Annotated in this window: 95 protein-coding genes, 2 rRNA genes and 1 pseudogene; 72 read left to right on the top strand and 26 right to left on the bottom strand. The window is 72.2% G+C overall.

Annotated elements, in window-relative coordinates; genetic code table 11:
- The 4 genes from AADR41_RS06825 to AADR41_RS06810 form a co-directional block, all read left to right on the top strand.
- Positions 1-105: ribosomal RNA gene (locus AADR41_RS06825) — 23S ribosomal RNA — on the top strand; the annotation flags it as partial.
- Positions 106-216: 111 nt separating this feature from the next.
- Positions 217-333: ribosomal RNA gene (gene rrf, locus AADR41_RS06820) — 5S ribosomal RNA — on the top strand.
- A 186-nt stretch (positions 334-519) separates the two neighbouring features.
- Positions 520-1,821, top strand: coding sequence for a hypothetical protein (locus tag AADR41_RS06815; RefSeq protein WP_342280456.1), 1,302 nt, complete (start codon positions 520-522; stop codon positions 1,819-1,821).
- Positions 1,821-2,555 carry a tetratricopeptide repeat protein gene (locus AADR41_RS06810; RefSeq protein ID WP_342280455.1) on the top strand — a complete coding sequence of 245 codons (735 nt, stop codon included), beginning with the start codon at positions 1,821-1,823 and terminating at the stop codon, positions 2,553-2,555. The genes AADR41_RS06815 and AADR41_RS06810 overlap by 1 nt, the downstream gene beginning before the upstream one ends.
- A 56-nt stretch (positions 2,556-2,611) precedes the next feature.
- On the opposite strand, the gene AADR41_RS06805 is transcribed toward AADR41_RS06810, so the two are convergent.
- A complete protein-coding gene (locus tag AADR41_RS06805; protein ID WP_342280454.1) occupies positions 2,612-3,889 on the bottom strand; it encodes a DUF1015 domain-containing protein in 1,278 nt (425 codons plus the stop codon).
- Positions 3,890-3,961: 72 nt separating this feature from the next.
- Between AADR41_RS06805 and AADR41_RS06800 the strand changes: the two genes are divergently transcribed.
- Positions 3,962-4,990 (top strand): HAD hydrolase-like protein, encoded by a 1,029-nt coding sequence (locus AADR41_RS06800; protein ID WP_342280453.1) that lies wholly within the window; start codon positions 3,962-3,964, stop codon positions 4,988-4,990.
- A gap of 187 nt (positions 4,991-5,177) precedes the next feature.
- On the top strand, positions 5,178-6,008 hold the full coding sequence (locus AADR41_RS06795) for an ABC transporter ATP-binding protein (RefSeq protein ID WP_342280452.1): 831 nt from the start codon (positions 5,178-5,180) through the stop codon (positions 6,006-6,008).
- 3 nt (positions 6,009-6,011) lie between these two features.
- Here the strand turns inward: AADR41_RS06795 and AADR41_RS06790 are convergent, their stop codons facing one another.
- The gene (locus tag AADR41_RS06790) at positions 6,012-6,359 is read right to left on the bottom strand and encodes an SCP2 sterol-binding domain-containing protein (RefSeq protein WP_342280451.1); all 348 of its coding nucleotides are present in this window, start codon (positions 6,357-6,359) and stop codon (positions 6,012-6,014) included.
- Positions 6,360-6,402: 43 nt separating this feature from the next.
- Between AADR41_RS06790 and AADR41_RS06785 the strand changes: the two genes are divergently transcribed.
- The 6 genes from AADR41_RS06785 (at position 6,403) to AADR41_RS06760 (ending at position 12,396) form a co-directional block, all read left to right on the top strand.
- On the top strand, positions 6,403-6,720 hold the full coding sequence (locus AADR41_RS06785; RefSeq protein WP_342280450.1) for a hypothetical protein: 318 nt from the start codon (positions 6,403-6,405) through the stop codon (positions 6,718-6,720).
- Positions 6,721-6,727: 7 nt separating this feature from the next.
- Positions 6,728-7,543: a TlyA family RNA methyltransferase gene (locus tag AADR41_RS06780; protein WP_342280449.1), complete on the top strand. Its 816-nt coding sequence runs from the start codon at positions 6,728-6,730 to the stop codon at positions 7,541-7,543.
- Positions 7,540-8,445 (top strand): NAD kinase, encoded by a 906-nt coding sequence (locus AADR41_RS06775; RefSeq protein WP_342280448.1) that lies wholly within the window; start codon positions 7,540-7,542, stop codon positions 8,443-8,445. Before AADR41_RS06780 ends, AADR41_RS06775 begins: the two co-directional genes overlap by 4 nt.
- Before the next feature lie 108 nt (positions 8,446-8,553).
- Complete coding sequence (gene recN / locus AADR41_RS06770; RefSeq protein WP_342280447.1) at positions 8,554-10,299, top strand: DNA repair protein RecN; 1,746 nt, start codon at positions 8,554-8,556, stop codon at positions 10,297-10,299.
- A 51-nt stretch (positions 10,300-10,350) separates the two neighbouring features.
- On the top strand, positions 10,351-11,115 hold the full coding sequence (locus tag AADR41_RS06765) for a hypothetical protein (protein WP_342280446.1): 765 nt from the start codon (positions 10,351-10,353) through the stop codon (positions 11,113-11,115).
- A 186-nt stretch (positions 11,116-11,301) separates the two neighbouring features.
- Entirely contained in the window at positions 11,302-12,396 is a 1,095-nt protein-coding gene (locus AADR41_RS06760) for a glycosyltransferase family 4 protein (protein ID WP_342280445.1), read from the top strand.
- A 12-nt stretch (positions 12,397-12,408) separates the two neighbouring features.
- Here AADR41_RS06760 and AADR41_RS06755 read toward each other — a convergent pair whose 3' ends face one another.
- A complete protein-coding gene (locus AADR41_RS06755) occupies positions 12,409-14,034 on the bottom strand; it encodes a PucR family transcriptional regulator (RefSeq protein ID WP_342280444.1) in 1,626 nt (541 codons plus the stop codon).
- Between the two features lie 214 nt (positions 14,035-14,248).
- Here AADR41_RS06755 and AADR41_RS06750 point away from each other — a divergent pair, with 214 nt between their 5' ends.
- On the top strand, positions 14,249-15,130 hold the full coding sequence (locus AADR41_RS06750) for a sulfurtransferase (RefSeq protein WP_342280443.1): 882 nt from the start codon (positions 14,249-14,251) through the stop codon (positions 15,128-15,130).
- Between the two features lie 7 nt (positions 15,131-15,137).
- Here the strand turns inward: AADR41_RS06750 and AADR41_RS06745 are convergent, their stop codons facing one another.
- A complete protein-coding gene (locus tag AADR41_RS06745; RefSeq protein ID WP_342280442.1) occupies positions 15,138-16,940 on the bottom strand; it encodes a glycoside hydrolase family 15 protein in 1,803 nt (600 codons plus the stop codon).
- Positions 16,941-17,345: 405 nt separating this feature from the next.
- Here AADR41_RS06745 and AADR41_RS06740 point away from each other — a divergent pair, with 405 nt between their 5' ends.
- From AADR41_RS06740 to AADR41_RS06675, 14 genes are all read left to right on the top strand, one after another.
- Positions 17,346-19,031, top strand: coding sequence for a CTP synthase (locus tag AADR41_RS06740; protein ID WP_342280441.1), 1,686 nt, complete (start codon positions 17,346-17,348; stop codon positions 19,029-19,031).
- Positions 19,032-19,121: 90 nt separating this feature from the next.
- Positions 19,122-19,748 carry an NUDIX hydrolase gene (locus AADR41_RS06735; RefSeq protein WP_342280440.1) on the top strand — a complete coding sequence of 209 codons (627 nt, stop codon included), beginning with the start codon at positions 19,122-19,124 and terminating at the stop codon, positions 19,746-19,748.
- A gap of 189 nt (positions 19,749-19,937) precedes the next feature.
- Positions 19,938-22,001, top strand: a complete 2,064-nt coding sequence (locus AADR41_RS06730) for a tetratricopeptide repeat protein (protein WP_342280439.1) — start codon at positions 19,938-19,940, stop codon at positions 21,999-22,001.
- Positions 22,002-22,145: 144 nt separating this feature from the next.
- A complete protein-coding gene (ald, locus tag AADR41_RS06725; protein ID WP_342280464.1) occupies positions 22,146-23,261 on the top strand; it encodes an alanine dehydrogenase in 1,116 nt (371 codons plus the stop codon).
- A gap of 369 nt (positions 23,262-23,630) precedes the next feature.
- On the top strand, positions 23,631-24,749 hold the full coding sequence (locus AADR41_RS06720; protein ID WP_124718559.1) for a ParA family protein: 1,119 nt from the start codon (positions 23,631-23,633) through the stop codon (positions 24,747-24,749).
- Entirely contained in the window at positions 24,746-25,375 is a 630-nt protein-coding gene (locus AADR41_RS06715; RefSeq protein ID WP_342280463.1) for a hypothetical protein, read from the top strand. The genes AADR41_RS06720 and AADR41_RS06715 overlap by 4 nt, the downstream gene beginning before the upstream one ends.
- 111 nt (positions 25,376-25,486) lie before the next feature.
- Positions 25,487-26,545, top strand: coding sequence for a segregation and condensation protein A (locus AADR41_RS06710; protein ID WP_342280438.1), 1,059 nt, complete (start codon positions 25,487-25,489; stop codon positions 26,543-26,545).
- A complete protein-coding gene (scpB, locus tag AADR41_RS06705) occupies positions 26,542-27,183 on the top strand; it encodes an SMC-Scp complex subunit ScpB (protein WP_124718561.1) in 642 nt (213 codons plus the stop codon). Before AADR41_RS06710 ends, scpB begins: the two co-directional genes overlap by 4 nt.
- Positions 27,183-28,349, top strand: a complete 1,167-nt coding sequence (locus AADR41_RS06700; protein ID WP_342280437.1) for a pseudouridine synthase — start codon at positions 27,183-27,185, stop codon at positions 28,347-28,349. Before scpB ends, AADR41_RS06700 begins: the two co-directional genes overlap by 1 nt.
- Positions 28,350-28,482: 133 nt before the next feature.
- Positions 28,483-29,136, top strand: coding sequence for a nicotinamide riboside transporter PnuC (gene pnuC / locus AADR41_RS06695; protein WP_342280436.1), 654 nt, complete (start codon positions 28,483-28,485; stop codon positions 29,134-29,136).
- A complete protein-coding gene (locus tag AADR41_RS06690) occupies positions 29,133-30,212 on the top strand; it encodes an AAA family ATPase (RefSeq protein WP_342280435.1) in 1,080 nt (359 codons plus the stop codon). The genes pnuC and AADR41_RS06690 overlap by 4 nt, the downstream gene beginning before the upstream one ends.
- On the top strand, positions 30,209-30,943 hold the full coding sequence (locus tag AADR41_RS06685) for an NUDIX hydrolase (RefSeq protein ID WP_342280434.1): 735 nt from the start codon (positions 30,209-30,211) through the stop codon (positions 30,941-30,943). Before AADR41_RS06690 ends, AADR41_RS06685 begins: the two co-directional genes overlap by 4 nt.
- Positions 30,940-31,962, top strand: coding sequence for an ADP-ribosylglycohydrolase family protein (locus AADR41_RS06680; RefSeq protein WP_342280433.1), 1,023 nt, complete (start codon positions 30,940-30,942; stop codon positions 31,960-31,962). Before AADR41_RS06685 ends, AADR41_RS06680 begins: the two co-directional genes overlap by 4 nt.
- A gap of 3 nt (positions 31,963-31,965) precedes the next feature.
- The gene (locus AADR41_RS06675) at positions 31,966-32,760 is read left to right on the top strand and encodes a nucleotidyltransferase domain-containing protein (RefSeq protein WP_342280432.1); all 795 of its coding nucleotides are present in this window, start codon (positions 31,966-31,968) and stop codon (positions 32,758-32,760) included.
- A 9-nt stretch (positions 32,761-32,769) separates the two neighbouring features.
- Here AADR41_RS06675 and AADR41_RS06670 read toward each other — a convergent pair whose 3' ends face one another.
- Positions 32,770-33,465, bottom strand: a complete 696-nt coding sequence (locus AADR41_RS06670) for a nucleotidyltransferase domain-containing protein (RefSeq protein WP_342280431.1) — start codon at positions 33,463-33,465, stop codon at positions 32,770-32,772.
- Between the two features lie 144 nt (positions 33,466-33,609).
- Here AADR41_RS06670 and AADR41_RS06665 point away from each other — a divergent pair, with 144 nt between their 5' ends.
- The 6 genes from AADR41_RS06665 (at position 33,610) to der (ending at position 38,709) form a co-directional block, all read left to right on the top strand.
- Positions 33,610-34,059, top strand: a complete 450-nt coding sequence (locus AADR41_RS06665; protein ID WP_342280430.1) for a YidB family protein — start codon at positions 33,610-33,612, stop codon at positions 34,057-34,059.
- A gap of 187 nt (positions 34,060-34,246) precedes the next feature.
- Positions 34,247-34,609 (top strand): chorismate mutase, encoded by a 363-nt coding sequence (gene aroH / locus AADR41_RS06660; protein ID WP_342280429.1) that lies wholly within the window; start codon positions 34,247-34,249, stop codon positions 34,607-34,609.
- Positions 34,606-35,691 carry a prephenate dehydrogenase gene (locus tag AADR41_RS06655; RefSeq protein WP_342280428.1) on the top strand — a complete coding sequence of 362 codons (1,086 nt, stop codon included), beginning with the start codon at positions 34,606-34,608 and terminating at the stop codon, positions 35,689-35,691. Before aroH ends, AADR41_RS06655 begins: the two co-directional genes overlap by 4 nt.
- Before the next feature lie 121 nt (positions 35,692-35,812).
- Complete coding sequence (gene cmk / locus AADR41_RS06650; RefSeq protein WP_124718572.1) at positions 35,813-36,514, top strand: (d)CMP kinase; 702 nt, start codon at positions 35,813-35,815, stop codon at positions 36,512-36,514.
- Positions 36,472-37,176, top strand: a complete 705-nt coding sequence (locus tag AADR41_RS06645; protein ID WP_446750990.1) for a lysophospholipid acyltransferase family protein — start codon at positions 36,472-36,474, stop codon at positions 37,174-37,176. Before cmk ends, AADR41_RS06645 begins: the two co-directional genes overlap by 43 nt.
- 63 nt (positions 37,177-37,239) lie before the next feature.
- The gene (der, locus tag AADR41_RS06640; protein ID WP_342280426.1) at positions 37,240-38,709 is read left to right on the top strand and encodes a ribosome biogenesis GTPase Der; all 1,470 of its coding nucleotides are present in this window, start codon (positions 37,240-37,242) and stop codon (positions 38,707-38,709) included.
- Between the two features lie 91 nt (positions 38,710-38,800).
- On the opposite strand, the gene AADR41_RS06635 is transcribed toward der, so the two are convergent.
- Together AADR41_RS06635 and AADR41_RS06630 are read right to left on the bottom strand one after the other, a co-directional pair.
- Positions 38,801-39,145: a hypothetical protein gene (locus tag AADR41_RS06635; protein WP_266691679.1), complete on the bottom strand. Its 345-nt coding sequence runs from the start codon at positions 39,143-39,145 to the stop codon at positions 38,801-38,803.
- A 137-nt stretch (positions 39,146-39,282) separates the two neighbouring features.
- Entirely contained in the window at positions 39,283-40,089 is an 807-nt protein-coding gene (locus AADR41_RS06630) for a hypothetical protein (RefSeq protein ID WP_342280425.1), read from the bottom strand.
- Between the two features lie 366 nt (positions 40,090-40,455).
- On the opposite strand from AADR41_RS06630, the gene AADR41_RS06625 reads away from it, so the two are divergent.
- The 4 genes from AADR41_RS06625 to AADR41_RS06610 all read left to right on the top strand — a co-directional run bounded on the left by AADR41_RS06625 (position 40,456) and on the right by AADR41_RS06610 (position 44,227).
- Entirely contained in the window at positions 40,456-41,739 is a 1,284-nt protein-coding gene (locus tag AADR41_RS06625; RefSeq protein WP_342280424.1) for a glycosyltransferase family 4 protein, read from the top strand.
- Positions 41,736-42,581 (top strand): transferase, encoded by an 846-nt coding sequence (locus AADR41_RS06620; protein ID WP_342280423.1) that lies wholly within the window; start codon positions 41,736-41,738, stop codon positions 42,579-42,581. Before AADR41_RS06625 ends, AADR41_RS06620 begins: the two co-directional genes overlap by 4 nt.
- A 58-nt stretch (positions 42,582-42,639) precedes the next feature.
- Positions 42,640-43,599, top strand: a complete 960-nt coding sequence (locus AADR41_RS06615; protein WP_342280422.1) for a helix-turn-helix transcriptional regulator — start codon at positions 42,640-42,642, stop codon at positions 43,597-43,599.
- A 412-nt stretch (positions 43,600-44,011) separates the two neighbouring features.
- Positions 44,012-44,227 (top strand): I78 family peptidase inhibitor, encoded by a 216-nt coding sequence (locus AADR41_RS06610; RefSeq protein ID WP_342280421.1) that lies wholly within the window; start codon positions 44,012-44,014, stop codon positions 44,225-44,227.
- A 113-nt stretch (positions 44,228-44,340) separates the two neighbouring features.
- Here AADR41_RS06610 and AADR41_RS06605 read toward each other — a convergent pair whose 3' ends face one another.
- On the bottom strand, positions 44,341-45,348 hold the full coding sequence (locus tag AADR41_RS06605; protein WP_342280420.1) for a phosphatase PAP2 family protein: 1,008 nt from the start codon (positions 45,346-45,348) through the stop codon (positions 44,341-44,343).
- Between the two features lie 533 nt (positions 45,349-45,881).
- Between AADR41_RS06605 and AADR41_RS06600 the strand changes: the two genes are divergently transcribed.
- Together AADR41_RS06600 and AADR41_RS06595 are read left to right on the top strand one after the other, a co-directional pair.
- Positions 45,882-47,588 carry an MFS transporter gene (locus tag AADR41_RS06600; protein ID WP_342280419.1) on the top strand — a complete coding sequence of 569 codons (1,707 nt, stop codon included), beginning with the start codon at positions 45,882-45,884 and terminating at the stop codon, positions 47,586-47,588.
- Positions 47,589-47,661: 73 nt separating this feature from the next.
- Positions 47,662-48,858: an acyl-CoA dehydrogenase family protein gene (locus AADR41_RS06595; RefSeq protein WP_342280418.1), complete on the top strand. Its 1,197-nt coding sequence runs from the start codon at positions 47,662-47,664 to the stop codon at positions 48,856-48,858.
- Between the two features lie 21 nt (positions 48,859-48,879).
- Here AADR41_RS06595 and AADR41_RS06590 read toward each other — a convergent pair whose 3' ends face one another.
- Positions 48,880-49,320, bottom strand: coding sequence for a cell division protein SepF (locus tag AADR41_RS06590; RefSeq protein WP_342280417.1), 441 nt, complete (start codon positions 49,318-49,320; stop codon positions 48,880-48,882).
- Between the two features lie 308 nt (positions 49,321-49,628).
- On the opposite strand from AADR41_RS06590, the gene AADR41_RS06585 reads away from it, so the two are divergent.
- Complete coding sequence (locus tag AADR41_RS06585; RefSeq protein WP_342280416.1) at positions 49,629-50,858, top strand: DUF5685 family protein; 1,230 nt, start codon at positions 49,629-49,631, stop codon at positions 50,856-50,858.
- Between the two features lie 69 nt (positions 50,859-50,927).
- Here the strand turns inward: AADR41_RS06585 and AADR41_RS06580 are convergent, their stop codons facing one another.
- Positions 50,928-51,863, bottom strand: coding sequence for an ABC transporter substrate-binding protein (locus tag AADR41_RS06580; RefSeq protein WP_342280415.1), 936 nt, complete (start codon positions 51,861-51,863; stop codon positions 50,928-50,930).
- Between the two features lie 469 nt (positions 51,864-52,332).
- Here AADR41_RS06580 and AADR41_RS06575 point away from each other — a divergent pair, with 469 nt between their 5' ends.
- The 9 genes from AADR41_RS06575 to AADR41_RS06535 all read left to right on the top strand — a co-directional run bounded on the left by AADR41_RS06575 (position 52,333) and on the right by AADR41_RS06535 (position 61,244).
- Entirely contained in the window at positions 52,333-53,199 is an 867-nt protein-coding gene (locus AADR41_RS06575; protein WP_342280414.1) for an amino acid ABC transporter permease, read from the top strand.
- Positions 53,196-55,049: an FAD/NAD(P)-binding protein gene (locus tag AADR41_RS06570; protein WP_342280413.1), complete on the top strand. Its 1,854-nt coding sequence runs from the start codon at positions 53,196-53,198 to the stop codon at positions 55,047-55,049. The genes AADR41_RS06575 and AADR41_RS06570 overlap by 4 nt, the downstream gene beginning before the upstream one ends.
- 58 nt (positions 55,050-55,107) lie before the next feature.
- Entirely contained in the window at positions 55,108-55,335 is a 228-nt protein-coding gene (locus AADR41_RS06565; protein ID WP_342280412.1) for a hypothetical protein, read from the top strand.
- A 26-nt stretch (positions 55,336-55,361) separates the two neighbouring features.
- Entirely contained in the window at positions 55,362-56,114 is a 753-nt protein-coding gene (locus tag AADR41_RS06560) for an amino acid ABC transporter ATP-binding protein (protein WP_342280462.1), read from the top strand.
- Positions 56,115-56,213: 99 nt separating this feature from the next.
- A complete protein-coding gene (locus AADR41_RS06555; protein WP_342280411.1) occupies positions 56,214-57,281 on the top strand; it encodes an LLM class flavin-dependent oxidoreductase in 1,068 nt (355 codons plus the stop codon).
- 17 nt (positions 57,282-57,298) lie between these two features.
- A complete protein-coding gene (locus AADR41_RS06550) occupies positions 57,299-58,579 on the top strand; it encodes an NtaA/DmoA family FMN-dependent monooxygenase (protein ID WP_342280461.1) in 1,281 nt (426 codons plus the stop codon).
- A gap of 4 nt (positions 58,580-58,583) precedes the next feature.
- Complete coding sequence (locus AADR41_RS06545; protein WP_342280410.1) at positions 58,584-59,399, top strand: DUF1684 domain-containing protein; 816 nt, start codon at positions 58,584-58,586, stop codon at positions 59,397-59,399.
- Between the two features lie 254 nt (positions 59,400-59,653).
- Positions 59,654-60,553: a S1 family peptidase gene (locus AADR41_RS06540; protein ID WP_342280409.1), complete on the top strand. Its 900-nt coding sequence runs from the start codon at positions 59,654-59,656 to the stop codon at positions 60,551-60,553.
- A gap of 211 nt (positions 60,554-60,764) precedes the next feature.
- Positions 60,765-61,244: a hypothetical protein gene (locus AADR41_RS06535; RefSeq protein ID WP_342280408.1), complete on the top strand. Its 480-nt coding sequence runs from the start codon at positions 60,765-60,767 to the stop codon at positions 61,242-61,244.
- Positions 61,245-61,900: 656 nt separating this feature from the next.
- On the opposite strand, the gene AADR41_RS06530 is transcribed toward AADR41_RS06535, so the two are convergent.
- Entirely contained in the window at positions 61,901-62,827 is a 927-nt protein-coding gene (locus AADR41_RS06530; protein ID WP_342280407.1) for a DUF4231 domain-containing protein, read from the bottom strand.
- 226 nt (positions 62,828-63,053) lie between these two features.
- On the opposite strand from AADR41_RS06530, the gene fxsA reads away from it, so the two are divergent.
- The 4 genes from fxsA (at position 63,054) to fxsT (ending at position 71,009) form a co-directional block, all read left to right on the top strand.
- Complete coding sequence (gene fxsA, locus AADR41_RS06525) at positions 63,054-63,221, top strand: FxSxx-COOH cyclophane-containing RiPP peptide (RefSeq protein ID WP_342280406.1); 168 nt, start codon at positions 63,054-63,056, stop codon at positions 63,219-63,221.
- Positions 63,222-63,289: 68 nt separating this feature from the next.
- A complete protein-coding gene (fxsBH, locus tag AADR41_RS06520) occupies positions 63,290-65,530 on the top strand; it encodes a radical SAM/SPASM protein FxsBH, inactivated beta-hydroxylase extension form (RefSeq protein WP_342280405.1) in 2,241 nt (746 codons plus the stop codon).
- A gap of 204 nt (positions 65,531-65,734) precedes the next feature.
- Positions 65,735-67,096, top strand: coding sequence for an FxsC protein (gene fsxC, locus AADR41_RS06515; RefSeq protein WP_266916895.1), 1,362 nt, complete (start codon positions 65,735-65,737; stop codon positions 67,094-67,096).
- Positions 67,080-71,009 (top strand): FxSxx-COOH system tetratricopeptide repeat protein, encoded by a 3,930-nt coding sequence (fxsT, locus tag AADR41_RS06510; protein ID WP_342280404.1) that lies wholly within the window; start codon positions 67,080-67,082, stop codon positions 71,007-71,009. The genes fsxC and fxsT overlap by 17 nt, the downstream gene beginning before the upstream one ends.
- A 54-nt stretch (positions 71,010-71,063) precedes the next feature.
- Here fxsT and AADR41_RS06505 read toward each other — a convergent pair whose 3' ends face one another.
- The 5 genes and pseudogenes from AADR41_RS06505 to AADR41_RS06485 all read right to left on the bottom strand — a co-directional run bounded on the left by AADR41_RS06505 (position 71,064) and on the right by AADR41_RS06485 (position 76,790).
- Positions 71,064-71,939, bottom strand: a complete 876-nt coding sequence (locus AADR41_RS06505; RefSeq protein WP_342280403.1) for an alpha/beta fold hydrolase — start codon at positions 71,937-71,939, stop codon at positions 71,064-71,066.
- A 179-nt stretch (positions 71,940-72,118) separates the two neighbouring features.
- A complete protein-coding gene (locus AADR41_RS06500) occupies positions 72,119-72,616 on the bottom strand; it encodes a phospholipase (protein WP_342280402.1) in 498 nt (165 codons plus the stop codon).
- A 186-nt stretch (positions 72,617-72,802) separates the two neighbouring features.
- Positions 72,803-74,047 (bottom strand): vWA domain-containing protein, encoded by a 1,245-nt coding sequence (locus tag AADR41_RS06495; protein ID WP_342280401.1) that lies wholly within the window; start codon positions 74,045-74,047, stop codon positions 72,803-72,805.
- Positions 74,044-75,317, bottom strand: a pseudogene (locus tag AADR41_RS06490) (AAA family ATPase). Before AADR41_RS06490 ends, AADR41_RS06495 begins: the two are co-directional and overlap by 4 nt.
- Before the next feature lie 63 nt (positions 75,318-75,380).
- Positions 75,381-76,790, bottom strand: a complete 1,410-nt coding sequence (locus AADR41_RS06485) for a hypothetical protein (protein ID WP_342280400.1) — start codon at positions 76,788-76,790, stop codon at positions 75,381-75,383.
- A gap of 204 nt (positions 76,791-76,994) precedes the next feature.
- On the opposite strand from AADR41_RS06485, the gene AADR41_RS06480 reads away from it, so the two are divergent.
- Entirely contained in the window at positions 76,995-78,032 is a 1,038-nt protein-coding gene (locus AADR41_RS06480; protein WP_342280399.1) for a hypothetical protein, read from the top strand.
- Between the two features lie 81 nt (positions 78,033-78,113).
- Here AADR41_RS06480 and AADR41_RS06475 read toward each other — a convergent pair whose 3' ends face one another.
- The gene (locus AADR41_RS06475; protein WP_342280398.1) at positions 78,114-79,154 is read right to left on the bottom strand and encodes a DUF3533 domain-containing protein; all 1,041 of its coding nucleotides are present in this window, start codon (positions 79,152-79,154) and stop codon (positions 78,114-78,116) included.
- A gap of 189 nt (positions 79,155-79,343) precedes the next feature.
- Here AADR41_RS06475 and AADR41_RS06470 point away from each other — a divergent pair, with 189 nt between their 5' ends.
- The 4 genes from AADR41_RS06470 to AADR41_RS06455 all read left to right on the top strand — a co-directional run bounded on the left by AADR41_RS06470 (position 79,344) and on the right by AADR41_RS06455 (position 86,594).
- Complete coding sequence (locus tag AADR41_RS06470) at positions 79,344-82,871, top strand: DNA polymerase III subunit alpha (protein ID WP_342280397.1); 3,528 nt, start codon at positions 79,344-79,346, stop codon at positions 82,869-82,871.
- Positions 82,868-83,875, top strand: a complete 1,008-nt coding sequence (locus AADR41_RS06465) for a DNA polymerase Y family protein (protein WP_342280396.1) — start codon at positions 82,868-82,870, stop codon at positions 83,873-83,875. Before AADR41_RS06470 ends, AADR41_RS06465 begins: the two co-directional genes overlap by 4 nt.
- 182 nt (positions 83,876-84,057) lie before the next feature.
- Entirely contained in the window at positions 84,058-84,951 is an 894-nt protein-coding gene (locus AADR41_RS06460) for an esterase/lipase family protein (RefSeq protein WP_342280395.1), read from the top strand.
- A 95-nt stretch (positions 84,952-85,046) separates the two neighbouring features.
- Positions 85,047-86,594: a trifunctional class I SAM-dependent methyltransferase/NUDIX hydrolase/VOC family protein gene (locus AADR41_RS06455; RefSeq protein ID WP_342280394.1), complete on the top strand. Its 1,548-nt coding sequence runs from the start codon at positions 85,047-85,049 to the stop codon at positions 86,592-86,594.
- An 8-nt stretch (positions 86,595-86,602) separates the two neighbouring features.
- On the opposite strand, the gene AADR41_RS06450 is transcribed toward AADR41_RS06455, so the two are convergent.
- On the bottom strand, positions 86,603-87,427 hold the full coding sequence (locus tag AADR41_RS06450) for a GntR family transcriptional regulator (protein WP_342280393.1): 825 nt from the start codon (positions 87,425-87,427) through the stop codon (positions 86,603-86,605).
- 229 nt (positions 87,428-87,656) lie between these two features.
- On the opposite strand from AADR41_RS06450, the gene AADR41_RS06445 reads away from it, so the two are divergent.
- From AADR41_RS06445 to AADR41_RS06435, 3 genes are read left to right on the top strand one after another with little or no spacing between them, the layout of a single operon-like run.
- On the top strand, positions 87,657-88,454 hold the full coding sequence (locus tag AADR41_RS06445; protein WP_342280392.1) for a tyrosine-protein phosphatase: 798 nt from the start codon (positions 87,657-87,659) through the stop codon (positions 88,452-88,454).
- A 39-nt stretch (positions 88,455-88,493) separates the two neighbouring features.
- A complete protein-coding gene (locus tag AADR41_RS06440) occupies positions 88,494-89,825 on the top strand; it encodes an MFS transporter (protein ID WP_342280391.1) in 1,332 nt (443 codons plus the stop codon).
- 28 nt (positions 89,826-89,853) lie between these two features.
- Complete coding sequence (locus tag AADR41_RS06435; protein WP_342280390.1) at positions 89,854-91,638, top strand: glycoside hydrolase family 3 protein; 1,785 nt, start codon at positions 89,854-89,856, stop codon at positions 91,636-91,638.
- Positions 91,639-91,714: 76 nt separating this feature from the next.
- Here the strand turns inward: AADR41_RS06435 and AADR41_RS06430 are convergent, their stop codons facing one another.
- The gene (locus AADR41_RS06430; protein ID WP_342280389.1) at positions 91,715-92,209 is read right to left on the bottom strand and encodes a DUF402 domain-containing protein; all 495 of its coding nucleotides are present in this window, start codon (positions 92,207-92,209) and stop codon (positions 91,715-91,717) included.
- Positions 92,190-93,110, bottom strand: coding sequence for a GNAT family N-acetyltransferase (locus AADR41_RS06425; RefSeq protein ID WP_342280388.1), 921 nt, complete (start codon positions 93,108-93,110; stop codon positions 92,190-92,192). Before AADR41_RS06425 ends, AADR41_RS06430 begins: the two co-directional genes overlap by 20 nt.
- 80 nt (positions 93,111-93,190) lie before the next feature.
- Between AADR41_RS06425 and AADR41_RS06420 the strand changes: the two genes are divergently transcribed.
- Positions 93,191-93,568 (top strand): GntR family transcriptional regulator, encoded by a 378-nt coding sequence (locus AADR41_RS06420; RefSeq protein WP_342280387.1) that lies wholly within the window; start codon positions 93,191-93,193, stop codon positions 93,566-93,568.
- A gap of 33 nt (positions 93,569-93,601) precedes the next feature.
- Here the strand turns inward: AADR41_RS06420 and AADR41_RS06415 are convergent, their stop codons facing one another.
- A complete protein-coding gene (locus tag AADR41_RS06415) occupies positions 93,602-94,696 on the bottom strand; it encodes a DUF5925 domain-containing protein (protein ID WP_446750989.1) in 1,095 nt (364 codons plus the stop codon).
- 225 nt (positions 94,697-94,921) lie between these two features.
- Here AADR41_RS06415 and AADR41_RS06410 point away from each other — a divergent pair, with 225 nt between their 5' ends.
- From AADR41_RS06410 to AADR41_RS06400, 3 genes are all read left to right on the top strand, one after another.
- Positions 94,922-95,731: an SGNH/GDSL hydrolase family protein gene (locus tag AADR41_RS06410; protein ID WP_342280386.1), complete on the top strand. Its 810-nt coding sequence runs from the start codon at positions 94,922-94,924 to the stop codon at positions 95,729-95,731.
- Between the two features lie 301 nt (positions 95,732-96,032).
- Entirely contained in the window at positions 96,033-96,296 is a 264-nt protein-coding gene (locus tag AADR41_RS06405; RefSeq protein ID WP_342280385.1) for a hypothetical protein, read from the top strand.
- Between the two features lie 240 nt (positions 96,297-96,536).
- Positions 96,537-97,145 (top strand): TetR/AcrR family transcriptional regulator, encoded by a 609-nt coding sequence (locus AADR41_RS06400; protein WP_342280384.1) that lies wholly within the window; start codon positions 96,537-96,539, stop codon positions 97,143-97,145.
- Positions 97,146-97,160: 15 nt separating this feature from the next.
- Here the strand turns inward: AADR41_RS06400 and AADR41_RS06395 are convergent, their stop codons facing one another.
- Positions 97,161-97,913: an ABC transporter permease gene (locus tag AADR41_RS06395; RefSeq protein ID WP_342280459.1), complete on the bottom strand. Its 753-nt coding sequence runs from the start codon at positions 97,911-97,913 to the stop codon at positions 97,161-97,163.
- A 71-nt stretch (positions 97,914-97,984) separates the two neighbouring features.
- Positions 97,985-98,962 carry an ATP-binding cassette domain-containing protein gene (locus AADR41_RS06390; RefSeq protein ID WP_342280383.1) on the bottom strand — a complete coding sequence of 326 codons (978 nt, stop codon included), beginning with the start codon at positions 98,960-98,962 and terminating at the stop codon, positions 97,985-97,987.
- Positions 98,963-99,026: 64 nt separating this feature from the next.
- Between AADR41_RS06390 and AADR41_RS06385 the strand changes: the two genes are divergently transcribed.
- Positions 99,027-99,734: a TetR/AcrR family transcriptional regulator gene (locus AADR41_RS06385; protein WP_342280382.1), complete on the top strand. Its 708-nt coding sequence runs from the start codon at positions 99,027-99,029 to the stop codon at positions 99,732-99,734.
- A gap of 17 nt (positions 99,735-99,751) precedes the next feature.
- On the opposite strand, the gene AADR41_RS06380 is transcribed toward AADR41_RS06385, so the two are convergent.
- From AADR41_RS06380 to hmgA, 3 genes are read right to left on the bottom strand one after another with little or no spacing between them, the layout of a single operon-like run.
- Complete coding sequence (locus tag AADR41_RS06380) at positions 99,752-101,026, bottom strand: type ISP restriction/modification enzyme (protein WP_342280381.1); 1,275 nt, start codon at positions 101,024-101,026, stop codon at positions 99,752-99,754.
- 33 nt (positions 101,027-101,059) lie between these two features.
- The gene (locus tag AADR41_RS06375) at positions 101,060-101,836 is read right to left on the bottom strand and encodes a GntR family transcriptional regulator (protein WP_342280380.1); all 777 of its coding nucleotides are present in this window, start codon (positions 101,834-101,836) and stop codon (positions 101,060-101,062) included.
- A 51-nt stretch (positions 101,837-101,887) separates the two neighbouring features.
- Positions 101,888-103,216 carry a homogentisate 1,2-dioxygenase gene (gene hmgA / locus AADR41_RS06370; RefSeq protein WP_342280379.1) on the bottom strand — a complete coding sequence of 443 codons (1,329 nt, stop codon included), beginning with the start codon at positions 103,214-103,216 and terminating at the stop codon, positions 101,888-101,890.
- A gap of 155 nt (positions 103,217-103,371) precedes the next feature.
- Between hmgA and AADR41_RS06365 the strand changes: the two genes are divergently transcribed.
- The 6 genes from AADR41_RS06365 to AADR41_RS06340 all read left to right on the top strand — a co-directional run bounded on the left by AADR41_RS06365 (position 103,372) and on the right by AADR41_RS06340 (position 111,208).
- Positions 103,372-105,453 carry a right-handed parallel beta-helix repeat-containing protein gene (locus tag AADR41_RS06365; RefSeq protein ID WP_342280378.1) on the top strand — a complete coding sequence of 694 codons (2,082 nt, stop codon included), beginning with the start codon at positions 103,372-103,374 and terminating at the stop codon, positions 105,451-105,453.
- A 17-nt stretch (positions 105,454-105,470) separates the two neighbouring features.
- Positions 105,471-106,313, top strand: a complete 843-nt coding sequence (locus AADR41_RS06360) for a hypothetical protein (protein ID WP_446750991.1) — start codon at positions 105,471-105,473, stop codon at positions 106,311-106,313.
- Complete coding sequence (locus tag AADR41_RS06355) at positions 106,310-107,593, top strand: hypothetical protein (protein ID WP_342280377.1); 1,284 nt, start codon at positions 106,310-106,312, stop codon at positions 107,591-107,593. Before AADR41_RS06360 ends, AADR41_RS06355 begins: the two co-directional genes overlap by 4 nt.
- A 118-nt stretch (positions 107,594-107,711) precedes the next feature.
- Positions 107,712-108,332 carry a TetR/AcrR family transcriptional regulator gene (locus AADR41_RS06350; protein WP_342280376.1) on the top strand — a complete coding sequence of 207 codons (621 nt, stop codon included), beginning with the start codon at positions 107,712-107,714 and terminating at the stop codon, positions 108,330-108,332.
- Positions 108,333-108,503: 171 nt separating this feature from the next.
- Complete coding sequence (locus AADR41_RS06345; RefSeq protein WP_342280375.1) at positions 108,504-109,943, top strand: CitMHS family transporter; 1,440 nt, start codon at positions 108,504-108,506, stop codon at positions 109,941-109,943.
- Complete coding sequence (locus AADR41_RS06340; RefSeq protein WP_342280457.1) at positions 109,940-111,208, top strand: MFS transporter; 1,269 nt, start codon at positions 109,940-109,942, stop codon at positions 111,206-111,208. The genes AADR41_RS06345 and AADR41_RS06340 overlap by 4 nt, the downstream gene beginning before the upstream one ends.
- The last annotated feature ends 226 nt before the right edge of the window (positions 111,209-111,434 follow it).

Here is a 111,434-nt window from a genome sequence, read left to right as displayed (position 1 = left end):
TTGATTGGTTAAGGCTCCCAGTAGACGACTGGGTTGATAGGCCAGATGTGGAAGCCCGGTAACGGGTGGAGCTGACTGGTACTAATAGGCCGAGGGCTTGTCCTCAGTTGCTCGCGTCCACTGTGTTGTTCCCGGGTTGCGAACAGTTATCGCACCGGTTGAACAGCTTCACTACTTAATTGAAAAGTGTGCTTGTTCGCTAGAACCCGATAGGGTTTCGGTGGTCATTGCGTTAGGGAAACGCCCGGTTACATTCCGAACCCGGAAGCTAAGCCTTTCAGCGCCGATGGTACTGCAGGGGGGACCCTGTGGGAGAGTAGGACGCCGCCGAACAATCTTTCAAGGACCCTTGGTCCCAGCGTTCACGCTGGGACCAAGGGTCCTTTTGTTTTTGCCGAAGCGCGTCGGATGTCCGGCTGCGCCAGAATGTCTTGTAGTACCTGATGACAGGAGTCACGCCGATGTCCACCAACTCTCCCGACGATCGTTCGGAGCGCGAGCCGCGTCGCCGGGACGGTGGTGACCGAGGCGGCTTCAGCGGCCGTCGGGACGACCGCGACCGGGATCGTGGACCGCGTCGTGACAACGACCGCGGTGGCTACCGGCGTGACGACAGCCGGCCCACCGGCGGAAGCGGTGGCGGTGGCTTCCGCCGCGACGACCGTGACCGTGATCGGGGACCTCGCCGCGACGACAATCGCGGTGGTGGTTCCGGTGGTGGGTTCCGTCGCGATGACAGCCGTGGTGGTGGGTCTGGCGGTGGGTTCCGTCGGGACGACAGCCGCGGTGGTGGTTCCGGTGGTGGGTTCCGTCGCGATGACCGTGATCGGGATCGTGGGCCGCGTCGGGACGATGACCGTGGTGGGTTCCGTGGGCCGCGTCGTGATGACGACCGTGGTGGGCGTCCTTCGGGTGGTTTCGAGCGTCGGGACGACCGGCCGCGTGGTCCCCGTCGGGATGACGACAGCCGTGGCGGCGGCTACCGCCGCGACGACAACCGTGGTGGCGGCTCCGGTGGTGGGTTCCGTCGCGACGACAGCCGCGGTGGTGGGTCTGGCGGTGGGTTCCGTCGCGATGACCGTGATCGGGATCGTGGGCCGCGTCGGGACGATGACCGTGGTGGGTTCCGTGGGCCGCGTCGTGATGATGACCGTGGTGGGCGTCCTTCGGGTGGTTTCGAGCGTCGGGACGACCGGCCGCGTGGTCCCCGTCGGGATGACGACAGCCGTGGCGGCGGCTACCGCCGCGACGACAACCGTGGTGGCGGCTCCGGTGGTGGGTTCCGTCGCGACGACAGCCGCGGTGGTGGTTCCGGTGGTGGGTTCCGTCGGGATGACAGCCGTGGTGGTGGGTCTGGCGGTGGGTTCCGTCGGGATGACGGCCGTGGTGGTGGTTCCGGTGGTGGGTTCCGTCGCGATGACCGTGATCGGGATCGTGGGCCGCGTCGGGATGACGAGCGTGGTGGGTTCCGTGGGCCGCGTCGTGATGATGACCGTGGTGGGCGTCCTTCGGGTGGTTTCGAGCGTCGGGACGACCGGCCGCGTGGTCCCCGTCGGGATGACGACAGCCGTGGCGGCGGCTACCGCCGCGACGACAACCGCGGTGGTGGTTCCGGTGGTGGGTTCCGTCGCGACGACAGCCGCGGTGGGGGATATCGCGGGCAGCGGGACGATCGTGGGGGCCGGGGTGGTTACCGCGGGCGCGACGACCGTGGTGGGTACGAGCGTCGGGACGACCGGGACCGTGAGCCGATCAAGCGACTTCCGATTCCCGAGGACGTCACCGGTGACGAGATCGACAAGGACGTGCGGCAGGAGCTGATGAGCCTGCCGAAGACCCTGGCCGAGGACGTCTCGCGCAACCTCGTCATGGTGGCCCGGCTGATCGACGAGGACCCGGAGCAGGCGTACGCGTATTCGCGGATCGCTCTCCGGCTGGCCTCGCGGGTGGCCGCGGTGCGTGAGGCGGCCGGGTTCGCCGCGTACGCCACGCAGAAGTACTCGGAGGCGCTGGCGGAGTTCCGGGCCGCCAAGCGGATGACTGGGTCCGTGGAGCTGTGGCCCGTCATGGCCGACTGCGAGCGCGGACTCGGACGGCCCGAGCGGGCGATGGCCATGGCCGGCGAGCCCGAGGTGCAGAAGCTCGACAAGGCCGGACAGGTCGAGATGCGGCTGGTGGCTGCCGGGGCCCGCAGGGACATGGGACAGCTCGACGCGGCCATCGTCACGCTGCAGAGCTCCGAGCTCGCCTCGAACGCCGTGCACCCGTGGACGGCCCGGCTGCGCTACGCGTACGCCGACGCGCTGCTGGCGGCCGGGCGCGAGGACGAGGCGCGTGAGTGGTTCGGGAAGGCCCTGGAGGCGGACAAGGACGGCTCCACCGACGCGTCCGACCGGCTCGCCGAGATGGACGGCGTCGAGTTCGTCGATGCCCTCGACGAGGATGAGGACGAGGACCCGGCCGCGATCGGCACCGACGCGGCTTCCGGGTCCGCTGCCACCGCGAAGGACGACGACAGCGACGACAGTGACGAGAACCGTCCGTCGGAGGCGTAAGGCATGAGAAAGGGCGGCACCCCGGGAGGGGTGCCGCCCTTTTCTGTTGCTGCGGGTCAGTCGAGGTCGAGGCTCCGCAGGACCAGACCGGTGGCCGGCTTGGGGCCGAAGGAGGTCGACTTGCGGGGCATGGTGACTCCCTGCCGGGCGAGGTCCCGGACGACCTCCTCGCGTACCGGATGCATCAGGACCGCCGTCGCGCCGTGACGTTCGGCCTGTTCCACGGCGGCTGCGGTGTCGTGGATGTACGCGATGTGCTCCGGGGCGTCGGGAATCCGCCAGATGTGGTCGAGCAGGGCCGAGTGCAGAACCGTCGCGTCGAGGCTCCGCCAGGCGGCCGGACGGTCGGCGCGAATCGTGCGGGACAGCAGACCGGGGTCGGGACGGTCGACGAGATGGAACCCGCCGTCGCCCGCGAGCAGGAACGCGTTGCCTTCGGCGGCCGCCTCGGCGAGCGCGTCCAGGGCCCGGGGGAGCGGCACGTCCAGGTCGCGGACGCGGAACCGGCCGTCCAGGGCCGCGAGGGCGTCGGCGACCGGGAGGCGGTGCAGCAGCCGGTGTATTGCCCGGACCCGGAGCGGGTAGCGGGCCGTGTCGACGAGGAGGACCAGGCCGAAGTCCCAGGGGCCGGGGGCGGTGTGCTCCTGCTGGAGGCGCAGATAGGTGGCCCAGCGGTGGTGGCCGTCGGCGATCAGAGCCTGGTGGCGGGCGAGATCGGTCTCGATCTCGGCCCGGTCGGCCGGGTCGGTGACCGCCCAGAGCCGGTGGTGGTAGCCGTCCTCGGTCGTGGTGGCGAGCAGCGGCGGGCGGTCCGTGGTCCGCTCGATGACGGCGGTCGCTCCCGGACCGTCCTCGTCGCTGCGGTAGGTGAGCAGCAGTGGTTCGAGGTGGGCGGCGGTGGTGCGCATCAGATCGGCCCGGTCCTCGACGACATGGGCCATCACGTCCTCGTGCGGCAGCACGATGCCGTCGGCGGGCGCGGACAGCGCCAGCGCCCCGACCACGCCGCGTTGCAGTATCTCGGCGTTGCGCTGCTCGTAGACGTACAGCGCGGGCTCGCTGTCCGGTGCGAGGACGCCCTCGGCCAGCCAGTGCTTCAGGGTCTGTGCCGCCTGCTGGTGGCGGGCCGCGGCCGTGTCCGCCTGCGGCAGGATCAGCCGGACGATGTTGTACGGGTCCGCCGACTCCAGGTGGTGCAGACCATCGGGGCGCACGACGACGTCGTACGGCGGTGAGGTCACCGCGGCGAGACTGCCGACCCGCTCGGGAACGTACCGCAGCCCTCGGAACGGAATCAGACGCAGTCCCTGGCCGGCCGGACCTGATGTGTTCATTTCTGCATCGTATGTGTGCGGACGGGATGAGCGATGATCGGAACGAAAAGCATGGGACGAGGAGCGCAAAGAATGAGTCAGGCGAGCAGGACCAGGCCCAGCGGCAGCAGCACCGCTTTGAACGAGGCGTACGACACGGCGCTGCTCGATCTCGACGGCGTGGTGTACGCGGGCGGTCACGCGATCGTGCACGCCGTCGACTCGCTGCGGGTGGCGCGGGACGGCGGGATGCACCTGGCGTACGTGACCAACAACGCCCTGCGGACGCCGGCCGCGGTGGCCGCCCACCTGACCGAACTCGGCGTACCCGCGGAGCCCGCCGATGTGATCACCTCGGCGCAGGCGGTGGCCCGGTTGATGGCCGATCAGCTGCCCGCCGGGTCGCGGGTGCTGGTGGTGGGCGGTGAGGGGCTGCGGGTCGCGCTGCGGGAGCGCGGCCTGGTGCCGGTGGAGTCGGCGGACGACGAGCCGGTCGCGGTGGCGCAGGGGTACGGCGGGCCCGACATGGCCTGGGGGCGGTTCGCCGAGGCCGCGTACGCGATCGCGCGCGGGGTGCCGTGGTTCGCTTCCAACACGGACCTGACGATCCCGAGCGCCCGGGGTATCGCACCGGGCAACGGCGCGGCGGTGGAGGTCGTACGGATCGCCACCGGGGCCGAGCCGCAGGTGGCCGGAAAGCCGCTGCCGCCGATGCACCGGGAGACGGTGCTGCGGACCGGGGCCGAGCGCCCGCTGGTGGTCGGTGACCGGCTGGACACGGACATCGAGGGCGCGTTCAACGGCGGGGTGGACTCGCTGCTGGTGCTGACCGGGGTGACGGACGCGGCGCGACTGGTCGCCGCCCCGCCGGAGCACCGGCCGACGTACGTCGACGCGGATCTGCGGGGGCTGCTGACCGGGCAGCCCGAGGTGGCGGAGAGCGGCGAGGGCTTCGGGTGCGGTGGCTGGACGGCATCGGTGCGCGGGGAGGAACTGGTGCTGGCGGGGGACGGCGACGTACTCGACGGGCTGCGGGCGCTCTGCGGGGCGGCCTGGTCGTACGCGGGGGACGGTTCGTGCGGGCTGGACTCGGGCAAGGCGGTCGCCAGGCTGGGGCTGTGACGCGGCGCTCCCGGCGGGATCGGGGGCTCGCGGCGAAAACAGGGGCTCCCGGCGAGATCGGGGGCTCCCGATGAGGGCGGGGGCTCCCGGCAACACCGACATATAGGAGGGTAGGCTTACCTAACTTGTCCTTGTTCGGTGTGTCGTCGTCCCGCACCCGATCACCTCCGGCTCCGGGAGTACGACCATGCAGCGCCTCACCGCGGACTCGGTGACCCTCGGCTACGACCGGCGGGTCATCGCGGAGAATCTCTCGGTCGAGATTCCCGACAACTCGTTCACGGTGATCGTCGGCCCCAACGCCTGTGGAAAGTCGACCCTGTTGCGCGCGCTCTCGCGGATGCTGAAACCGGACAGCGGGCGGGTGCTCCTGGACGGGCAGGCGATCCACGCGATGCCCGCGAAGAAGGTCGCCAGGACGCTGGGGCTGCTGCCGCAGTCCTCCATCGCGCCGGACGGGATCACCGTCGCCGACCTCGTCGGGCGCGGCCGGTACCCGCACCAGGGGCTGCTGCGCCAGTGGTCGCCGGACGACGAACGCATTGTCGAGGAATCGATGGCGGCGACCGGGGTCGGTGAACTCGCCGATCGCTATGTCGATGAATTGTCCGGCGGCCAGCGGCAACGTGTCTGGATCGCCATGGCGCTCGCGCAGCAGACGCCGCTGCTGCTGCTCGACGAGCCGACGACGTACCTCGACATCCAGCACCAGATAGATGTCCTCGACCTCTGTGCGGAGCTGCACGAGACGCAGGGGCGCACCCTGGTGGCCGTATTGCACGATCTGAACCACGCCGCGCGGTACGCCACCCACCTCGTCGCGATGCGGGAGGGCGAGGTGATCGCGGAAGGGGCGCCGGGCGAGGTGGTCACCGCGGAACTGGTGGAGCGGGTCTTCGGGCTGCGCTGCCGGGTCATCGACGACCCGGAGACCGGAACCCCGCTGGTGGTGCCCGCCGCACGCGGGCCGCGCCCGGCCGGCAGCGGCGGCCGCCCGGTCCCCGCCGCGGCGAGCTGATCCCTACAGCAGCGACCTGAGCCTCAGCAGGTCACGGAAGCCGGCCTCCAGCCGGACCCGGCCCGAACCCCACGCCTTGGCGAAGTTCAGCTCGCCGTCCACCATGGCCACCAGGTCGTCGCCGGTCATCGCGAGCCGGATCTCGGCCTTCTCGCGGGGCGGGCCGTCGACCGTGTCCAGGACCTGGATCCGGCCATCGGCCAGCCGCCCGGTGAAGGTGATGCCGAGGTCCTTGATGTGGCAGCTCAGCGAGCGGTCGAGCGCAGCCGCGCCGCGTACGTCGCCGTCGGCCCCCGCGAGGTTGTCGGAAAGTCTGTCGAGTGCGCTGCGGCACTCCGCCATGGTCGCCATTGTGATCGACGGTACCGCAGCCCTTCGCGGTAGCGTTTCCCGCATGAGCGACTCGATGCCGCAACCGGGGACGGCAGCCGGAACAGTGCCCGGGAGCGGGGCGGAGGACCCGGCCGCCGGGGCCCCGCCCGACCCCGCCGGGCCCGCGCCCCTCGGCGTCGTACGCACGCCCACGGGCAACGCCGGGGTGGACGCCGGGCTGGAGCGTCTCGCCGATGCGGACCACCTCCCGGCGGACGGACACATCGAGGTGTACGAGGATGTACACCGTGGGCTGCGCGAAACGCTGACCTCGCTGGACGCCGGGCCCGCACCCGCACCGGTACCCGCACCGATGCCCTCGTACGACAACAGGAGCTGAACCGAACGTGGCAAGAGTGGCCCGTCGCCGCCTCGACGCCGAGCTGGTACACCGCAAGCTCGCACGCTCGCGCGAGCACGCGAGCCAGCTGATCGCCGCAGGGCGGGTGACCGTCGGGGGGAACACCGCGACCAAACCCGCCACCCAGGTCGAGACCAGCGCCGCCGTCGTCGTGATCGAGGACGACAGCGACCCCGGGTACGTCTCGCGCGGCGGGCACAAGCTCGCGGGCGCCCTCGCCGCCTTCGTCCCCCTCGGGCTGGAGATCGAGGGCCGGCGGGCGCTGGACGCCGGGGCGTCGACCGGTGGTTTCACCGATGTGCTGCTGCGGGCCGGCGCCGGCCATGTCGTCGCCGTCGACGTCGGCTACGGGCAGCTCGCCTGGTCGCTCCGGTCCGACGAGCGCGTCACCGTCAAGGACCGCACCAACGTGCGGGAACTGACGCCGGAGGCGATCGATGGGCAGCCGGTGGACCTGGTGGTCGGCGACCTCTCGTTCATCCCGCTGGGACTCGTCCTGCCCGCCCTGGCCCGCTGCACCGCCCCCGACGCGGACCTGGTCCTCATGGTCAAGCCGCAGTTCGAGGTGGGCAAGGAACGGCTCGGCAGCGGCGGCGTGGTGCGCAGTCCCGAGCTGCGGGCCGAAGCGGTACGGGAAGTGGCGCGCCGGGCCTGGGCGCTGGGGCTCGGAGTGCGGGGGGTGACGGCGAGCCCGCTGCCCGGCCCCGCCGGTAACGTCGAGTACTTTCTCTGGCTGCGGGCAGGAGCACCTGAGCTGGATCCCGCAGATGTCGACCGTGCAGTGGCGGAGGGGCCTCGTTGACGACGAATGCGGCACGAACTGTCTTTCTTCTGGCACACACCGGCCGTCCGGCCGCGATCCGCAGTGCCGAACTGGTCGTACAGGGGCTGCTGCGCAGCGGCCTGGGCGTGCGGGTGCTGGCCACCGAGGCGGCCGATCTGCCGCTGCCGCCGTCCGTCGAGACGGTCACGGACACCACGCCCAGGGCCGTGGACGGCTGCGAACTGCTGATCGTGCTGGGCGGGGACGGCACGCTGCTGCGCGGCGCGGAGTTCTCCCGCGCGTCCGGGGTGCCGATGCTCGGCGTCAACCTCGGCCGGGTCGGCTTCCTCGCCGAGGCCGAACGGGACGACCTGGACAAGGTCGTCGACCGGGTCGTCACCCGGGCCTACCAGGTCGAGGAGCGCATGACCCTCGACGTACTGGTGCACAGCAACGGCGACATCGTGCACACCGACTGGGCGCTCAACGAAGCGGCCGTGCAGAAGGTGTCGCCCGAGCGGATGCTGGAGGTCGTGCTGGAGATCGACGGCCGCCCCGTGACCGGGTTCGGCTGCGACGGGATCGTCTGCGCGACCCCGACCGGATCGACCGCCTACGCCTTCTCGGCGGGCGGTCCCGTCGTCTGGCCCGAGGTCGAGGCGCTGCTGATGGTGCCGATCAGCGCCCACGCGCTGTTCGCCAAGCCGCTGGTGACCTCCCCGACGTCGGTGCTCGCCGTCGAGGTCCAGCAGCACACCCCGCACGGGGTGCTGTGGTGCGACGGCCGCAGGACCGTGGAACTTCCCGCCGGCGCCCGGGTCGAGGTGCGGCGCGGCGCGGTGCCGGTACGGCTGGCGCGGCTGCACCACGCCTCGTTCACCGACCGGCTGGTCGCCAAATTCGCCCTGCCGGTCTCGGGGTGGCGGGGCGCACCGCACTGACCGTCGGACATTCCCCCGGAGGTGTTGCGAATGGGATCGCGATACACGGGAGAGTGACCCCCGGGAGGCGGGGTCCGTCGCACATCGGCGTCCGGACCTCGTAAGGTCGTGTCCGTGTTGGAGGAGATGCGGATACGGTCGCTCGGAGTCATCGACGACGCGGTGGTGGAGCTGTCACCCGGTTTCACCGCTGTGACGGGTGAGACCGGCGCGGGCAAGACCATGGTCGTCACCAGCCTCGGGCTGCTGCTCGGCGGGCGTGCCGACCCCGCCCTGGTACGGATCGGGGCCAAGGCCGCCGTCGTCGAGGGGCGGATCACGGTGTCCGGCGGCGACACCGTCGCCCTGCGGGCCGAGGAGGCCGGGGCCGAGATCGAGGACGGTGCGCTGCTGATCAGCCGTACCGTCTCCGCCGAGGGGCGCTCCCGGGCGCATCTGGGCGGCCGGTCGGTGCCGGTGGGGGTGCTCGCCGAACTCGCCGACGAACTCGTCGCCGTGCACGGCCAGACCGATCAGCAGGGGCTGCTCAAGCCGGCCCGGCAGCGGCAGGCGCTCGACCGCTACGCGGGCGACGGCGTCGCCGGGCCGCACGCGAAGTACGCCGCGGCCTACCGGCGGCTGCGGTCCGTCGTCACGGAGCTCGACGAGCTGACCACGCGGGCCCGGGAACGCGCCCAGGAAGCCGATCTGCTGCGTTTCGGGCTGGGCGAGATCGCCGCCGTCGAACCGCTGGCCGGCGAGGACACCGACCTCGCCGCCGAGGCCGAACGGCTCGGCCACGCCGAGGCGCTCTCCTCCGCCGCGGCTCTCGCGCACACCGCGCTCGCGGGCAATCCGGAAGACCCGGAGGGCATCGACGCCACGACCGTGGTCGCCGCCGCCGGACGCTCCCTGGACGCCGTGCGCGCCCACGACCCGGCACTGGCGGCGCTCGCCGACCGGATCGGCGAGATCTCGATCCTGCTCTCCGACGTGGCCGGCGAACTGGCCGGATACGCCGACCAGTTGGACGCCGATCCGCTGCGGCTCGCCGCGGTGGAGGAGCGCCGCGCCGCGCTCACCGCGCTCACCCGGAAGTACGGCGAGGACATCGGTGCCGTGCTCGCCTGGTCCCAGCAGGGCGCCGCCCGGCTCACCGAGCTGGAGGGCGACGACGACCGGATCGGCGAGCTGACCGCCGAACGCGACGCACTGCGGGACGAACTCTCCGCCCTCGGACAGGCGTTGACCGACGCGCGAAACCGGGCGGCGGCGCTCTTCGCCGAGGCGGTGACCGCGGAGCTGGCCTCGCTGGCCATGCCGCACGCCCGGGTCTCCTTCGACATCCGGCAGACCGAGGCGGCCGACGAGGCGTCCGGCATCGAGATCGACGGGCGCAGCGTGCTCTACGGGCCGTCCGGCGCCGACGAGGTCGAGCTGCTGCTGGCCCCGCACCCCGGCGCCCAGCCCCGGCCGATCGCCAAGGGGGCGTCGGGCGGTGAGCTGTCCCGGGTGATGCTCGCCGTCGAGGTGGTCTTCGCGGGCGCCGACCCCGTACCCACGTACCTCTTCGACGAGGTCGACGCGGGCGTCGGCGGCAAGGCCGCGGTCGAGGTGGGACGGCGGCTCGCCAAGCTCGCCAGGTCCGCCCAGGTCGTCGTCGTCACGCACCTGCCGCAGGTGGCGGCCTTCGCGGACCGGCAGTTGCTGGTCGAGAAGACCGTCGATGGATCGGTGACCAGCAGCGGGGTCACGGTCCTGGAGGGCGAGGACCGGGTGCGGGAGCTCTCCCGGATGCTCGCCGGCCAGGAGGACTCCCAGACGGCACGGGCCCACGCGGAGGAGCTGCTGGCCGCGGCCCGGGCCGACGGGTAGCGGCCCCGCCCGCCGGGAGGCCCCGGAGGGCCGCTGCGTAGGGTGGCGCGCATGGGAGCAGCGTTGAGCAGGGCCGTGAAGTCCGGTGCCGTCGCCGCCGCCGTCGCGGGGGGTGTGTACCGGGCGCTGCGGGCCCGGCCGCGCCCGCACTTGCAGCGCACCAACCACGTGGGCCGGACCGTCGACCTGTACGCGGGCCCGGCCGCCGTCCTCGGCACCGCGGCCGGAGCGGCCGTTCTCCCGCTGCCGGCCCGCACCCGGTGCGCCGCCGTGCTCGCCGTGCTGGCGGCCGGCGGCTGCGGTGCGTACGACGATCTCGCCGGGGCGGACGATCCGCGCCGCGGGTTCCGCGCCCACCTCGGGGCGCTGCGGGACGGCGAGGTGACCTCCGGGACGGTGAAGCTCCTGGGGATCGGGGCCGCCGGGGTCGCGGCCGGTGCGCTGCTCAAGGATCGGCCCGCCGACCGGGTGCTCGCCGCGGTCGTGATCGCCGGGACCGCCCATCTCGTCAACCTGACCGACGTGCGGCCCGCGGCGGCCGCCGCCACCGTACTCGCCCTCGGGGCACCCGGCCTGCCGGGCGGGCTCGCCGCCGCACCGGTGGGTGCCGTGGCCGCGCTCGCCGCCGACGACCTGGGGGAGCGGACCATGCTCGGGGACGCCGGGGCCCATGCCCTGGGGGCCGGTCTCGGGGTCGCGATCGTCGCGGGCCGCGGCCGGGCCGGACTCGCCGCGCATGCCGCGGGGCTGGTCGCCGCGGCGGTGTACGGGGACCGGATCGGCAGCCGGATCGCCCGGACGACGGCGGACCGCTGACGGAGGGGCCGCGGCGGCGGGCGCGGCAACGACAGGCCGGTTTCTCACCCGGGCGAGTGACAGGCCGGGGCCGGTTGTTGCGGTGCGGGCCGCAACGGCGGCTCGATTGTGCCGGAACGCGCGTACGGACTGGCATCCTTGACGGTGCCAAAACCGCCGACTGGGGAACCCCGGGAGCCAATCAACGTGTCACAGCTGCGTACGGTCCAAGTCCTGGGCGGCGGCAGCGCGGGCAGCAGTGCCCACGTCAGCTCGCTCGCCGCGGGACTCGTGGCGAGGGGCGTGCACGTCACCGTCTGCGCCCCGGCCGAACTGGACCGCGCCTACGACTACTCCGGCACGGGCGCCGATTTCGCGCCGGTTCCCCGGCGCAGTGATCCCGCCGCCGTCGCCGCCCTGCGCGCCGCCTGCCTGACAGCGGACGTCGTCCACGCGCACGGACCGCACGCCGCCGTGCGCGCGGCCCTCGCGCTCGGCGGCAGACGCGTCCCGCTGGTCGTCACCTGGCACGCCCGCGCGCACGCCGAAGGGGCCCGCAGCCGGCTGATCGGGCTGATGGAGCGAAGGGCCGCCCGAGCGGCGGCAGTTGTGCTCGGCACGACTTCCGACCTGGTCGACCGGGCCCGGCGCCGGGGCGCGCGCGACGCACGGCTCGCACCGGTCTCCGCCCCCGTCCCCCGACTCCCCGCCACCGCCCACGCGGGCAAGGCACGGGCCGAACTCGGCTCGGTGGAACGGCCGTTGATCATCGCCCGCGGAAGTCTCGTACCGCATCACGGGTACGGGGCACTGCTGGACGCCGCACGGCTGTGGCGCGAGCTGGACCCCGCGCCCCTCCTGGTGATCGTGGGCGAAGGACGTGAACGGGCTGCCCTCCAGCGCCGGATCAGGAACGAGGAGCTGCCCGTACGGCTCATCGGCAGCCGCGACGACCACGCCGAACTGCTCGCCGCGGCGGATCTGGCCGTGCTGTGCAGCAGCTGGGAGGCGCGTTCGGTGTCGGCCCAGGAAGCGCTGCGGCTCGGTGTCCCGCTGGTCGCCACCGCGGTCGGCGGAGTGCCCGAACTCGTGGGTGACGCGGCGGAACTCGTGCCGTACGGCAACGCGGAGGCGCTCGCGCGGGCGGTGGCCAGGCTGCTCGGGGATCCCGGGCGGCGTGCCGAGATGGCGGCAGCCGGGCTCGCGCAGGCCGCGAGCTGGCCGACCGAGGACGACACGATCGCCCAGGTGCTCAGTGTGTACGACGAGTTGACCCAGCCGCTGGTGGCACGGACGCGGTGAGCCGCCGTCCGGCTACGAGGTGTGGCGGCGGGCCCGGAGAGCCAGGCTCAGCGCCAGTACCGCCTGCGGGTCGTCCAGGTCGGTGCCGAGCAGCTCGCCGATGCGGGCCAGCCGGTTGTACAGCGTCTGACGGTTCAGATGGAGCTCGCGCGCCGTCTCCGCCTTGCGCCCCGCATGGGCCAGATACGTCTCCAGCGTCGGCAGCAGCGCCGGGCGCGAGGTGCGGTCGTGATCGCGCAGCGGGCCGATCGCCCGGTCCACGAACGCCGCCAGGTCCGGGTGGTCCCGCAGCCGCCACAGCAGCAGATCGATGTCGAGGCGCCGGGCGTCGTACCAGGGCCGGTCGCTGAGACCGTGCGCGGCCGTCGCCGTCTCGGCGGCGTGCCGCAGCCCCGCGCCGGCCGCCGCCCAGCCACCCGCCACCCCCACCACCACGACCGGCGGATGAGACCCGGCGCGCTCCAGTCCGGCGCGCTCCACACCGGCCCGCAGCGCCGCCGCGACCCGGTCCGCGACCGCCGTGCGCTCCGTCTCGGACCGCAGCCCCAGCAGCACCGGCACCCTGCCCTCCACGGGCCGCACGCCCAGCAGCACCGGCACCCCCACCGACGAGAGTTCCTCCAGAACCGCCCGCGCCAGCAATGCCCAGTTCCCGGACACCGAAAGCTCGGGGGCCAGCCGCATCACCACCGGCAGCAGCGGCATCTCGGCCGGCTTGAAGCCCAGTACGCGGGCTTGCGCGGGCGCGTCCTCCGGCGTGATCCGGCCCTCTGCGAGATCGGTCAGGAAGTCGCCCCGGCCGCGGGCCGCGAGCTCCTCCTCCTGGCGGGCCTGCATCAGCACCACGGCGAGAATGCCCGCGGCCCGTTCCGCCGCCATCCGGTGCACCGTCACCAGCGGCCCGGCCACGGCCAGCAGCACCAGCCTGGCCCGTACCGAACCGGAGCCGGGGCCGCCGCCCGGCACATCCACCAGCACCGAACCGGTGGGCGGGGTCTCGCGCGCCGCCCGCCCGCCGCGCATCCCTTCCCACACCTGGAGCGGATCGGCGCAGACCGGGCCGGAGCCGGGGCCCGCCGCGTACAGCAGCTGGCCGTCCGCCGTCTCCAGGAAGACCGGATTGGCCGCGAAGTCCGCCAGGATGCCGAGCACCTGGGGCACCCCGCCGCCGCCCAGGAGGGCCTCCGTACACCTGCGGTGCACGTCCTCGGCCTGCCGCAGCAGCGCGTAGTGACCGTTGACGATCTCGGTGTGGATCTCCTCGGTCACCGTCACGAACGGCACCTCGCGGTGCAGCTGCACCAGCGGCAGCCCCGCGGCGCGGGCGGCGTCCACTATCGACGCGGGCAGTCTGCTGAAGCGCGGCCCGAGCTCCACCACCAGGGCGGCGATGCCCCGGTCGGCGAGCCTGCGGACGAAGGCACGCTGCTCGGCGGGACGGGTGCCGAGCCCGAGGCCGGTGGTGAGCAGCAGTTCACCGCCCTTGAGCAGCGAGGCGATGTTCGGGACCTCGCCCGCGTGCACCCAGCGCACCGTACGGCTCAGCCGGTCCGCACCGGCCACCACCTCCGGGAGCCCGCCGCGCAGCCCCGGCAGTTCGAGGGCTCGCTGCACGGTGATTCCGCCTTGCGTCTCCACTGGCACTGGCCTCGCGTCTCCACTCGGATCGGACGGCGGTCGCCCTGATCAGGAAGGTACCGGCCCGCAGCGCCCGAGGCGTCGTCGGGGGAGCCACCGGGGCAGCCGTTGACACCGGACGATCGCCGCTGCGATCTTGTGGACGCCGCGCGGTCCGGGCCGACCGGGCCCGGCGTACCGGGCGGCCCCGCATCCGACCGGACCTGGAGCAGACATGGGCGACGACGAAGCGGCACACCGGGACGGTCCGGAGCTTCCCGGCCCGCTGGTGGGGGCCGACTGGCTGGCGCGGCGGCTCGGCCGGCCGGGACTGGTGGTCCTCGACGCCTCGGTCGGCGCGCACCGGGGCGGTGAGCGGCGGCTCCCGGGAGCGCGGGTCTTCGACATCGACGGCGCGCTGTCCGACCACTCCGGCCCGCTGCCCCACACGATGCCCGGGGCCGACCGGTTCACCGAGGAGCTGCGCGCCCTCGGCGTGAACGGCACCGACACCGTCGTCGTGTACGACGGCGCGGGAATCTACTCCGGCGCGCGGGCCTGGTGGATGCTGCGGGCGATGGGCTTCGACCGGGCCGCGGTGCTCGACGGCGGCCTGCCCGCCTGGGCCGCCGCCGGACTGCCGCTGGAGGACACCCGGCCCGGGCCCGCCGCCGCGCCCGGCGACTTCACCGCGCGGCCGCGCCCGGGAATGTTCGTCGGGGCCGAGGAGGTGGCGGCGGCGCTGGCCGACCCCGCGGCGGTGGTCCTCGACGCCCGGGCCCGGGAACGGTTCACCGGTACCGTCGCCGAACCCCGGCCCGGACTGCGCGCCGGGCACATGCCGGGGGCGGTCAGCCTGCCCTTCGGAGAGCTCCAGCACGCCGGGCGGATGCGCCCGGCGCACGAGCTGCGCGCCGTGTTCGCCGCCCTCGCCGGACAGCGCGAGCGGCTGGTCGTCAGCTGCGGCTCGGGCGTCACCGCGTGCGTCCTGGCCCTGGGGGCCGAACTGGCGGGGTACCGCGGACAGGCCGTGTACGACGGGTCCTGGAGCGAATGGGGGCTGCCGTCGGGGCGGCCCGTGGTGACCGGGGCGGACGGGTCTCCGCCCGCCCCGTGAGCCGGGCTCAGCCGACGTACGCCCCGCTCGCCGTCAGCCGCAGCGCCGTGTCGATCAGCGGCACATGGCTGAAGGCCTGCGGGAAGTTGCCCACCTGGCGCTGGAGCCGGGAGTCCCACTCCTCCGCGAGCAGGCCCAGGTCGTTGCGCAGGGACAGCAGCCGCTCGAAGAGCTGGCGGGCCTCGTCGACCCGCCCGATCATCGCCAGGTCGTCCGCCAGCCAGAACGAGCAGGCCAGGAACGCGCCCTCGTCGCCCTCCAGGCCGTCGACGCCCGCGTCCTCGCCCGAGGTGGGGTAGCGCAGCACGAAGCCGTCCTCGGTGGACAGCTCGCGCTGGATCGCCTCGATCGTGCCGATCACGCGCTTGTCGTCCGGGGGCAGGAAGCCCATCTGCGGGATCAGCAGCAGCGAGGCGTCCAGTTCCTTCGAGCCGTAGGACTGGGTGAAGGTGTTGCGCTCCGGGTCGTAGCCCCGCTCGCAGACGTCGCGGTGGATGTCGTCGCGCAGCTCGTGCAGGCGCTCCAGCGGCCCTTCCGCGTCCCCGGACTCGATCAGCTTGATGGTGCGGTCGACGGCGACCCAGGCCATCACCTTCGAGTGCACGAAGTGACGGCGCGGCCCGCGCACCTCCCAGATGCCCTCGTCCGGCTCGTCCCAGTGCTTCTCCAGGTACTCGATCAGCTTGAGCTGGAGGCCGGTCGCGTAGTCGTTGCGGGTCAGGCCGGTCATGTGGGCGAGGTGCAGTGCCTCGGTGACCTCGCCGTACACGTCCAGCTGGAGCTGGCCCGCCGCGCCGTTGCCGACCCGGACCGGGGCCGAGTTCTCGTAGCCGGGCAGCCAGTCCAGCTCGGCCTCGCCCAGCTCGCGCTCGCCCGCGATGCCGTACATGATCTGGAGGTTCTCCGGGTCGCCGGCGACCGCCCGCAGCAGCCACTCGCGCCAGGCGCGGGCCTCCTCGCGGTAGCCGGTGCGCAGCAGCGAGGAGAGGGTGATCGCGGCGTCGCGCAGCCAGGTGTAGCGGTAGTCCCAGTTCCGGGAGCCGCCGATGTCCTCCGGCAGGGAGGTGGTCGGCGCGGCGACGATGCCGCCGGTCGGCGCGTACGTCAGGGCCTTGAGGGTGATCAGCGAGCGGACCACGGCCTCGCGGTAGGGCCCGTGGTACGTGCACTGCTCGACCCATTCGCGCCAGAAGTCCGCCGTCGCGTCCAGCGAACCGTCCGGGTCCGGCAGTCCGGGCGGCTCGTGGTGCGAGGGCTGCCAGCTGATCGTGAACGCGATCCGGTCACCCGGTGCGACCGTGAAGTCGGAGTACGTCGTGAGGTTCTCGCCGTAGGTCTCGGCGGGGGTGTCCAGCCAGACGGAGTCGGGGCCGGCGACGGCGACCGTGCGGCCGTCGACCTTGTGCACCCATGGGGTGACCCGTCCGTAGCTGAACCGCATGCGCAGCTCGGAGCGCATGGGCACCCGGCCGCTGATCCCTTCCACGATCCGGATCACCTGCGGCGCACCGTCACGCGGCGGCATGAAATCGGTCACTCTGACCGTTCCGCGCGGTGTGTCCCACTCCGATTCCAGGATGAGGGAGTCCCCGCGGTAGCGGCGGCGGTCCGCGGCCGGCGGCTGCGTCCCGTCCGCCCGTGCCGGACCCAGGCGCCAGAAGCCGTGCTCCTCGGTACCCAGCAGTCCCGCGAAGACGGCGTGCGAATCGAAGCGGGGAAGGCACAGCCAGTCCACTGTGCCGTCCCGGCAGACCAGGGCGGCGGTCTGCATGTCTCCGATGAGTGCGTAATCCTCGATGCGCCCGGCCACGTGCATCTCCAGTCGAACGGCCTTGTCGCCCCGTAGGGCATTACTGCGGGTCAAGAGGTCGTCGCAAGGGGTTTTGGTGGGGGATCCTGCGAACAAGTCACCTCGCCCGGGGCAAGTGTCCGAGCAGGATACGACGCACCTGGATGATCTGCGCGACGGTCTCAGCAACAGGTCTTACCCGAACGGGTGTGTGTACGAGCACTCGTGGTGATCATGCGAGGTGAGTGCCCGGATGCTGCCGGAAGCGGGCTCCCGTCGGCGCTGATACCCTGGTAGCCCGTGGACCGGTGGTCGTCCGCAACCGCAGACGAGGCCCCCGAACCGCAGCGACGGCGCCTCCGGAGTCTCCGGACGAAAACGCCGGTACGCACCTCACGATCGCGACCACGGGAGCCCCCTTTGGCTATGCAGCCCACATCCACGACGACCAAGCACATCTTCGTCACCGGGGGTGTCGCCTCATCCCTCGGCAAGGGTCTGACTGCCTCCAGCCTCGGTGCCCTGCTCAAGGCGCGCGGCCTTCGGGTCACCATGCAGAAGCTCGACCCCTACCTCAACGTCGACCCGGGCACGATGAACCCGTTCCAGCACGGTGAGGTGTTCGTCACCAACGACGGCGCCGAGACCGACCTGGACATCGGCCACTACGAGCGGTTCCTCGACGTCGACCTCGACGGCTCCGCCAACGTCACCACCGGCCAGGTCTACTCGCAGGTGATCGCCAAGGAGCGGCGCGGCGAGTACCTGGGCGACACCGTGCAGGTCATCCCGCACATCACCAACGAGATCAAGCACCGCATCCGCCGCATGGCCACCGACGACGTCGACGTCGTCATCACCGAGGTCGGCGGCACGGTCGGCGACATCGAGTCGCTGCCCTTCCTGGAGACCGTCCGCCAGGTCCGCCACGAGGTCGGCCGGGACAACGTCTTCGTCGTGCACATCTCGCTGCTGCCCTACATCGGCCCGTCCGGCGAGCTCAAGACCAAGCCCACCCAGCACTCGGTGGCCGCGCTGCGCAACATCGGTATCCAGCCGGACGCCATCGTGCTGCGCGCCGACCGTGACGTACCGACCGCCATCAAGCGCAAGATCTCGCTGATGTGCGACGTCGACGAGGCCGCCGTGGTGGCCTGCGTGGACGCCAAGTCGATCTACGACATCCCGAAGGTGCTGCACACCGAGGGTCTGGACGCCTACGTCGTGCGCAAGCTCGACCTGCCGTTCCGCGACGTCGACTGGAGGACGTGGGACGACCTGCTGGACCGCGTCCACAACCCCGACCACGAGATCACCGTCGCGCTCGTCGGCAAGTACATCGACCTGCCCGACGCCTACCTCTCGGTGACCGAGGCCATCCGGGCCGGCGGCTTCGCCAACAAGGCGCGGGTCAAGGTCAAGTGGGTCGCCTCGGACGACTGCAAGACCCCGGCGGGTGCCGCGAAGCAGCTCGGTGACGTCGACGCGATCTGCGTCCCCGGCGGCTTCGGCGACCGCGGTGTCAACGGCAAGATCGGCGCCATCCAGTACGCCCGCGAGAACAAGGTGCCGCTGCTCGGCCTCTGCCTCGGCCTCCAGTGCATCGTCATCGAGGCCGCGCGCAACCTCGCCGAGATCCCCGACGCCAACTCCACCGAGTTCGACGCCGCCACCTCGCACCCCGTCATCTCGACGATGGAGGAGCAGCTGGCGTACGTCGAGGGCGCGGGCGACCTGGGCGGCACCATGCGGCTCGGCCTGTACCCGGCGAAGCTCGCCGAGGGCTCGCTGGTCCGTGAGGCGTACGAGGGCGAGCCGTACGTGGAGGAGCGTCACCGCCACCGCTACGAGGTCAACAACGCCTACCGGGCGGAGCTGGAGAAGAAGGCCGGGCTGGTCTTCTCCGGCACCTCCCCGGACAACAAGCTCGTCGAGTACGTCGAGTACCCGCGCGAGATCCACCCCTACCTGGTCGCCACCCAGGCGCACCCGGAGCTCCGGTCCCGGCCGACCCGCCCGCACCCCCTCTTCGCCGGCCTGGTGAAGGCGGCCGTCGCGCGCAAGACGGGCGCCGCGGCCGGTGACGGCAAGGGCAAGCAGTCGGGCAAGTAGTCCGGCGCCGCACAGGCGTTAACGTTGACCGGGGTACGCGTCCTTCGAAGGACGCGTACCCCGGTTTCTGTTTTTCGTGGGAGGACGTAGATGGGTTTCCAGGACACGCCCGAGGAGTGGCAGGTCACCTCGACCGAGACACCCTTCGCCGGCAACAAGACCAGCGTCCGCACCGACGAAGTGGTGATGCCGGACGGCACGGTCGTACGCCGCGACTACCAGGTCCACCCGGGCTCGGTCGCCGTGCTCGCGCTCGACGAGGACAACCGGGTCGTGGTGCTGCGGCAGTACCGCCACCCGGTGCGCCACAAGCTCTGGGAGATCCCGGCCGGACTGCTCGACGTCCCCGGGGAGAACCCGCTGCACGCGGCGCAGCGGGAGCTCTACGAGGAGGTGTACGTCAAGGCCGAGGACTGGCGGGTGCTGACCGACGTCTACACCACACCGGGCGGCTGCGACGAGGCCGTACGGATCTTCCTGGCCCGTGGTCTCTCCGAGGCCGACGGGGAGCGCTTCGAGGTCTCGGAGGAGGAGGCCGACATGGAGCTGGCCCGGGTGCCGCTCCAGGAGCTGGTGCGGGGCGTGCTCGCGGGGGAGCTGCACAACAACTGCCTCGTGGTGGGCGTGCTCTCGCTCGCGGCGGTGCTCGCCGGTGACGGGATCGATTCGCTGCGCCCGGCCGACGCGCCGTGGCCGGCCCGTCCGTTCGAGGCCTGACGGGCCTCGGAACCACCGGACGGCGCACCCCGAGGCCCTTTGATCGGACAAGATGCTGATCCGATCGGGGGACCTCGGTGCCGTGCTCGGTCGTGCTCCAGGGAAATCGCCCGCACGCCTGAACTACGCTCACAATGCCCTGACCGGAGTCCCGGCGGGCGACGCGTGCAGCGAAGTGGAGCGTGGCCCGTGACGGATCAGGCGGTGGACACCAGCGGCCCGGCCGAGGCAGCGGGAACCAAGGAGCCGTCCGGTACCGCCCCACCCCGATTCTTCGGCCGCGCCCACGAGTTGAAGGCGCTGCGGGCCGACATCGAACGGGCCGGCCTGGACACCCTGGCCGGCCGCAAGGCCGCCCGCGCCCGCGTCCTGCTGATCGCCGGACGCCCCGGCTCCGGACGCACCGCGCTCGCCGGTGAGCTCACCCGGAGACTGCTCGCCGAGGGCGACCACCCCGACGGACTGTTCCGGGTCAGGCTCACCGACCCCGGCGGCGCCCCGGTGCCCACCGAACGCACCGCCCGCGAGCTGCTCGACCGGATGGGGGTGACCGGGCCGCCCGGCGCGGACGGGGACGAGCTCTCCGGGATGGTCCGCGACGAGCTCGCCGGACGCCGCGCCCTGCTGCTCCTGGACGACGCGGTGGACGCGGAACAGGTCGACCCGCTGCTCCCCGACAACCCGGACTGCCTGGTCGTCGCCACCTCCGAGGGCCCGCTGACCGGCATCCCGGACGTCCGCCCCTGCACCATCGGCGGCCTGGACGCGGGCTCCGCCGTGCGGCTGCTCGCCCGCACCATCGGCGAGGTCAGGATCACCGTCGATCCTCGGACCGCCGAGACCCTCGCCGAGGAGTGCGGCGGACTGCCGGCCGCCCTGGTGATGGTCGCCGGCTGGCTCGCCGCCCGGCCCATGGCGTCGGTCGCCGATGTCACCAAGCAGCTGCGCGAACTGCCGGACGACACCGAGCAGTCCACCAACTCCCGGCCGCTGGCCCGCGCCTTCCGGCTGGTCCACGAATCGCTGCCGCCGACCGCCGCCCGGATACTGCGGCTGCTCGCCCTCGCCCCCGCCGGACTCGCCGACGCCCACACCGCGTCCGCGCTGGCCGGCTGCTCCGTCTCGGCCGCCCAGACGACCCTCGACGACTTCGTGGCCCTGGGGCTGCTGCACACCAACGGGGCGGACCAGCCGCAGTACGAGGTGCCCGGCTGTCTCGCACCGCTGCTGCGGGCGCTGCTGGAGGCCATGGACCGGCCGGCGGAGGTCCAGCTGGCCAGGGCCCGGATGCTGGAGCGCACCGTACGGCTGCTCCAGTCCTGCCGGGCGGTCACCGAACCCGAGGGCTCACCGGCCCGCCGCAAGCTCGCCGGGCTTCCCCGCTCGCTGCGCTTCCCCAACCCCGAGGCGGCCGCCGAATGGCTGCGGATCCGTCGGCCGGCCCTGCTGGCCTCGGCCCGGATCGCCGTGGAGGACGGTGAACTCGACACCCTGGCAAGGCGGTTGGTGTCCGCGCTGGTGCGGTCGCTGGCCGTGCACCAAGGCACCGAGGCCGCCGCCCCCGAGCTGTACGGGCTGCACGGCCTGGTGCTGGCCGTCGCGGAGCGGCGCGAGCTGCCGCGCGAGCGGGCCGCCGCGCTGCTCAACCTCGCCGACCTCGACGCCAGGACCGGCCGCACCCGGGAGGCGCTGGCCCGCTACCGGGCCGCGCTGGACGCCGGACGGGCCGCGAAGGACCCGTACGCCACCGGCCGCGCGATGGAATCCGTAGGCGGCGCCTATGCCGAGCTGGGGGACTTCCAGCGGGCCTCCGACTGGTACGGCCGCGCGCTGGCGCAGCGGCTCACCCAGGGGGAGCGGGCCGACGAGGCGCGGCTGTACGGGCGGCTCGGCGCCGTCCACACCTATGCCGGGCGGTACGGCGAGGCGCTGCGGAACTGGCGCGCCGCGGCGGCCGGGTACCGCAGGCTCGGCGACGTGCCGGCCCAGGCGCGGGCGCTCAGCGAGGCGGCGCGGGTGCAGGAGTACGCGGGCCGGCCGCACGAGTCCCTGCACACCTGCCAGGAGGCCGTCGAGTGGGCCAGGCGGGCCGGTGACGTACGGCTCCAGGCGGCGCTGGAGCTCCGGCTGGCGGACACGCTCGAAAGGCTCGGCGACCCGGCCGCGGCCGGGCTGCACCGGGGTCTGGCCGACAGATTGCTGGGTCAGGAGGGTATGACCTGCGAAATCCGTAGTGCGGCGACTGAAAATTAATGCTTTGTAAGGCTAGACAGCACGAAACCCTTCATTAGACTGGCTCTGCCGCGTGTGTTCGCGGTGTCTCCATTTACGTAGTGTCTATCCGGGTATGTATGGCTATGTCCGGATAACCCCTCTGAGTCAAGGACCGTGATCGACGTGAAGGTCGGCATCCCCCGCGAAGTCAAGAACAACGAGTTCCGCGTGGCGATCACGCCTGCCGGTGTGCACGAGCTCGTCCGCCACGGCCACCAGGTCGTCGTCGAGGAGAACGCCGGGGCCGGCTCCTCCATCACGGACGAGGAGTACGTCGCCGCCGGGGCGCAGATCCTCCCCACCGCCGACGAGGTCTGGGCCACCGCCGACCTGCTGCTCAAGGTCAAGGAGCCGGTGGCCGAGGAGTACCACCGCCTCCGCAAGGACCAGACGCTCTTCACCTACCTGCACCTCGCCGCCTCCCGCGAGTGCACCGACGCGCTGGTCGAGTCGGGCACCACGGCCATCGCCTACGAGACGGTCGAGACCGCCAGTCGCGCGCTCCCGCTGCTCGCCCCGATGTCCGAGGTCGCGGGCCGGCTGGCCCCGCAGGTCGGCGCCTACCACCTGATGCGCTCGGTCGGTGGCCGCGGCGTGCTGCCGGGCGGCGTCCCGGGCACGGCGCCCGCCGAAGCCGTTGTCATCGGCGGCGGTGTCTCCGGCTGGAACGCCACGCAGATCGCCGTCGGTCTCGGCTTCCACGTCACGCTGCTCGACAAGGACATCAACAAGCTCCGCGAGGCCGACAAGGTCTTCGGTACCAGGGTGAAGACCGTTGTCTCCAACGCCTTCGAGCTGGAGAAGGCCGTCATCGAGGCCGACCTCGTCGTGGGCGCCGTGCTGATCCCCGGCGCGAAGGCGCCGAAGCTGGTCACCAACGAGCTCGTCGCCAAGATGAAGCCCGGAAGTGTACTTGTCGACATTGCAATCGATCAGGGCGGTTGCTTCGAGGACTCGCACCCGACGACGCACGCCGAGCCGACCTTCATGGTCCACAACTCGGTGTTCTACTGCGTCGCGAACATGCCGGGCGCGGTCCCGAACACTTCGACGTACGCCCTCACCAACGCCACGCTCCCGTACATCGTGGAACTGGCCAACCGCGGCTGGGCCGAGGCGCTGCGCCGCGACGCCGCGCTGGCCAAGGGCCTCAACACCCATGACGGGCAGGTCGTTTACCGCGAGGTGGCCGAGGCGCACGGCCTGGAGCACGTCGAGCTGAGCTCGCTCCTCGGCTGACGGGTCAACCCCTTTCGTCAACCTCGTGCGTACGGCCGGACCTTGCCGAGCAAGGTCCGGCCGTACGCATGTCGGGCCCCCTCGGCGGCCCCGTTCAACTCGTCTCGAACGTAACCCTTTAACCGATTCGTACACCCGTTAAATCTGCGCCCCGGTGGCCGCACGCCCTTGACAGGGGCGTGTTCGATTGCCGACACATCGGGCCGGGTCCGGCGGATTGTGTTGCTGCGGAGCGGTGACACGCCATAGAGTCGCCAATCGTCGGCATGGTGCCACGCTGACCTATCGATAAGTTTCCTGGTCACGTCCAAGGAGGTAAGACGACTTGTGAATGAGTCGACATTTACTCCCGGGGGTGTTCATCCAGGGATGCCTGCACGGGGCCAGAGCCCGAACGGGCTGGAGGCTGTCGGCTCCGTCGCTGTCCGCACCTTCGCCACCCAACAGCACATGACGACAGCCCCCCAGATGATGGACGGCCTACACGTGAACGCCATGGCCGGCAACGAGAGTGGCCGGGACACCGCCCACTTCGCCGACTTCGACGAGGTGCCCCAGGGGCACTTCTACGACCCCGATGCCGAGTACGAGCCCGATCCGGAGTACGCGGCCACCCTCGCGCCCGACGCCGCCCGTCAGCGCCGCGAGCGGATCGGCCCGACCGGCCGGCCCCTGCCCTACTTCCCGATCCCGGGCCCGCTGACCGATCACGGCCCCGCGAAGATCATCGCGATGTGCAACCAGAAGGGCGGCGTCGGCAAGACCACGTCGACCATCAACCTGGGTGCGGCGCTCGCGGAGTACGGACGACGCGTCCTGCTCGTCGACTTCGACCCGCAGGGTGCCCTGTCGGTCGGGCTCGGCGTCAACCCGATGGAGCTCGACCTCACGGTCTACAACCTGCTCATGGAGCGGGGCATGTCGGCCGACGAGGTGCTGCTGAAGACCGCGGTCCCGAACATGGACCTGCTGCCCAGCAACATCGACCTGTCGGCCGCCGAGGTGCAGCTGGTGAGCGAGGTGGCCCGGGAGTCCACGCTGCAGCGTGCCCTGAAGCCGCTGATGGCCGACTACGACTACATCGTGATCGACTGCCAGCCGTCGCTCGGCCTGCTCACCGTGAACGCCCTGACCGCCGCCCACAAGGTCATAGTGCCGCTCGAGTGCGAATTCTTCGCGCTCCGTGGTGTGGCGTTGCTCACCGAGACCATCGAGAAGGTCCAGGAGCGCCTGAACCCCGATCTGGAGCTCGACGGCATCCTCGCCACCATGTACGACTCCCGTACGGTGCACAGCCGTGAGGTCCTCGCGCGCGTCGTCGAGGCATTCGACGACCACGTCTACCACACGGTCATCGGGCGCACCGTGCGCTTCCCGGAGACCACGGTCGCCGGTGAGCCCATCACCACCTACGCCTCCAACTCGGTCGGTGCCGCCGCCTATCGCCAGCTCGCCAGGGAGGTGCTCGCCCGGTGTCACGCCGAGTGAGTCTGCCCGGGGCCGACGAACTGTTCCGTACCACCGGAGGAATGGGGCTCCAGGCCTCGTCCCCCGCGGACCGGCGACGCAAGGCGAACGGTGAGGCCCGGGTGCCCGGCCCTTCCGGGGAGAGCGATTCCGGGACGGACGGATCCGGGACGGAAGCGGCGCAGGCCGCCGACGGCTCCTCGCGCGAGGAGCACTCCGCGGCGGACGCCGACGCGGGGGATTCGCGCAGCCGCGACGCCGACCGGGTCGCGGTGGCCGCTCAGGCGGGCCGCAGGCCCCAGCAGTCCGCACCGACGGCCGCGCCCCCGGCAGGGGCGCCCGCCGCGTCCCCGGCCGCGCAGGAGGCGGTTCCCGCCCCTGCCGTCCAGCAGCAGCGCAGGCGCGGCGGCGGGCGCGGGGCCAACCGGCGGCCCAGCGGCCGCGAGCGCCACGACGAGAAGATCACCGTCTATGTCTCGGCCGAGGAACTGATGGACCTGGAGCACGCCCGCCTGGTGCTGCGCGGGGAGCACGGGCTCGCCGTGGACCGCGGGCGGATCGTCCGCGAGGCGGTCGCGGTGGTGCTCGCGGATCTGGAGTCGCGGGGCGACGCGAGCATCCTCGTACGGCGGTTGCGCGGCCGCTGACGGGCGAGGCGCCGGTAGCCTGCCCGGTGGGGGCGGCCGCCGGACGAGTGGTGCGGCCCCTTCCGTACGGGCCACGGCCCGCCGCCCGTATCCCGCTGCCCCTGGACCTTCATGCCGACGACCGACGAGCCCGCCCGCACCCCACGCCGCCCCCTGGGGCGCGGCCCGGGCGGCGGGACCGCGCCGGAAGCGGCGGACGGCACAAGCGCCGGGCCCGGGTCGGCGGCGCCGGAGGTGCCGAAGAAGCCCGAGGTGCCCGAGGTGCCCGAGGCTCCCGAAGCGCCGGAGGTGCCGGAGGCTCCCGAAGCGCCGGAGATGCCCGAGGCGCCGGTCGAGGCCGCCGGGTCTTCCGGGCCCGCCGACGACGGGCGGTTCACCGTCCGGCTGGCGAACTTCGAGGGGCCGTTCGACCTGCTGCTCCAGCTCATCGCCAAGCACAAGCTGGATGTGACCGAGGTCGCCCTGTCGAAGGTCACCGACGAGTTCATGGCGCACATCCGCGCCATGGGGCCGGACTGGGACCTGGACCAGACCACCGAGTTCCTCGTCGTCGCAGCGACCCTGCTCGATCTGAAGGCGGCCCGGCTGCTGCCCACCGCCGAGGTGGAGGACGAGGCGGACCTGGCGCTGCTCGAAGCGCGGGACCTGCTCTTCGCCCGGTTGCTCCAGTACCGCGCGTACAAGCGCATCGCGGAGATCCTCAGCGAGCGGCTGGCGTCCGAGGGGCGGCAGTTCCCCCGGACCGTGGGACTGGAGCCGCACCACGCCGAGCTGCTGCCCGAGGTCGTGATCAGCATCGGGGCGGAGGGCTTCGCCGCGCTGGCCGTGAAGGCGATGCAGCCGAAGCCCGAGCCGCAGGTGTACGTCGACCACATCCACGCACCACTGGTCAGCGTGCGGGAACAGGCCGAGATCGTGGTGGCGCGGCTGCGGGAGGCGGGCGGGATCAGCTTCCGTACGCTCACCGAGGACGCCCCGGACACCCTGACCGTCGTCGCCCGGTTCCTCGCGCTGCTGGAGCTGTACCGGGAGAAGGCCGTCGCGCTCGACCAGGACGAGGCGCTCGGGGAGCTGCTGGTGCGCTGGGCCGGGGGCGATGGGGCCGGGCCCGTCGTCACGGACGAGTTCGACCCCGAGACGCAGGACGTCCAGAAGGATGTGAAGGCATGAGCCAGCAGGAGAACACCGGCGTCGCGGATCTCGATCTCAGGCCCGCGCTGGAGGCCGTCCTCATGGTCGTGGACGAGCCCGCCACCGAGGAACACCTCGCCAAGGTGCTGGAGCGGCCCCGCAGGGCCGTCGCCGACGCGCTGCGGGAGCTGGCCGACGAGTACACCGTGCAGCGGCGCGGTTTCGAGCTGCGGCTGGTGGCGGGCGGCTGGCGCTTCTACACCCGTCCCGAGTACGCGGCGGCCGTGGAGGGCTTCGTCCTGGACGGCCAGCAGGCCCGGCTGACCCAGGCGGCGCTGGAGACCCTCGCGGTGGTCGCGTACCGCCAGCCGGTCAGCCGTTCCAGGGTCTCCGCGGTCCGCGGCGTGAACTGTGACGGGGTCATGCGGACCCTGTTGCAGCGGGGGCTGGTGGGGGAAGCGGGCGCGGAACCCGAAACAGGTGCGATCCTGTACAGGACGACGAACTACTTTCTGGAGCGGATGGGCCTGCGCGGCCTGGATGAGCTCCCGGAGCTCGCGCCCTTCCTCCCCGAGGCGGACGCGATCGAGGCTGAGACGCTAGAGGGTGTGCCGTCGTTCGATCCGGACGCACCGGACACCCCGGATACTCACGCAGACGACAAGACGGATTTTTGATGCGAAGCAGTGGCAGGAACAGCGGAAGCGGCGGCGGAGCCAGGAGCGGCGGCGGCAGGAGCGGCGGCAGCGGCAGCGGCAGGAACAACACCGGCAGCGGCAGGAACAGCAACCCGAACCCCCGGGTTTCCGGCTCCGAGCGCGACGACAAGAAGGAGCAGCGCCCCCGCCGGCCCCGCCCCGAGGAGCGCCGCTACGACGTGGGCAACGACAAGCCCGGCGGCGACGGCGGCACCCGCAAGGGCCGCGGCGCGGCCGCCCGCGGCGGTGCCAAGGGCGGCCCGAAGGCGGCGACCGGCGGCTCCAGGAGCAGCGGCCGCCGTGCCCCGTACGGCGCCCCGTCCCGTCCGCGCGAGCTCGACGCCAAGATCGAACAGCGCAACCGGGACCGGTACGCGGGCAAGGCGGACATCAGGACGCCCAAGACCCACCCGGGTGCCGAGCAGGAGGGTGAGCGGCTGCAGAAGGTCCTCGCCCGGGCCGGCATGGGCTCGCGCCGGGCGTGCGAGGAGCTGATCGAGCAGGCCCGCGTCGAGGTCAACGGCGAGATCGTCGTCGAGCAGGGCATGCGCGTCGACGTGAACAGGGACGAGATCAAGGTCGACGGTCTGACCGTGGCGGCCCAGTCCTACCTCTTCTTCGCGCTCAACAAGCCCGCCGGTGTCGTCTCCTCGATGGAGGACCCGGACGGCCGCCAGTGCCTCGGCGACTACGTCACCAACCGTGAGACGCGGCTCTTCCACGTCGGCCGGCTGGACACCGAGACCGAGGGCATCATCATGCTCACCAACCACGGTGAGCTGGCCCACCGTCTGACCCACCCCAAGTACGGGGTGAAGAAGACCTACCTGGCCGCCATCCAGGGACCGCTCCCGCGCGACCTGGGCAAGCGGCTCAAGGACGGCATCCAGCTGGAGGACGGGTACGCCCGCGCCGACCACTTCCGGGTCGTCGAGAACACCGGCAAGAACTACCTGGTCGAGGTGACCCTCCACGAGGGCCGCAAGCACATCGTCCGCCGGATGCTGGCCGAGGCCGGCTTCCCGGTCGAGCGTCTCGTGAGGACGTCCTTCGGGCCGATCCCGCTGGGCGACCAGAAGTCCGGCTGGCTGCGCCGCCTCACCAACACCGAGGTGGGCATGCTGATGCGCGAGGTCGGTCTGTAGGGAGCGCCCTTCACCGTCCGTTCCGAGGCCCGCGGCCGGTTCCTGTCTTCGATTTTCGAACAGGAACCGGCCGCGGGCCTTTCCCTGCGCCTCTTCCGCATTTATAGTCAGAGTGACTATTAAGGAGGCGGGCGTGAGTCTCGCGGATTTCCTCGATCCACTGCAGCAACCCCTGGTGACGGTGCTCGACACCCCGGTCAGCTGGACCGAGGTGCTGGGCTTCGGAAGCGGGGCGCTGTGCGTCTGGCTCGTGGCCCGCCAGCACCTCGCCAACTGGCCGATCGGCATCGCCAACAACCTCTTCTTCATCCTGCTGTTCACCCAGTCCGGTCTGTACGCAGACGCCGGACTCCAGATCGTCTTCATCGCCCTTGCCGCGTACGGCTGGTGGACCTGGACCCACGGGGGTGGACCGGGCTCACCGGACCTGCCGGTGCGGCACACCACGCGCACCGAATGGACCTGGCTGCTCGCGGCGGGGGCGGTGGGGACCGTCGCGCTCACCGTCCTGCTCGACCACGCGACCGACTCGACCGTGCCCTTCTGGGACGCCCTGACGACCGCGCTGTCCCTGACGGCGACGTACGGACAGTGCCGGAAGCTCGTCGAGTCCTGGTGGCTCTGGATCGCCGCCGACGTGGTGTACATCCCGCTGTACGCGTACAAGGAGCTCTATCTGACCTCGCTGCTGTACGTCGGCTTCCTGACGCTCTGCCTGATCGGCCTGCGCAACTGGAAGCGCGATCTCGCGGGGCAGTGGCCCCGGCCGGTGGGGGTGGCGGCATGAAGCGCCACGGCCACGGGCTGGTCCTCGGCAAGTTCTATCCGCCGCACGCCGGCCACCACCACCTCGTCCGCACCGCCCAGGACCGCTGCGAGCGGCTGACCGTCCTGGTCTGCGCCGCCTCCGTGGAGTCCGTCCCGCTCGCCGACCGGGTGGCCTGGATGCGGGAGGTGCACCCGGACGTACGGGTCGTCGGCGCCGTCGACGACATCCGCATGGACCTCCACGACCCGGTGATCTGGGACGCGCACATGGCCGTCTTCACCGGGGCCGTGCCCGAGCCGGTCGACGCCGTCTTCACCTCGGAGTCGTACGGGGACGAACTCGCCCGCCGGTTCGGCGCCGAATCCGTCTGCGTCGACCCCGACCGCACGGTCTTCCCGGTCTCCGGCACCGCCGTCCGCAAGGACCCGGTCGGCTGCTGGGACTTCCTGGAACCGCCGGTACGGGCCGCCCTCGCCCGCCGGGTCGTCGTCCTCGGCGCGGAATCCACCGGCACCACGACCCTGGCCCGCGCCCTCACCGACCACTACCGCGCACGCGGCGGCGTCTGGGCGCGGACCCGGTACGTCGCCGAGTACGGACGGGAGTTCAGCGAACGGAAACTGGCCGGGCTGCGCGAGCGGTGGCCCGGTGCCCAGTGGGAGGACGTCAGCTTCACCACCGGCGACTTCCCGCTGATCGCCGAGGCCCAGAACGCGAAGGAGGAGGCCGCCGCGCGCACCGGGTCGCCGGTGCTCATCTGCGACACCGACTCCTTCGCCACCACCGTCTGGCACGAGCGGTACATCGGCGGACGCAACCCGCTCGTCGAGGAGACCGCCGACCGGGTCGCCCACCACCTGTGGCTGCTCACCGACCACGAGGGCGTCGCCTTCGAGGACGACGGACTGCGCGACGGCGAAGAACTGCGGCCCTGGATGACCGACCGGTTCCGCGCCGAACTCACCCGCACGGGAAGGGAGTTCATCGAAATCACCGGCACCCGTCAGGAACGCCTGGCCGCCGCGGTCGCCGCCGTCGACGCACTGCTGGCCGACGGCTGGAACTTCGCCGCGCCCCTGCCGGAGCACCGATGAGCACCGGGGTGCCCGAAGGGTACGACCCGTACGCCTTCGAACCCTTCGCGGTCACCGTCGACCTCGCCGTCTTCACGGTCCGCGACGGCCGGCTGCACGTCCTGCTCGTCGAACGGGGCGCCGATCCGTACAAGGGCCACTGGGCGCTGCCCGGCGGTTTCGTACTGCCCCGCGAGTCCGCCGAGACCGCCGCCCGCCGGGAACTGGCCGAGGAGACCGGGCTGACCGGGGGCACCGCCGGCGCCCTCCACCTGGAACAGCTGCGCACCTACACCGACCCGGACCGCGACCCCAGGATGCGGGTCGTCTCGGTCGCCTACGCCGCGCTCGTACCGGACCTTCCGGAACCGCGCGGCGGCGGCGACGCGGCCGGCGCCCGGTGGTGGGACGCCGGAGGGACCGGCCCGCTCGCCTTCGACCACGACCGGATCCTCGCCGACGCGCACGACCGGATCGGCGCCAAGCTCGAATACAGCTGTCTGGCCACCGCCTTCTGCCCGCCCGAATTCACCCTGGGGGAACTCCAGCAGGTGTACGAGACGGTCTGGGGCGTCGAGCTGGACCGGCCCAATTTCCGGCGCAAGGTCCTCACCACGCCCGGCTTCGTCCAGGCCGTGGAGGGATCGCCGCGCCGCACCGGCGGACGGGGAAAACCGGCCGCGCTCTACCGGGCGGGTGCCGCTACCGCCCTGCACCCACCACTGCTGAGACCGGAAGGAAGAAGAACGTGATCGTGACCAGGACCATCACCAAACAGGCCGCCACCGGCGCGCTGACCGGGCTCGCGCTCGGCGACGCACTGGGCTTCCCGACCGAGTTCAACAACGTTCCGTCGATCCTCGCCAAGTGCGGACCGTGGCGCACGATGCGGCTGCCGAAGCCGGCGATCGTCACCGACGACACCCAGATGACGCTGGCCCTGGGGCGGGGCATCCGCACCGCCATGGACTGCGGACTGCTCACCCCGCTGCGGCTGGCCCGCCCGGTGCGCGAGGAGTTCGTCGACTGGTACCACTCGCCCGACAACAACCGCGCGCCCGGCCGCACCTGCATGACCGCCTGCCGGCTGCTCGACAGCGACCGGCTCTGGCAGGAGGCCAGCCAGACCGGCTCCAAGGGCTGCGGCGCCAACATGCGGGTCGCCCCGATCGGACTCGTCCCCGGACTCAGCGACGAACAGCGCTCCGGCGCCGCCCAGTTGCAGGCCGCCCTCACCCACGGGCACCCGACCGCGCTCGCCGCGTCCGACCTCACGGCCCGCGCCGTGTATCTGCTGGCGCAGGGGGCGGAACCCATGGGCCTGGTCGGCCAGTTGCGCAGTTACGCGTACGAGAACAGCGGCCGGTACCTCACGCGCTGGCTCGGCGACCTCTGGCGGTACGCGGGCGACGCCTCGCCCGAGCTGTACATCCAGCGCGGCTGGGAGGAATGCCTCACCGCCCTGGCCCGCGTCCAGGACGCGCTGCGCGACCCGTCCCCGGAGACCGACCCCTGCGAGGCGACCGGCGACGGCTGGATCGCCGAGGACGCCCTGGCCACCGCCCTGCACTGCTTCCTGCTCTTCCCCGAGGACCCCGTCACCGCACTCCGCCGCGCCGCCTGCACCCGGGGCGACTCGGACTCCCTCGGCTGCCTGACCGGCGCGTTCGCCGGGGCGCACCTGGGGGCGGCGGCCTGGCCCAAGGAGTGGGCGGAGCGGATCGAGTACCGGAGCGATCTGCTGTCGCTGGGGGCGCTCTGGGATTCTTGATCCATGCGTATGGACACCAAGCAGCTCAGGGAGGCCGGTCTGCCGGTCACCGACCTCGGCCCGGTCCTCGCCGGGGAGCGCCACCCGCTGCTCTTCGCCACGGTCTCCGGGGCGCATCTGTACGGGTTCCCCTCCAAGGACTCGGATGTGGACCTTCGGGGGGTCCATCTCCTGCCCGCGGCCGACCTCGTGGGACTGCGCGAGGCCGAGGAGACCCGCTCGCGGATGTGGGACCGGGACGGGACCGAGATGGATCTCGTCACGCACGACCTGCGGAAGTTCGTCCGGCTGATGCTGAAGCCCAACGGCTACGTGCTGGAACAGCTGCTCTCGCCACTGGTCGTGCACACCGGCGAGGCGCACGCGGAACTGGTGGAGCTGGCACCGGGCGTGGTCACCCGCAACCACGCCCACCACTACCGGGGGTTCGCGGGCACCCAGTGGCGGCTCTTCGGGAGGACCGGTGAGCTGAAGCCGCTGCTGTACACGTTCCGGGCACTGCTCACCGGGATCCACCTGATGCGCAGCGGTGAGGTGCGGGCGCATCTGCCGACCCTCCTCGGGGAGGTGGCGGCGCCCGCGTACCTGCCCGAACTGATCGAGGCGAAGGCCGAGGCCGAGCACGGGGGAGCGCAGGGCCTGAACGGGGAGGCGGTGTCGCGGGACGTCGAGGCGCTGCACGGGGTGCTGGACGAGGCCCGGGCGGAGTCGGCGCTGCCGGCCACGGCCGGCGGGTTCGAGGCGCTGCACGACCTCGTGGTGCGTACGCGGTTGACGGGCGGTCTCCCGGCCTCCTGAGCCGGAGGACTAGGGCCGGTCCACGGACGCCCGGCGGGTGCGGATCAGGAAGTCCTCGATCCGCGCCCGGTCCGGCTCCTGGGGGAGCGGGGAGTTCCGCGCCGTCTCCTCGCTCTCCTCCATGAGGCGGTTCATGCGGCGTTCGACCTCCTCCCACGGGACCTCGCCCCGCTTCACCGCCAGCAGTTCGTCGCGGGCCGCACCCACCCCGATCGTGAGCTCACCGGTGCGCAGCAGGTCCCGGCCGGAGCCCAGGAGCCGCAGCAGATGCATGGCGTGCTTCCAGCGCGGCGCCCCGTACTGCCGTACGTCCGCCTCCAGCTTCCTGCGCTGGCCCCAGGCGTAACGGGTGAACGTCCGGTGGGCCAGCCGGGACAGGAACGCGCCGCGCAGGGAGAGGAGTTCCCGGCCCACGTCGTCGATGTGCTCCACCAGCGGGGAGTGCAGGCACTCCAGCACATTGGGGTTGGCGCGCAGCGCCAGCTCGCAGAAGCGTTCCAGCTCCCAGGAGAACTGCTCCGGTGCCGGGCCGTCGACATGCGTCGGCGGCTTCTCGAACCGCCAGAACAGCGGGGTCGGCGCGAGGAACACGCCGCGCCGGTCGGTGTCGCTCCCCTCCGTGGCGAGCCCGAAGGCGCGCGAGCCCATCACACAGGAGTAGACCGTGTGGTCGCGTACGAGAGCCTCGGGATCAGGGGTGGTCATGCCGGCGAGGCTACGTGAGCGGCAGCGGTCCGCACCGGGGCACCCCGGGCCGTAGTTCCGGCACGGGGTGCCCCGCTCAAGTGGCAGAAGCCCGGGTTCTGATCGACATTGTCGATAAATCATCCCCTCAGGAGAGGCAGAACCATGGCAGGAAACGATCTCGGCAGCCTGCTCGGCGGCTTGCTGGGCGGCGGTGGCCAGGGCGGCGGCCAGAGCGGCGGCCAGGGCGGCGCGGGGAACATCCTCGGCGCCCTGCTGGGTGCGCTCGGCGGCGGTCAGGGCGGCCAGGGCGGTACGGGCGGCGGCAACGCGCTCGAAGGGCTGATCGGGATGCTCACCAGATCCGGCCTCGTCGACCAGGCGCACTCCTGGGTCGGCACCGGGGAGAACCAGGCGGTCAGCGGCGCCCAGATCGCCGAGGCACTGCCGGACGAGACGCTCCGGAAGGTCGCCCGGGAGACAGGGGTGAGCACGGAGCAGGCGGCCGACCAGATCGCCCGCTCGCTGCCGACCGCGGTCGACAGGCTGACCCCGTCCGGGGAGGTGCCGGAGGGCCGCTCGATCGAGGAACTGGTCCGCGAGCAGCAGCTCTGACGGCGGAAGCGGCCCGAGGTCTGTCCGGCGGATCGCAGCCGGGCGGCCCTCGGGCCGCGATCGTGTGCCCGCCCCGTCCCGCCGTGTGCCCGCCCCGTCTCACGGACAGAGCACCCGGACCGCGCGACCCGCCACCCATCTAGGCTGATCGGGCAGGGATCGAGCACGAAGAACCGAGGAGCACGACGTGGCGGTACGAGCGGTCCGCGGAGCCGTCCAGCTGGAGCGGGACGAGGCCGGACACATGGGTGAGCAGGTCGGTGCCCTGCTCACCGCCGTCCTCGAACGCAACAGCCTCGTCGCGGACGACCTGATCAGCATCTGGTTCACGGCCACCCCGGACCTGCACAGCGATTTCCCGGCCGCCGCCGCGCGCGGGCTCGGTATTGTCGACGTACCGCTGATCTGCGCCCAGGAGCTGGACATCGCGGGCGCCATGCCCCGCGTGGTGCGCATCCTCGCGCATGTCGAGACCTACCTTCCCAAGTCCGAGATCGCCCACGTGTACCTCGGTGCCACCGCCGCACTCCGCAAGGACATCGCCCAGTGAGAACCGCCGTCGTCATCGGAACGGGCCTCGTCGGCACGTCCGCAGCCCTCGCCCTCGCCGGGCGCGGCATCCGGGTCCACCTCGTCGACCACGACCCCGGGTCGGCCCGTACCGCAGCCGCGCTGGGCGCCGGTACGGACGAGGCGCCCGAGGAGCGGGTGGACCTGGCGATCATCGCCGTACCGCCCGCCCATGTGGCCACCGTGCTGGCCACCGCCATACGGGACGGCATCGCCCGCGGCTACCTGGACGTCGCCAGCGTGAAGGGCGGACCGCGCCGCGAGCTGGAGGCCCTCGGCCTCGACCTCACGCCCTACATCGGTACGCACCCCATGGCCGGCAAGGAGCGGTCGGGCCCTCTCGCCGCCACCGCGGACCTGTTCGAGGGGCGGCCCTGGGTCCTCACCCCGACCCGGGACACCGACACCGAGGTGCTCAACCTCGCCCTGGAACTGGTCGCGCTCTGCCGTGCCGTCCCGGTCGTCATGGACGCCGACGCGCACGACCGGGCCGTCGCCCTGGTCTCCCACACCCCGCAGCTGATCTCGTCGATGGTCGCCGCCCGCCTGGAGGAGGCCGACGAGACCGCCGTACGCCTCTGCGGCCAGGGCATCAGGGACGTCACCCGGATCGCCGCCTCCGACCCCCGGATGTGGGTGGAGATCCTCTCCGCCAACCCCGGCCCGGTCGCCGACGTGCTGGCCGGGGTGGCCGCCGACCTGGACGAGACGGTACGGGCGCTGCGCGGCCTGGAGTCCGGCGACGACGACAAGCGCCGCGAGGGCACCGAGGGCATCGAGGACGTCCTGCGCCGCGGCAACGCGGGCCGGGTCAGGGTGCCCGGCAAGCACGGGACCGCCCCCACCGCGTACGAGATGGTGTCGGTGCTGATCAGCGACCGGCCGGGCGAGCTGGCCGGGATCTTCGCCGACGCCGAACGGGCCGGGGTCAACGTCGAGGACGTGCGCATCGAGCACGCCACCGGGCAGCAGGCCGGCCTGGTCCAGCTGATGGTCGAGCCGAGCGCGGTCCCCGCACTGAGCGCGGCACTGCGCGAGCGCGGCTGGTCGATACGGCAGTAGGCGGGCCGGGACCGGGAGGCCGTTGTCCACAGGGGTGCGGAGGCCCGCTCCGACACTCGGTAACCTTGTGCGGGGCGGGTTCGCACACGTCCCCGTCCCGCCCACCCCGTGTACCAGGAAGGTGTCCACCACCGTGGAAACCCGTACGGCCCCGGCCGCAGTGATCGTCGCCATCGACGGGCCCTCCGGCACCGGCAAGTCGAGCACGTCCAAGGCCGTCGCCGCGCAGCTCGGCCTCAGCTACCTGGACACCGGCGCTCAGTACCGGGCGATCACCTGGTGGATGCTGAACAACGGCATCGACGTCCAGGACGCGGTGGAGGTGGCGACCGCGGCCGCCAAGCCGGTCATCGTCTCCGGTACGGACCCGGCCGCCCCGACGATCACCGTCGACGGCGAGGACGCCTCGGGCCCGATCCGCACCCAGGAGGTCACCTCCAGGGTCAGCGCCGTCAGCGCCGTCCCCGAGGTGCGCTCCCGGATCACCGAGCTGCAGCGCACCATCGCCGCCGCGGCCGAGCGGGGCATAGTGGTCGAGGGCCGTGACATCGGTACCACGGTCCTGCCCGACGCCGACCTGAAGATCTTCCTCACCGCCTCCCCGGAGGCACGCGCCGCCCGGCGCAGCGGAGAGGTCAAGGGCTCCGACCTCGCCGCCACCAGGGAAGCGCTGATCAAGCGGGACGCGGCCGACTCCGGCCGCAAGACCTCTCCGCTGGCCAAGGCGGACGACGCCGTCGAGGTGGACACCACCGAGCTGACCCTTCAGCAGGTCATCGAGTGTGTCGTCACCCTCGTCGAGGAGAAGCGGGCCACGAAGTGACCCAGGTCACGGACCGCCCCTCACCGCGCGGAGCGGCGGTGGGGCGCGGGATCGGTATCGGGCTGATGTACGGGCTGTGGAAGCCCCGGGTCCTGGGCGCGTGGCGGGTTCCCGCCTCCGGACCCGTCATACTCGCGGTGAACCACTCGCACAACATCGACGGTCCGATGCTGATGGGCACCGCGCCCCGGCCCGTCCACTTCCTGATCAAGAAGGAGGCGTTCGTCGGCCCGCTCGACCCGTTCCTGCGCGGAATCGGTCAGCTGAAGGTGGACCGCACGACCGTCGACCGCACCGCCATCACCCACGCCCTCGGCGTGCTGGAGGAGGGCGGGGCCCTCGGGATCTTTCCCGAGGGCACCAGGGGCGAGGGCGACTTCGCCTCCCTGCGTGCCGGGCTCGCGTACTTCGCGGTACGCAGCGGAGCGCCGATCGTGCCCGTGGCCGTCCTGGGAAGCACCGAGCGCCGCGGACGGTTGATATCGGCACTGCCGCCGCTGCGCAGCCGGGTCGATGTCGTCTTCGGCGACGCCTTCGAGGCGGGCGACGGCAGCGGGCGGCGTACGCGCAAGGCGCTGGACGAGGCGACGGTACGGATCCAGGCGCGGCTGACCGCCCACCTGGACGAGGCCAGGCGCTTCACCGGGCGGCCGGGTAAGTAAGACTTGAGTAGTGGGCCGCGCAGTAGTGGTCCATCGATGATGATGCAAAGAGGAACGGACTTCATGAACGACCAGATTCACTCCGACGGCTCGGACCACGAGCACGGAGCGCTTGGCGACGCCGAGTACGCGGAGTTCATGGAGCTCGCCGCGGAGGAGGGCTTCGACCTCGAAGAGGTCGAGGGCGCCATCGACGAGGCCGGTCACGGGCCGCTGCCCGTGCTCGCCGTCGTCGGCCGGCCCAATGTCGGCAAGTCGACCCTGGTGAACCGGATCATCGGCCGCCGCGAGGCCGTCGTCGAGGACAAGCCCGGCGTCACCCGTGACCGCGTCACCTACGAGGCGGAGTGGGCCGGCCGCCGCTTCAAGGTCGTCGACACCGGCGGCTGGGAGCAGGACGTGCTGGGCATCGACGCCTCCGTCGCCGCCCAGGCCGAGTACGCCATCGAGGCGTCCGACGCGGTCGTCTTCGTGGTCGACTCGACCGTCGGCGCGACCGACACCGACGAGGCCGTCGTCAAGCTGCTGCGCCGGGCCGGCAAGCCGGTGGTGCTCTGCGCCAACAAGGTCGACGGACAGAGCGGCGAGGCGGACGCCACCGCCCTGTGGTCGCTGGGCCTCGGCGAGCCGCACCCGGTCTCCTCGCTGCACGGCCGCGGCACCGGCGATCTGCTCGACGCCGTGCTCGAAGCGCTGCCCGAGGCCCCGGCGCAGCGCTTCGGCACCGCGGTCGGCGGCCCGCGCCGGATCGCGCTCATCGGCCGTCCCAACGTCGGCAAGTCCTCGCTGCTGAACAAGGTCGCCAACGAGGACCGCGTCGTCGTCAACGAGCTCGCGGGCACCACCCGCGACCCGGTCGACGAGCTGATCGAGCTCGGCGGCATCACCTGGAAGTTCATCGACACGGCCGGCATCCGCCGCCGCGTCCACCTCCAGGAGGGCGCGGACTACTACGCCTCGCTGCGTACCGCCGCCGCCGTGGAGAAGGCCGAGGTCGCCGTCGTACTGATCGACGCGGGCGAGTCCATCAGCGTCCAGGACCAGCGCATTATCACCATGGCCGTGGAGGCCGGCCGGGCCATGGTGATCGCGTTCAACAAGTGGGACACCCTCGACGAGGAGCGCCGCTACTACCTGGAGCGCGAGATCGAGACGGAGCTCGCGCAGATCGCGTGGGCGCCGCGGGTCAATGTCTCGGCCGTCACCGGCCGGCACATGGAGAAGCTCGTCCCGGCGATCCAGACCGCCCTCGCCAGCTGGGAGACCCGTGTCCCCACCGGCCGGCTGAACGCCTTCCTCGGCGAGATCGTCGCCTCCCACCCGCACCCCGTCCGCGGCGGCAAGCAGCCCCGGATCCTCTTCGGCACCCAGGCCGGTACCAAGCCGCCGCGCTTCGTACTGTTCGCCTCGGGCTTCCTGGAGCACGGCTACCGGCGGTTCGTCGAGCGCCGGCTGCGTGAGGAGTTCGGCTTCGAGGGCACCCCGATCCACATCTCGGTGCGGGTCCGCGAGAAGCGCGGCCGCAACAAGTAGCACCCACGGGCGCACGACTGAGCCCCGGACCGTCTCGGACGAGAGACGGTCCGGGGCTCAGTCACGGACCGGGTGCCCCGCGGACGTGCGGTCAGGCGCCCCGCGAGCCCGGCGGCAGGGCCGCCGGCTGGGTGCGCCCGGAGTGCCGGCCCATCCGCTGCCAGGAACCGAGGCCTCCGGTGCCGGTCCCGGTGCTGTGTCCGGTGGCGCCTCCCGTCACGGCGAGGCCGGTGGAGAAACCGGCGGAGTGGCCCGAGTGGCCGCTCAGCGGGAGGCGGCTGCCGAAGAGCCCGGAGCCGAAGGCCAGGAAGCCGAGATTCTCCTCGCCGCTCCGATCACCCGGCAGCGCCCGGAACGAGCGGCGGTACTCGGAGTACAGCGCGTCGTAGATCGGGGTGTGGGACTGACCGCCCGATGGCTCCTGCGAGGGCCGCATGGCAGGGATCGGGCTCGGGCGCTGGTGGGAGGAGTCGTATGAGTGCACGTATGTGCCAACGACACCGGTGTCGGTCGGATGCGGGCGCGGCGGAGAATTAGCTGTTCGCCGCTGGTGCGAGGGGCCGGCGGCCACGATCAGGTACCGGCCAGCGGCATCGCTGCGGCGACCAGGAGCCCCTTGGCCGCGGCCCTGTCCAGGGCGTCGCGCAGCAGGTCCTCGCGGGGCTGCTGGCCGATCGACCCGGCCGGGGCGGCGAAGACGAGGACGGTCTGCGACTTGTTGGCCGCGGTCCGCCAGCCCTCGGTGACCTGGAGCGGCGCGTGCGCCTGCCACCAGGCGACCGGCGCGCCGCCGCCGGTGCCCGGCTGGAGCACGGCGTGCAGCTGGCCCATGGCGAGCAGGATCGACCAGCCGTGCAGTACGGCGGGCACCTGGTCCGTCCGGTGGACCGGGTGGAAGCCCTGCTCCAGCAGCAGCTGGAGGAATTCGTCGCCCCGGCTGCCGTCCGTGCCCGGCCGGGCGATCGCGCCGGTCGGCTCCACGACGAGGGCCGGGTGCAGCTCGTCGTCGATCAGGACGAGGCCGCTGGTGATGCCGAGGACGGCCTGTTCGGTGGGGGCGTCCTGCGGCCGGCCGGCGCCGGCACCGTCGACGTGCGGGCCCTCGCCGCCGGTGATGCTGCGTACGGCGCCCTGGAGCTGCTCCTCGGCGACCTGGACGACCTGCGAGGGGATGCACGTCGCGTGGGCGAAGGCGAGGACGGCGGTCTCGTCGCCGACGAAGAGCACCGTGCTGGTGCGTTCCTGCTCGGAGTCTCCGGGGGTGCGGCAGGAAGTGCAGTCGTAACTGCCCGGGGCGTTGTCGCCGACGAGCAGCCGGTCGGCTTCGGCATCGCCGATCTCGGCGCGTACGTCCTCGCTGACGTCGAGCATGCGCGGCACGGGTGGCTCCTCGAACTCGGTACGTGCGCCGGGCGGTTCCCGGCTCATGGAAATGACAACGGGCGAGCCGCGGCCGGGGTCACGCGAGAAAGGGAACGTAATCGAACCAACCGGCCCAGAGGGTGAATCCCGGGGCCCGGGAGTGCACTTGGGGACCGTTCGGGCCGGTCCGGGGGCCCGCGATGTGGTCGACTCGACGATGCGGCGGCGCACCGAATACGGCAGCAAAGCGACAAAGTGGGGAAGCGGGCGAGTTTACCGCTGGCCGAAATTCGCCCCTACATGGAGTGAACCGCGGACCGGCCTTTGCCGTCATGGCAAGTGCAGCCTGCCGCTGATCAGCCGAACCGGGAGACATGGCGTTTCATGCACATTTCTTTCCTGCTCCACAACGCCTACGGAGTCGGGGGCACGATCCGCACGACGTTCAATCTCGCCGGGGCGCTGGCCGGTCACCACGACATCGAGATCGTGTCGGTCTTCCGGCACCGTGACGTCCCCGCGCTGGGCGCCCCCGAGGGGGTGCGCATGAGCCACCTCGTCGACCTGCGGAAGAAGAGCCCGACGTACGACGGCGACGCCGCCGAGTACGCCCGCCCGGCGACGGTGTTCCCCCGCGGCGACAGCAGGTACCGGCAGTACAGCAGGCTGTCCGACGCACGGGTGGCGGACCATCTGCGGTCGCTGGAGGCGGACGTCGTGGTCGGCACCCGGCCGGGTCTCAACGTGCACATCAGCAGGCAGGCACGCCGCGGCCCGGTCCGGATCGGACAGGAGCACCTCACCCTCGACAGCCACAGCTACCGGCTCCGCCGCGAGATCGCGCACCGCTACCCCCTGCTCGACGCGATCACCACCGTCACCGAGGCCGACGCCCGGGCCTACCGGACCGGGTTCAAACTCCCCGGCGTACGGATCGAGGCCATCGCCAACAGCGTGCCCGAACCGGCCGTCCCGCCCGCCGACGGCGACAGCAAGTGGGTGATCGCCGCGGGCCGGCTGCACAAGGTCAAGCGGTACGACCTGCTCGTCCGGGCGTTCGCCGACGTGGTCGCGGTCCGCCCGGACTGGCGGCTGCGCATCTACGGCGGCGGTGACGCGACCGGGAACGAACGGGCGGTGCTGCTCGCGCTCATCGAGGAACTCGGGCTGCACAACCACGTGTTCCTGATGGGGCCGGTCAATCCGCTGGAGGCCGAGTGGCCCAAGGGGTCGATCGCCGCGGTCACTTCGGACCGCGAGTCCTTCGGCATGACCATCGTCGAGGCGATGCGCTGCGGCCTGCCGGTCGTCGCCACCGACTGCCCGCACGGCCCCCGCGAGATCATCGACGACGGCACCGACGGACGGCTGGTGCCCGTCGGCGACACGGCGGCCGTGTCCGAGGCCCTGCTCGGCCTGATCGGCGACGACGAGGCACGGCACCGTGCGGGACGCGCCGCGCTGGCCGCGTCGCAGCGGTTCGACCCGGCACGGATCGCCGAACGCCATGAACGGCTCTTCACCGAACTCGCCTCGCGGGGCCCGCGCGACCGCTCGCACGGCGCGCTGAGCACCACACTGCACCGCGCCAGGGGCACCGTGCTGGACGGGGCGTACGCCCTGCGCTACAAGGCAGCCGCCGTGATCCGCAAGGGGAAGACCGCATGACCGTCTCCACAGGGCGAAGGACGCCGAGGGCCGACTGCACCGCTGGACCGGGCGGCGGGATCACCTTCGATCTCGACCTCGGCCGCCGCGAGGACGAGGAGGCGCCCGAACTGCTGCTCCGGCTGCGCGGCGCCAAGGGCAGGGGCGACGGCGACACCGTACGGCTGCCGCTGAGCCCGCTGCGCGACGGGCGGCTGCGCGCGGTGCTGCCGGGCACCCCGGAGCCCGCGGAGGGCCGCTGGGACGTCTATCTGCGGGAGCCCGGCGCGCCGGACGGCACGGAGGTGGCCGTCGAGCCCGGCATCCGGGATCTGCGGCTGCTCGTCGGGCAGGTACCGCAGAGCGGGCGGATCGCGGTCCGGATCCCGTACCCGACCCTCGACGGCCGGCTCGCCGTGCGCTGCTGGCTCCGCGCACCGCATGCCGAGGCCGGGCCGGTGACCTTCGACGGGCACGGAATGACCGTCGAGGGCACGCTGTACGGCACCGGCCTCGGTACCGACGCCCGTGTCGAGGCGCGGGCGCCCGGCGCGCAGGGCCGGGTCCTGCGGGTGCCGGTCACGGGGAAGGAGGGCACCTTCGCCTTCACGCTCCCCCTCGACGAACTGGCCGACGGGGCCGTCACCGAGCCCCGGCTGTGGACGCTCTGGCTGATCCCCGGTGCGACGGAGGACGGGCCGGCCGGCGGCGTACGGATCTCCCGCATCCTCGACGACGTCTGGGACCGCAAGAAGATCTTCGTCTACCCGGGCCGCAGCACCGGGGAGGGCGGCCGGGCCACGCCCTGCTACACCACCGACAACGACCTCTGCGTACGGCTCGAACCGGAACCCGCCCCCTGAGGGCCGCCGGGGCGGTTGCGGACCCGGGCTGTCCGCGACCCCTGGCAGACTCGCCGTCATGTTGGAGACCTCGGCACGACTGCTGCGTCTGCTCTCGCTGCTCCAGGCGCACCGCGACTGGTCCGGCGCCGATCTCGCCGACCGGCTCGGGGTCACCCCGCGGACCGTCCGGCGCGACGTCGACAAGCTCCGCGAGCTGGGCTACCCGGTCAACGCCAGCCCCGGCACCGGCGGCGGGTACCAGCTCGGCGCCGGCGCCCAGCTGCCGCCGCTGCTCCTGGACGACGAGGAGGCCGTCGCCGTCGCCGTCGGCCTGCGCACCGCGGCGGGCAACGGGGTCGAGGGCATCGGCGAGACCTCCGTACGCGCCCTGACCAAGCTCGAACAGGTGCTGCCGGACCGGCTCCGGCGCCGGGTGAACGCGCTGAACACCTTCACCGTGCCGCTGCTCCGCGGGCCCGGCGCCTCGGTCGCCGACGCGGGTGTCCTGACCGAACTCGCCGGGGCCTGCCGGGACGGGGAGCGGCTGCGCTTCGAGTACCGGGACCACTCCGGCTCCGTCTCGCGCCGGAGTGTCGAACCGTACCGGCTGGTGTGCACCGAGCGCCGCTGGTACCTCGTCGCCTGGGACCTGGACCGTGCGGACTGGCGTACGTTCCGGGCGGACCGGATCACCCCGACGCCGCCGCACGGGCCGAGGTTCGTCCCCCGGGAGCCACCCGCCGAGGACCTGGCCGCCTATGTCGCCAGGGGGATCTCCACGACCGTGTACCCGCTGCACGCGGTGATCCGGCTGAAGGCGGGGATCGAGCGAGTGGCCGAGCGGCTCTCGCCCGCCGCCGGGGTGCTGGAGGCCCTCGATGCCGACACCTGTCTGCTGCGCACCGGAGCGATGGGCATGGACGAGATGGTCGTCCATGTGATGCTGCTGGGTTTCGACTTCGAGGTCGTCGAACCACCGGAGCTGAAGGACGCGATCAAGGTCGCCAGGGACCGGCTGACCAGGGCGCTGGACTGAGCGCCGGCCGCGGCGACGCCATACGGACGGCCGGGGCCCTCCCGCTATACCAGTGGTGGTCGAGGGCTGTCCCGTACCGCGGAGTGAATATTGTGACCAAAGGATAAGGCTGCCATAAGGAAGCGTGAATTCCCGGCGACATGCTCATTTACGCGGGTTATTCGGTGCGGGAATTGCATCCGATCGGCACGGGATATTCCGCTCCGATTCCGGGCTTTCCGAATGATCATTGTCAGGGTTGTGTGATTACTGTGCGTCGGGTCCGGGGCGGCCTGTCCGGGTGGCGTGATTCGTACCGAGCACGTGTCGTGATCCTGTGACACAAGTGTGACCGGCAGGGAACGTGAGGATGCCCTGCGACGGCGGGCGCCCCGGCTTCCGCCGCCGCTCGCGGCCGCCTACGGTGAGGGGCATGGCACCCATACCGACCCCTTCCGCCCAGCCCGACGACGCGCCCGACGCGTACGTCGGCCTCGCCGCCGACGCCGCCGAACGACGGGCCCGCAGCCATGGCTGGACCACCGTCAGATCACTGCCGCCGGGCGCGATCATCACCATGGAGTTCCGCGGCGGCCGGATCAACTTCGAGGTCGACGGAGCCGTCGTCACCCGCTGCTGGGTGGGCTGAGGCCCCCGCGGCGCGGGAACCCGGGCCCGGACACGAGTGAAGGCCCCGACATCGGTCGGGGCCTTCACTCGTGTCCGGGGAGCGGCTGTGCGTACCGGCTCCCTCGCCGGGGCTCAGCCGCCGGCCACCGGGCGGGCCGGGGTCGTCGAGCCGCCGCGCGGTGTGCGGTCGGCGTGCGGCGGGCGCCGGCTGCCGGCCGGGGTGACCGGGGTCCGCTCCGAGCGCACCACATGCGCCGGATGCGAGGCGTGCGCCCGCGGGCGGGTGCCCGTGCTGCCCGCGGCCACCGAGACCACCGGCTCCCGGGCCGGGGCCTCGCCGCCGTCCGGCCGCGGCAGCAGCACGGTCCGGGGACCTCCGGCCGCGACGGGCACGGAGGGAACGGGGCGGCCGAATCCCCGCAGGTTCTCGCGCTGGGCGAAGATCCAGGCCTCGGCCCGGGTGATCAGCGGCTCGACCCAGGGCAGGCCCAGCATGATCAGCAGGCCCGCGGCCCAGCCCAGCAGGACATCGCTGAGCCAGTGCGTACCGAGATAGACGGTGGTGAGGCCGACACCCAGCGACACGATCGCCGACATGGCCGACAGATAGCGCCGGGCTCGTGGGGTGGTGGCCAGATAGGCGAGGATTCCCCAGGTCACAACCGCGTTGGCGGTGTGCCCGGAGGGAAATATGTCGCCGCCGGCGAAGAGTTCGGCGGAGCCGATCTGGGTCGCGTAGTGCGGGCCGAGGCGGCCCAGGCCGATCTTGACCGCGCCGACCGTCACATTGAGCAGCAGCAGCGCCGCGCCCAGCGTCAGCAGGGGGCGCAGCGTGTGCTGCCGCCAGGAGCGCCAGCCGAGCCAGCAGGCCACCATCGTGGCGGTGGGGCCGCGCTGGCCGAGCACGATGTAGTAGTCGAGGAAGGCATGGATTTCCGGCCACTGCTGATACGGCCGGAAGAGCATGACCTTCCAGTCCAGGGTCACCAGCCAGGACGAGACCAGCACGGCAATGACGATGGCGAGATAGAACGCCAACGTCCCGCCGAAGAGTGCGATGCGGTGACGGCTCATCCGCGGTGGCTCTATCTTCGGCGGCTCCGGCTCCCGGTCCAGCCGGGCAAAGATGTCGGTACGCACCCAATCGACGTTACAGCGCGTTAGCGAGCGGCCAGGTCGATCCGGTCTCTTTGTGATGACGATGTGATGTGGACTATGTCTCAGCGGGGTCTTAATTCCTGATCCGTGCAAGCGTCCCGGCGGCACTTCGCGCTATTGATTTCGCACGCATTTCGGAAGGGTGTTTGGGCCCGGACAGAAAAGCGCAGGAGGTGCCGGTATGAATTTATCCGGGCCCGGGAGGAGGTGAAACGGAACGTGCCGATCCGGTTACTGGCCGCTTTCGGCGCGGGCCCGGCGGGTGCTCCGCGGGGGCGGCCGGGTACCGTCCCGTTCCGGGGGTGCCGGGTGTCCTCGCAGGTCCGGACGGCGGGTCGGCGTGGCGTACGCCACACCCCGCGGCCCGACCGGGTATGAGGTGGGCCACGTGTGAGGGGTCCGAACTCGCGTACGCTGACGGCCACTCGCCCGTCGATGCCGGGCCATGAGGAGCGGCGAACCGCCGCGTCCCCGGTTGGCCCGCCGAGCGCGAGGAACCTTTGGGAGGTACATGCATGTCAGGGACGACCGCAGCCCGGCTCCGGCTGCGCACGGCGGCCGACGGTGCCAATCGATGGGTCGTCCTCGTCGTCCTCTGCCTCAGCCTCCTGCTCGTGGCGCTCGACTCGACCGTGCTCCACGTAGCCGTGCCCGCGGTCACCGAGGACCTGAACCCCAGCGCGGTCGGTCTGCTCTGGATCGTCGACGCCTACCCGCTGGTCTGCGCCTCGCTGCTGATTCTCTTCGGCACCCTCGGCGACCGGGTGGGCCGCCGCCGGGTCCTGCTGCTCGGCTATGCCCTGTTCGGGGCCGCCTCCGCGATCGCCGCGATGGCCGACAGCCCCGCCGTGCTCATCGTGGCGCGTGCGCTGCTCGGGGTCGGCGGCGCGATGATCATGCCGGCGACGCTGTCGATCCTGCGGCAGGTCTTCCCCGACCGGCGGGAACGGGCCGTCGCGATCGGCATCTGGACCGCGGTCGCCGCGGTGGGCGCCGCCACCGGCCCGGTCATCGGCGGCTTCCTCGTCGAGCACTTCTGGTGGGGCTCGGTCTTCCTGATCAACGTCCCGCTGATGGCGCTGATCCTGCCGGTCGGACGGCTGCTGCTGCCCGAGTCGCGCGGCAGCCACGACGGCCCGTGGGACGTGCTGGGCGCGCTGATGGCCGCCGCCGGGGTGCTCGGGGTGGTCCTCGGGGTGAAGCGGGCGGGCACCGGCGAGGGTGTGCTCAGCCCGGCCACGCTCGCTCCGCTGCTGATCGGGGCGGCACTGATCGTCGTGTTCGTGCGCCGGCAGAAGCGGCGTACGCATCCGCTGATCGACATCGGGCTGTTCGCCAAGCCCGCCTTCTCCACCGCGGTGGGCTGCATCATCATCGCCATGCTGGCCCTGGTCGGTCTTGAGCTCATAGCCGTGCAGTACCTCCAGCTCGTCCTGGGCCTGAGCCCGCTGCACACCGGCCTGCGGCTCCTCCCGCTCACCTTCGCGGCCATGGCCGCGGGCGCCACCGGCTCGTACACCCTGCGCCGCATCGGCCCGCGCCGGATGGTCGGCTGGGGCTTCGTGCTCACGGCCGTCTCGGTGCTGATCCTGACCGCGATGGGGCAGCACGACCGGCCCGCACTGCTGACGGCGGCCTTCGTGGCCCTGGGCTTCGGACTGCAGACCACGCTCTTCGGGGCGTACGAATCCATGCTCAGCGAGGCCCCCGCCGACCGTGCGGGCGGTGCGGCGGCCATCGGCGAGACCTCGTACCAGCTGGGTGCGGGCATGGGGATCGCCCTGCTCGGCAGTGTCATGAACGCCGCCTACACCCCCGGACTCTCGAAGCTTCCCGGGGCGGGTGTCCCGGCCGGCGCCCACGCGGCCGCCGCCCGCTCGCTGGGCGAGGCCTACCAGGTGGCCGACCGGCTGGGCGGCCCGCTGGGTGCGGTGCTGCGCTCCACGGCGCGCCATTCCTTCATCACCGGGCTGCATGTCACGCTGCTGGTCAGTGCCGCGCTGCTGCTGGCCGGGGCGCTGGCCGCGCTGCGGCTGCCGAGGGCGATGGACTGTCCGGCGCCGGTGGCCGACGAGGTGGAACGGACGGCGGGCGTGAGTGAGGCGCGGGAGCACCGCGCGCTGCACGAGGTGCCCGCACCGGGCCGTGCGCAGCGGGCCCCGTCACGCCCGGCCCGGCGCCGACCCGCCGGGGCGACGGGCTCTGGACGAGCGGCACACTGAGCCGTAACGTCGGTGCGACGCCGTAACTACCACTGCTAGTTTTAGCATCGTGCGAGCCGCCGGAGGCGCCCTCATGTCCACCACCGAGTCCTCGAAGCTCCCGCCCTTCGACCCCGCCGACCCGATCGGCATCGACGATCTGCTCAGCGCCGAGGACCTCGCCATCCGCGGGACCGTCCGGGACTGGGCCGCCGACCGCGTCCTGCCGCACATCGCCGAGTGGTACGAGAGCGGCGAACTGCCCGGGATCCGTGAGCTGGCCCGTGAGCTCGGTTCGCTCGGCGCGCTCGGCATGTCCCTCCAGGGGTACGGCTGCGCCGGCGCCACCGCCGTCCAGTACGGACTGGCCTGCCTGGAGCTGGAGGCGGCGGACTCCGGGATCCGCTCCCTGGTCTCCGTACAGGGTTCGCTCGCCATGTACGCCATCCACCGCTTCGGCTCCGAGGAGCAGCGGCAGCGGTGGCTGCCCGGCATGGCGGCCGGCGAGATCATCGGCTGCTTCGGCCTCACCGAGCCGGACCACGGCTCCGACCCGGCCGGGATGCGCACCCACGCCAAGCGCGACGGCGGGGACTGGGTGCTCACCGGCCGCAAGATGTGGATCACCAACGGCTCGGTCGCCGGGGTCGCCGTCGTCTGGGCGCAGACCGACGACGGAATCCGCGGGTTCGCGGTGCCGACCGACACCCCGGGCTTCTCGGCGCCCGAGATCAAGCACAAGTGGTCGCTGCGCGCCTCGGTCACCAGCGAACTGGTGCTGGACGAGGTGCGGCTGCCCGCCGACGCGGTGCTCCCGGGCGTCACCGGTCTGCGCGGCCCGCTCAGCTGTCTCAGCCATGCCCGCTACGGCATCGTCTGGGGAGCGATGGGCGCGGCCCGTGCCAGCTTCGAGGCGGCCGTGGACTACGCGAGGACGCGGGAGCAGTTCGACCGGCCGATCGGGGGCTTCCAGCTCACCCAGGCCAAGCTCGCGGACATGGCCGTGGAACTGCACAAGGGCATCCTGCTCGCCCACCATCTGGGCCGGCGGATGGATGCGGGAAGGCTCCGCCCGGAGCAGGTCAGTTTCGGAAAGCTCAACAATGTGCGGGAGGCGATCGACATCTGCCGTACCTCGCGCACGATCCTCGGCGCCAACGGGATCTCGCTGGAATACCCGGTGATGCGCCATGCGACGAATCTGGAGTCGGTGCTCACCTACGAGGGCACCGTGGAGATGCACCAGTTGGTACTGGGCAAGGCGCTCACCGGTCTCGACGCGTTCCGCTAGACCGTCCGGCGAGCGCCCTGCTCAGCTCTGGTTGAAGAAGCCGTCGGCCGACCGGCCGGCGGTTTCGCTGACCACCTGGGTGTCGGCAGGGGTCAGCAGGAAGACCCGGGTGGCCACGCGCTCGATCGAGCCGCGCAGTCCGAAGATCAGCCCGGCGGCGAAGTCCACGACACGCTTCGCGTCGGTGGGATCCATGGTCGTGAGGTTGACGATCACCGGGACGCCGTCCCGGAAGAGCTCTCCGATGGCCCGTGCGTCACGGAAGCTGTCCGGGGTGACGGTGGCGATCCGGCGGCCCGTCTCCTCGGCCGTCTCGGACGCGACCTGTACCCGGGGGTCGGTCACCCAGGCGTGGCCACCGGTCCCGGTCTGCGCGCCCTCGGCGTACTCGTCGTCGTAGTACCGCTCGTCGTTGTCCTCCACGAGGCCCAGCCAGGCACTCGCCTTGCGCACCGATCCCATGGACGCCTCCTCTCACCGCGGTTCCGTGGCGTTCCGCATCTCTTTCGTATCCCTATGGTCGTCCATGATGCGGATCGTGCGCCAAGTGGATAGTCGGCGCGCAGGGGATTCGTGACGGTACTGGCACAGAAGATGTGGCGATATGTCAGGGTTCCACCCGTATAAGGAGTCTGAAAGAAAGAAAATATGATGCCCCAGGCCGTACGGGTGACATGGGGGACGTACGGGTGAACGGGCCGCTCGATACGATGCCCCTCGCGCGGCCGCAGGGGTGCGGCGCGAAGGTGAACGACTCTCGGGGGACCGTCGTGTTCGGAATAGTCAGGCCCTGTGCCCATCGGTTGTCCGAGGGGCTCCGGACCGAGTGGATGGCCCATCTCTGCGGGCTCTGCCTCGCACTTCGCTCGGATCACGGGCAATTCGCCCGGATCGTCACGAACTATGACGGTCTGATTGTTTCCGTTCTGACGGAGGCTCAGTCCGAGCGCACCACCGGCTGGCGGCGCACGGCGGGGCCCTGCCCGCTGCGCGCCATGCGGACCGCGCCGGTCGCCCGCGGCGAGGGCGCCAGGCTGGCCGCCGCCGTCTCCCTGGTGCTGGCCTCGGCCAAGGTCCGGGACCACGTCGCCGACGGGGACGGCCTGTTGAGGCGCCGCCCGGTCGCCGCCGCCGCGCGCCGGGTCGCCGCGGGCTGGGACCGGGCCGGCGCGCGCACCGGCGCACAGCTCGGCTTCGACACGGCGCTGCTCGTGGACGCCGTCGACCGGCAGACCGGCATCGAGCTGATCGCCGGGCCCGGCACCCCGCTGCTCACCGTCACCGAACCCACCGAGACCGCCACCGCGGCCGCCTTCGCCCACACCGCGGTGCTGGCCGGCAAGCCGCAGAACGCGGCGCCGCTCGCCGAGGCCGGCCGCCTCTTCGGACGCCTGGCGCATCTGCTGGACGCCGTGGAGGACCAGGAGGCCGACGCCGCGTCGGGTGCCTGGAACCCGCTCACCGCCACCGGCACCTCGCGGGACGAGGCCCGGCGGCTGTGCGACGACGCGCTGCACGGCGTACGGCTGGCGCTGCGCGACGCGGAATTCACCGACGGCAAGCTGGCCCATGTGCTGCTGGCGCACGAACTGCGCCAGTCGGTGGACCGGGCCTTCGGCACCACGGCGTGCTCGCACCAGGCCGGCGCCGTGCTCCTGGACGGAGCTGCCGGTCCGTCAGCCGTCCGGCCCGCCGGGTCCTTCGGGCCGGTGCCGGGCAATCCGTACGCCCCGGGTCCGGGTGGCCCGGGCAGTCCGCCGCAGCCGCCGCCCGAGCCCCCGCGCGACCGGCGCGGCCTGATCATGGGCTGTTTGGTGTGGGCGGGGCTGGCCTGCACCTGCCAGATGTGCTGCGGCACGTTCGAGGACCCGTGGAGCCACCAGCGCCGCGAGGGCCTGTGCAGCCAGTGCGACTGCGGTGACTGCTGCGACGCATGTGACTGCTGCAGCAACTGCGGTGACTGCTGCGACGGGTGCGACTGCTGCGACTGCAGCTGCTGAGGACAGGGGACCGGGCGGGCGTGGGAGCCCGGACGGGCGTGGGGAACCGGGCGGGCGTGGGGGACCGGATCACTTGATCTCGGGCGGCGAGATCTGCGAGGTCGTGATCGCGGATGCGGCGATGCCCCACTTCTTCAGGATCCGGTCGTAGGTGCCGTCCGCCTTGAGGCCGTTCACAGCGGCCTGGAAGGCGGGCGCCAGCGGGGTGCCCTTCTTGAAGGCGAAGCCGACGTCGAGACGCTTGAACTCGTTGAGGAAGCGCACACCTTCCTGCTGCCCCACCGCGTACCGCAGTCCGTTGATGGTGGACATCACCACATCGCTGCGGCCCTGCTGGAGCGAGGCCCAGGTGGCGCCCTGGTCGTTGTACGTCTTCACGTCGTACGGCTCGCGGCCGGCGTCGGTGCACCGATGCCGGTTCTCCTCCAGGGTCACCTCGAAGGTGGTGCCCGCGCCCGTTGCCACGGTCAGGCCGCAGAGCTGGGTGAGATCGGTGACCTTCGTCAGCCTGCTGTCGTCACGGACCGCGAAACCCTGGCCGTCATTGATGTACGTGACGAAGTCGATCGTCCTGCGGCGCGCCTCGGTCACCCCGAAGTTCCCGGTGCCCACGTCGTACTTCCCGCTGTCCAGTGCCGGCAGGATCGCCTCGAAGGAGGCCACTTCGCGGTCCAGGCGCAGTCCGAGCTTCCGGGCGACCGCGTCCGCGAAGTCGATGTCCGTGCCGGCCAGGGTCTTCCCGTCGGCGAGGTAGGCGGAACCCGGCGGGTTGCCGACACTCGCGGCGATGGTCAGGGTCCTGGCGGCGCGGACACCGGCGGGCAGCAGCTTCGCCGCCGCCTCGTCCTTGCGCACCGAGGAGACGACATCGGTCGTCGGCACCTTCCCCTCGGCGGCCGCGGCGCCGGCCGTTGCGGTCGCCGGATCACCGGACCCGCACGCGGTGAGGGCGAGAGCGGCGACGGTGATCAGTGCGAAGGCAGCGGTGTGCCGGGTCCGGGGCATGAGGTGTGGTTCTCCAGAGTCATCGGCCGTGAGCGGTCGTGCCGATGCCGGGGCAGCACACGGCGACCCCACGGTCGGGGCGAAGGGCGGCGGAGCGAGGGGAGGGGAGAACGGTGTTGTGCACGGGGGGACACGCGGGGAAAGGTGCTCGGGCGCCGCACACGGCGCCGGGCGAAGACACGCGGAAAGGCAGGGGGTCGGCTCAACAGGAGGCGGACCACACGCGACCGAAGTCGATGTGGGAGCGCTTGACCAGCCACTGCTGCGAATGCATGGCCCCAGTGGAACAGGCATCCGGTGGTCCGTCAACCGGCCCCCGGCGCACGGCTCACAGTGTGGACGAGCTTGACAACGCGCGGCGAACAGCGATTGTCTCGGAAGCGGACCGGTGCTGAGGGGCCCGGTCCGTGTTGTGTTCCGGGCCGAAGGCACGCCCCGTGTTCGATCTCTGCATCCACGGAGCCCTCGCATGTCCGCGCAGACAGACGCCCTCCCCCAGTCTCCCCCCGCCCCACTCGCGAAGAGCGACGGAGCCGACCGGCTCCGGATCGTCCCGGTGCGCCGAACGGGCCAGTGGACAGCGGCCGTTGCCGTACTGACGCTGCTCGCCCTGGTGCTGAACTCCGTCATCCGCAACGACGCCTTCCAGTGGGATGTCGTCGCCGACTACTTCACCACCGCCGCGGTGCTGCGCGGCCTCGGCCTCACCCTCTGGCTCACGGCGCTGGTCATGGTGCTGGGTTTCGCCCTCGGCACCCTGCTGGCCGTCCTCAGACTCTCCGCCAACCGCGTTCTGCAGGCGGTCGGTTGGGGATACGTCTGGCTGTTCAGATCCACCCCGATCCTGGTCCAGCTGCTGTTCTGGTTCAACATCGGCGCGCTCTACCCGCAGATCCTCGGCGTCCGTACGGTGAACCTCCTCGGCCCCGTCACGGTCGCCGTCGTCGGACTCACCCTGCACGAGGCCGCGTACGCCGCCGAAGTCGTCCGTGGCGGCATCCTCTCCGTCGAACGCGGACAGATCGAGGCCGCCCAGTCGCTCGGCCTCGGACCCTGGCGCCGGTTCCACCGCATCGTCCTCCCGCAGGCGATGCGCTCCATCGTCCCGCCCGCCGGGAACATGCTGATCGGCACCCTGAAGGGCACCTCGATCGTCAGCGTCATCGCCGTGCAGGACCTGTTGTACTCCGTGCAGCTCGTGTACCACCGCACCTATCAGGTCATCCCGCTGCTGCTGGTCGCCACCATCTGGTACGCCGTGGTCACCTCACTGCTGAGCATCGGCCAGCACTACGTCGAGCGGCACTACGCACGCGGCACGGCGGGTGCCCGGTGAGCGGGACGCCGACGCTCGTGGTCATAGGAGCCGGCCCCCGCGGCACCGGCCTGATCGAGCGCATCGCCGCCAACGCCCCCGCCCTGTACGGGGACCGCCCGCTGACCATCCACCTCGTCGATCCGTACCCGCCCGGCGGCGGGCGGATCTGGCGGCACGACCAGTCGCCGCTGCTCTGGATGAACTCCATGGCCGAGGACGTCACGATGTTCACCGACGACACCGTCCGCCAGGAGGGGCCGACCCGCCCGGGGCCCGCGCTGCACACCTGGGCGGCCGGCGTCCGGGACGGCCGGTTCGACCTCCCGGACGGGGCCGGCACCGACCCCGGACTCCTCGGCGAGATCAAGGCGCTGGAGGGTACCGACTTCCCCAGCAGACGGCTGCAGAGCGTCTATCTGCGCTGGGTGTACGAGCAGGCCGTGGCCGCCCTCCCGGAAAACATCACCGTGCACTGGCACCGGGGCAGCGCCCTGCGGGTCACCGGCCCGCGCGAAGGCCGCCAGCAGGTCTGGCTGGCGGGGCGCGGCACACCGCTGCCCGCCGATGCCGTCGCCGTCACCATCGGCCACCTCGAAGCCGAACCGGAGCCGGAACACCTCCGGCTGGCCGACTTCGCCGACCGGCACGGACTCCTCCACCTGCCACCGGACTTCACCGCCGACACCGACCTGACCGCGGTGCCCGCGGGCGAACCGGTCGTCGTGCGGGGCTTCGGGCTCGCCTTCGTCGACCTGATGGTGCTGCTCACCGAGGGCCGCGGCGGACGGTACGAGGACGGCGAGTACGTGCCGTCCGGCCGGGAGCCCGTGCTCCACGTCGGATCGCGCCGGGGCGTCCCGTACCACTCCAAGATCGGCTACACCTGGGACGGCGAGCGGCCACCGCTGCCGCGCTTCCTCGGCCCGGAGCGGACCGGGGCGCTGCTCGCGGCGGACCGGCCGGTCGACTTCCGGCGCGATGTGTGGCCACATGTCGACAAGGAGCTCGGCCACGCCCACTACCACCGCCTCTTCACCGCCCACCCCGGGCGCACCACCGGCGACTGGGCGGACTTCGAGGCGAAGTACGCCGCCGCCGACCCGGCAGGGCCCGAACTGGCCGCCCTGGTCGCCGCCGCCGTCCCCGACCCCGCGGACCGGCTCGACCTCGAAGCGCTCGACCACCCCCTGGACGGAGTGCGCCACCCCTCGTTCGACGCACTCCAGGACGGGCTGCGCGGCTACATCACCGCCGATCTGGAACGCCGCCACGACCCCGGTCACAGCCCGGACCTCGCCGTCTTCCTCGGACTGCTCTCCGTCTACGGGCAGTTGATCCGGCTCGGCGACCTCGGCGACCTCGGCGGCTGGTGGCACGGCTTCTTCAGCCATCTCGCCTCCGGCCCGCCCGGGCCCAGGCTGCACCAGCTCCTCGCGCTCTCCCGGGCCGGTGTCGTCCGCTTCCTCGGCGCCGGAATGACCGTCGAGACCGACGAACGGCGGGGCCTCTTCCTCGCGGGCAGCGCCACCGTGCCGGGGCAGCGGACAGCGGCCCGCACCCTGATCGAGGCCCGGCTGCCGGACCCCACGCTGGAGCGCACCCGCAGCCCGCTGCTCCGGGAGCTGTACGAGGACGGGGCCGCCGCCACCGCCACCGGGCTGCTCTCGGTGGCCCCCGACAGCGGACGGATCCTGGGCCGCGACGGCCGGCCACACCCACGCCGCTTCGCACTCGGCCCGTTCACCACCGCCCGCGCCGGCGGGGCGTTCACCCGGCCGCGCACCGGCGGACCGGCCTTCCGGCAGAACGACGCCACCGCCCGTACGGCACTCACCCTCCTGCGGGACCTCCCCCGTACCGCGGGCTGACCGCGACCTCGCGCACGGCCCCGCCCCGCCCTCGTACACCGCGGCCCAAGGACCCCTCATGTCCCTCACCAGTGATCACCCCATCGACAAAGCGACCGGACCGCGCCCCATCGCTCCCGACGACGACCACCACACACTCACCCGGGTCCGGGCCGTCCGCGGACACGTCGGCGGGGTCGCGCCGCCGCCGATGGCCGCGACGGTCGGACACGTCCCTTTGAGCACCGCGCTCCGCGTCCCCCGGCACCACGTCGGACGTCACCGCGCCAAGGGAGCCACACGATGAGCACCACCACCCAAACCACCGACGCCATGGTCGAGATCCGCTCCGTGCACAAGAGCTTCGGCAGCCTCGAAGTGCTGCGCGGCATCGACCTGTCCGTACGCACCGGAGAGGTCACCGTCGTCCTCGGCCCGTCCGGCTCCGGCAAGTCCACACTGCTGCGCACCATCAACCACCTGGAGAAGGTCGACCACGGCTGGATCAGCGTCGACGGCACCCCGGTCGGCTACCGCAGGGACGGCGACAAGCTGTACGAGCTGCCCGAGCGCGAGGTGCTGCGCCGGCGCACCCGGATCGGCTTCGTCTTCCAGAACTTCAACCTCTTCCCGCACCTGACCGTGCTGGAGAACCTCGTCGAGGCCCCGGTCGCCGCCCTCGGCCGGCCGAGGAAGCAAGCCGTCGCCGCCGCGGAGAAGCTGCTCGCCCGGGTCGGGCTCGCCGACCGGTCGACGGCCTACCCCGGGCAGCTCTCCGGCGGACAGCAGCAGCGGGTGGCCATCGCCCGGGCGCTGGCCCTGGAGCCGAAACTGCTGCTCTTCGACGAGCCGACCTCGGCGCTCGACCCCGAACTGGTCGGCGAGGTACTCGACGTCATCAAGGACCTGGCACTCCAGGGCACCACCATGATCGTCGTCACGCACGAGATCGGCTTCGCCCGCGAGGTCGCCGACACCGTCGTCTTCATGGACGAGGGACGGATCGTCGAGCAGGGCGCCCCCGGCGACGTACTCGACCGTCCGGCCCACGAGCGCACCCGCGCCTTCCTGTCCAAGGTCCTGTGATCCCGCCCCGTCCGAGCCCGGCCCGCCCGGCCCGCCCGGGAGCCGAGGTCCCGCGCGATCCCCGAGAGAACACCTGAGAAGCCCTGGAGAGGTACCACCATGTCTGCAACCGCCCCCCTTCACCTGGCCGCCGAGATCGGCGGCCCGCCGCGCTACGACCCCGGGCACTACACCGGCCTCGCCCGGCTCGCCGAGCACGGCGCCCTGGACTTCGTCACGCTCGGCGACTCCTTCGCCAGACCCGGCCCCGACGCGCTCGCGGTGCTCTCCCGGGTCGCGCCCGCCACCGGCCGGATCGGCCTGGTGCCCACCGTCACCACCACCCACACCGAGCCGTTCCACGTGGCGTCCGCCGTGGCCACCCTGGACTGGGTGAGCCGCGGCCGGGCGGGCTGGTACGTCGATGTGTCGACCACCGGGGCCGAGGCCCGGCTGTTCGGCCGGCGCCCGGCGGCGCCCGCCGACGAGCTGTGGCGCGAGGCCGGTGACAGCGCCGAGGTGAGTGCCCGGCTGTGGGACAGCTGGGAGGACGACGCCGAGATCAGGGACGTCGCCACCGGCCGCTTCGTCGACCGGGACAAGCTGCACTACATCGACTTCGAGGGCGCCGCCTTCTCCGTCCGGGGCCCGGCCATCGTGCCCCGGCCCCCGCAGGGGCATCCGGTCACCGTCGTCGACGGGACGAGCGGACCGGCCCGGGACACCGCCGCCCGCCACGCGGACGTCGTGCTGGTCCGGGCCACCACCCCCGAGCAGGCCGCCGGGGCCCGTACCGATCTGCGCCGGCGCGCCGCGGCGTACGGACGCGACCCCGGCGCGCTCCGGGTCCTGGTCGCGCTCACCGTCGACCTCGGCGACGCCGAGACCGCCCCGGAACCGGGACTGGAGAGCGGGCCACCGCTCGCCGCGGGCGGCTCGTACTACCGGGGCGGCCCGGTCGACCTCGCCGAACTGATCACCCGGTGGCACCGCGGCGGCGCGGCGGACGGCTTCCACCTCACGCCCATCAGCCCCGGGCGCGACCTCGAACGGATCGTCAACGGCACCGTGGCGCTGCTCCAGCACCGCAGCCTGTTCCGCACCTTCCATCCCGGCGGAACCCTCCGCGAGCACCTGGGGCTGGCCCGCCCCGCCAACCGGTACGCCCTCGAAGGAGGACGGGCATGAGCACCGCGACGAGGCAGATGCATCTTGCCGCCCACTTCCCGGGCGTCAACAACACCACGGTCTGGGCGGACCCGCGCGCCGGGAGCCAGATCGACTTCTCCTCCTTCGAGCATCTCGCCCGCACCGCGGAGCGCGGCAGGTTCGACTTCTTCTTCCTCGCCGAGGGGCTGAGACTGCGCGAGCACAACGGCCGCATCCACGACCTGGACGTGCTCGGCCGCCCCGAATCCCTCACCGTGCTGGCCGCGCTGGCGGCCGTCACCGACCGGCTCGGCCTCGCCGCCACCGTCAACGCCACCTTCAACGAGCCGTACGAGCTGGCCCGCCGCCTGGCCACCCTCGACCATCTCAGCGAGGGCCGGGCGGCCTGGAACGTGGTCACCTCCTTCGACGCCTTCACCGGGGAGAACTTCCGGCGCGGCGGCTACCTCGACCGGGCCGACCGGTACACCAGGGCCGCCGAGTTCGTCGCCACCGCCCGCGAACTGTGGGACACCTGGACCCCCGACGGCACCCCGCGCCCGTTCGCGCACCGGGGGCAGCACTTCGCCATCGAGGGCGAGTTCACCGTCCCGCGCTCCCCGCAGGGCCATCCGGTCGTCATCCAGGCCGGTGACTCCCCGGACGGACGCGAGTTCGCCGCGTCCACCGCCGACATCGTCTTCACCCGGCACGGCACCCTGGAGTCGGGCCGTGCCTTCTACGCCGACGTCAAGGCGCGGCTGGCGAAGTACGGGCGGGAACCCGACGAGCTGAAGATCATGCCCGGGGTCACCTTCGTACTCGGCGACAGCGACGCCGAGGCCCAGGAGCGGGCGGCCGGGATCCGCCGCCGGCAGGTCTCCCCGCAGAACGCGCTGCTGGCCCTGGAACAGGTGTGGGGCCGCGACCTGTCCGCCTACGACCCCGACGGGCCGCTGCCGGACATCGATCCGGACCCCGGCTCGTCGCTGGTCCAGGGCCGGGTCGGACACGGTGACCCCCTTGCCGTCGCGGCGCGCTGGCGGGCGCTGTCCGAGGAGAAGGGGCTGTCCATCCGGCAGACCGTCATCGAGACGACCGGCCGGCAGTCCTTCATCGGCAGCCCCCGGACGGTCGCGGAGCAGCTCACCGCGTTCGTCGTCGCCGACGCCGCCGACGGGTTCATCCTCGTACCGCATCTCACCCCCGGCGGTCTGGACGACTTCGTCGACCGGGTCGTCCCGCTCCTCCAGGAGCGCGGCGTGTTCCGATCCGAATACGGCGGTCCCACACTGCGTTCGCATCTCGGGCTCGCCGAGCCGGTATGGAAGGGTTGACCGCATGAGCACGGACGCACAGCAGCCGCACGGATCCGAGCAGGCGGCACAGGACTGGAAGCACTGGCACGAGGAGCGGACCGCCACGGTCGCCGGACCCTACGGACCGCTCTCCCTCACCAGCACCCACTGGCTCTCCGACCACCCGGAGGGCCGCATCCCCGGAGTACCCGGGCAATGGCGGGAGGACGGCGACGAGCTGGTGCTCAGCGCCTCGGCCGCGGACGGGCTGACCGTCGACGGCGAGCCCTTCACCGGTCAGGTCCGCCTCACCGCCGACCGGGGCCCGATCGACAGGTCCCGGGTCGCGCACGGTGAGCGGCATCTGGTCGTGCTGAGCCGCGAAGGGCTCTGGGCGGTACGGGACTTCGACCCGGACTCCCCGGCACGGCGGGCCTTCCGGGCCATCGACGCCACCCCGTACGACGCCCGCTGGGCGCTGCCGGGAACCTTCCGCCCCTACGGCAGCGCCCGCACGGTCCGGGTCGAGAACGCCGACGGGGTCGAGCGCGGCCTCGGCCTCGCCGGTGAGATCGCCTTCGAGATCGACGGTACGGAGCACACGCTGCACGTCGCGGTCGAGCCCGACGGCTCGCTCTGGGCGGTCTTCGCCGACGCCACCAGCGGGAGCAGCAGCTACCGCTTCCGGTTCCTGCGGCCCGCGGCACCCGCCGAGGACGGCAGCGTGACGGTCGACCTCAACCGCGCGCTGCTGCCGCCCTGCGCCTTCGCGGACCACTTCATCTGCCCCTTCCCGCCGCCCGGCAACACCCTTTCCGTCGCAGTTGAGGCGGGGGAGCGCAACCGCGTCGACGGCTGACATGGCGTCATTTCTTTCGGAGCGACGGCCCCGGCAGCGTCCCAGCTGCCGGGGCCGTCGCCGTGCGGCCGCGGCAAGTTCGGGCCAGAGGGCCCTCTTGCGCCGGAAGTTGACGCCTTGAATACTCCCGAGCAGCGCTTGTCAGGAGCACGGCATGTCCGCGGAGCGGGCTCACGGCCGTGCGAACGACTGCGCCTCACGGGTCCGACCACCCCACAGGCGGACCCCCGACTTCCCCTCGGGAGGAATGAAAAGTGAGGATCAAGCGCACCACCCCCCTCAGCGGTACCGCGAGACGCACCAGGGCCGTCGCCATCGCCGCAGGCCTCGTCGCCGTCGCAGCTCTCGCCGTCCCCGCCGCCCAGGCCGACACCAACACCACCTTCAGCGCCGCGCAGCTCTCCGCCGCGAGCGACGCCGTGCTCGGCGCCGACGTGGCGGGCACCGCGTGGAACGTCGACCCGGTGAGCAAGAAGCTCGTGGTCACCGTCGACCGCACGGTCTCGAAAGCCGAGATCGAACAGATCAAGCAGTCCGCCGGGGTCAACGCCGGCGCCCTGAAGATCGAGCGCACCACCGGGAAGATCAGCAAGCTGCTCTCCGGCGGCGACGCGATCTACGCCCCCGGCTGGCGCTGCTCCCTCGGCTTCAACGTCCGCAGCGGCAGCACCTACTACTTCCTGACCGCCGGTCACTGCACCGACGGCAACCCGCCCTGGTACACCAACTCGTCGAACTCGACCAGCATCGGCCCGACGGTCGGCTCCAGCTTCCCGACCAACGACTACGGCCTGGTCCGGTACGACAACGCCTCGGTCTCCCACGAGGGCACCGTCGGCAGCGTCGACATCACCAGCGCTGCCAACGCCACCGTCGGCATGTCCGTCACCCGGCGCGGCTCCACCACCGGCACCCACAGCGGCTCGGTCACGGGTCTCAACGCCACGGTCAACTACGGCGGCGGGGACATCGTCTACGGCATGATCAAGACCAATGTCTGCGCGGAGCCCGGCGACTCCGGCGGCCCGCTCTACTCCGGTTCCAAGGCGATCGGCCTCACCTCCGGCGGCAGCGGCGACTGCTCCTCGGGCGGCACGACGTACTTCCAGCCGGTCACCGAGGCGCTCAGCGCGTACGGGGTCAGCGTCTACTGACACCCCCGCACCCCCGGTCCGGTGCTCGAACACCCTGCCGACCGAGAAGGAGCCCCTGCCCGAATGCCGGGCGGGGGCTCCCGCTCACCCCGCGGCTTTTGAGAGGATGTGGGGCAGGTCGGTCACGCAGGAGCAACGGGGGCGGGTGCTGAGCCAGCCGGAGGGCGACCTCCGCGAACCCCCGGCAGACACCTCAGGGGGTTCCAGGTCCGTGAAACGCATCGGAGTGACCGGTCATCGCACCATCCCGCAGGAGGCCCACGCCCATGTGCTGTCGGGGTTACGGGCGGCGCTCTGCGGCCTCGAAGGCTCCCTGGAGGCCCTCTCCAGCCTGGCGGTGGGGGCGGACCAGATCTTCGCCGACCTCGCGCTGTCCTGCGGCGCCGACCTCACGGTGGTGATCCCGAGCGGCGACTACGAGTCCTGCTTCGAGGACGCCGCCGAACTCGCCCGCTACCGGGCCCTCAAGGACCGGGCGGCCCGCGAGGTCCGGCTCGGCTACCCGCACTCCACCGACGAGGCGTACTACGCGGCCGGCGCCTACATCGCCGACCACTGCGACCGGCTGCTCGCGGTGTGGGACGGCAGGCCGGCCCGCGGCCTGGGCGGCACGGGCGACATCGTGACGTACGCCCGCAGCCTGGGCCGCCCGGTCACGGTGATCTGGCGCGAGGGCGTCGAGCGGGGCTGACCGCGGACGCGGCCGTCCCGCGGCACTGGCGCCACGTCACATCAGGTGGCCGGGTACGTCGGTACGTCGGTACGCCGGGTCGACGGGCTCTTCCCGGCGGCCGAGTCGCCCATGTGACTTCGCTTCGGGTGGTCACCCCGGCGGAACACCCCGGGATTTCGTTCCTGCCCGTTCGCGATCACCGGACAGGGACCGGTGATCGTCGAACTCCCCAGGGGACAAAGGCACTTCGACGACCGGCTCGACGTGCGGAACCGCTCGGAGAAAGGCCGTACCCCGCTCACTGGGATGCGATTGCCTGCCCCGGCGGGCTTGCTCCGGTTCGGAATCACGTGGCTGACAGGGGGTTCGCTCCGTCCGGCCCGGGAGGTGGCGGTGCGAAGGAGGAAGCGTGATCCCGAATCGCATGCCGGTCGCACGCGTCCGGGCTCGCGGACCCCGAGCAGGCGCGCCACCCGTCAATCCCGGGGCGTGGGGGCGGGAAATCAGGCACCCCATTCCGCATTACGTATTCCGCGCTCCCCGTTTCTCAATTGCCCGCGCGGGCAATTTCGGCACGTCTGCGCGCCGGAAAGGAATCGGAATGGGCGTTCAGATCCGCGACGGCCTGTGATGCGGGCCGGCGCACCGCCCCGTCCCGCATCACGGACGGCACGTCACATCTGGTGCCGGGCCAGCCAGTCGGTGTGCTGCGGGGACACGATGCGCTCGGTCTCGAACACCGCGCCCGGCCACTGGCGCTCGGTCAGTGTGGTCTCCATCGCCACCTGCATCGCCTCCAGGTCCTCCTCCACCAGCGAGTGGGCCGAGATCAGCGGGTGGTGGCGGCGCATCTCGCTCCATGCCAGACACGAGGCCGCCGCGGCCGACAGCACCCCTGTCAGGGCGAAGGACTGGGTGACGGAGAACGTCCGCAGCAGGGCGAGGACCAGCGCGAACGCGGTCAGCGTGGCGATGGTGGTCGACCAGACCAGGGTGGCGCGCCGGGACACCTCCTGGCGCCTGCGGTACCAACTTCTCTGCTCGATGAGGCGGTCCCGCACGTACGTCTCCTTGCGTACGGTGAACGCCTTGTCCCGTAACGCGCGCATCGATTCGGTGATCAGCCCGCCCGAATCGGCCGTCAGATCGCGGGGGTCGGCCCATCCCACCTTGCGAAGTTCCTGAAGGCCCTCTTCGAGGCGGTTCGCGAACACCGCCTCCGGGTGCTGGGTACCGGTGTCGAAAGGTGATCCGTGCACCGAGTAACGCCAGCACATCGACTTGATGAACTCTGCCGCCGAGCGGTTCAGTTGCCAATGCGACTTTGCTTTGCGGCGGGCGGAGAGGTACGTCGTGATCAGGACACCCAGGTAGGCCAACACGCTGACCGCATCGGCGAGTTGAAACGAGTCACCCAGCTCTGCGTGCCAGGGCACCGCGGCCGGCACGGCCCCCGTGACCAGGAGAATCAGTTGGACGCGGGTGGTGTTCACCGCCTCCCGCTGCCTCGCGATGGCGATCTCGTCGGTGTGGTGGAAGAGCGCCGGAAGGTCGGCGTTCCTGAAGACCATGCTCTGGAGCGGCCCGGGAAGCGCCGTCATGTTCACTCCCGTCTGCGGTTATGTCGTCACCTCAATGGCGGAATCGATGGTTCCGTTCGATTCGGGACGGCCTTGTGTGACGCTCTTGTTCCAAGTGGTCGTCCTCAGTTGCCATTCGAGGTCATGAGAGTAAAGTCGTGCCGCCGGACACTGCAATGGTGCAGATACTGTTGCTGCATTCCTGTCCGGAACCATTCCATCGGAACAAATCCCCTCAAGGACGGCCGTGAACACCTCTGAATCCTCTGTCTCCTTCGCTGTTGCGAAGAAGGGCCGTGTGCCGCTCGCCCAGATCGACGTCCGCGGCAGTGCCGCTGCCCGGAAGCTCGCTCGCGTGCACGCCGTGTCGGACGGTCGCCCCACCCAGGCATCGACCTTCAACTCGGCACTCTGAAAACAACCCGCCGAACGCCTCGTGAACCGAAGCTCCGAGCACCCCTTCGGGCTGGCTAGACTGGTGGAATGACAGGACCCCTGGTCCCTTTCCGCGAAGTCGTTCTCAAGGTTCACAGCAGGTGCGATCTTGCCTGTGACCATTGCTATGTCTATGAACATGCAGATCAGAGCTGGCGAACCCGGCCCAGGACAATCTCTGATGATGTCATCTTCCGGACTGCTCAACGCTTGGCCGAGCATGCCAAGGCACATGCACTGCCCTCCGTGTCAGTGATCCTGCACGGAGGGGAGCCTCTACTGGCGGGGCCCGCCCGATTGCGGCGAGTCTGCGAAGTGCTCACCTCCGCCTTCGACGGCGTCGCGGAACTCGACCTCCGTATCCATACCAACGGACTCCAGCTCAGTCCGCGGTATCTCGACATCTTCGACGAGTTCGGCGTCAGGGTCGGCATCTCCCTCGACGGCGACCGGGCCGCCAACGACCGGCACCGCCGCTACGCGGACGGACGCAGCAGTCACCCCCTGGTCCTCAAGGCCGTCGAACTGCTCCGGCAGGAGCGCTACCGCCACCTCGATCTCGGGCTCCTGTGCACTGTCGACATCGAGAACGATCCGATCGCGGTCCTCGACGCGCTCACCGAGCTCGATCCGCCGCTCATCGACTTCCTGCTCCCGCACGCCACCTGGGACGACCCGCCGCCCCGCCCGGACGGTTCGCCCACCGCCTACGCCGACTGGCTCCTCGCGGTCTTCGACCGCTGGCAGGAGCAGGGGCGCCCGGTGCCGGTGCGGCTCTTCTCCTCGGTGCTGTCGACACTGAGCGGCGGCCCCAGCCTCACCGAGTCGCTGGGGCTCGCCCCGACCGACCTCGTCGTCGTCGAGACCGACGGCCAGCTTGAGCAGGTCGACTCGCTCAAGAGTGCCTACGAGGGCGCCGCGGCCACCGGCTTCGACGTCTTCACCCACACCTTGGACGAGGTGGCGGCCCACCCCGGGGTGCAGGCCCGTCAGCTCGGTCTGGCCGGTGTCAGCGAGGCCTGCCGCCGCTGTCCCGTCGTGCGCTCGTGCGGTGGCGGCCTCTACACCCACCGGTACCGCTCCACCGGGCCGTCCGGCGAGTTCGACAACCCCTCCGTGTACTGCGAGGACCTGGCCGCCCTGGTGCGCGGCATCGAGGCACGCACGGCCGCGTCCCTCGTCGCGCCCGAGCTGACCGATCCGGCCGAACTGGCGGCCTCCCAGCGAGACCTCACCCGAATGCTGCTGGCCCGGCTGAACGCCGACGTCGAGGAGCGGAGCGACGAGCGATGGACCCGGGCCTGGGAGCTGGCCGCCGCCGTCGAGGCCTCCGAGGAGGGGGCCCGCGGCCTGGACGAGGTGCTGTCCCACCCGTACACCCGCACCTGGCTGCTCCGCGCCCTGGAGGCGCTACGCGAAGGGTCGGTGCGCGACGCGCTGCGGCTGCCCGTGTATCTCGTGGCCGCCGCCGTACGGGCCGGCCTCGACCTCCGGGCGGAAGTGGGCTACACGGACGGCAGGCTGGTCCTGCCGGGCCTCGGCGAGTTGCGGATCGGGGGATCGGGGGAGCGCGGCACGGCGCGGGTGCGTGTCGTCGAGGGCGGCCTCCTGGTCCGGCGGGACGAGGGGGATCCGGCCGAACGGCGGATCACGCTGTCGCCGGCCGCCGGTCCCGGCTGGCGTCCGGTGCGCCGGCTGGTGGTGCCCGGTGGGGCGTCCGGCCCGGCGCTCGATCTGGTGCTCGACGACCTCGACCCGTACCGCGACTGCTTCGCCGTGCCGGCCGCGGCCGCGCTCGACGACCGCGCCGCCGCGGACCTGTCGGGCAGGATCGGCGACGCCTGGGCGCTGATCGGGGAGAAGGCGCCGCTGCGCGCCGCGGAGGCGGCCGGACGCCTCACCACCCTCACACCGCTCACCGGCCTCGCTCCCGCCGAACCCGCCGTGGGCCGGCACGGCCGCGGCGCGCTGGGCATCGCCGCGGACGGCAGTGCCGAGGAACTGGCGCTCGCACTGCTGCGCGGATCGCGGCGGGCCGAATTGCAGGCGCTGGCCGATGTCACGGATCTTTACGCGGCGGACGGCTCCTGGGAACATCGGATTCCTTGGAAGGAAGAACCAGTTCCGTTTTCCCGGTTGCTGGCCGAAACCTATGAGCGGATGGCGTTGGGCGCATTCGAGCCGCGCTGTCTGGAGGGCGTACCGCAGGCCCTCGACACGCTGGAGGGGGCCGCCGAGCTGACGGTGAGTGGAAAGCGGCTGCTGGATCTGATGCGAAAAGAGATCTGAGGCTCGAATTCCGGTTCGGACGGGGCGTCGGTGCACACGGGACAACTGGGAGGAACAGCCGCAGACCGAATTCGATCAAGGAAATGTTCGGCCGGACCCGGGAACGTATGACTGAAAACCGGCGTTGAATGACCGAACGCCATGGGGGTGGAGCAACGTCCGCTCCGGAATGATGAATTCGCTCGCATTCACTTCAGTCCCCGGATGCGGGTGCTCACACAGGACGGGGGTCGTGTGCACGCAACAACGCAGCAGCGAGCGGCGGACCATCGGCCGTACTTCTTCTTGAGTTATGCCCATACACCGGGCTACGGCCGAGGAACGGACCCCGATATGTGGGTCGAACGCCTCTTCAAGGATCTCTGTGACCACGTGCTGGCCATGACGGATCTGCCCGCGGGCGCGCCCGCGGGGTTCATCGACCGCGAGATACGCTCCGGCGAGGGCTGGTCCGAACGGCTCGGTGAGGTGCTCGCCACCTGCCGGGTGTTCGTTCCGCTGTTCTCGCCGCGCTACTTCGCGAGCGAGATGTGCGGCAAGGAGTGGTACGCCTTCGCCCAGCGCGCCATCCACCACCGGGCCCGCTCCAACCAGCGGGCCGAGGCGATCGTCCCGGCCCTCTGGGTGCCGGTACCCCCGAGCCAGCTCCCCGGCCCCGCCGAGCGACTGCAGTTCAACCACCGTGATTTCGGGGACCGTTACGTCAGTGACGGGCTCTACGGGCTCATCAAACTCCGGCTCTTCGCCGAGGAGTACGAGCGCGCGGTGTACGAACTGGCCAAGCGCATCGTCAATGTCGCCGACACCATAAGGATCGGCACCGGCCGCCCCGTCGACTACCGGCTGGCGCCCAGCGCCTTCGGCCCGCCCAACAGCTCGGTGGGCGGTCCCCGTCCCATGCAGGTCACCATCGCCGCCGCCACCCGGCACGACCTGCCCGCAGGTCGCAACCCCGACTACTACGGCGACAGTCCGCAGGACTGGAACCCCTACCACCCGGCCGCAGCGCGTCCCCTGGCCTACGTCGCCGAGGACCTGGTGCGCTCCCTCAACTACCAGGCGACCATCTCCTCCTTCGACGAGGAGACCGGGCACGGGGAAGGCAAACAGCCGCCCAGCAGGCCGGAGATCCTGCTCGTGGACCGCTGGGCCCTGCAGGACGAGGACCGGTGCCGTCGGCTCGCCGCCTTCGACGCCGAGAACCGCCCGTGGGTGACGATGATCGTGCCGTGGAACCGGGAGGACCACGAGAGCATGGCGGCCGAGGCAGAACTGACCGAGAAGCTCGAACAGACCATGCCGACCAAGATGCGCCAGGGACGGGCCTACTGCCGGGCCGCCGCCAAGGGCGTCCCCAGCATGGAGGCCTTCGGGCAGCTCCTGCCGCAGGTCGTCGAGGTGGCGGCCCAGCAGTACCTGAGACACGCGGCGGTGTACCCACCGGCCACCGGCGGCGGACACACCGAACGGACACGGTTGTTGGGGCCGATGGCACAGACGAACCACACCCCCGAGACACACGACCCTGCGACGGATGCGGAGGACACGGATGACGGCCAGTCGTGACGGGCGCATCGTCACCTTCTACTCGTACAAGGGCGGCACCGGGCGCACCATGGCCCTGGCCAACACAGCCTGGATACTCGCCGCCAACGGAAAACGGGTACTGGCCGTCGACTGGGACCTGGAGGCGCCGGGGCTCCACCGCTTCTTCCACCCGTTCCTCGACCCGTCGACACTCGGTGCCACCACCGGCGTCATCGACCTGATCACCGAGTACGCGTGGGCCGCCACCAGCCCCGTCCAGCGCGCCGACGACTGGCACCGCGACTACGCCCGGATCCAGCCGCACGCCGTCTCCCTCACTCCCGAGGCGCTCGGCTGGGAGTTCCCGCAGGGCGGCACGCTCGACTTCGTCTCCGCCGGGCGGCAGAACCGCGAGTACTCCGCGACCGTCTCCACCTTCGACTGGGACAACTTCTACGACCGGCTCGGCGGCGGGCACTTCTTCGACGCCCTGCGCGACGACATGAAGGCCAACTACGACTACGTCCTCATCGACAGCCGGACCGGCCTCAGCGACATCGCCGACATCTGCACGGTCCACCTCCCCGACGTCCTCGTCGACTGCTTCACACTCAGCGACCAGTCCATCGACGGCGCCGCCTCCGTCGCCCGGCAGATCTCCGAGCGCTACACCGGCCGCCCCATCTCCATCTTCCCCGTCCCGATGCGCATCGACGAGGGCGAGAAGGAGAAGGCGGACGCCGGACGGGCGCTGGCCCGGCTGAAGTTCGACCGGCTGCCGCGCGACCTGTCCGGTGACGAACTCACCGCCTACTGGGGCGCGGTGGAGATCCCCTACCGCCCCTACTACGCGTACGAGGAGACCCTCGCCACCTTCGGCGACGAGGCCGGCCTCACCAACTCGCTGCTCTCCGCCTTCGAACGCCTCACCTCCGTCATCACCGACCAGCAGATCACCTCGATGCCACCGGTCGGCGAAGAGGTACGGCTGCGCATCCGGGACGCGTTCACCCGGCGCAGGCCCGCGCTGCCGGCCGATCTCTTCCTCAGCTATGTGGCGGAGAACCGGATGTGGGCCGACTGGATCGAGTCCGTGCTCACCCGGGCCGGGTTCCGCGTCGTGCCGCGCGACGTGTCCGCCCAGCGGGAGTCCGCGGAAGCGGCGCCCACCGAGAACGCCGCCCGTACCGTGGTGCTGCTCTCCAGCGCCTACCTCAAGTCCCAGCGCGCGGTGAACCTCTGGGACCGGGCCGTCGCGGAGGACCCCGGCGGCGGCCGGCGCCATCTGCTGCCGCTCAGGGTCGGTGACGTACGGCTCTCCGCGCCCTACATCGACCGCAACCCCGTCGACCTCTTCCGGCTCGACGAGGTGCACGCCACCGCAGCCCTGCTGCGCGCCCTGGACCGGCCCGTACAGCTCACCGACGCGGTCTCGCCCGGACCGCGCTTCCCCGGCACCGTCCCCAGGATCTGGAACGCCCCGCCCCGCAACCCCGGCTTCACCGGCCGCTCCCTGGTCCTGGAACGGATGCGCGACCAGCTCGGCGGCGGCATGGCCGTGGTGCTGCCGCAGCCGCAGACCCTGTACGGACTCGGCGGCGTCGGCAAGACCCAGGTGGCCCTGGAGTACGTGCACCGCTTCATGGCCGACTACGACCTGGTCTGGTGGATATCTTCCGAGCAGACCGACGACGTGGTGGCCGCGCTCGCCGAGCTGGCGGTCCGGCTCGGCGCCCAGGGCGGCGACGACATGGCGGCCGCCTCCCAGGAGGCCGTGGACCTGCTGCGGCGGGGCGTGCCCTCGGACCGCTGGCTGCTGGTCTTCGACAACGCCGACGACCCCGAACGGCTGCGGCGCTACTTCCCGCAGGGCGGCTCGGGCCACATCCTGGTCACCTCGCGGAACCAGGCGTGGTCCCAGCACGGTGACGCGCTGCCGGTCGACGTCTTCCTGCGTGAGGAGTCCATCGAGCACCTCCAGCGCCGGGCCCCCGGGCTGAGCGACGAGGACGCCGCCCAGGTGGCCACCGCCGTAGGTGACCTGCCGCTGGCCGTCGAGCAGGCGGCGGCCTGGATCGCGGAGACCGCCACCCCGATCGACACCTACCTCGAACAGCTGGCCCAGCAGGCCCCCGAGGTCCTGGCGCTCAACCAGCCGGCCGGATACCCGGAGCCGGTCGCCGCGACCTGGAACATCTCCATCCAGCGGCTCAAGGAGCGCTCGCCCGCCGCGGTGCGGCTGCTCCAGCTCTGCGCCTTCTTCGCACCCGAGCCCATCTCGGGGAACCTCCTGTACAGCAAGGAGATGATCGAGGCGCTGAAGCCGTACGACGCCTCGCTCCAGGAGAAGCTGGTGCTGGGCCGGGTCATCCGGGAGATCGGCCGGTTCGCCCTCGCCAAGGTCGACCAGGTGTCCAACTCCATCCAGGTGCACCGGCTCGTCCAGGCGGTCATCCGGGCACAGCTGACCGAGGAGGAGCAGCGGGACGCCCGGCACGCCGTCCACCGCATCCTGGCGGGCGCCCGGCCCGACGACGACGAACCGATCGACAACCCTTCGACCTGGCCGCAGTTCGCCACCATCTGGCCGCACCTCGGCCCGTCCGACGCCCGCAACTGCAAGGAGCCCGAGGCCCGCAGGCTCCTGATCGACCGGGTCCGCTACCTCTGGAAGCGCGGCGACTTCCGCACCGCCACCACGCTCTGCGAGGAGCTCCGCGAGATCTGGCGCCAGACGCTGGGGGAGCGGGACATCCAGTACCTCTACCTCTGCTTCCACCTCTCCAACATCTACCGATCGCGCGGCCGTTACGTGGAGGCCAGGGAGCTCGACGAGATCACCCTGGAGACACAGCGGGAGGTGCTGGGCGCGGAGCACCCGCACACGTACATGAGCACCAGCAGCCTGGCGACCGACCTCGGCACGCTCGGGGAGTACACCAGGGCGATCGAGCTGGCGACCGAGGCCACCGACGGGTTCAACCAGATCTTCCACGAATCGCATCCGAGGACGCTGGCGGCGGCCAACAACCTGGCGTTCACCCTGCGGTCGATCGGGCAGTACGCCAAGGCCCGCGAGATCGACCAGGACGTCTTCGACCGGCGCGTCGAGGTGCTCGGCGCGGAACATCCCTACAGCCTCTCCTCCGCCATGAACCTGGCCCGTGACCTGCGGGACGTCGGGCGGTACGAGGACTCGGTCGGCATCCTCAGCCGTACGTACGACAGTTACAAGGCCACGCTCGGCCGGGCCTTCCCGGGCACGCTGAGCGCGGCGAAGAGCCTCGCGGTGTCGCTGCGCCGCGCGGGCAGACTGGAGGACGCCCGCCGGCTGACGGTGGCCACCCGCGCCAGGTACCGGGCCAAGTACACCTCCGCCAACCCGGAGTCGCTGGCCTGCGATCTGAATCTGGCGGCCGACCTGTTCGCGGCCGGCGAGGCGACCGAGGCCAGGGACACCGCACAGGAGGTCGTCGACCAGTACATGAAGGTGCCGGGCGAGAAACACCCGTACACCCTCGCCGCGCTGAACAATCTGGGTGTCTACCAGTCGGGGAGCGGTGCGCCCGAGGAGTCGGTGCGGGTGCTGACCAGAGCGGTCGCCGCGATGCGGGAGGTGTACGGGCCGGAGCACCCCAACACCCTGTTCTGCGTGATGAACCTGGCGAACGCGACGGCTGAGCGGGGCGACCTCGATCTGGTGCTGGAGACCGAGGAGAAGGTGTCCGGGCAGCTCAGGAGGGTACTGGGGGCGCATCACCCGGAGACCCTGGCCATGACGTCGAACATGGCGGTCACGCTCGACGCGATGGGGCGCAAGGACGAGGCGCTGCGGCTGAGGTCCGAGACGGTCGAGGAGCTGGCCCGTCAGCTCGGCGACGACCATCCGATGACCCGGATCGCCCGGGACGACGACCGGTTCGAACGCGAACTGGAACCGACGGCGGTGTGAGCCCCGGGAGCGCCCGGCTCTCGCCGGACGCTCCCGCACCGCCGGGTCCGCCCGCTATTCGGCGGGCGGGTCCAGCAGCCAGTTGAGGATCCTGGGCAGCGCGTGCAGCGCGTCGAAGTGCGCTGCCGCCGGTTCCACCACGACGGTGGAGTTCGGGATGCGCTCGGCCAGCCAGCGCGAGTGGCCCACCGGCGAGAACACGTCCTTCTCGCCGTGCCACAGCATCACCGGCCCGGTGATGTCCGCCGGGTCGAAGCCCCACGGATTGCTGAACGCGATCGCGTCGTCGATCCAGCCCCAGGCCGAAGTGCGCAACCCCTCGCGGTAGTTGCGCAGCAGCATGGTGCGGACACCGACGTCGTTGACCACCATCCGGTCGGAGTCGGTCAGCTCCTGGCGCAGATCGTCGATGAGCCGGACCGGGTTCTTCCGGATGACCGCGGACCGCGAGATGAACGATTCCGCGAGCCCGTCCGGATCGGCCGCCGCCGTGGAGTACGCCAGCACGTTGGAGGCGGTCATCCCGTCGAACCAGTCGAGCCCGTCCGCCCCCCACGGGGCCAGCCCGACCAGCGCGGCGGTACGGGTCACCCGCTCGGGCATCAGCGCCGCGCAGGCCAGGGCGTGCGGCGCACCACCGGACCGGCCCACCACGGCGAACCGTTCGAGCCCGAGATGGTCCGCGATGGCCCGCACGTCCTGAACGGCGTCGGCGACACAGCGTCCCGGCAGCCGGTCGGACTCGCCGTAGCCCGGCCGGTCGTAGGTGATCAGCTGGGTCTTGCGCTGGTACAGGACCATGCCGCGCGGGGCCGGACCGAGCCTGCTGCCGGGCATTCCGTGCAGCAGGAAGACCGGTCTGCCGCGGGGGTCCCCGAGACGCTCAACCACCAGATGCCGCCCGTCCGCCGCGCGCACCTGACTACGCACTTGGCGCCTCCTCCGCAAGGTGCGGGCATCGCGTGCCCGTCTTTTCCCGCCCGAATCGATGATGGCTCATCAGAGCTCTTACCGAGTCCGCGAGTTGGAAACCCACTGGAGGGCGGCGGATGGCGCTGGCGGGCGTCCGGATCGGCTGCTGCGGGCGGTCGTGGGCCCGCCGGTGGTGGTCAGGCGGCCCGGCCGAGTCCGGTGAAGCCCGCCTTCGCCGGTGCCAGGCCGAAGATGTCCACGGCGTGGTAGTACGTCCAAGCCGTGCTGTTGCACACGGCGAGCTTCGCTCCGGAGTACGCGGCACACACGCGCTTGAGGTCCTCGTAGAACGCGGAGTCGATGCGTGACTTGTTGGCGGAGAAGGTGCCGGCCGCCTTGTGGTTGCGGTAGCCGAAATCGTGGCGGGCGCAGGCGTTCTGGAAGGGGAAGCCGAACGGGTTGTCGAGTGAGCTGCTGCAGTAGTCCGTCGACCAGTCGAAGCCGTACGCGGCCCAGGCGCCCTGGTTGTTGCGGGCACTGTTCCAGGCGTTGTAGCTGGAGGCGCTCGTCTGGGTCCAGGAGCTGAGGACCTGGGGCTTGTCGGCAGGGGCGGCCGAGGCGGAGGCGGCGGGGAGCAGGGCGAGCGGGAGCGACAGGGCGACCGTGGCAAGCGGGACGATGAATCGGCGACGCATGAGCAACCTCCGGAAAAAAAGGGGAGTTGGGCTGATCGTGCTCGCTCCTCGTGAACTCACGAGATCGCTTCAGCAGGATGCCACGCGCTTGTCGTGCCCGGGGTCTGTTCGGCGGATCAGGGCGTGGCGGTGGATCAGGGCCCCGGGCGGCGGCCGTGGGAGGGGAGGCCGCCGCCCCGCCGGGATTCACCGGCCCGCGGGAGCCGTGCCGATGACCACCGTGCGGGCCCACTCGGGCGGGGAGTCCGGAACGTGGTACGGATCGTCCTCGTCCCGCGACCGGGGGAACAGGCCCACCACCGTCCGGCAGGCCGGCTGCGCACTCGGCCAGGGGGTCTGACCGTCGGTCAGGACCACGACGACATCCGGCCCCGGCCGCGTCCGCAGGGCCCTGTCGAAGCCGGTGCGCAGATCCGTACCCCCGCCGCCCACCAGCGGGATTCCCTCGGCACGGCACAGCGGGTGTGCGACCCGGGCCGCCGCGTCGCACGAGAGGACGGTGATCAGGTCGCGACGGCCACCGACGGCACGGGAGATCGCGGCGACCTCCAGGAGCGCGCTGCCCAGTTCTGTGTCACTGACCGACGCGGACGTGTCGATGACCACGCAGACCCGGGGCGGTCTGCGCCGCAGGCTCGGCAGCACGGCGCCGGGCACACCGGCCGAGCGCCGCGACGGGCGGCCGTACGTGTAGTCCTCGCCCGCGCCGGATCCGGAGGCGGCCGAACGTACCGCCGCACCCAGCAGCTCCCGCCACGGCTGCGGCGGATGGAACGCCTCCTCCGCCCACCGCTGCCACCCCTTCGAGGCGTTCCCCGGGCGGCCGGTGATGCCCTGCGCCACCCTGAACCGGACCGCGTCCCGTTCCTGTTCGCTGAGGCCGTGCGCGCCGTCCGGCCCCAGGTCCCACTCCCGGTCGAGCCCGTCGGCGCCGCTGCCGCAGTCCAGCCAGGCCAGGTCCTGCGTGTGCGGCCCGAGCCGGAACTGGCGCAGGTAGTCCTCCATGAGCTGCCCCCGGGGGAGCCCCAGAGCGTCCGGATCCACGGCGCCCTCCGGCCGGACCAGTCCCTGGCCGAACACGTCGTCGTTGATCTCGCAGTCGGCGGCGATGTTCATCCGCAGCCGTTCCGCGGGACCGGTCAGCCCCTGCTGCCGGGCGACCCGGTCGCCGCGCCCGTGATGGTCGCGCAGCAGGTGCGAGACCTCGTGCACCCACACCCCGGCCAGTTCCTCCACCGGGGTCCGGTCCACGAAGCCGGGCGAGACGTAGCACCGCCAGTGCCGGTCCACGGCCATCGTCGGAACCCGCCGGGACTCCACGACGCACAGGGCGAACAGGGCCGTCGCCAGATAGGGGCGGGCCCGGACGGCCTGGAGGCGGGCGGCGAAGAGCTTGTCGAGGTCCGGCGCCCCCGGTGCGCCGGTTGTCATCGGCCGGCCTTCGCGGCTGCGGCGGCCCGGGCCGGGGTCCGGGCCGCCGCCCGGTCGGCACGCCGGGACAGGGACACCGCTCCGGCGAGCTGTTCGATCGATGCCGGAACGTCCCAGTCCTGCCGGCGCAGCGAGGCGAGCGTGGTCGCCGGGACGACCACCACGTCCGGGGTGCCGGTCTCCAGCGCCCGGACCAGGAGCGACCATGCCGCGTCCCAGCGGGACTTCTCCGGGCGGTTGCGGACGGCCGCCACCACGCCGTCGAGCACCGCCTGGCGCAGATCCCCCCGTTCGGGCAGTTCGGCGCCCGCCGGGTCGGCGAGCAGCGTCTCGGGGTCCGGCAGGTCCATCCGGTCCAGGCTCGCCAGCAGCTCCAGCCCCGGACCGTCCCCCACGGTGCCCCGGACCAGCAGGGAGAGCACATCCCGGGAGGAACCGGCGGCGGTCGCGAACGCGATGAGACACAGCGTCATGTCCCAGCTGCGGGGCGACGGCCAGGGACCGCCCCGGCGCGTCTCGCCGCTGGGCAGCCGGTGCACGAGCGTCGGCCGGGCGGAGAGGAGCCCGCACACCGCCCGGCGTGCGAAGTCCACGGCCTCCGGCAGCCGTTCGGGTTCGAGCCGGGGCAGCGTCGCCCGGGGCCAGGTCCCGGCGAGGCCGCGCACCACCACCTCGTGGTCGTGGGTCCACTGGAGATGCACGAACCGGTTGGCCAGCGGTGGACTCAGCTCCCAGCCGTCGGCCGCCGAGGAACGAGGATTGGCGGCGGCCACGATCCGCACCCCGGGCGGCAGTTGCAGGGCGCCGATCCGCCGCTCCAGCACGAGACGCAGGAGGGCGGCCTGAACGGCGGGCGGCGCGGTGGACAGCTCGTCCAGGAACAGCAGCCCCCGGCCGGCCCGTACCAGCCGCACCGCCCAGTCCGGCGGGGCCATCGGGACGCCCTGTTCGGCCGGGTCGTCCCCCACGACGGGCAGCCCCGAGAAGTCGGACGGCTCATGGACGCTGGCGATGACCGTGGTCAGCGGAAGGTCCAGGGACACGGCGAGCTGGGTGAGCGCGGCGGTCTTGCCGATGCCGGGCTCGCCCCACAGGAGTACGGGCAGATCGGCGGCCACGGCCAGGGCCAGGGCCTCCAGCTGGATGTCGGGGCGGGGTTCGGTGGTGGTGTCGCGCAGCAGGGCGTCAGTTCACCGGCGATGTCGAGCTGGGAGGCGTGGTCCTGGCCGGAACGAGGGCCGGACGTGGCGAAAGGGGTGCGTGTGGGCATGTCTGAATCACCTGTGGGTTCGTGGTGAGGCATGAGGCGTACGGGAGAAGTGCCGAATTCCGGTCAGCGACGGATCACGTGGCGCGGGTGCGAGCGACGGTCACGGGGCCGGCGGCGGTACGGGTGCAGGCGGTCCGGCCCTTCGACCAGGCCCGCCCGGAACAGCCCGTAGGTGATCCGTCGTTGCGCCGCCGCCTCCAGCTCGTCCCGCAGTTCGCCGCTGCGCAGCAGCGCGCCGGGGCCCAGCAGACCCTCGACGACGGCCAGCGCACCGGCGATGTCGCCGTGGTCGAGGCGCTCGCGCACACCGGTGAGGCAGTCCGGACGGCGGTGCGCCTCGTCGATGGCCTGGAGGCAGGGGAGGGGGGTGCCGGTCAGTGCGACCAGCAGCTCCTCCCGGCGGATCTCGGCGGGGTCGTGGTCCAGCGGGGCCAGTACCCCGTCGACCAGACCGATCCGGTGCCGGGCTCCCCGGCAGTCCACGAGGCGTGGCTGCCCCACCGGGTTCGGAGGCCGGGCCGGAGCGACCGCCGTGTGATCCGGCACCAGGGCCGCGAGGACCAGCGGGTGCAGCCGCCCGGCCTCGATCGACCCGGTACGGAGCAGGTCGAGGTCGGGCAGCACCCAGGTCGCCGCGTCGGGCAGTACCGGCAGCGCGGAGGCACCGCCGTCCGCGGCCGTGGTCGCCGCAGCGATCCGCAGCGCGGGCGGCCCGGGGCCGTCCCCCTCCGCCACCAGGTCCAGGAGCAGCCGGCGCCGGGCCCCGAACCGCACGACGACGGTCCCGGCGGACCGCCCCGCGGCCCGGAGCAGGATCCCCGCCTCGTCCGCCCACCGGTCGACGGCGCAGCTGTGCCCGGACGGCACCGCCTCCGGCACCTGCGGCGGTATCGCGGGGCGGTCGCCGGAGGGCGGCGGACCGGCCGCCCCGGACCGGATCCGCAGCTCACCGGCCCTGCGCGCGTCCCACAGATGGCGGTGCAGATCGAGGCGGAACCGAGGGTTCGGGCGGTGGTGCGGATGGCGGCGGGCCTCGGTGCCGGAGTCCGATCCGTCCCACAGCGCGAGCCCGATCCGCTGCCCGGCATCCGCCCAGGCGGGCGGAGTCCGTACCACCAGACGCACCGGACGCACACCGCCGGGCCCCTCGGTGTCGTACCGGGCCAGAGTGATCGTCAGGCCCGGCCGCAGCAGCCCACGGGGAGCGATCCGGGGCAGATGCCAGCGCAGCAGGTCAGGAGCCAGATGGCGGAGGTCGTCCCGGATCCGGGACGCGAGTTCGCGGCCGTGGGCGCGCGCCACGGAGCGGAGGCCGAGATCGACATCGACACCCGCGGCGGCGCATGCCCCCGCCCAGTCGCCGGCCTGACGGCGGGCGGTCGCGGTCTCGATCATGGAGGGCGGCACGGCGAACTCTCGCACGCGCGCCCAGAGGGAAAGGCGGGAATCCCTGTTCGCGTCCTGAGTGAGCATCAGCACTCACCTTGCGCGGACGGGGCCCCCAATCTGCTAACAGAGTGAGTTGTCATCGCCGGGCAGCGTAGCTCCCGCACCCGTGATCCGCCAGGTGTTTCGGCCCGGACCGATCTTCGTTGTGAATTGAGTGCATGCTTCAATGTTTGTGTTGGTAGGGGCGGTTTGCTGGGCGTCGGGGGGCAGGGACAGTGGTGGGGCGGCATGTCTGAATCGGATCGCCGACTGGTGCAGACCGCGGTCATCGGGAGCGCCTCGTCGGGCCTGGGCATCGTGCTGCCGCAGGAGGCCGACGAGCTCCGGCGGCTGCGTCGGCGTCATCCGGCGTACACGTACTGGTGCGGCACCCAGCTCGGGGGCTGCGGCGGCAGGCTGTCCGACCGGCTCTACGTGGACAAGGTCTGCCACTTCGCCCACGCGCCGAACGCCTCCTGTCACCGCCGTGCCAACGGCGCGGACAGCGCGGACCATCTCTTCGTCAGGCAGGACCTCGCCCTCTGGGCCCGCGGCAGCGGTATCGACGCACGGACCGTGCTGCGTGACCTGGGCTCGGGCCCGGGTGACGCCGTCGACCTCCGGGTCCGTGACAGCCGGCAGCGGGTGCGTTTCCAGTTCCGGAGGCTGTCGCACCCCGAATGGCGTTCGGCGTGTGAGGAGTCGGCACGTGATGCGGCAGGCCTGGACTGGGTCTTCGGGCCGGGGTCCGCGCACCCGGAGACCGTGGCGGAGATGTACGCGGCGAACGGCTGGGTGCTGCGCTTCCGCTGCGAGACGCAAGGGGTGGCGCGGCGCATCCGGATCAGGGCGGAGGAGGCGCGGCGCAGTACCGACTGGGTGCCGCTCGACGCCTGCGCGATGACGCCCGAGGGTTTGCGGGTCCCGGGTATGCGGGGTCCGGGGCGTGCGAGCCGTCGCCCGGCCGCGGAGGCGTCCCCGGTTCCTCCGGCGGCCGCTCCCGGTCCGTCGCCCGCCACCGGGGCGGCCCGCCGGCCCGGTCGGCGCACCAGCCCGTTGGTGCGGAAGGTCCAGCGCCTGGTGGACGAGCTGAACGTGCTCGCGGCGCCGGCGGACGCCGACGTACGGACGAAGGCCGAGCGGATGGACCGTGAGGCCGCGTCGTGGATCGAGCGGTACGGGCGGCTGACGGGCCCGGACTTCTGGTCCGGCAAGGCCACCAAGGTCGCGGGCCAGGGGGACGAACTCGCCCGCAGGCTGGAGAGGCTGGCGGGGACGCTGAGATGACGGGGCCGGCCGGACGGTGTGGGAGCGGCCGCCCCATGCCGGAGGGCGGCCGCTCCCACGCGCGGAAAGAGGACGGGACGGTCAGGAAAGCGGCGTCGAGCCGAACGGCGGCCGCTCGCCGCTGAGTTCCTCCGGGCTGCGGCGCGCGGCGACCAGGAGGGTGATGGCCGTGCCCACCACCGCCCATGCGGACAGCACCAGCAGGGAGCCGGTGACCGCGTTGCCCTTGAAGTAGGCGATCGAGCGGGCCACCCAGGTGCCCGCCCCGGGCGGCAGCGCGGGGCCGATCGCCCGCCAGAAGTCGGGGAGCATCGGCAGCGGGTAGGCGCCGCCGGCGCTCGGGTTGCCCGCGATCACCACGATCAGGACGGCCAGGCCGATGCCGACGATGCCGGTGAGGGCCTGGAGGGCGAGGGTGATCATGCCGACCGCGAAGACGGTCAGCGCGCCCAGGCCGGACAGGCCCCAGAAGCTTCCGGGCAGGGCGCCGAGGATCGGGCCGATGATGATCGCGCCGCCGATCCCGCCCGCGACGGAGTACAGCGCCATGATGCCGGTCCGGATCACCGCGCGCTGACGGTTGGCGGGCTTGGCGCCCGCGCTGATCGCCAGGATCGAGGCGCAGAGGTAGCCGCCGACGCACCAGCCCACGACCAGGTAGAACGACGAGATCCCGTTGAAGTCCTGGCCGGAGGCCGGGGCCAGGTCCACGGTCCGCACCGTGCGCTGCCGGGTCCGGTCGACCTCCGTGAGGATCTTGGTCAGGGTGGTGGCCATCGAGGTGCCGCCGCCGGAGGCGACCAGCACGGTGTCGGTCGTGCCCCTGGGGTCGACCAGCAGGGCGCCGTCGATCCTGCGGTCGAGGATCTGCTCGCGGGCGGTGGCCGCGTCGGCGACCTCGCGGGGGTCCAGCGGGCCGCCGGGAAGATTCTTCAGCTCGGTGAGGAGCTGTGCGGAGATCTGCCGCGGCGCGACGACGCCGAAGGGTACGTCGGTCGGCTTCGGATTGTGCAGCGCCCCGACGTAGGACGCGATGAACAGCAGCTGCAGTCCGAGCACACCGATGACGAGCAGTGCGGCCCGTGGAGTGACGGCGTTCTTCACCTCGTCAGCGAAAGTCATGCCCCCACGCTCCGGGGCACCGGTTGTTCGTGCAGGCGGGGCAGGGCCGAATGGCTGACCGGGCACCTCGCGGGTCGCGGGTCGGGGGGCCGGAGAGGTTCCGGGCACCGGCTATCGCACGAATGTTCGAAACTTGGTCTATGGTGGAGCGGAGGGGGTGGTGAGTACGGATCGGTCCAGGAGGTGCAGATGCCCGGGTTCACGCATCTGCATACCGTTTCCGGGTTCTCCCTGCGGTACGGGGCCTCGCACCCGGAGCGGCTGGCGGAACGCGCCGCCGAGCGGGGAATGGACGCGCTGGCGCTGACCGACCGGGACACCCTCGCGGGCGCGGTCCGCTTCGCCAAGGCCTGCGAGAGGGCCGGGATACGGCCGCTCTTCGGGGTGGAGCTCGCGGTGGGGCCCGTGACGGCGGAGCATACGAGAACCGGCGCGCCCGCGCAGCGGCCGCGGACCCCGGTCCGCGGCGGCGCCTTCATCGACGAATCCGCACCCCGGGTCACTTTTCTCGCCCGGGACGGCGCCCGGGGCTGGGCGGAGCTGTGCCGTCTCGTCACCGCCGCCCACGCCCCCGCGCCCGACGGTGCGGGGCGGCCCCTGGTCGGCCGGGCCGACCTGCCCGCCCAAGGGCTCACCGTGCTGCTCGGCCCCGCCTCCGACGTCGGCAGGGCGCTGGCCGCCGGCCGCCCGGACCGGGCCGCGGCACTGCTCGCCGGCTGGCGGGAGATCTACGGCGACGACCTGCGCCTCGAAGCCGTCCACCACGGGCGTGAGGGCACCGGACCCGGCTCGCTGCGGCTCGCCGCCCGTACCGTCGGCCTCGCCGCCGAGCAGGGGGTGCGGGCCGTGCTGACCAACGCCGTACGGTACGCCGACGCCGGGCAGGGCCCGGTCGCCGATGTGCTGGACGCGGCCCGCAGGCTGGTCCCCGTCGACCCCCGCCGGGCCCCGCTCGACAGCGGGGAGCGCTGGCTGAAGGACGCCCGCGCGATGGCCCTGACCGCCGGGCGGATCGCCTCCGCCGCCGGTCTGGGCGAGGACGCCGGGGCGCGGCTGCTCGCGGAGACCCGGCGCACCGCCGACGCCTGCGTCGTCGACCCCGAGGACCACCTCGGTCTCGGCTCGGTCCACTTCCCCGAACCGGAACTCGTCGGCGCCGGGCGGCGCACCGCCCAGCGGGTGCTGGCCTCCCGCGCCGCCGCCGGCATGGTGCTGCACGGCTACGACCGCAGGCGCGACTACTGGGAGCGGATGCACCAGGAACTGGACGTCATCGCGTACCACGGCTTCGCCTCCTACTTCCTGACGGTCGCTCAAGTGGTGGACGACGCAAGGGAGATGAAGATACGGGTCGCCGCCCGGGGCTCCGGCGCGGGATCTCTGGTCAACCATCTCCTCGGGATCGCGCACGCCGATCCGGTCGAGCACGGGCTGCTGATGGAACGCTTCCTCTCCAGGCGCCGCTTCGTGCTGCCGGACATCGACATCGACGTGGAGTCCGCCCGCAGGCTCGATGTCTACCGCGCGATCATCGACCGCTTCGGCGCCGAGCGGGTCGCGACCGTCGCCATGCCGGAGACCTACCGGGTGCGCCACGCCATCCGGGACGTGGGCGCCGCGCTCTCCATGGACCCGGCCGAGACCGACCGGCTCGCCAAGGCCTTCCCGCACATCCGGGCCCGCGACGCCCGCGCGGCCATGGAGGAACTGCCCGAACTGCGCGAAGTGGCACGGGAGAAGGGCCGGTACGGACGGCTCTGGGAGCTGGTGGAGGCGCTGGACGCACTGCCGCGCGGCATCGCCATGCACCCGTGCGGGGTGCTCCTGTCGGACGCCACGCTGCTGCGCCGGGTGCCCACCGTGCCCACCAGCGGCGACGGCTTCCCGATGGTGCAGTTCGACAAGGAGGACGTGGAGGACCTGGGTCTGCTCAAGCTCGATGTGCTGGGTGTGCGGATGCAGTCGGCGATGGCGCACGCGGTCGCGGAGATCGGACGGGCCTCGGGGCGGGCCGTGGACCTGGACGCCGTGGAGCCGGACGACCCGGAGACGTACCGGATGATCAGGAGCGCCGAGACGCTGGGCTGCTTCCAGATCGAGTCGCCGGGCCAGCGCGACCTGGTCGGCAGGCTCCAGCCGGCCGGCTTCCACGATCTGGTGGTCGACATCTCGCTGTTCCGCCCCGGACCGGTCGCCGCCGACATGGTGCGGCCGTTCATCGAGGCCCGGCACGGCCGGGCCCCCGCGCGCTACCCGCACCCCGATCTGGAAGGGCCGCTGCGCGAGACGTACGGGGTGGTCGTCTTCCACGAGCAGATCATCGAGATGGTCGACATCATGACCGGCTGCGGCCGGGACGAGGCCGACCGGGTGCGGCGCGGGCTCTCCGACCCCGAATCGCAGGACCGGATCAGGACGTGGTTCGCGCTGCGGGCGACGGAGAAGGGGTACGACGCCGAAGTGACGGCCCGCACCTGGGAGATCATCGAGGCGTTCGGCAGTTACGGCTTCTGCAAGGCGCACGCGGTCGCCTTCGCCGTACCGACGTACCAGTCGGCCTGGCTCAAGGCGCACCACCCGGCGGCCTTCTACGCCGGGCTGCTCACCCATGACCCCGGGATGTACCCGAAGCGGCTGCTGCTCGCGGACGCGCGGCGGCGGGGGGTGCCGGTGCTGGGACTGGACGTGAACCGGTCGGCGGCCACTCATCGAATCGAACTGGTGTCCGATGGTGAGGGCGGGGAGGGTGTCTGGGGGGTGCGGCTCGCGCTCTCGGACGTCCACGGCATCGGTGCGGCCGAGGTCGCCCGGATCGAGGCCGGACAGCCCTACACCTCGCTGCTCGACTTCTGGCAGCGCGCCAGGCCGGGCAGGCCGGCCGCCGAACGGCTGGCCCGGGTGGGCGCGTTGGACGCGTTCGGCGGCAACCGGCGCGATCTGCTGCTGCACCTGTCCGAACTGCACCGCGCCCAGCGGGGCGCGGGCCCCGGCGGCGGACCGGGCGCGCAGCTGCCGCTCGGCGGCGGACACCGGACCGGCTCCATCGGCCTGCCCGACCTGGACGACGCGGAACGCCTCAGCGCCGAGCTGGGCGTCCTGAGCATGGATGTCTCCCGCCACCTGATGGACGATCACCACGCCTTCCTGAAGGAGCTCGGCACGGTCTCCGCCAAGCGGCTGCGCGAGGCACGGCACGGGGACACCGTGCTGGTCGCGGGCGCCAAGGCGGCCACCCAGACCCCGCCGGTCCGCTCCGGCCGCCGGGTCGTCTTCACCACCCTGGACGACGGCACGGGCCTGGTCGACCTGGCCTTCTTCGACGACAGCCACGCCGCCTGCGCGCACACCGTCTTCCACTCCTGGCTGCTGCTGGTGCGCGGAGTGGTGCAGCGACGCGGCCCGCGGAGCCTGAGCGTGGTCGGCGCGGCGGCCTGGAACCTGGCGGAGCTGGCCGAGCTGCGGCGTACCGGCGGACTCGACGCGGTCGCGGACCGGCTGGCGCGCGAACCCTCGGCCGGAGAAGCCGGAGAAGCCGGAGAAGCCGGGGAGGCCGGGGAGGCCGGAGAGGGCGGGAAGGGCGGTCCCGCCGGCAACGGCCGCCGCATCCAGCTGCCCACCGGATACGAGATGAACCCCTGGTCCGATCTCCAGCCGCCCGGCGAAGGCGTCGCCACCGGCAGGAAGCTGTGGCACCAGAGCCCGGGGAGCGCGGGATGAGCACCGCACCCGAGGTGCCGGGCATCCTGTACCTGCGGTTCCGCAAGGTCGGCGGCGGCCTCCCGGACAGCGCCGGTTTCGAGGGGCTGCTCGCCCTGCTCGGCGCGCTCACCCCGGTGGTCGAGGCGGCCCCGCCCGACGGGGCGCTCGCCGATGTGCGCGGCGCGCTGCGCTACTTCGGGCTGGACGTGCGGGGGCTGGCCTCGGTGATCCGGATCCGCGCGCTCGCCCTGCACGGCGTGGACTGCGCCGTCGGGGCGGCGGAGAACCCGATGCTGGCCCGGATGGCGGCCCGCCGGGCCGCGCCCGGGACGACCTTCGTGGTGCCCGGGGGCGGGGCGGCGGAGTTCCTCGCGGACCGGCCGGCCGCGGCGCTGGACGGCGTCGGCGCGGCGACGGCCCGCACCCTGTGCGCGTACGGGCTCGACTCCGTCGGCCGGATCGCGGCCGCCCCGCTCGGCACCCTCCAGCGGATCACCGGCGTACGGACCGGGCGCGAACTGTGGGAGCGGGCGCACGGCATCGATCGCACGGCGGTCCTGCCGGGCGCCGCGGCCCGGTCGATCGCCGCCGAACGGTCCTTCCCCCGCGACGAGCTGGACCGGGAACGGCAGCGCCGCGCGCTCATGTCGCTCACCGAGGAGCTGGGGGCCAGGATGCGCGGGGACGGGCAGGTCTGCCGCGGCCTCGCGGTCGGCGTGCGCTATGCCGACCGGACCGGATACTCGACGCTGACCCGCAGCCGTACGCTCCGGGAACCCACCGCCCACTCCGCGGCGCTCACCGCGCTCGCGTACCGGATCCATGACTCGTTCGCCCTGCAGCGGGCCCGGGTGCGGGGGATCACGCTGCGCGCGGAGGGGCTGATGGAGAGTGAGCGGGCCGCGCACCAGCTGTCGTTCGACCCGGTGGACGAGCGGGCGCGGCGGATCGAGGCGGTGGCGGACCGGCTGCGGGACAGGTTCGGCCCCCGGGCCGTGATGCCGGGGCGGCTCGCGGCCTGACCTCCCCTTGGGGTTCGCCCGATCGACGGATCGTCACTTTTTACTGACGCGTAACTTCCCAGGCCACCCTACTCACGCGTAATTTGGCCCGGGAACACGGATGAATCAGCAGTCAGAACTGTGGTCCGGGCCGCAGGGTGTACAGACATCGCAACTCCCTTGAGCCGCAAGGAGACCACACGATGCTGCCCTGGACACGTGCGTCGCGCACCCCACGCGCGCGGAGAACCCTCGCCGCACTGCTCCTCGCCGTCGCCGCAGCCGCCACCCCCACGGCCGCTGCCGCTGCAGCCGCCCCCACAGCCGCGACAGCCACCTCCCGTGGCTGGAACGACTACTCCTGCAAGCCCTCCGCTGCCCATCCCCGCCCCGTCGTCCTGGTCCACGGAACCTTCGGGAACTCGATCGACAACTGGCTGGTCCTCGCCCCCTACCTGGTCGGCCGGGGCTACTGCGTCTACTCGCTCGACTACGGGCAGCTGCCCGGTGTGCCGCTCTTCAACGGACTCGGCCCGGTCGACAAGTCCGCCGGACAGCTCTCCGCGTTCGTCGACAAGGTGCTCGCCGCCACCGGAGCGGCCAAGGCCGACCTCGTGGGCCACTCCCAGGGCGGCATGATGCCGAACTACTACCTGAAGTTCCTCGGCGGGGCCGCCAAGGTGAACGCCATGATCGGGCTCGCGCCCGACAACCACGGCACCACCCTGCTCGGCCTGACGAAGCTGCTGCCGTACTTCCCCGGGGCCGAGGACCTGCTGAACGCCAACACCCCCGGCCTCGCCGACCAGGTGGCGGGCTCCCCGTTCATCACCAAGCTCAACTCGCTCCCCGACACCGTGCCCGGAGTGCACTACACCGTCATCGCGACCAGGTACGACGAGGTCGTGACCCCGTACCGCACACAGTTCCTGGACGGGCCGGACGTACGCAACGTCCTGCTCCAGGACCTGTGCCCGGTCGACTTCTCCGAGCACGTGGCGATCGGCACCGTCGACCGGATCGCCTACCACGAGGTGGCGAACGCCCTGGACCCGGCGCACGCCACTCCCACCACCTGCGCCTCGGCCGTCGGATAGCACGGACACGCAGGCAGTCGCGGTACGAGGGGTCCTGGCGTGCGGGCCGACGGATCCTTCGTACCCCCGTCGGCGGCGGCTGGCACGATCTACCCATGACGACGATCGACTGGGACTCCGCCGCCGACTCCTTCGACGAGGAGCCCGACCACGGGCTGCTCGACCCGGTGGTCCGGCACGCCTGGGCGCAGCGGCTGGAGAGCTGGCTGCCCGACGGGCGTTCCGAGGTGCTCGACCTGGGGTGCGGAACCGGGAGCCTGGCCCTCCTCGTCGCCGGGCAGGGGCACCGGGTCACCGCCGTCGACCGCTCCCCTCGCATGGTCGAGCAGGCCCGGGCCAAGCTCGCCGGGACGGGCACCGCGGTGCTGCTCGGGGACGCGGCCCGACCGCCGGTCGGCAATCAGCAGTTCGACGTGGTCATGGCCAGACACGTGGTGTGGCTGCTGCCCGACCCGGCGGCGGCCCTGCGCCACTGGTTCACCCTGCTGCGGCCCGGCGGCCGGCTGGTCCTGGTCGACGGCGTCCGGGCCGGCGCCGGTCCCGCCGCCGGCCAACTGACCGGCCTGCTCTCGGAACTCACCGAGCGCATCCACCACGAGCGGCTCTCCGACGACCCGGACCTGTGGGGCAGGCGGGTCGACGACGAGCGCTACGCCCTGGTGGCCCGCGCCCAGCCGCGGCACCGGCACACCGAGGTCGTCGACGTCCATCTGATCCTCCGCCGGGGCCCCGAGGTCCTGCTCGCCCGCCGGGCCGGCACGGGTTACGCGGACGGCCTGTTCAACGGCCCGTCCGGACACGTCGAGGACGGCGAGGACGTCCGCGAGGCGATGATCCGTGAGGCGGCCGAGGAGATCGGCGTCGAACTGGGGCCGGACGAGCTGCGGGTCGCCCTGGTCATGCAGCACCGCGGCCCCGGCGGCAGCCCCAGGACGGGCTGGTTCTTCGAGGCGGAGTACGACCCGGACCGTCCGCCGTACAACCGCGAACCCGACAAGTGCTCCGAGCTGGCCTGGTTCCCGCTGGACGCCCTCCCGGACGATGTCGTCGCCTACTGCCGGGCGGGGATCGAGGGCTACCGGGCGGGGGAGCACTTCCTGATCCACTGGCACGAGGACGGCGACACCGTGGCGTACGAGCCGGACGGCGTCCGCCGTGCCGTTCCGCTGCCCGCCGCCCGGTCCGGCACCGGCGAGGTGCACCACATCGAGCTGTGGGTGCCCGATCTGGCGGTGGCCGAGCAGGGGTGGGGCTGGCTCCTCGGCGAGCTGGGCCATGTCCCGTACCAGCGCTGGCAGCACGGGCGGAGCTGGCGGCGCGGCGACAGCTATGTCGTGGTCGAGCGATCGCCCGATCTGGCCCCGGGCCCGCACGACCGGCACCGCCCCGGGCTCAACCACCTGGCGTTCCACGTCCGCGACCGGGCCACCCTCGATGCGCTGGTGGCAAGGGCCCCGGAGCACGGCTGGCGGCCGCTCTTCGCGGACCGCTACCCGCACGCGGGCGGCGAGGGGCACATCGCCGCCTACCTGGAGGACGCCGCGGGGTACGAGGTGGAGCTGGTCGCCGGAGTCCACCAGCCGCGCCCGGCCCCTCAGGAACCGGCGCCGTACACCGATGTGTGGGCGCGGCGCCGGGACTGACGGGCCCGTCAGGGCCCTTCGTCCGGATCAGACCGGGGCACCGGGGTCTGCGGCGGGGGCGGGCCGGGGTCGCGGAAGTTCAGTACGAAGCGGGCGCGTTCGCCCTGGATGCGCCGGCGGACGTAGAGCACCGGCTCGCCGTCGGGGGTGCAGCTGACGCCCTCGCGGACCAGCAGGGGACTCCCGGCCGGTACGCCCAGGACGTCGGCGTCGCCGATGTCGGCCCCGATGGCGCTGAAGGCGCGCCAGTCGTACTCCAGGGTGATGCCCGCGCTGTCGGCCAGGGTGCGGACCAGGTTCTCCACCGGTCCGGGGGCCGCGAGTTCCCGGGGCAGCAGGGCGGACGGCATCCAGTAGGTGCTGATGCCCCAGGACTCCGGGCCGATGGAGAACACGCTCTCCACCCGGGACAGGACGGCGACGGGCCGGCCCAGATGGCGGGCCGCCTCCTCGTCGGTGGTGGCGGTGCCCGCGGGCAGGGCGGCGGTGATCGTCTCCTGCACGTCCATGCCCTGTCCGGCGGTGGATTCGGGCAGCGAGGTGTGCGTACTGCCCATGTCGAACCGCTGGCTGCGGGGGTCGACCGCGATCGACACCCGGGCGACGGGCGGGCGCACGAAGGTGCCGACGCCCCGGCGGATCTCGATGGCGGCGGCCCGCTCCAGCTCCGCGACGGCCTCACGGACGGTCAGTCGGTTGACGCCGAACTCGGCGCACATCTCGGGCTCGCTCGGCAGCCGGGAGCCGGCCGGGAACTCTCCCGCGTCGATGCGTTCCTGGATGAGTCGGGCCAACTGCAGATAGCGCGGACTGGTCCTTCGGTGGTTCGGCACCCCTGGATAGTACGAAGCTCCGCGGGCCGCCCGGGACGGGGATCCGGCACCGCCGGGCGTCGCGACCCGGTCATTTCACCGATGTTCATGCGCTGGTCACCCGCAGGGCCGGACAGTCGCACCCAGGGCATCTAGACATCTAGATGTCTCCCCGTGGAGCCCTTTTCCGGGCGACGACGGCGGTGACGACCAGACCACCGACCGCCCCCGCACCACCCGTGAGGTCCCCGTGCCCCTGCTGAACTTCCGCGACCCCGCCCTGACGGCCGATTCCCACCGTAACCGGATGTGCCCCGGAATCCTCTTCCGCTCCGCACAGCCCTTCCCCGCCGCGGATCAGGACACCGTCCGCGAACTGCTGGCACGGGACATCCGCACGATCGTGGACCTGCGCGGCGGCACCGAGCGCTCGGACGCGGACTGGGCGGCGGCCGAGGAGGCCGGCATCCGGGTCCGGTGGGCCCCGCTGGACGCCACCGCCGAAATGGCGGCGATCGACCCCCGCTCGCTGCGCACCGCCGAAGACCTCGGCCGCTTCTACCTCACCCTGGCCGAGAGCTCGCCCGGGGCGGTCGCGGACGCGGTCACGGCAGTCACGGCCCCCGGCGCGGCCCTGGTGCACTGCGCCGCGGGCAAGGACCGCACCGGGCTGATCACCGCCCTGCTGCTCGACCTGGCCGGCGTCCCGGTGGACGGGATCGCCGACGACTACGCCCGCACGGCCGAGGCCCTGCCCCGGATCTTCTCCGCGCTGGCCGGCGCCGCGGGCCTCGGCGCGCTCAACGCCAAGGACGCGTCCGCGGACACCGGGAGCGCGACGGTCCACGGCGGCCCGGAGATTCCGCCCGCGCTGCTGGAGGCACCAGCCGGGGCGATCCGCGCCTTCATGGACGGCATCCGCACCCGCCACGGCGGCACCGAGAAGTTCCTGCACGGCTGCGGTGCCGACCCGGCCGCGATCGCCTCGTTCCGGACCAAGGCCGCCCCGGCCCGGCAGTCCGTCCCCGCCGCCCCTTCCGGGCTCTGACACCCGGCCACCGAGCAACAGCCCCCAGGGACACAGACCATGACCGAAACCAGGCCGAAGGCGCCGGTGCCGGACGCACCCGTGCCGAAGGCGTCCGTGCCGGACATCCGGCCCACCGCGCCGCGCCGCCTCCTCGTGACGCTGATCGTCACCGAGCTGATGATCACCTTCGCGCTCGCGACGCCCCTCGTGGCCACCCTCGGCCTCAAGGTCCAGGAGATCGCACCCGACCGCAAGGAACAGGTGCTCGCCACCGTCATGGCGGTGGGCTCCATCGCCGCCCTGCTGCTCAACCCCGTCTTCGGACATCTCTCGGACCGCACCACGGGCCGCTTCGGCCGGCGCAGGCCGTGGATCGCCGGCGGTCTCGTGGCGGGACTGCCCGCCGGAGCGGTGATGGCCACCGCCCACTCGACCACCCGGCTCGTCCTCGGCTGGCTCCTCGCCCAGGCCGCCTACAACGCCGCGCTCGCCGCACTCTCCGCCGTGATCGCGGACCGGGTGCCGCCGGCGCAACAGGCCACCATGTCAGGACTGTTCGGCGCCGCCGGATTCGCCGGGGTCGTCCCCGGGCTCGTCCTGGTCGGCACGATTCCCGGCAACACCACCGCACTGTTCCTGATCCCGGCGGCGATCGGCGCCCTCGGTGCCGCACTCGCCTGGCGCCTGCTGCGCGAGCCCGCCGCCCCCGGCGGCGCGGCCCGCACCGGGAAGACGGTGAACCTGCGCAGCGTCCTCGGCAGCCTGCTGTTCGACCCGCGCACCTCCCCGGCCTTCACCGTGGTGTGGTGCCAGCGCTTTCTGCTCCAGTTCGCCAACGCGCTGATCGGCGCCTACGGGCTGTACTTCCTGATGGCCCGGCTGGACATGTCGGTCTCCGGGGCCGCCGCACTGGTCTCCGCCACCGGCCTGGTCTCGCTGGCCGGGAACGTGCTCGCCGCCGCCGTCTTCGGCCGGGTCGCCTCGCGCACGGGCGCCTACCGGGCGCTCGTCGTCGGCTCCGGAACACTGATGACCACGGCCATGGTGATCAAGATGTTCTCCGCGTCCGTGTGGCCGGTCTATCTCGCCACCGCGGTGGCCGCCGTCGGACTGGGCGCCTTCTACGCCGTCGACCTCGCCCTGGTCCTGCGGGTGATGCCGGACGGCGGCGACTCGGCCCGCTACCTGGGGGTGTTCAACATCGCCAAGGCGCTGCCCCAGACCCTCGCCCCGGTGCTCGCCCCCGTGCTCCTGGCCCTCGGCAGCGACCCGGTCGGGGCGTCGGCGGAGAAGAACTACTTCGCGCTCTTCCTCGGCGGCGCCGTCGCCGCACTGCTCGCCACCGCCCTGACCCCGCTGATCCGGCACCCGAGGCTCGTCCGTGACTGACCGCCACCGCCCGACAGGAGACCGCTCCGTGCCCGAACGCGTACGCCATCACGACGGAACACTCTTCCGCGACCTCAACCACAACGGCACCATGGAGCCGTACGAGGACCCGAGGCTCCCGGTGGAGGACCGGGTCACCGATCTGCTGGCCCGGATGACCCTGGAGGAGAAGGCCGGCCTCCTGTGCCACGGACAGATGCTCGCCGGCGACCGGGGACCGTACCGCTCCGGCGCGGAGCTGATCGGCGAGCGGCACATCAACCACTTCGCGATGATGCAGGTGCCCTCCCCGGGGGAGATGGCCCGCTGGAACAACCACGTACAGGACCTCGCCGCGGCCACCCGCCTGGGGATACCGGTCACCCTCTCCTCCGACCCCCGGCACGGCGTCGTGTCCAACCCCGCCACCGCCCACACCGGCGGCGGGTTCAGTCCGGGCCCCGAACCGATCGGGCTCGCCGCCACCGACGACCCCGCCCTGGTCGAGGAGTTCGCCCGCGCCGTCGCCGGCGAACTGCGGGCCGTCGGGATCCGGCTGGCCCTGCACCCGATGGCGGATCTGGCCACCGAACCGCGCTGGGCCCGGATCAGCGGCACCTTCGGCGAGGACGCGGACCGCGCCGGACGGATGCTGGCCGCCTATGTCCGGGGCATGCAGGGCGACTCCCTCGCATCCGGTGTCGCCTGCATGACCAAGCACTTCCCCGGTCACGGCCCCCAGGCGGACGGGGAGGACTCGCACTTCGCCCGCGGCAAGTGGCAGGCGTTTTCCGGCAACAACCTCGAACAGCACCTGAAGCCCTTCGAGGCGGCCCTCGGAGCCGGTACCGCACAGATGATGACCTGCTACTCGATCCCCGGCGGCAGCGGACTCCCGGAGGTCGGCGCGAGCTTCAGCCGGGAGGCGATCACCGGGCTGCTGCGCGAACGCCTCGGCTTCGACGGCGTGGTGTGCAGCGACTTCAACGTGCTCACCGGCCTGGACATCCCGGGACTGGGGGAACTGCCCCCGCGCAACTGGGGCGTGGAACACCTCTCCCTCACCGAACAGCTGCTGAGACTGCTGGACGCCGGGGTCGACCAGCTCGGCGGCGAGACCAGGACCGCCCTGCTGACCGGTGCCGTGCTGGACGGATCGGTGACGGAGGACCGCATCGACGCCTCCGCCCGCCGCATCCTGCGGGACAAGTTCCGGCTGGGCCTCTTCGAGGACCCGTATGTGGACCCCGAGGCCGCCGGGACGCTCGTCGGCAGCGCCGCGGCCCGCGAGCTCGGCCGGCGGGCGCAGCGCCGCTCGCTGGTCCGGCTCACCCCCCGCCGCGGCGCGCTGAACCGGATCCCGGCGTCGCCCGCCGTGTACGTGGAGAACGTGGACCCGGCCGTGGCGGCCCGCTACGGCCGGGTCGTCGACCGCCCCGAGGAGGCCGACCTGGCCGTCGTACGGCTCCAGGCCCCCTACGAGCAGCGGGAGTCGCCGCTGGAGCGGCACTTCCACTCCGGCTCCCTGGAATTCCCGCCCGAGGAGATCCGGCGGCTGACGGCCCTGTGCGCCACGGTGCCCACCGCCGTCGACGTCTTCCTCGACCGCCCCGCCGTCCTCACCGGGCTCTCCTCCGCCGCCGCCCTGCTGACCGGGAGCTTCGGGGCGTACGACGATCTGGTGCTGGACGTCGTGTTCGGGCGCCGCGACGCCGAGGGGGTGCTGCCCTTCGACCTGCCGTCCTCGATGGCCGAGGTCGAGGCATCCTTCGGGGACGTCCCGTTCAGCATGCCGAGCCCCCTGTTCCGCTGCGGCCGTCGCGCCGGCGGCTGACCGGGGGCGGGACGGCTTCCGGGCGGACCGTGCAGCGGCCCGCCCGGAAACCGGAACGCGTTCCGCCGCCCGCCGGTCAGGCCAGCAGCGCCGCCAGTCCCCCCGTACGGGCCAGGTGTTCCAACTCGTCCAGCGCCCGCTGCGCCGCCCCGGCCGCCGCCGGATCGCGTCCGGCCAGGCCGCTCTCCTCGAACTCGTCCTCGTCCAGCCGCAGTACGGACGAGCCGTCCGCCGACACCCACAGATCCAGGTCCAGGTCCTCCACCAGCAGCTCTCCGTCCCGCAGCACCGCGGGTCGGGTGATGTCGCAGTACCAGCCCTTGAGTCCGCCCGTGCCGCTGCGGACCTCCTTCACGGCGAACCAGCGGTCGCGCCAGTAGTGCTCGGTGAACACATCGCCCGGCTCGAACCGCACGAAGCCGAAGTCACGGACGCCCGGCGCCGCCCACGGCGCGCGCACCGTCACCCGGACGCCGTCGTCGCGCACCACGTCCGCCGGATACCGGATCTTGGTCCGCCCGGCCTTCACCAGGGCGACCACCACGGCGGCCTCAGCCGAGCTTGCGGACATGGCGCACATTCGTGGCACAGATCTCGTAGCCGAACCATCGGTTGACGGCCAGCATCGGTCCGTTGTCGGCGTCGTTGGCGGTGTACGCGTCCGTGTATCCGGCGGCGCGCGCCCGGTGCAGCGAGTCGTTCTTGGCGAGCTTGGCCAGACCCCGGCCGCGGTACGCCCTGCGGGTGCCGGTCATCCCCGACCAGTAGCGGGTCAGACCGTCGGTCTCCGCCGCGCTGAACGCCGCCACTTCGCCGCCCGCCACCACGACCGAGGTGAGCTCGCGGTCGAGCCCGGGAGCACGCCAGGTGTGGTTCAGCCAGTCCTCGTAGTCGTCCAGCACGGCCGGAATGTCGCTCGGCTCGTCGGCCGTGGTCTCGGCGTCCGCCTCGAAGAGCGGACGCGGGTCGTCCGCGAAGTCCGCGGCGGTACGCAGCTCCACGCCCGGCGGCGGCTCCTGACGGGGCGGCAGCGCTCCGTCCGTCAGACCGAGCCGGGAGAAGTACGCCGGCCGGGTCGGCACATAGCCGCGCCTGTCGGCGAAGGCCCGGTTCGACGGGGTGTCGAGCACCCAGGTGTAGACCGTGGTCGCGCCCTCCCGCGCCAGGTGCTCCTCGGCCGTGCGTACCAGCAGCGCGCCCGCGCCGAGCCCGGTGCGGTCCGGATGCGTGTACGTGTTGCAGAAGCCCCGGCCGGGTTCGGGGCTGTCGTGGGCGAGGCCGACCTGCGCGGTTCCGACGAGCTCCCCGTCCACCTCGGCGACCAGCAGCCGGTAGCGCTTGCCGGGGTGGGCGGAGGCCAGCTGGAAGACGACGGACTCGGGTGTCGTCACCACGTAGGGCAAGGCGGCCCGCCGGACCCGTACCCAGCCCTCCGCGTCGGCCGGGAGGAAGTCACGAACAATGACAGTCATGGGCCGGACGTTACGCGGGGGCCGCCACCGGCCGCCCCCGAATTTCCGGCGGCGCGGCGGACGTGGGGGAGAATCGGCGCGTGACCCTGAAGATCGTTCTTGATCCGGACGCCGGTACCGCCCCGTACGAGCAACTGCGCACGCAGATCTCCGAACTGGCCCGCTCCGGCGCGCTGCCCGTCGGTTTCAGACTTCCGACGGTGCGCGGCTTCGCCGAGGAGCTGGGCCTCGCCGCCAACACCGTCGCGAAGGCGTACCGCGCGCTGGAGGCCGACGGGGTGATCGAGACCCGCGGCCGCAACGGCACGTTCGTCGCCGCCGCCGGTGACGCGGCGGACCGTCGTGCGGCCGCCGCGGCACAGGAGTACGCGGACCAGGCGCGGCGGCTGGGCCTGTCCCGTGACGAGGCACTGTCCCTGGTGCGCGACGCGGTACGCGCGGCGTACGGGGCCGACTGAGCCGGGACGGGACGGGGCGGCGGACCGGCCGGCTCAGAGGTACAGGCCCGCGTCCGCCCCGGACTCCTGCCTGGGCACCGATGCGGGACCGCTGCCGCGCCGCAGCGCGTACAGCTCGGCGAGCGTCGCGCCCTCGCGGCCGAGCCCTTCCTCCGTGCCCAGCCAGGTCACCGCCTCGTTGCGGGTCAGTGACCCGACCTCGATCCTGGCGAGGCAGCGGCCGGGCCTGACCACGGCCGGGTGGAGCCGCTCCAGATCCTCGTTGGTGGTGACGCCCACCAGCACGTTGCGGCCCTGGCCGAGCAGCCCGTCGGTGAGGTTCAGCAGCCGGGACAGCGCCTGGCCCGCGGTGTGCTTGGCCTCGCCGCGGATCAGCTCGTCGCAGTCCTCCAGCAGCAGCAGCCGCCACCGGCCCTTGGCCGTGCCCTCGTCCTCGCCGATCGCGATGTCCATCAGATAGCCGACGTCGTTGAAGAGCCGCTCGGGGTCGAGCACGCAGTCCACCTGGCACCAGTCCCGCCACGAGCGGGCCAGCGTGCGCAGCGCGGACGTCTTGCCGGTGCCCGGCGGGCCGTGCAGCAGGAGCAGCCGGCCGGCGATGTCGTCGGGCGTCACCTTCATCAGCCGGTCCATGGCATCGGCCACCGGCGCCGTGTAGTTGCCCCGGACCTCGTCCCAGGTGCCGGCGGAGATCTGCCGGGTGGTGCGGTGCGGGCCGCGGTGCGGGGAGACGTACCAGAAGCCCATCGTCACGTTCTCGGGCTGGGGTTCCGGCTCGTCCAGGGCGCCGTCCGTCGCCCGTTCGAGGATCTGCTCGGCCAGCTCCGGACTGGTCGCGGTGATCGTGACGTCGGCGCCGCGGCTCCACCGTGAGACGAGCAGCGTCCAGCCGTCGCCCTCGGCGAGCGTGGCGCTGCGGTTGTCGTCGCGGGCGGTGCGCAGCACCTTGGCGGCCGGCGGCAGCAACGTCGCCCCGGCCTTGACGCGTTCCAGCGAGGAGCTGTGCGAGTAAGGCTGCTCGCCCGTCGCGAAACGGCCGAGGAACAGCGCGTCGACCACGTCGGACGGGGAATCGCTGTCGTCGACGGTGAGCCGGATCGGCAGAGCGGACTCAGGGGTGGCGGACATGGCGCCCATGATCCGGCACGCGGATATCCGGCGCACCCGGGTTTCACTGTCTTCCTCCCACTTTTCCGGCAGCGGCACCGGACATGACGGGCGCTCAAGGGGCGCGTGGGAGCTCGGCCCTGGAGAAAAAAGTTGGCATGCACACTACCGGCGAGGGTGCCGGTGCTGCTACCACGGTCTCGGCGGACGGGCGGAGATCCCGCCGGTCGGCCCCAGGGAGGCTCCATGAAACTGTCCAGACTCGCGACGCTCTCGTCCTCGCTCCTGCTCGGTGCCGTACTCGCCCTGACCGGTTCGGCCGCCGCCGGCGCCGCCACCTCCGTCCGGGCCGTCGACTACGTCGCCCTCGGAGACTCGTACTCCTCGGGCGTGGGGTCCGGCAGTTACGACAGTGCCAGCGGTGGCTGCAAGCGCAGCACCAAGGCGTATCCCGCCCTCTGGGCCGCCGCCAACTCGCCCGCCTCGTTCTCCTTCGCCGCCTGCTCGGGTGCTCGTACGGGTGATGTGAAGGCCGGTCAGCTCGGCCCGCTGAACTCCTCGACCGACCTGGTCTCGATCTCCATCGGCGGCAATGACGCGGGCTTCGCCGATGTCATGACGACCTGTGTCCTCCAGTCGGAGGCCACCTGTCTCAACCGGATCGCCACGGCCCGCGGCTATGTCGAGTCCACCCTGCCCGGCAACCTCGACTCGGTGTACGCGGCGATCCAGGCCAAGGCGCCGTCCGCCCGTGTCGTCGTGCTCGGCTACCCCCGCTTCTACAAGATCGGCGGCAGCTGCGCCGTCGGCCTGAGCGACAAGGTGCGCACCGCGATCAACGGTGCGGCCGACCTCCTCAACTCGACGACCGCCAAGCGCGCGGCCGACCACGGCTTCGCCTTCGCCGATGTCGCGGGGAAGTTCACCGGCCACGAGATCTGCTCCAGCAGCGTTTGGCTGCACAGCGTGAACTGGCTGAACATCGGTGAGTCCTACCACCCCACCGCCGCCGGACAGTCGGGCGGATACCTGCCCGCCTTCGGCTCGGCGGCCTGATCCCGCCGGCCCGTGCGGCCGGGCCCGTCCGTGCGCCGGGCGGGCGGGAGGCCCCGTCCGCAGGGGTCTCCGTCCGGCGTGGCGCCCGGACGGCCCGCGGTCCCCGTGCGGGGCCACGGGCGGAGCGTCTTCGTCCGTTTCCGTTCTGTCCAACTCGCCCTGAAATCGGGCAGATTCACGAGTGAGGTGTCAACCTCCGCATGTGTGTGCGTAATCCCGCCACCGGGATACACGAGTGTCGTCGCGGGGCGATAGGGTTAACCTGCCCGGGCCGGGTGCCCTCGTACGGGTGGGGAGTGACATGGAACAGATAGCGATGCGGAGCAGGCCGCGTGTGCCTGCCATCACATGCGGGAGCGGTGCGACGAGTTCGCGCCTCGACCGCCATCTCGCGGTGCTCGGCGGACCTGCCGTGCCACAGCGGGAGGCTGCGGAGGCGACCCTGCTGATGCGCGAGCTCACCTCGCGCGATGCGGCCCGCCATCGTCGGAGCAAGAGTGCGCGAGTCTCGCTCTTCGCGCCGCTGCGACGGCTGAGGCGCTCGCTCTTCGGCAGCCGCCGCTGACCCGACCGACCGTCACGACCGCTCGACCGGTCCACCGCCCGGGCTCCCCGGCCAGGGTCCGTCGCCCGGCCCCCCGCTCGGGGCCTCGGTGACCACACCGTCCCGGCGCTGCGCTGCTGTACGCCCTCCTGTCATCCCCAGGGCCCACGGCAGCGCTTCGGTGTGTCTGCGGGGCATCGGAGGGTGACGGCCGGGGCTTTCGGAAATACTTCGGCGCCGAAACACTTCTAGACTGTATGCATGTCCGGAAAGCGAGCCGCGCGACTGAGCCCCGACGAACGGCGGGCCCAGCTGGTCGCCATCGGCCTGGACATGCTCACCGACTGCTCGCTGGACGAACTCTCCACGGACGACGTGGCGCGGCGGGCCGGGATCTCACGCGGGCTGCTCTTCCACTACTTCGACTCCAAGCGCGACTTCTACCGTGCCGTGGTGCGGCAGGAGTGCGACGACTTCGTCGCAGCCACGGAACCGGACCCCTCACTGGGGCCCGTTCCCTGGCTGCGATCGTTCATCGCCGGTTTCGTGCGCTACGTGCTGGAGCACCGCAGGGTCTATCTCGCCCTGGTCCGCGGTGCCGCGGGCAGTCACCCCGCGGTGGAGGACATCGTCGAGGCGACCAGGGCCACCCTCGCCCGGCGGGTGGCGGAGGGACAGCGCCGGCTCGGGATGCCGGACTCGCCGCGGCTGGCCGTCGCCGCCCGCGCCTGGACGGCGTTCGCGGAGGAGGCCGTGACCAGCTGGCCGCGCGGTGGACCGGACGTACCGGGCGAGCTGGGGGCCTTCCTGGAGTCGAGCTTCGTCAGCCTGCTCGGCACCCTGGACCGGCCCTGTGCGCTGCCCCGGTGAACGGGCCGGTGACGGTCACTCGCCGCCGCGCGCGTAACGGCGTACGGACAGCGGGACGAACACCGCGAGGAGCACCACCGACCAGGCGAGCGTCCCGGCCACCGGGTGGGTGACCGGCCAGGCGGCGTCGGCGGCCGGGGACGCGTTGCCGAACAGGTCACGGACGGCCGAGGCCACGGCGCTGATCGGGTTCCACTCCGCGATCGTGCGCAGCCAGTGCGGCAGATTGCCGGTCGGGATGTACGCGCTCGACAGCAGCGGCAGGACGAAGGTGGTACTGCCCAGCTGTCCGGCCGCCTCCTCGTTGCGGATCAGCAGGCCCAGCCAGCAGCCCACCCAGGACGTGGCGAAGCGGAACAGCAGCAGCAGCCCGAAGGCGCCCAGGGCGGCGAGCGGGCCGCCCTCGATCCGCCAGCCGACCGCGAGCCCGACCAGCACCAGCGGGACCAGACCGACGGCCGTGGTCAGCAGATCGGCGGCGGTCTGGCCGAACGGCACGGCGGGCCGGCTCATCGGCAGCGCGCGGAAGCGGTCCATCACCCCGCGATGGCAGTCCTGCGAGGACTGGAACATCCCGGTCATGATGCCGCCCGCCGCCGTCGCGGCCATCAGGCCCGGCACCAGGAACGCCCGGTACTCCTGGCCGGGCACGGCCAGCGCGCTGCCGAAGACGTACCCGAAGAACAGCAGCATGGTGATCGGCATGGTCTGGGTCAGGATCACCACGCCCGGGGCCGCCTTGATCCGCTGCAGATGGCGGCCCAGCATGGCCAGGCCGTCGGCGACGGGGGTGCCGGCCGCGGACGTGGCGGGCCGCTCGTGGACCAGTGTGGTGCTGCTCATGCTGCCGTCTCCTTCACGGGCGGGGAGGTGCGGCCGTCGCCGCGGTCGGTCAGACGGAGGAAGACCTCGTCGAGCGTGGGCGGGCGCAGGCTCGCGTCGACCAGCGGCACGCCCGCGGCGTCGAGTTCGCGGACGATGCGCGGGAGGGTGAGCGTGGCGTCGTTCGCGACGGCGCCCACGGTGCGGCGCTCGTGGTCGAGCACCGGCTCGACGCCGGTGAGCTGGTCGAGCACGCCGGCCGCCGGGACCAGCGCCGACTCATGGGCGACCACCACCTCGGCGTAGCTGCCGATGCGGGACTTCAGCTCGGCGGGGGTGCCGCGGTGGGCGGCCCGGCCCCGGTCGATCAGCACGATGTCGTCGGCCAGCTGATCGGCCTCCTCCAGATACTGCGTGGTGAGCAGCACGGTCGTGCCCCGGTCGGCCAGCTCCCGTACCGCCGCCCAGATCTGGTTGCGGCTGTGCGGGTCGAGGCCGGTGGTCGGCTCGTCCAGGAAGAGGACCCGCGGGCGGGTCAGCAGGCTGGCGGCGAGGTCGAGGCGGCGGCGCATGCCGCCCGAGTAGGTGCGGGCCGGGCGGTCGGCCGCCTCGGTCAGCTCGAAGCGCTCCAGGAGCTCGTCGGCGCGGGTGCGCGCCGCGGCGCCGCGGAACCGTTGCAGCCTGGCGAAGAGCCGCAGGTTCTGCCGGCCGGAGAGCTCGCCGTCGACCGAGGCGTCCTGCCCGGTGACCCCGATGGCGGCGCGCACCGCGCCGGCCTCGCGCACCACGTCGTGGCCGGCCACCCGGGCGCTGCCGCCGTCCGGCGCGGTCAACGTGGTCAGCACCCGGACGGCGGTGGTCTTGCCCGCGCCGTTCGGCCCCAGCACTCCGCAGACGGCACCCTCGGCGACCGCGAGATCGAGCCCCCGCAGCGCGTGGACATCGCCGTATCGCTTCTCCAGACCTTCACTAAGTACAGCGTACGTAGTTGTCATGCGGCTCACCGTACCGCACTACGTACGGTGTACGTAACTACGATGGTGGGCGAGGTGATGATCGATGGTGGGGCGACCCGCTGTACCCGAAGTGATCTGGGCCCGCCCCGAGCGTGCGGGCCGGGGCCCCAGGCCCGCGTTCAGCCGGGCGGACATCGCGGCGGCGGCCGTGCGCATCGCCGATGCGGAGGGCTTCGACGCGGTGTCGATGCGCAAGGTCGCGGCGGAGCTCGGCTGCGGCACGATGTCGCTCTACAACTACGTGCCGCGCAAGGAGGATCTGTACGAGCTGATGCTCGACGCGGTCAGCGGCGACTACGACTTCCCGGAGCCGTCCGGCGACTGGCGCGCCGACCTCGTCGCGCTCGCCCGCCAGACCCGCGCGATGATGCACCGCCACACCTGGGTGCCCCGGCTGATGTCACCCGTGTACGGCTTCAGCCCGAACTCCCTGCGGTACCTGGAGTACGCGCTCAGCTGCCTGGACGGCGTCGACGCGCGGTTCGGCGAGAAGATGGAGCTGATCGCCATGGTGAACGGCGTGGTCACCACCTATGTGGCCAACGAGATCGCCACGGCGGAGCGCAGCCGGTCGCTGCCCTGGTCCGAGGAGCAGGAGCACGCGGCCCGCACCGGCTATCTGATCAGCCAGATCGAGACCGGGAAGTATCCCCGGATGGCGGCGGGGTTCGCCGAGGACTCCGGGCCGATCGATCTGGAAGGGGTCTTCGACCGGGCGCTCCACCGGGTGCTGGACTCCTTCGCCCGGTAGCCCCGCCCGGTCTCCACTCACAGCAGCGCGAACTGCCCGTCCGGGCCCTCCTCCTGATGACCGAGCACCGAGGCGGGCCGCCGGGCGGCGGCCGCGACGGGCAGCACGCCCGCCGCCCGGAGCTCGGCGGCCGTGATCCCCGGCCCGTCGGCCAGGCCCTCCCGGCGGGGGCGGAGTGCGTCGAGCAGGGCGAGCAGGGTGATCAGCTCCAGCAGCTGGGAGGTCCACTCCTGGGGCCAGGCGTGCGGCCGGACCGCCTCCAGGCCGTCCATGTCCCGCGCGCCGGCCGCCGACCGCCGCCCGAACCAGAGCTCCAGCATCCGGACCCCGCCCACCCGGAACTCCCACGCCCCGGGCGGCACGGGCGAGATGCGGCCGGTCCCCACCATGAGCGTCTCGCTGTCCGGGTCGTACCCCAGCCCGTCCGGTACGGGTGGAACCGCGGCCCGCACATAGGGCCGGCGCCCGCCGGGCAGCCGTGGGCGCTCCGTGCCGCGCGCACCCCGCAGTTGCAGCCGCAACAGCTCCTGGCCGAGCTCCACCCCGGCCGTCCAGCGCGCGGTGTCGGCGGGCAGCGGGACCTCGCAGCCGGCCGGCGAGTGGCGGGCCGCCGCGAGCGCCCAGGCCAGCACGGCACGGGCGGTCACCGAGTCCCCGTGGCGGGTCCGCAGCAGGGTCAGCAGCCCGGGGGTCAGATTGGGTTCGCGGCCGCCCGGGCGCCGGAACAGCGGCCGGATCCGGCCGGGCCGGCCCGCCGGGGAGTGGCCGTCCGGCAGCAGTGCCGTCACGGACAGGGCGGGCCCGGTGTCCTGGGGCACGTACCCGTGCTCCACGGCGAAGAGCTGGTGCCCGTCGGCGACCCGCCACAGCTCGGGGCGGGCGGCATCGATCAGCCGGTGGTCGGGGAGCAGCCACTGCTCGTCGAACGGGCCGTGCGCGATCCGTACCGGCTCCGGGCACGGCCCCTCCTCGCGGGCGAACCGGCCGGTGCCGGTGGCCTGTCCGGGCAGCGCCGCCACCGGGGTCCGCGGGGTACGGGAGCGGGTCGCCCGGAACAGCCGCTCGCGCTCATCGTCCGGGGCCCGCACCAGCCGGTCCCAGCGCGCCCGGAGGGAGGCGGCGTCGGGGGCGATCACCCAGGGGCGGCCGGTGCGCAGCGGCCGTACGGACCAGGGCATCAGCTCGTCCAGGAGCGGGGCCCGCGTTTCCCGGGCATCGTCGCAGCCGCCCGCCGCCCGTGCCGCCACCGTGTCGTCCTCCCCGTCGCCACGTCCGCCCGCCCTCCCGGGCATCGTAGCCGCGTCCCTGCGGCACGGGGCAGTGCGTCAGTGCGCCTCCACGGTGACCGAGAAGGAGAACCGGTCGCCCCGGTAGCGGATCCGCGCCACGTCGACCACCCGGCCGCTCTCGTCGTAGGTCACGCCCGTGTAGAACAGGATCGGGCTCAGCAGCGGGACCTGGAGGAGTTCGGCGGTGGCCGGGTCGGCGAGGCGTGCCTCGACCGTGTCGGTGATGCGCGAGATCCGGACGCCGACCCGGTCGCGCAGCACCTTGGTCATCGGCCAGCGTTCGAGATCGGTGACGTCCAGACGGGCCGCGACGTCGGGACGCACCACGTTCTCCGCCCAGTTGGTGGGCTCGTCGCTGTCACCGTCGCGGCGCAGCCGGCGGTAGCTGACCAGCTCCGCGCAGTCGGGGAAGTACTCGGTGAGCTCGTCCGGCACGGCGACCGGGCCGTGGCCGAGCACCGCGGTCCGCTCGCCCGACTGCTGGGCCACGATCGCGTCGATCGAACCCAGCAGCCGGACCGGCGACACCCGGCGGGCGCGCGGCTCGATGAACGTGCCGCGCCGCCGGTGCCTGCTGATCAGCCCTTCGGTCTCCAGCTCCTTGAGTGCCTGGCGCATCGTCAGGACGCTGACGCCGTAGTGCGCGGCGAGCTGCTCCTCGGTCGGCAGCCGTGCCGAGGCGTCCCTGGCGCGGCCCAGTATCGAGGCGCGCAACGACTGCGAGACCTGGTACCACAGCGGCAGCTTGCGGTTCAGGACCAGTGAGTCGGGGGCGAAGGCCGGCCCCGGGGGGATCTTGGGCGTCTGAGGCACCTGGGGGCCTTTCGTTCGGACCGGGCCGGGTCGGGGACGGCTGCCGGCCGCCTACGGCCGGAAGTTGCGGCTCAGACCCTGCCACACGTCGTCGTAGCCGTGCTGGAGATGGCCGGCGGTGGCCGCCTGCTCCGTCGCCGTCACCGGCCAGCGGGTCTCGAACATGAAGGCGAGGCCGTCGTCGATCTTCTGCGGCTTCAGCTCCGCCTCGCTGGCCCGGTCGAAGGTCTCCCGGTCCGGGCCGTGCGCCGACATCATGTTGTGGAGCGAACCGCCGCCCGGGACGAAGCCGCCCCTGCCCGCCGTCTTCGCGTCGTACGCGCCCTCGATCAGGCCCATGTACTCGCTCATCACATTGCGGTGGAAGTACGGCGGCCGGAAGGTGTCCTCGCCGACCAGCCAGCGCGGCGCGAAGACGACGAAGTCGACCCCGGCCAGACCGGGTGTGTCGGACGGCGACGTCAGCACCGTGAAGATCGACGGGTCGGGGTGGTCGTAGCTGATCGAGCCGATGACGTTGAAGCGGCGCAGATCGTAGACGTACGGGGTGTGGTTGCCGTGCCAGGCGACCACGTCGAGCGGGGAGTGACCGTACGTCGCCGACCAGAGGTTCCCGCAGAACTTGTTGATCACCTCCACCGGGCGGTCGTCGTCCTCGTACGCGGCGACGGGGGCGAGGAAGTCCCGGGCGTTCGCCAGGCCGTTGGCGCCGATCGGGCCGAGGTCGGGGAGGGTGAACGGCTGGCCGTAGTTCTCGCATACGTAGCCGCGGGCGGTCGCGTCCAGCAGCTCCACGCGGAACCGGACCCCGCGCGGGATCAGGGCGACATGCCCCGGCTCGGCGCGCAGCAGGCCCAGTTCGGTACGGAGCAGCAGGCCGCCGTGTTCCGGGACGATCAGCAGTTCGCCGTCCGAATCGCTGAACACCCGGTCCGTCATGGACGAGTCGGCGTGGTAGAGGTGCACGGCCATGCCGGTGCGCTGCGCCGCGTCGCCGTTGCCGCCGAGGGTCCACAGGCCGGCCAGGAAGTCCGTACCGGCCGCGGGCTCGGGAAGCGGATCCCAGCGCAGCCGGTTGGGGTCGGGCACGGATTCGGTGAACGGGGCGGTGCGGATCGCGCCGTTGCCGATGCGGACGAACGGCGGGTGCGCGGCCGACGGGCGGATCCGGTAGAGCCAGGAACGGCGGTTGTGGGCGCGCGGTTCGGTGAACGCGGAGCCGCTCAGCTGCTCCGCGTAGAGCCCCAGCGGTGCCCGCTGGGGGGAGTTGCGGCCGTGCGGCAGTGCGCCCGCCACCGCCTCCGAGCTGTGCTGATTGCCGAAACCGGCGGAATGCTCCAGCGCTTCCGCCGTCTTCCTCGCCTGCTCGATGCCGCTCATGTGCGCTCCCGGTGCCGAAGGAATCCTATGGGTAACCGTAGGAATCGAATGGGGGTGAGTCAACGGCATCTGTGACGCACCCGGGTGTCCGGCGGTTCAAATGCGTGGTGCGCAGGGGGGTTCCAAAAGTTGAACAATGCTCTACTCTCCCGCACATGTCGTGGACACGAAGACTTCTGGTGGTTCTGGCGGCGCTCGCCGCCGCCCTCCTCGCGGCCCCGGCCGCCCAGGCGCACGAAGAACGTCCGGTCACCCTGCCCGACGGGACCGGGAGCGTCCCCGTGTACCGCACGGGCGAGCCCGACCTGCTGGTCTGCAAGACCGACCGGGCGGACTTCGAGCGCCGCGTCTCCGGCTTCCCGGAGGCGCTGCGGACCCGGAACCTGAAGCTCTTCGAACAGTGCCGGAAGTCCGGCTACCGGCACCTGCAGCAGGCCGTCGACGCGGTGGACCGGCCCGGCATGAACATCGCCGTCCTGCCCGGGCTGTACGAGGAGGAGCCCTCGCTGCCCAGGCCGACGGGGGAGTGCACCCGGCTGAAGGCGCCCAACTCCCAGCTCGGCTACCAGATCCTGTCGTACGCCCAGCAGGCGCGGTGCCCGCACAACCAGAACCTGGTCGCGATCCTCGGCAAGAAGAACCTCCAGATCGAGGGCACCGGCGCCGAGCGCACCGACGTGGTCATCGACGCCAAGTACCAGAAGCTCAACGCGATCCGCGCGGACGGCTCCGACGGGATCTACTTCCGCAACTTCACCGCCCAGCGCACCACCTTCAACTCCCTGTACGTCCTGGCCCAGGACGGCTTCGTCATCGACTCCGTCCTCACCCGGTGGAACGACGAGTACGGCTTCCTGACCTTCGCCAGTGACCACGGGCTGTACAAGAACTGCGAGTCGTACGGGAACGGCGACTCGGGCATCTACCCCGGCAGCGCGTCGAACATCAACGACGGCTACGGCTACGACGTGCCGCGCTACTCCATCGAGATCACCGGCTGCCGCAGCCACCACAACATGGTCGGCTACTCCGGCACCGCGGGCGACTCCGTCTACGTCCACGACAACGAGTTCGACCACAACATGGGCGGCGCCTCGATGGACAGCGCCTTCCCCGGCCACCCCGGACTGCCGCAGAACCACGCCCGCTTCGAACGCAACCTGATCCACGACAACAACGCCGACTACTACCCCTACGTCGCCGACGGCACCTGCGCCAAACCGCCTGTGGACCGAGGCTACGAGGAGGGCGTCGTCTGCCCGCAGATCTCCATGCCGCCCGGCTCCGGCATCATCACCGCGGGCGGCAACTGGAACCGGTACGAGAACAACTGGATCTACGGACAAAAGCGCGCCGCCTTCGTCCTGACCGCCGTTCCCGCCTTCATCCGCGGCGAGGGCGCGCTGTCCAAGCAGACCGACACCTCGCACCACAACCGGTACGCGGGCAACCACCTCGGCAAGGACAAGGCGGGCAACTCCCGGCCCAACCGCACCGATGTGTGGTGGGACGGCCAGGGTGAGGGCAACTGCTGGCAGTCGGACGCCGGTCCGTCCTCCCCGCGTGCCCTGCCGGCCTGCGGTGCCGAGCGCGGCTCGGTGACCGGGAACACCGACCGGCTGGTCGGCGAACCGGTCAAGCTCGCTCAACTGCTGGTCTGCGCCGACTACAACGTGCAGGCGCGCCGGCTGCCGGCCGGCTGCGACTGGTACGGGGCGCGGGGCATCCAGCGCATCGAGGTGCAGGTGGCGCTGACGGTCGCGGTGGTGCTCGCGCTGGTCGGCGGGGTGCTGTGGTGGCGCAGACTGCGCGGCAGCCGGCTCGCCACGGTGGTCACCGGGCTCGGCCTGATCGGCCTCGGGCTCGATGTGGCCGGATCGACGACGGGGCTGGCCGCCTCCTACGTGCCCGCGCTGGCGCTGCTGCTGACCGGGGTGTGGTGGACCGGGATCGGTCTGGTGCTCCGGCGGGAGCGGCCCTGGCTTGGCTGGACCACGGTGGTGCTGGGCGGGCTCACGCTGCTGGACGCCGTGGACAAGGCCGTGTTCATGATCCCGTGGATCCCGCTCAGCCCGGCCTGGGTGCGTGGACTGCTCGGCGTGGTCTGGGTGGTGTGGGCGGTGATCGCCGCCGCCCGGCACGGCGAGCGCGACGCCTCGGACGCCCCCGGTACCACGGGCTCCGCGCAGTCGGCCGTTCTTGCCCCCGCCTCCGCCCCGGAAGGAGACGCGTCGTGAAGCGTTCCCACAGGCCCCTGCGGACCGCCCGGCCGCGCCGGACCGTCCGGCCCGTCGTGGCCGCGGCCACCGTGCTCACCGCGGCCGCCCTCGTGTTCGGCGCGAGCGCCTGCGGCGGGCGGGCCACCACCCACCACAAGCCCGGCACCAGCCATGAGCAGGCCGGCGGCAGCGTCGGCCGGCTGCTCACCGCCGACGACGGCTCCGGCAACCGGCTGCGCCAGGTCGACGCCGAGGGCGCCCCCTCGGTGACGGTCGCCGTGCGGCCGGACTCGGAGGACGGCTGGAACGTCCACCTCACCGTGCGGAACTTCCGGTTCACCCCGGACAGCGTGGGCGGCGCCGCGCTCCTCGGACGCGGCCACGCCCGGCTGTTCCTCGACGGCCGCCCCCTCGCCCGGATGTACGGCTCCTGGTACCACCTTCCCGCCTCCCTCGTCCGTGGCGCGGGAAGGGGCGGCACCGAACTCACCGCACGGCTCTACGCCGACGACCACACCGCCTGGGCCGTGAACTCCGCCCCCGTCCAGGCCACCGCCTCCCTCTCCGATGCCACATCCGCCCCCGGGAGGGCCGGAGCCGCAACCCCCCGGCCCGACACGACACTTGTCGAGATCGTCGTCTCGCACGGCAAGGTCAGCCCCGACCCCGGCCGCACCGAGATCAGGAAGGGCCGGACCGTCGAACTCCGGGTGCGCAGCGACCGCGCCGACCACCTCCACGTCCACGGCTACGACAAGGAGGCCGCCCTGCCCGCGGGCAGGACCGTCACCCTGACCTTCACCGCCGACCGCAGCGGGCTCTTCGAGGTCGAGACCCACGAGTCCGACCTGCTCCTGACCCAGCTCGTCGTACGGTGAGCGTCCTCGCCCACGGCATCGGCGCCCAGCACGACCTTCCGCTGTCCCCCTTCTACGCCTTCGCCGGTGCCTTCGCCGCCCTCTTCGTCTCCTTCCTCGCGCTCGGCCTGCTCTGGTCGGCCTCCCGGTTCCGCGGCGACCGGGCGGGCCGGCCGGTCCCGTCCGGCCTCCAGCGCCTCGCCGACGCCCGCCCCACCCGTATCGCCCTGCGGGCACTCGGCCTCGCCGCCGCCCTGTACGTCACACTCCAGCTGCTCCTCGGCCCCGACGACCCGGACCGCAACCCGGCCCCGGGCGCCGTGTACGTACTCCTGTGGGTCGGACTGGTCCCCGCCTCGCTCCTCCTCGGCCCCGTCTGGCGGCTGCTCAACCCGCTGCGCACCGTCCACCTCCTGGTCTGCCGTGCCCTGGGACGCGACCCCGCCGCGGGCCGCCCCCTTCCCGTGCGGCTCGGTCTGTGGCCCGCCGCCGCCGGGCTCCTCGCGTTCACCTGGCTCGAACTCGTCGCCCCCGATCCCGCGTCGGCCGGCGCCCTCCTCGTCTTCCTCGGCGGCTACGCCGGCGTCCACCTCGCGGGCGCCGCCCGGTACGGCGCCGGATGGTTCGACCGGGGGGACGCCTTCGAGGTCTACTCGGGGCTGCTCGCCCGGCTCTCCCCGCTCGGCCGCCGCCCCGCCGACCGCCGCCTCGTGTTCCGCTCCCCGTTCAACGGACTGGACGCCACCCCGCAGATCCCCGGACTCGTCGCCACCGTCTGCGTCATGCTCGGCTCCACCGCCTACGACGGCTTCTCCGACGCCCCGTCCTGGATCACCACCGTCCAGACCTCGTCCCTGGGCCGCACCACCACCGCCACCCTGGGGCTCCTGGGCGCCGTCGCCCTCGTCGCCGCCCTCTACACCCTGTGCGCCGGCGCCGTCCGGCTGATCTCCGGCCGGCTGCACCACCCCCTCACCGCCTTCGCCCACTCGCTCGTACCGATCGCCCTCGGCTATCTGATCGCCCACTACTTCACGCTCTTCGTCACCGAAGGCCCACGCACGGTCATGGTGGCACTCGGCGCCGACGGTCCGGCCCCGCCCGAGTCGCCCCTGGGCCCCGGCGGTGTCGCCACACTCCAGGTCGCCGCGATCGTCCTCGGCCACGTACTCGGCGTCATCGCCGCCCACGACCGCTCCGTACGCCTCTTCCCGCCCGGCCGCGCCGTCGCGGGACAACTCCCGCTGCTGGTCCTGATGATCACGTACACCATCGGCGGCCTGTCACTGCTCATCGCATGAGAGCCGCGCCGGAGAACCGGCGGCCACCCACCGCCGGGCATCCGGAGAACCGGCGGCCACCCACCGCCGGGCACGCGGAGCCCACCGGCCGTCCGCCGCAGAGGAGACCCACGGCATCATGGAGCCCGTGCCCCATGCGAACACGAACCTCCGCCGCGCCCCCGTGCAGCAGCGCAGTGCCGAGCGCCTCGCCCGGATACTCGACGCCTGCGCCGAACTCCTCGACGAGACCGGCTACGAGCAGCTGTCCACCCGCGCCGTGGCCCTCCGCGCAGGGGTGCCCATCGGCTCCGTGTACCGGTTCTTCTCCAACAAGCGGGCGCTGACCGACGCGCTGGCCCAGCGCAATCTGGACAGCTACGCCGAACGCATCACCGGCCGCCTGGCCGCCGTCCCGGCCACGGACTGGCGCAGCGCCATCGACGCCGTGCTGGACGAATACCTGGCCATGAAGCGCTCCGTGGCCGGATTCGCCCTGGTCGACTTCGGTGCGGTGGCCCCCGAGGAGGACCCCGCCAACGCCGCCAACCAGCGGGTCGCAGGCCGGCTCGCCGAACTGCTCGCCGGACATCTGGGCGGCGCCCCCGACGAGGATCTGTCGCGCACCGTCCTGGTCTGCGTCGAGGCCGCCGACGCCCTCCTCCAACTCGCCTTCCGCACCGATCCGTCGGGCGACCGGGCCATCGTCGCCGAGACCCGCATCATGCTCCAGGCCTATCTGGCACGCGTGCTGGACTGATTGCGCAGGCACCGGCGGCCCGTTGCGCTCTCTCCATGACCCCCGCGTTGACCTGGGGTTTTGCTCGTATTGCTCGCATGTCAACGTCTTGTTAACGCTTCGAGTCGCGCCCTAACGTCATCCGCACCGCCGAGTCCGGCGGGAGTTCAAGGGTGAGCGATAGGTATCCACATGCTGACAATCCTCGGCTTCGCCATGATTGCGACCTTCCTGGTCCTGATCATGCTGAAGAAGATGTCGCCGATCGCGGCGTTGGTCCTGATCCCCGCGCTGTTCTGCGTCGCGGTCGGACAGGGCGCGAAGCTCGGTGACTACGTCATCGACGGCGTCGGCAATCTGGCCCCGACCGCCGCGATGCTGATGTTCGCCATCGTCTACTTCGGCGTGATGATCGACGTCGGCCTCTTCGACCCGATCGTGCGCGGCATCCTGCGCTTCTGCAAGGCCGACCCGATGCGGATCGTCGTCGGTACGGCGGTGCTCGCCGCCATCGTCTCCCTCGACGGCGACGGCTCCACCACCTTCATGATCACCGTCTCGGCGATGTATCCGCTGTACAAGCGCCTCAAGATGAGCCTGGTCGTGATGACCGGCGTCGCCGCCACGGCGAACGGCGTCATGAACACCCTTCCCTGGGGCGGCCCCACCGCCCGCGCCGCCACCGCGCTCAAGCTGGACGCGGGCGACATCTTCGTACCGATGATCCCGGCGCTCGGCATCGGCCTGGTCGCCGTACTCCTCCTCGCCGTCGTGCTGGGCCGGCGCGAGCGCAAGCGCCTCGGCGTGCTCACCCTCGACGAGGCGCTGGCCACCGGCACGGCCGCGGAGCCGGAGACCGTGCTCGTCGGGGCGGGCGGCGGCAGCGACCGCATCCGCAAGAACTCCGGCGGAGCCGGAACGGGTGTGGCCACGGGAGCGGGCGGCGACGCGGCGGAGCACCGGGCCACGGACGAGGACCCGGACGAGGGCTTCAAGGGCCTGGACCCGGACCGGGCCACCCTGCGCCCCAAGCTCTACTGGTTCAACGCCGGCCTCACCATCGCCCTGCTCACCGCGATGATCATGGAACTGATGCCGATCCCGGTGCTCTTCCTGCTCGGCGCGGCCCTCGCCCTCACCGTCAACTTCCCCCACATGCCCGACCAGCGGGCCCGGATCGCCGCCCACGCCGACAACGTCCTCAACGTCTCCGGCATGGTCTTCGCGGCCGCCGTCTTCACGGGCGTCCTCTCCGGCACGGGCATGGTCCAGCACATGGCCGACTGGCTCGTCGGCGCGATCCCCGACGGCATGGGCCCGCACATGGCGATCGTCACCGGCGTCCTCAGCATCCCGCTGACGTACTTCATGTCGAACGACGGCTTCTACTTCGGTGTCGTCCCCGTGCTCGCCGAGGCGGGCGCCGCCCACGGTGTCTCCCCGCTGGAGATCGCCCGCGCCTCCCTGGTCGGCCAGCCGCTGCACATGTCGTCCCCGCTGGTTCCGGCCGTCTACGTACTCGTCGGCATGGCGAAGGTCGAATTCGGCGACCACACCAGGTTCACCGTCAAGTGGGCGGCGCTCACCTCGCTGGTGGTGCTCTGCGCCGGACTCCTGTTCGGCATCATCTGACCGTGCGCACCCTCCAGGAACCCGGCAGGAGCTGGCTGCTGCGCCTCGTCATCGCCTTCACCTTCGCGCAGGCGGCGGTGTCGATGGCGCGGCCCGCCGTCTCCTACCGGGCCCTCTCACTCGGTGCGGAAGAGCGTGCCATCGGCGTGATCACCGGGGTGTACGCGCTCCTCCCGCTCTTCGCCGCCGTGCCGCTCGGGCGCCGAACCGACCACGGACGGTGCGCGCCCCTGCTGCCCTTCGGCGTCGTGCTGATCGCGGGCGGCTGCGCCCTGAGCGGCCGGGCCGGCTCGCTGACCGCGATGGCGGCCTGGAGCGGGGTGATGGGACTGGGCCACCTCTGCTTCGTCATCGGCGCCCAGTCGATCGTCGCCCGCCAGTCCGGACCGGCCGAACAGGACCGCAACTTCGGGCACTTCACCATCGGCGCCTCCCTCGGCCAGCTCATCGGCCCGATCGCCGCCGGGTGTCTGATCTCCGAGCGGGACGGCGCCATGGCCCGTACCAGCGCACTCGCCCTGCTCGTCGCGGCGGCCGTCGCCGCCGTCTCCCTCGGCTCGCTCCGGCGCGTCGAGCACCGCTGCGCACCCGCCGCCCACCGGGCGGAGCCGGCCGCGAAGGTCCCCGTCGGCCGCATTCTGCGGGCCCGCGGGGTTCCGGCCGGAATCTTCATCAGCCTCGCCGTGCTCTCCGCGACCGACATCCTCACCGCTTACCTGCCCGTCGTCGGCGAGCACCGGGGCATCGCCCCCGCCACCGTCGGACTGCTGCTCAGCCTGCGCGCCGCCGCCACCATCGCCTGCCGGCTGGTGATGACCCCGATGCTCCGGCTCCTCGGCCGCACCGCGCTGCTCACCACCACCTGCCTGCTGGCCGGGGTGCTGTGCGCGGGCATCGCCCTGCCCGTCCCCGTGGCGGTGCTGGCCGTGATGCTCGCCGTGCTCGGCTTCTGCCTCGGCGTCGGGCAGCCGCTCTCGATGACCACCGTCGTCCGGGCCGCCCCGCCGGAGGCCCGCTCCACCGCGCTCGCCCTCCGCCTCACCGGGAACCGCCTGGGCCAGGTCGCGGCCCCCGCCTCGGCCGGACTGACCGCCGGAGTGGCGGGCACCGCGGCCCCCTTCGTCATGCTCGGCGCCCTCCTCCTCGTGGCGGCGGGGCTCGGCGTACGGGGCGGTCGGCAGGACGGGAAGGCCGGTGCCGCCCCGGACGTACCGGCACCGCTGCGGCCCCGGCGGCGGCGTGCCACCGACCGGAACCGCGCCTGACCCCCGCCGCCGACGCCCGGCCGTTGACCTCAAGTCCACTGGAGGTCGTACGTTCCTCCCATGAGCATGGAAACCACCGCGTGGACACAGCTCCACAACGTCATGAACGCGCAAGCGGACCGACGCCCCTTCGACCGGAACACCCTGCGGCGCATCGCCGCGTTCGCCCGCCCGCACCGGCGCCGGGTCGCCCTCTTCCTGGTCCTCAGCGTGGGGGCGGCGGGGG

The organism is Streptomyces sp. CLV115 (assembly GCF_038448545.1).
Taxonomy (GTDB): domain Bacteria; phylum Actinomycetota; class Actinomycetes; order Streptomycetales; family Streptomycetaceae; genus Streptomyces; species Streptomyces sanglieri.
The sequence above is the reverse complement of the archived record's forward strand: the minus strand, read 5'-3'. Positions and strand labels throughout refer to the sequence as shown.

What these genes read in the sequence shown, in the direction of transcription:
- AADR41_RS06810 (WP_342280455.1), top strand. Translation starts at nt 1,821, where the DNA reads ATGAGCCTGCCGAAGACCCTGGCCGAGGACGTCTCGCGCAACCTCGTC.
- AADR41_RS06805 (WP_342280454.1), bottom strand. Translation starts at nt 3,889, where the DNA reads ATGAACACATCAGGTCCGGCCGGCCAGGGACTGCGTCTGATTCCGTTC.
- AADR41_RS06800 (WP_342280453.1), top strand. Translation starts at nt 3,962, where the DNA reads ATGAGTCAGGCGAGCAGGACCAGGCCCAGCGGCAGCAGCACCGCTTTG.
- AADR41_RS06795 (WP_342280452.1), top strand. Translation starts at nt 5,178, where the DNA reads ATGCAGCGCCTCACCGCGGACTCGGTGACCCTCGGCTACGACCGGCGG.
- AADR41_RS06790 (WP_342280451.1), bottom strand. Translation starts at nt 6,359, where the DNA reads ATGGCGACCATGGCGGAGTGCCGCAGCGCACTCGACAGACTTTCCGAC.
- AADR41_RS06785 (WP_342280450.1), top strand. Translation starts at nt 6,403, where the DNA reads ATGAGCGACTCGATGCCGCAACCGGGGACGGCAGCCGGAACAGTGCCC.
- AADR41_RS06765 (WP_342280446.1), top strand. Translation starts at nt 10,351, where the DNA reads ATGGGAGCAGCGTTGAGCAGGGCCGTGAAGTCCGGTGCCGTCGCCGCC.
- AADR41_RS06750 (WP_342280443.1), top strand. Translation starts at nt 14,249, where the DNA reads ATGGGCGACGACGAAGCGGCACACCGGGACGGTCCGGAGCTTCCCGGC.
- AADR41_RS06740 (WP_342280441.1), top strand. Translation starts at nt 17,346, where the DNA reads ATGCAGCCCACATCCACGACGACCAAGCACATCTTCGTCACCGGGGGT.
- AADR41_RS06735 (WP_342280440.1), top strand. Translation starts at nt 19,122, where the DNA reads ATGGGTTTCCAGGACACGCCCGAGGAGTGGCAGGTCACCTCGACCGAG.
- AADR41_RS06720 (WP_124718559.1), top strand. Translation starts at nt 23,631, where the DNA reads ATGCCTGCACGGGGCCAGAGCCCGAACGGGCTGGAGGCTGTCGGCTCC.
- AADR41_RS06710 (WP_342280438.1), top strand. Translation starts at nt 25,487, where the DNA reads ATGCCGACGACCGACGAGCCCGCCCGCACCCCACGCCGCCCCCTGGGG.
- scpB (WP_124718561.1), top strand. Translation starts at nt 26,542, where the DNA reads ATGAGCCAGCAGGAGAACACCGGCGTCGCGGATCTCGATCTCAGGCCC.
- AADR41_RS06700 (WP_342280437.1), top strand. Translation starts at nt 27,183, where the DNA reads ATGCGAAGCAGTGGCAGGAACAGCGGAAGCGGCGGCGGAGCCAGGAGC.
- AADR41_RS06690 (WP_342280435.1), top strand. Translation starts at nt 29,133, where the DNA reads ATGAAGCGCCACGGCCACGGGCTGGTCCTCGGCAAGTTCTATCCGCCG.
- AADR41_RS06685 (WP_342280434.1), top strand. Translation starts at nt 30,209, where the DNA reads ATGAGCACCGGGGTGCCCGAAGGGTACGACCCGTACGCCTTCGAACCC.
- AADR41_RS06675 (WP_342280432.1), top strand. Translation starts at nt 31,966, where the DNA reads ATGCGTATGGACACCAAGCAGCTCAGGGAGGCCGGTCTGCCGGTCACC.
- AADR41_RS06670 (WP_342280431.1), bottom strand. Translation starts at nt 33,465, where the DNA reads ATGACCACCCCTGATCCCGAGGCTCTCGTACGCGACCACACGGTCTAC.
- AADR41_RS06665 (WP_342280430.1), top strand. Translation starts at nt 33,610, where the DNA reads ATGGCAGGAAACGATCTCGGCAGCCTGCTCGGCGGCTTGCTGGGCGGC.
- der (WP_342280426.1), top strand. Translation starts at nt 37,240, where the DNA reads ATGAACGACCAGATTCACTCCGACGGCTCGGACCACGAGCACGGAGCG.
- AADR41_RS06635 (WP_266691679.1), bottom strand. Translation starts at nt 39,145, where the DNA reads ATGCGGCCCTCGCAGGAGCCATCGGGCGGTCAGTCCCACACCCCGATC.
- AADR41_RS06625 (WP_342280424.1), top strand. Translation starts at nt 40,456, where the DNA reads ATGCACATTTCTTTCCTGCTCCACAACGCCTACGGAGTCGGGGGCACG.
- AADR41_RS06620 (WP_342280423.1), top strand. Translation starts at nt 41,736, where the DNA reads ATGACCGTCTCCACAGGGCGAAGGACGCCGAGGGCCGACTGCACCGCT.
- AADR41_RS06615 (WP_342280422.1), top strand. Translation starts at nt 42,640, where the DNA reads ATGTTGGAGACCTCGGCACGACTGCTGCGTCTGCTCTCGCTGCTCCAG.
- AADR41_RS06610 (WP_342280421.1), top strand. Translation starts at nt 44,012, where the DNA reads ATGGCACCCATACCGACCCCTTCCGCCCAGCCCGACGACGCGCCCGAC.
- AADR41_RS06600 (WP_342280419.1), top strand. Translation starts at nt 45,882, where the DNA reads ATGTCAGGGACGACCGCAGCCCGGCTCCGGCTGCGCACGGCGGCCGAC.
- AADR41_RS06595 (WP_342280418.1), top strand. Translation starts at nt 47,662, where the DNA reads ATGTCCACCACCGAGTCCTCGAAGCTCCCGCCCTTCGACCCCGCCGAC.
- AADR41_RS06590 (WP_342280417.1), bottom strand. Translation starts at nt 49,320, where the DNA reads ATGGGATCGGTGCGCAAGGCGAGTGCCTGGCTGGGCCTCGTGGAGGAC.
- AADR41_RS06580 (WP_342280415.1), bottom strand. Translation starts at nt 51,863, where the DNA reads ATGCCCCGGACCCGGCACACCGCTGCCTTCGCACTGATCACCGTCGCC.
- AADR41_RS06575 (WP_342280414.1), top strand. Translation starts at nt 52,333, where the DNA reads ATGTCCGCGCAGACAGACGCCCTCCCCCAGTCTCCCCCCGCCCCACTC.
- AADR41_RS06565 (WP_342280412.1), top strand. Translation starts at nt 55,108, where the DNA reads ATGTCCCTCACCAGTGATCACCCCATCGACAAAGCGACCGGACCGCGC.
- AADR41_RS06560 (WP_342280462.1), top strand. Translation starts at nt 55,362, where the DNA reads ATGGTCGAGATCCGCTCCGTGCACAAGAGCTTCGGCAGCCTCGAAGTG.
- AADR41_RS06555 (WP_342280411.1), top strand. Translation starts at nt 56,214, where the DNA reads ATGTCTGCAACCGCCCCCCTTCACCTGGCCGCCGAGATCGGCGGCCCG.
- AADR41_RS06550 (WP_342280461.1), top strand. Translation starts at nt 57,299, where the DNA reads ATGCATCTTGCCGCCCACTTCCCGGGCGTCAACAACACCACGGTCTGG.
- AADR41_RS06545 (WP_342280410.1), top strand. Translation starts at nt 58,584, where the DNA reads ATGAGCACGGACGCACAGCAGCCGCACGGATCCGAGCAGGCGGCACAG.
- AADR41_RS06530 (WP_342280407.1), bottom strand. Translation starts at nt 62,827, where the DNA reads ATGACGGCGCTTCCCGGGCCGCTCCAGAGCATGGTCTTCAGGAACGCC.
- fxsBH (WP_342280405.1), top strand. Translation starts at nt 63,290, where the DNA reads ATGACAGGACCCCTGGTCCCTTTCCGCGAAGTCGTTCTCAAGGTTCAC.
- fsxC (WP_266916895.1), top strand. Translation starts at nt 65,735, where the DNA reads ATGCGGGTGCTCACACAGGACGGGGGTCGTGTGCACGCAACAACGCAG.
- fxsT (WP_342280404.1), top strand. Translation starts at nt 67,080, where the DNA reads ATGACGGCCAGTCGTGACGGGCGCATCGTCACCTTCTACTCGTACAAG.
- AADR41_RS06500 (WP_342280402.1), bottom strand. Translation starts at nt 72,616, where the DNA reads ATGCGTCGCCGATTCATCGTCCCGCTTGCCACGGTCGCCCTGTCGCTC.
- AADR41_RS06495 (WP_342280401.1), bottom strand. Translation starts at nt 74,047, where the DNA reads ATGACAACCGGCGCACCGGGGGCGCCGGACCTCGACAAGCTCTTCGCC.
- AADR41_RS06485 (WP_342280400.1), bottom strand. Translation starts at nt 76,790, where the DNA reads ATGCTCACTCAGGACGCGAACAGGGATTCCCGCCTTTCCCTCTGGGCG.
- AADR41_RS06480 (WP_342280399.1), top strand. Translation starts at nt 76,995, where the DNA reads ATGTCTGAATCGGATCGCCGACTGGTGCAGACCGCGGTCATCGGGAGC.
- AADR41_RS06475 (WP_342280398.1), bottom strand. Translation starts at nt 79,154, where the DNA reads ATGACTTTCGCTGACGAGGTGAAGAACGCCGTCACTCCACGGGCCGCA.
- AADR41_RS06470 (WP_342280397.1), top strand. Translation starts at nt 79,344, where the DNA reads ATGCCCGGGTTCACGCATCTGCATACCGTTTCCGGGTTCTCCCTGCGG.
- AADR41_RS06465 (WP_342280396.1), top strand. Translation starts at nt 82,868, where the DNA reads ATGAGCACCGCACCCGAGGTGCCGGGCATCCTGTACCTGCGGTTCCGC.
- AADR41_RS06460 (WP_342280395.1), top strand. Translation starts at nt 84,058, where the DNA reads ATGCTGCCCTGGACACGTGCGTCGCGCACCCCACGCGCGCGGAGAACC.
- AADR41_RS06455 (WP_342280394.1), top strand. Translation starts at nt 85,047, where the DNA reads ATGACGACGATCGACTGGGACTCCGCCGCCGACTCCTTCGACGAGGAG.
- AADR41_RS06440 (WP_342280391.1), top strand. Translation starts at nt 88,494, where the DNA reads ATGACCGAAACCAGGCCGAAGGCGCCGGTGCCGGACGCACCCGTGCCG.
- AADR41_RS06430 (WP_342280389.1), bottom strand. Translation starts at nt 92,209, where the DNA reads ATGTCCGCAAGCTCGGCTGAGGCCGCCGTGGTGGTCGCCCTGGTGAAG.
- AADR41_RS06425 (WP_342280388.1), bottom strand. Translation starts at nt 93,110, where the DNA reads ATGACTGTCATTGTTCGTGACTTCCTCCCGGCCGACGCGGAGGGCTGG.
- AADR41_RS06415 (WP_446750989.1), bottom strand. Translation starts at nt 94,696, where the DNA reads ATGTCCGCCACCCCTGAGTCCGCTCTGCCGATCCGGCTCACCGTCGAC.
- AADR41_RS06410 (WP_342280386.1), top strand. Translation starts at nt 94,922, where the DNA reads ATGAAACTGTCCAGACTCGCGACGCTCTCGTCCTCGCTCCTGCTCGGT.
- AADR41_RS06405 (WP_342280385.1), top strand. Translation starts at nt 96,033, where the DNA reads ATGGAACAGATAGCGATGCGGAGCAGGCCGCGTGTGCCTGCCATCACA.
- AADR41_RS06400 (WP_342280384.1), top strand. Translation starts at nt 96,537, where the DNA reads ATGTCCGGAAAGCGAGCCGCGCGACTGAGCCCCGACGAACGGCGGGCC.
- AADR41_RS06395 (WP_342280459.1), bottom strand. Translation starts at nt 97,913, where the DNA reads ATGCTGGGCCGCCATCTGCAGCGGATCAAGGCGGCCCCGGGCGTGGTG.
- AADR41_RS06390 (WP_342280383.1), bottom strand. Translation starts at nt 98,962, where the DNA reads ATGACAACTACGTACGCTGTACTTAGTGAAGGTCTGGAGAAGCGATAC.
- AADR41_RS06385 (WP_342280382.1), top strand. Translation starts at nt 99,027, where the DNA reads ATGGTGGGGCGACCCGCTGTACCCGAAGTGATCTGGGCCCGCCCCGAG.
- AADR41_RS06380 (WP_342280381.1), bottom strand. Translation starts at nt 101,026, where the DNA reads ATGCCCGGGAGGGCGGGCGGACGTGGCGACGGGGAGGACGACACGGTG.
- hmgA (WP_342280379.1), bottom strand. Translation starts at nt 103,216, where the DNA reads ATGAGCGGCATCGAGCAGGCGAGGAAGACGGCGGAAGCGCTGGAGCAT.
- AADR41_RS06365 (WP_342280378.1), top strand. Translation starts at nt 103,372, where the DNA reads ATGTCGTGGACACGAAGACTTCTGGTGGTTCTGGCGGCGCTCGCCGCC.
- AADR41_RS06350 (WP_342280376.1), top strand. Translation starts at nt 107,712, where the DNA reads ATGGAGCCCGTGCCCCATGCGAACACGAACCTCCGCCGCGCCCCCGTG.
- AADR41_RS06345 (WP_342280375.1), top strand. Translation starts at nt 108,504, where the DNA reads ATGCTGACAATCCTCGGCTTCGCCATGATTGCGACCTTCCTGGTCCTG.